Genomic DNA, 112,401 nt, shown 5'->3' on the forward strand with positions numbered 1-112,401 from the left:
CGCGAGCGCCGTCGCGGTAGATGGCGCAGTCCACGACAGCCGAGTTCGTCCCGGCCGCGCGGGTGGTGTCGTACGTACCGCCGTCCTTGCGCGGCGAGGGGCGGACCGCGGCGCGCAGGTCTCGGATCATCGACATGGCAGGCTCCTTCGCGTACGAGCCGCCGGCAACGGTTGGAACTGCCCGGAATGGGGACGTCCTGACTGAGGATGTTTGGCACGTCCGCAAAGCGGGGAGCACCGCACCGTCGCGGTGGCAGCTTCGCTACTGATACAGATCAGACAGATCAGGCAAAAACGAAGTGCTCTTCCGTCATGCACCGACACGCGTGACGCGAGTACGGGAGGCGGCAGCCAGTAGAGCTCGGTTTTGAGGAACTCAGCAGCCGGAAGAGCGGGTAGTACTACACGGTCGACTTCGATCCATGGAGCCCCACCTCCTCCGGCCGGTCCCCCGTAGGGGAGATCCATCCCCCGTGGGGGAGTGTCCGTGCGTCGGGACTCGAGAGCGACGCTTCTGCGTGCTGCCCCGACCAGCGGCCAAGACTATCAGTCGACTGGCGTGTCAAGTCGCTTCTTTGGCCTTGCCGCTCCCGGGAACCGGGCAGAAACCCCCGAAAAGGCGCAGCATATGCTCGCCGTATGGCTGATGTTCTTCCCTTGGTGGAGGCCCGGTTGCGCACCGCGCTGGGCGAACCGGACGCGCGCGCCGCGGTCACCTTCCTCGGCACGGACCGCATCGAGGTACTCCGCTTCAGTGGCGGAGCCGCCGGGGAAGAGATCGTGCGCTATGCCACGCTCGGCATGTCCGCGCAGCCGATGACCGACCCCACGGCGGCCCTCGCCGACCCGCTCAGGGGCCCGCGCGCCGAGCTGGTCCTCTCCGTACGCGCGGGCCTCGCCGACACCGACAAGGTGCTCCGCCCGCTCGCCGTACTGGCCGCGTCTCCGCAGGTCGAGGGGCTGGTCGTGGCCCCCGGAGCCTCGCTGGACGTCGGCGAACCCCTGTGGCCGGGTGCCCCGTTCACCTCCGTACTGGTCGCCGAGCCGGGCGGCCTCGTCGAGGACCTGGATCTGGACGAGCCCCTCGATCCCGTACGTTTCCTGCCGCTGCTCCCGATGACGCCGAACGAGGCGGCGTGGAAGCGGGTGCACGGCGCGCAGGCGTTGAGGGAGCGCTGGCTCACCGGTGGAACGGATCTGCGCGACCCCTCGCGCAGATCCGTGTCCCTCGATTGAACCGAACCGTCCGCTGGCATCAGCCAGTTGGGAATGTCACACTCGTTCAGTCGGCGGCGACGTGGCTCGCCGGACGGGTGATCGTCCTTGACGCGGCGACAGCCGGGGAGGACCGTTGGGGCCTATGAGGGGCGAACCCAGTTGCCCGAAGTGTGGTGGCCGGGTCAGGGCTCCCGGACTCTTTGCCGATTCCTGGCAGTGTGATGTGCACGGCCCTGTGCACCCGCTGCAGCCCGTGATCCCGCCCAGCGTCGAGGCCCTCAGCGTCGTGGTGCACCGTGCGCGCGTACCGGTGTGGATGCCATGGCCCCTGCCCGTCGGCTGGCTCTTCACGGGTGCGGCCTTCGCGGGCGACGACCGCAGCGGCGGCCGTGCCACGGCCGTGGCCTGCTCGGGTCCGGGCCCGCTCGGCGGTATAGGAGAGCTGGTGCTCATCGCCGAGGAGCTCGGCGTGGGCCTCGGCGCGCGGTACGCGGGCATGGACGGCCCGGACCCGGGCCCGTACATGAACGTCGAGAAGCCGCCCCAGGCGAAGGTCCTCGCGGCGGGCCGCCCGACCCCCCTCTGGCTCGTCTCCGGCACCCCCGACGACCGCGCCGTCTTCGCCGGCGAGGCACTCGGTCTGTGGCTGTGGGCGGTCGTCTGGCCCGAGCAGTCGGGCCTGCTGATGTACGACGAGCTGGTACTGACCGACGTGCGGGACGCGGGCGCGGAGGTGGACCTGCTGCCGTGCGGGGCGCTGTCGCCGCGCATTCTCGAGCCCTGAGCGACCCCGGGGAAGTTCAGGCACGCCCCCACGCCGCCCGGCACGCTCCCCCACTGCCTCAAGGGAGTGGGAGGTGCCCCCACCCGTCGCACCGGCCAAAGGCCCAAGTAGCTCCTCCCCCAGTCTCAACTTCGTTCGACCGGGGACATCCCCATCGAGGACCTTTGTCCGGCACGCCGAGAGCACGCACCGGCTGTGACATCAGCCTCCCCCACTCTCGGCTTCGCTCGAGCGGGGGGACCCCCACCGCGGCGGGCGCGGGAACGCACCCGCACTTCCCCGGACCCGCTTAGTACGGCGCTCAGGGGCGCGGCCGGGGGCGGATGCGGTTCCCGCTACCCTGGAGTGCCCCCTTCCGCCCGGTCAGAGCCTGGAGTCCGCGCTCGTGCGCATTGATCTGCACACCCACTCCACTGCCTCCGACGGTACGGACACTCCTGCCGAGCTGGTGCGCAATGCCGCCGCGGCCGGTCTGGACGTCGTCGCGCTGACCGACCACGACACCACCCGCGGTTACGCCGAGGCCATCGCCGCGGTCCCGGAAGGCCTCACCCTCGTCACCGGAGCCGAACTCTCCTGCCGCCTCGACGGCGTGGGCCTGCACATGCTGGCGTACCTCTTCGACCCCGAGGAGCCCGACCTGCTGCGCGAGCGCGAGCTCGTACGCGACGACCGGGTGCCGCGGGCCCACGGCATGATCCGTAAGCTCCAGGAGCTGGGTGTGCCGGTGACCTGGGAGCAGGTGGCGCGGATCGCGGGCGACGGGTCCGTGGGGCGGCCGCACATCGCGACCGCGCTGGTCGAGCTGGGCGTCGTGCCCAGTGTCTCCGACGCCTTCACGCCCGACTGGCTCGCCGACGGCGGCCGGGCCTACGTCGAGAAGCACGAGTCGGACCCCTTCGAGGCGATCCGGCTGGTCAAGGCCGCGGGCGGCGTGACCGTCTTCGCGCATCCCGCCGCGGCCAAGCGGGGCCAGGTCGTGCCGGAGTCCGCGATCGCCGAGCTCGCGGCGGCCGGACTCGACGGGATCGAGGTCGACCACATGGACCACGACCCGGCGACCCGGGCCCGACTCAAGGGCCTGGCGGCCGAGTTGGGGCTGCTGGCGAGCGGGTCCAGCGACTATCACGGCAGCCGCAAGACGTGTGTACTCGGGGAGTTCACCACGGATCCCGAGATCTACGGGGAGATCACGCGGCGGGCCACAGGGGCCTTCCCGGTGCCGGGCGCGGGCGGGACCGCGGGAATCTGACCCTCCCTGCCCTGCCGCACCCCTTCCCACACCAAGGCTCACCGTGTTCGACCTCGCCGTCTTCGGCTCACTCTTCCTCACCCTCTTCGTCATCATGGATCCCCCGGGGATCACCCCGATCTTCCTCGCGCTCACGTCCGGACGGCCGGCGCGGGTGCAGAAGCGGATGGCGTTCCAGGCCGTCTGCGTGGCCGGCGGTGTGATCACCGTGTTCGGGCTGCTCGGGCACCAGATCCTGAACTACCTCCATGTGTCCGTGCCCGCGCTGATGATCGCGGGCGGCCTGCTGCTCCTGCTGATCGCCCTCGACCTGCTCACCGGCAAGACGGACGAGCCCAAGCAGACCAAGGACGTCAACGCCGCCCTCGTACCCCTGGGCATTCCGTTGCTCGCGGGACCGGGCGCGATCGTGTCCGTCATCCTCGCGGTGCAGAAGGCCGACGGCGTCGCGGCGCAGACGGCGGTGTGGACCGCGATCCTCGCCATCCATGTCGTGCTGTGGGTGGTGATGCGGTACTCGCTGCTGATCATCCGCGTCATCAAGGACGGCGGGGTCGTCCTGGTGACCCGGCTCGCGGGCATGATGCTCTCCGCGATCGCCGTGCAGCAGATCATCAACGGAGTCACGCAGGTGATCCAGTCGAGCTGAGCGGAGCCGGACATGCAGAACCCCGTACGGCATCGATGCCGTACGGGGTTCTGAAGTGTGCTGTGCTCGGGCGTCCGCGCGTTACGAGGCCTGAGATTCGGCCGGGCGGATCAGGATGCGCTGGCCGATGGCGGCGGCCTGCTGCACGATCCGGTTGACGGAGGCGGCGTCCACGACGGTCGTGTCCACGGCGGTGCCGTCGACGTCGTCGAGGCGCATGATTTCGAAGCGCATACGGCTTCTCCCTTCGTCTGGTCATCCTCCTGAAGGAGAACTACTGGTAGGTGGAGCACGGGGCGTCTGTGCCCTGCGTTCCCTAACGAGTCAACGGGATGCCAGTTACAAACATTCCCTACGCTAAATAAATTTTTCGAACGCCTAACTACCTACTGGTAATGGACCGCTTGTGTTCACACAGTGACGTCCTGCGACAATGAGGCGCATATGAATGACGACTTCGCGGGAACCGACGCCCTGGCCGCCCTCAGTGCGCGTATGGACCGCACGAACGAGCTGCTCCAGCGCATGCTCGCCGAGGTGGCGAAGACGCCGTCCACCCATGCGATCTTCGTCGACGCCGGTTACCTGTACGCGGCCGCGGGCCGGCTCGTCGCCGGTACGGAGGACCGCCGGGCCTTCGATCTCGATGCCGAGGGCCTCATCGAGGCGCTCATCGACAGGGCTCGCACGATCTTCGCGGACAGCAGGCTGCTGCGCGTCTACTGGTACGACGGCGCCCGCCGCCGCATCCACACCGCGGAGCAGCAGTCCATCGCCGAGCTGCCCGACGTCAAGGTCCGGCTGGGCAACCTCAATGCCAACAACCAGCAGAAGGGCGTCGACTCCCTGATCCGCAGCGACCTGGAGTCACTGGCCAGGCACCGCGCCATCAGCGACGCCTCACTCATCGGGGGCGACGAGGACCTGGTCTCCGCGGTCGAGGCGGCGCAGGGGTACGGGGCGCGCGTCCACCTCTGGGGCATCGAGGCGCCGGAGGGGCGCAACCAGGCGGAGCCGTTGCTCTGGGAGGTCGACAGCCAGCGGACCTTCGACCTCGAGTTCTTCAAGCCGTACGTCTCCCGGCGCACCGCCGCCTCGTACGAAGCCTCGGCCGGGGCGCGGCCCACGCGGGAGGACGTTCGGTTCGTGGGGGCGCAGATCGCCGCGCAGTGGCTGGGGGCGCGAGGGCGGGAGGCGCTGGCGGACCTGCTGCCCGGGCATCCGTATCTGCCCGGGCCTGTCGACCAGGATCTGCTGGTGGAGGCGGAGGGCTTGCTGCAGTACTCGCTACGGGGACAGGCGGATCTGCGGCGGGCGTTGCGGGACGGGTTCTGGGGGCACTTGCAGGCGCAGTACTGAGTTTTTGAGTCTTTACTTGGTTTGGTACTTGGTTCGGTCGGTCCGGTTCCAGAAGGTGGCCAGGGCTTCGGCCGTTTCCAGCGGGCGGTCCGAGTTGGGGGAGTGCTCGGCGCCCCGTACGACCGTGCGGTGGGCCTTGAGGCGTACGGCCATGTCGTCCAGGAGGGGCACCGGCCAGGTGTCGTCGCGTTCGCCCGACAGGACGTGAAACGGGATCGGTACGGCGGCCAGTTCGGCGACGCGGTCGGGTTCTGTGCACAACTGGCGGCCCGCGGCGGTGAGTTGAGCGGGGCTGTGGCCGAGCCAGCGCTGCCTGAGCTCTTCGAGGTCGTCGAGTCCGGCGTCCAGGTCCTGCTGGTCGGCCGCGTCCTCCGGGGGCTCCAGTGCCTGGATCGCGTCCCACACCTGCGCCATGTCCATCACGGCGAGCGCGTCCCGCAGCAGCTTGACGCGCAGCTGTTGCGAGGGGGAGATCTCGGCCGGCCCTGAGGCCATGAGGGTGAGCGAACGGAAGCGGGTGGAGTCGAGCAGTACGGCGGCCCGGGCGACCTGTCCGCCGAACGAGTGGCCGACGAGGTGGACACGGTCCTGCGGCGGGTCGGCAGGCGTGTCGGTGAGCGCGTCGACCTGGGCGAGTACGTCCCGCGCCAACTCGGCCTGCGCGTACGGGGCTTCGTCGTCTCTTGGACCCGGCGTTTCGTACTGCCCCCGTCCGTCCACGGCGACGGTCCGGTATCCGGCCGCTGCCAGTGGTTCGTGCAGGGCGATGAAGTCCTCCTTGCTGCCGGTGAACCCTGGCAGCAGAAGCGCGGTTCCCTTTGCTTCGACGCCGGGTGCCGCGGAGGCGTCGATCACGGCGAACTCACCGCGCGCGGTGCCGAGCCGATACGCACGAGCGCCGGACGGAGGGACGAAGGTGGCGGGCCTGCTCATGAGGAGGAGGGTATCCGGGGAAGCTGTCGGGCAGGTTGTGGGGCCAGATGGGGCCGTTTTCGAGTTACGGCAACGGCAACGGCCCGGCCCCAAGTGCTGGGGCCGGGCCGTCGGAGAGAGACTCAGCTCTCTGCTGCCTCGGTGGCTGCCGCCGTCTTGCGCGTGCGACGGCGGGGCTTCGCCTCCGGCGCCTCGGCGTCGACGGGCGTCGTGGCCGCTGCCTTGCGCGTACGCCGCGGCTTGGCCGGGGCCTCGTCCGTGACAGGCTCGGCCGCCTGCGCCGGGATGCCGGCCTCTGCCGCCTTACGGGTACGGCGACGCGGCTTCGCCTCGGTCGCCTCGGCCGTGTCCACGGCGACCTCAGCAGCGGCCGCGGTCTTCCGCGTACGGCGCGGCTTGGTCTGAACCGCCTCGACTGCGGTGCCTTCCGCCGTGTCCAACGCGGCCTGAGCCACCTTGCGCGTACGGCGACGCGGTGTGGCCGCGGGCTCCTCGGTCACCTGGGCCGGGATGTCGGCCTCGGTGGCTACGGCAACCTTGCGCGTACGGCGACGGGGCTTCGTCTCGGCCGGCTCGGCCACCTCGGTCGCGGTGGTCGTGCCGTCCACTGTGTCCACGGCCGTTTCGGCGGCCTTGCGAGTGCGGCGGCGGGGCTTGGCCTCGGTCACCTCCGTGACCTCAGCGGCCTCCTCGACGACGGTGGCCGCTGACTCCGCGGTCTCCGCCGTCTTACGCGTACGACGCCGTCGGGGCTTCGCCTCGGCCGGCTCCAACGGCTCTGCCGTCGGCTCGATGGCCTCCGGCGTTGTTCCCTCGGCCGTGGCGACAGCCGTCTCGGCGGCCGACTCCCCGGTGCGCGTGCGGCGGCGGCGACGCGGTGTGCGCGGCTCGGCGGCCGGGGCCTCCGTAGCTTCCGCAGGAGCCGTCGTGTCTGTGGCGTCGAGCGGCGCACCGTTGCGCGTACGGCGGCGGCGACGCGGCGTACGCGCCGGGCGCTCACGCTCGCGCTCCGGGGCCGAGGAGCGCTCACCACGACCGCGCGCGCCACGCCCGCCGGTCTCGCCGAGGTCCTCGACCTCCTCGGCCGCGAGCCCGGCGCGGGTGCGGTCGGCGCGGGGCAGGACGCCCTTCGTGCCCGCCGGGATGCTCAACTCCTCGAAGAGGTGCGGGGACGTGGAGTACGTCTCCGGCGGGTCGTTGAAACCAAGCGCCAGCGCCTTGTTGATGAGCTGCCAGCGCGGGATGTCGTCCCAGTCGACGAGCGTGATCGCGATGCCCTTGGCGCCCGCGCGGCCCGTACGGCCGATGCGGTGCAGGTACGTTTTCTCGTCCTCGGGGGACTGGTAGTTGATGACGTGCGTCACGCCCTCGACGTCGATGCCGCGCGCGGCCACGTCGGTGCAGACGAGCACATCCACCTTGCCGTTGCGGAACGCCCGCAGCGCCTGCTCACGCGCCCCCTGGCCGAGGTCGCCGTGGACCGCGCCGGAGGCGAAGCCGCGCTGCTGCAGCTGGTCGGCGAGGTCCGCCGCCGTCCGCTTCGTACGGCAGAAGACCATCGCGAGCCCGCGGCCGTCGGCCTGGAGTATGCGCGAGACCAGCTCGGGCTTGTCCATGTTGTGCGCGCGGTAGACGAACTGCGCGGTGTTCCGGACCGTCTGGCCCTCGTCGTCCGGCGCCGTGGCGCGGATGTGCGTGGGCTGCGACATGTAGCGGCGCGCGAGACCGATGACGGCGCCCGGCATGGTCGCCGAGAACAGCATCGTCTGGCGGCGGGCCGGCAGCATGTTGATGATCTTCTCGACGTCGGGCAGGAAGCCCAGGTCGAGCATCTCGTCGGCCTCGTCGAGGACGAGCGCGCGCACGTGCTTGAGGTCGAGCTTCTTCTGTCCCGCGAGGTCCAGCAGTCGGCCCGGGGTGCCGACGACCACGTCGATACCCTTCTTGAGGGCCTCGACCTGCGGCTCGTACGCCCGGCCGCCGTAGATGGCGAGAACGCGTACGTTACGGACCTTGCCCGCGGTCAGCAGGTCGTTCGTGACCTGCGTGCACAGCTCGCGCGTGGGGACCACGACGAGCGCCTGCGGGGCGTCGGTGAGCTGCTCCGGCTCGGCACGGCCCGCCTCGACGTCTGCGGGAACCGTGACGCGCTCGAGGAGCGGGAGGCCGAAGCCCAGCGTCTTGCCGGTGCCGGTCTTGGCCTGGCCGATGACGTCGTTGCCCGAAAGGGCGACGGGGAGCGTCATCTCCTGGATGGGGAAGGGGTTGATGATGCCGACGGCTTCCAGGGCCTCGGCTGTCTCGGAAAGGATTCCGAGCTCTCGGAAAGTAGTCAGGGTGCTGCCTCTTCTGTGTGTATGCGGTGCGAGGCGAGCGCGGGGGTCGTGTAGGGACCGTGCCGGGGACGTCGGCCGCTCTTGACCAGCGGGCCGGGTGGCATGGGACCACTGCCGACGCTCGAGCTCTCGTACCGCTGAGGGTCCCTCCGTATGGTCCGTACGCTTCTGTGCCGTACGGGCGAGGAGGGCTGTCGGGTCGGAGCCGATCGGGCCACCGACCGGGCATCCTCATTCGTGCGGCCCGTCGAGTTGGTCGAGTTACGTAGATCAACTCAGCGGGCGCATTACCACCATACCCCGGAATCGCGCATATGCGATGGTCGATTTGGTCACGTAGTGGTTGTCACACTGACTGACCAGGGACTTCCGTGTTGCTGTGAGCGGGCTATTGTGCGCTTCATGACGACGCCTGACAACGCTCCCGACGCATCCGCCGACCACACCGGAGTCGCCGCCCAGGACTGGACGAAGGCCTCCGTCGACCCCCAGTACCGCGCCGCGGTCGTCGACCTGCTCGGAGCGCTCGCGTACGGGGAGTTGGCGGCGTTCGAGCGGCTCGCGGAGGACGCCAAGCTGGCGCCAACGCTCGCCGACAAGGCGGAGCTCGCGAAGATGGCGTCGGCGGAGTTCCACCACTTCGAGCAGTTGCGGGACCGGCTCGCGGCGATCGGGGCGGAGCCGACGGAGGCGATGGAGCCGTTCGTCGCGGCGCTCGACGGCTTCCACCGGCAGACGGCGCCGTCGGACTGGCTGGAGGGCCTCGTCAAGGCGTACGTCGGCGACTCGATCGCCAGTGACTTCTACCGCGAGGTCGCGGCGCGGCTCGACGCCGATACGCGGGCTCTGGTCCTGGCCGTACTCGATGACACGGGGCACGCGAGCTTCGCCGTCGAGAAGGTGCGCGCCGCGATCGACGCGGACCCGCGCGTGGGCGGGCGGCTCGCGCTGTGGGCGCGACGGCTGATGGGCGAGGCCCTGTCCCAGTCGCAGCGCGTGGTCGCCGACCGGGATGCCCTGTCCACGATGCTCGTCGGCGGCGTCGCGGACGGCTTCGACCTCGCGGAGGTCGGCCGGATGTTCTCCCGCATCACGGAGGCGCACACCAAGCGGATGGCCGCGCTGGGCCTCGCGGCCTGACACTCCGCCTGGTCCGGGCGAGGGTCGCGTCAGCGGTCCTCGCCCGAGTCCGGAGTCACACGGTCGCCGAGTGGCGGCGGAGTCTTCCCGCGGGGCGGACGAGGAGGGACACGGACGCCGTGGCGACGGCCACCGCGCCGATGAGGATCAGCAGAAGGTTTCCGCCCAGCGCGCTGTGTGTGAGGAACGCGCCGAACAGGCCCCCGGCGGCGCCCGTCGACAGGACCAGGCGGCGGGCGGGCAGGCGGTGCGGCAGGCGGTACGCCGCCAGCCAGGCCACTGCCAGACCGAGGATCACGGAGCCGAGCGCTTCCAAGAACATCTGGGGGTCCCTCCCGCACGGCCGGGTGCACTTCGGTCGTAGCCCGTCATACCCGTGACCTGCGGAATGCAATCCTTCTCTGTGGGTGACTTGTGCTCAATCTGTGAAGCGCGCGGACGCGTGGAAACAGTGTGGAGTGGGCATGGGAGAGGGGCTCGGCGGCCGTTGCCGCCGAGCCCCTCTCCCATGCCTCACAGCGCGCCGAAGCCCACCTTGCGCGGGGCCGGCTCGCCGATCTCCACGTACGCCAGACGGTCGGCCGGGACCAGGACCTTGCGGCCGTGGTCGTCCACGAGGCTCAGCAGCTGCGACTTGCCGGCCAGCGCTTCGGACACCGCCCGCTCGACCTCCTCGGCGGTCTGACCGCTCTCCAGAACGATCTCGCGAGGCGCGTGCTGCACGCCGATCTTGACCTCCACGGCTATGTCCCTCCGACGGTCACTGATGTGCGCGTTCGTCCGCGCCGTACGCAGCACACATTAGCCCGGTGAGGGGACGTGCACGCTGCGTCCAAGAACGCCAGGAGCGAACAGCGGACGGGAACAAAGGGACGGCCCTCGCCGCATGCCCGCCGTCAGTGGTGCTCGCTGCCGTGCAGCGGGAAACCGGCGATGCCGCGCCAGGCCAGCGAGGTCAGCAACTGCACAGCCTGGTCACGCGGCACGCTGCGGTCGCTGTGCAGCCAGGAACGCGCCACCACCTGCGCGAGCCCGCCCAGACCCGAGGCGAGCAGCATCGACTCGTCCTTGGACAGGCCGGTGTCCCCCGCGATCACCTCGCTGATCGCCTCCGCGCACTCGAATGTGACCTTGTCCACGCGCTCACGCACCGCGGGCTCGTTCGTCAGGTCCGACTCGAAGACCAGCCGGAACGCACCGCCGTCGTCCTCGACGTACACGAAGTACGCGTCCATCGTGGCCCGTACGCGCTGCTTGTTGTCGGTGGTCGAGGCCAGAGCGCCTCGAACTGCCTGGAGCAAGGACTCGCAGTGTTGGTCCAGCAGGGCCAGGTAGAGGTCGAGCTTGCCCGGGAAGTGCTGGTAGAGCACCGGTTTGCTGACCCCCGCGCGCTCGGCGATGTCGTCCATCGCGGCCGCGTGATATCCCTGCGCGACGAACACTTCCTGGGCTGCGCCGAGGAGTTGGTTGCGTCGGGCACGGCGCGGCAGGCGTGTGCCCCGCGGGCGTGCCGCCTCTGTCTGCTCGATGGCTGTCACGCCGCCTCCCAAAATCGTCCACGTGCGGTGTGCGCCGCGCGGCCATCGTACTTTTCGGTAACCGTGGTGTGCGCGGTGCGAGCGCAGAATTTCACGGACCGGATGCCGGAGAAAACCGTGCAGAGCGCATCAAACAGGGGCATGACGGGCAGGCCGACCCGCCGATGCGCGTCTCTGAGAGGTGACCGGTCATCGGGCCGCATTCGCCTCACCGATGGTCGGCCTCGACTTCCCCGGTGGCCGTCACCGAGGCGTCATCGGCAGTCGTCTTCACCGGTAGTCGTCCTCGTCGAGTTCGACGATCCTTGCCTGCTCCGCGCGGTCGGCCTCGTTCGCGTTGTCCGTGTCCGCGCCGGTCAGCGGGTCGTCCCGGTGGGGTGCGAGATCCGCGTGCTGTTCGGCGGCGTCGGCCTCGGGGGCCTCCACGTCGAATTCGGTGGATTCCGTGGAATCGGGTTCGGCGAGAGTCTCGGGGTCGGTGGGGTCGAAGGTCATAAGTCCTCTTCCCGAGTGGTCGGTGCGAGTGCCTGCTTGCACGAGTACGTGTGCCCTCGTTTACGAAGCGTATGAGAGCGCGGATCGAGTCGCTATGCGATCCCAGGGCGACCCGTCGCCGGTACGGCGGGGCGTGCGAGGGCGGTCCGGGTGGGCTTGTCATGGAATTCGAGGGGGACTTGTGATGGCGAACACACGATCCAGCACGTGATCGTCTCGTAACATTGCCGCATGTCTTCGACCGAACTGCCGTCCGTTCTGGCCACCTCTGCCGCACCGAAAGTCGGTGCCGTCAGGGTGGCGGCGGGAGAGCGGCTGCGCTCGGTCGGGTTGCCCGGGATCACGCTGACGATCCGGTCGAGACCGCCGGCCCGCGAGGGGCTGCCGCCCGCGCTGTACGTGCACGGGCTGGGCGGTTCCTCGCAGAACTGGTCGGCGCTGATGCCGCTCCTCGACGGCCTCGTGGACAGCGAGGCCGTCGATCTGCCGGGCTTCGGCGACTCACCGCCGCCGGACGACGGCGACTACTCCGTGACCGGGCACGCGCGCGCGGTCATCCGCTATCTCGACTCGGCCGACCGCGGGCCGGTGCACCTCGTCGGGAACTCGATGGGCGGCGCGATCGCGACGCGCGTCGCGGCCGTACGCCCCGATCTCGTCCGGACGCTCACGCTGGTGTCGCCCGCGCTGCCGGAGATCCTGGTGCAGCGCCAGGCGGTGCCGACGGCGCTGCTGGCGCTGCCCGGGGTCGCGAAAGCCTTCACCCGCTACACCAAGGACTGGTCCGCCGAGCAGCGTGTACGGGGCGTCATGGCGCTCTGTTACGGGGATCCCGCGATGGTGACGCCCGAGGGGTTCCGCAACGCCGTCGAGGAGATGGAGCGGCGGCTCGCCCTCCCGTACTTCTGGGACGCCCTGGCGCGCTCGGCCCGCGGCATCGTGAACGCGTACACGCTGGGCGGCCAGCACCGGCTGTGGCGTCAGGCGGAGCGGGTGCTGGCCCCGACGCTGCTCATCTACGGCGGCCGTGACCAGCTCGTCTCGTTCCGGATGGCCCAGCGGGCGGCGCGGGCCTTCCGCGATTCCCGGCTGCTCACGCTGCCGGACGCGGGGCATGTGGCGATGATGGAGTACCCCGGGACCGTGGCCACCGCCATCCGTGAACTTCTCGCGGACGCGGGCGAGTTGGCCGACACCGACACCATGAAGAGTGCAGGGAGCTGAGGCGGCGCGTGGGACGTCACAGCCGACGTGGGTTGGCCCGCAAGGGCGACACCGCCGAAGTACCCGTGGTTCCGGGGGGCCGCCCGGAGCCGAGCACGGGACAACGCCGGGTTCCCTCCGGGCCGCAGCCCCAGCCGCAGCCGCCACCGAGGGGTGGCGGCCCCGGCACTCCGGCGGGTGGGATTCCACGGCTGCCCGAGGGGTGGGTGCCGAGTCCGGATGCGAACGGGGTTCCACGTTTCCCCGACGGGACGCCTGCGGGCGGGGTTCCGCGGTACGCCGACGGCACTCCGGCTCGTGGGGTTCCTCGGCTGCCGGACGGCACGCCCGCGCGAGGGGTTCCGCGGGTTTCTGACGGTACGCCTGCTCATGGCGTGCCTCGGCTCCCCGACGGTACGCCCGCTCATGGCGTCCCGCGGTACGCCGACGGCACCCCTGCCCACGGTGTTCCCGGGGTCCGTGGCGCGCATCCCGAGCAGCGGGAACCCGGCGGTGGCTGGGGGATGTTCAGCGGGGCGCCCGGGTACGGCGCGCCTCAGGGGTCGTACTCGGGAGGGCCGGGAGCATCGCAGGGTGCTGGTCCGGAGCACACGGGTCCGCGGCAACGGCAGGCGCAGCAGCCGGGTCCCCGCCAGGCCTATGTCGACGCCTTCGACAAGGGCGACGACGTGTTCGCGCCGCACTCCGTCGACCAGACGCTCCGCTCGGACCCGTACTACTCCGCAACCGACTGGGACCCCGACCCCGCGGAAACCGAGCACAAGGCGCCCCCGGCGCCCGATCTGCCGGAGAAGGCCAAGGGGGGCAAGGGCTGGACCTTCACCGGGATCGCGGCCGCCGCCGTCACCACCGTGCTCGCCGTCGTCGTGGCCGGGCAGGTCACCGAGGGGCGCGAGGACACCTCCGCGAGCCCGCAGGCCTCGAGCGGCGCGGACCGGGAGGTCAAGGGCTCCGCGGCGCGCGGCGACACCAGGCCGACGCCCCCGTCCGAGGTGGAGGGCGCGGCTCCGCCGGCGTACAACCAGTTGATGGCGAAGAAGTACCCGCTGGACGCGAATCTCAAGGCTGGCGGGGAATTCGAGGCGATCCGCGGATTCGACCAGGCGCCCGGCACGGGGCAGAAGTTCACCTACCGCGTCGACGTCGAGAAGGGCCTCGGTCTCGACGGCGGACTCTTCGCGCAGGCCGTGCACAAGACCCTGAACGACGACCGGAGTTGGGCCCACGACGGCGGCCGTACCTTCGAGCGGGTCTCCACGGGGAAGCCCAACTTCGTCATCACGCTGGCCAGCCCCGGCACCACCGCGTTCTGGTGCGCCAAGTCGGGCCTGGACACCACCGTGGACAACGTCTCCTGCGACTCCGCGGCCACCGAGCGCGTGATGATCAACGCGTATCGCTGGGCCCAGGGTGCGAAGACGTACGGCGACAAGATGTACGCGTACCGGCAGATGCTGATCAACCACGAGATCGGCCACCGGCTCGGCTACGGCCATGTGACCTGCGACAAGAACGGCGAACTCGCGCCCGTCATGCAACAGCAGAGCAAGTTCCTCGAGTACGACGGGATCAAGTGCCGGGCCAACCCCTGGCCGTTTCCCGGAGCTTGAGACTCGCGTGATGCGTACTCGATCGATCTCTTAGCGCGACGAAACGCGATCCGTACGGGAAAGTTACGCCCGTTCACCCCTTTTGGTGGCGCGATGGACAACCGTCCATCGCGCCACGGTCATGTCCGCGTACGTTCGTTCCGCTGTGAGTCGCCGGGTCAACGGCGGCTCCCCATACGGAAGATCAGGGGTGCACTCGTGCGCATCGGACTGCTTACGGAGGGTGGCTATCCATATGTGAGCGGTGACGCCAGGCTCTGGTGCGACCGGCTCGTACGCGGGCTCGGGCAGCACGACTTCGACGTCTACGCGCTCAGCAGGAGCGAGCGACAGCGGGGCGAGGGCTGGATCGAGCTTCCGCCCCAGGTCGGCCGCGTACGCACGGCGCCGTTATGGACCGCGGGCGATGACGGCGCGGGGTATGGGCGCCGGGCGCGGCGGCGGTTCGCCGAGTGCTACGGGGAGTTGGCGGCGGCTGTGTGTGCGGGGGACGCCGTCGCGAGGGGCGCCGCCGGGGAGGCTTCCCGGGGTGGCTCATCGAGTGCGGCGGACCGTTTCGGCAGTGCGCTGTACGGGCTTGCCGAACTCGTCCGGGAGGAGGGTCGCAGCCTGACCGGAGCCCTGCGTTCCGAAACCGCCGTGCGCGCCCTGGAGAGCGCCTGCCGCGCGCCCGGCGCACTGCACGCCGCGCGGGGCGCGCGCGTCCCGGATCTGCTCACCGTCGCCGACCGCATCGAGCGCGCCCTGCGGCCCCTGTCGCTCGACTGGTACGACGAGGAGGACGGACTCGGCTCCGTCGACCTGTGCCACGCCACGTCCGGGGGAGCCGCGGCTCTGCCCGGGCTGCTCGCACGGCACTTCTGGGGCGTGCCGCTGCTGGTCACGGAGTATGGCGTGCAGTTGCGGGCGCACTACTTGGGCTCGCACGAGGAGTCCGGCCCGGCGCGGGCGTTGCTCGCGGCGTTCCACGGCCGGCTCGCGGCCGAGGTGTACCGACAGGCCGCGCTCATCACGCCCGGCAACACGCACGCCCGCCGCTGGCAGGAGCGCTGCGGCGCCGACCGCGCCAAGCTCCGTACGGTCTATCCCGGCATGGACGCGTCCCGCTTCCGGGATGTGGGCGAGCGGGCGGAGTGCGCCGATCCGGACACGCTGGTCTGGGTCGGGCGGATCGAGCCCGGCAAGGACCTCGTCTCGCTGATGCAAGCCTTCGTGGAGGTCCGCAAGGCGCGGCCGAAGGCGCGGCTGCGGATTGTCGGCGTGCCTGCGGAAGGGCCGGTCGGGGCTGCGTATCTGGCTCAGTGCAAGGCGCTGGCCGTACAGCTCTTCGCCGATGAGGCGGAGGGCGTACGCGAACTGGGCGACAACCCGGTGCCGTCAGTGCCGCCGGTGTCGTTCGAGGAGATCGGCGGGCCGGACCTGCCGAGCCTCGCGGAGGCGTACGCGGCCGGGGCCGTGGTCGTTCTGTCGAGCGTCGTCGAGGGCTTCCCGATCAGCCTCGTCGAGGCGATGTTCTGCGGGCGCGCCACGGTGTCCACGGACGTCGGCGCGGTCGTGGAGGTCATCGGCGGTACGGGTCTGGTGGTGCCGCCGCGCAATCCGAGGGCGCTCGCCGAGGCGTGCGTCGCCCTGCTGCGCGACCCCGAGCGCCGTGCACTCCTCGGCGCGGCGGCACGCGCGCGTGCCCTCGAACTGTTCACGGTCGAGCAGAACGTCGCGGCATTTCACGGCATTTACCTGGATATCGTCTCGCGCTGCCCGGTCCGCCGAGCCGCCGCCGACGGCACCGGCGAACCACTGCCCTTCGCCGTACCGGCCGAGGCTCATGTGCGAGGTCGCTGGGCCGAGTCCGGGACCCGGTCCGTGGCGGCGAGCGGTCCGCGGTGGGCTGCGGGGGCTCCGTCGGGGTCCGGGGCGGCAGGTGCCGGGGCGGCGGGCGCCCTTTCCGACTCGGCTCAGGAGCGGGTGCCCGCCGGGGAGGGGACGCGATGAGCGGGCGGCGGCAGGACGTGGACCTGCGCGGGGCGCTGGGCAGCGCCGCGGCGTGGAATGCGGGGTCGGACGAGTGGCTGGTGACTGCCGACGCGCCTGGTGCGCTTGATGTTCCGGGGCTGCCGGGTTCGTCGGACGAGTCCAGCAGCCGGGTCCCCGCGGACCCCGTGAAAGCCCTGATGCAGCGTCACCGCGAGCTGTGTGAACGGGCCGTGGATCCCTTGGAGATCGCGGCGGGGCTGGAGGCGCACGGGGTGACCGACCGGACCGTGGCCCGCTTCCGGCACCGCGACGTGTTCTCGCTGGCCGAGGAGATGTACGCGCGCGTGCCCCGCGACGGCGAGACGGGTCCAGCGGTGGCTGCCGTCAAACTCCCCAAGGTGCGCGCCGGGTGGGCCGTGCTCGCCCTGCTGCCGGGCGCCGCGTGCGCGGCGGCGGTGACGGGGCTGCGCCTCACCGAGGACCGGCCGCGCCTCGCCGTCGCGGTCGCCGTCATGGGCGTACTCGCCATCGCTCTGAGCCTGCGTCTGGCCCTGAGCCGCGGCCCCCTGCACACCACGCGCGCGTGGCGCACGACAAAGGGCACGCGCGCGTGGACGTGCTGGCTCCTCGCGTACGCCCTCCTCGGCGACGGCCTGCTCGGCGCCGCCCTCGCGGGTGGCCCGGACGGCTGGCCGAACGGTGACCTCGACGGCCCCTGGCCGGTGCGCTTCGGTTCCGTACTGGCGCTCGGCCTGGCCTGTGCCCCGGCGGTCTGGTTCGCCCACCTCTTCGCCGTACGCGCCCGGCGCAGGCTGGCCGCCAGCCGAACTCTGGAGGAGTTCGCCGCCTCCGCACGGCCCCTGCTCCTGAGCGTATTCGGGCTGTTCCTCTGCGTCCTGAGCGGACTGCTCGCATTGTGCGGGGTGCTGCTGGACGAGCCCGTCGATCCCGCCGCGTACGCCGGAACCGGCGCCCTCGGCGCGCTCCTGCTGCTCGCCCGGCTGCTCACCGTGCACGGCTTCACGCACGCCCCGGCCGTCATCCTGGCCGCCGCCGGCGCGGCCGAGGCGACGGCTGTGGCGAGTGTCTTCGCGGGCCGCCTGCCCGGCTGCTCGTTCCTCGCCGTTCCCGTCGAGACCGTGGTCGGCGCATGGGGGGCCGGTGTCGTGCCGGCCCTCGTCTGCGGGGCCGCGGCGCTCGTACTCCTGGTCCACGCGACCAGGACCCTCACCCGGGCCTCGGCCCACGCGGACCACGGTGGGACACCGTGAACCGCACCCCGAGCCCGGCGCCGGCGCCCGGCCCTCGTGCCGAGCGCAACCCTCCCGCGGGGCCGACACCGCGGGCCTCCCTGACGAACCATGGCAACACCCTTGAAGGAGACACGAAATGATCACCCTCCGTATCGGAGAATTCACCCCGGGAGCCGCCCGATGAGGGTGCTGCTGATCGGAGCCAACGGATTTCTGGGCCGGTACGTCGCCGACCGCCTCCTCGCCGACCCGGCCGTGCAGCTCACCGCGCTCGGCCGGGGCGACGACGCGGACGTGCGCTTCGACCTCGCCAGTGGCAGCCCGGGCGCACTGACCCGCTTCCTGGACGCGGTGCACCCCGGCGTCGTCATCAACTGTGCCGGCGCCATCCGCGGCGGCGCGCGCGAACTGACCCGGCACAACACCGTCGCCGTCGCCACCGTCTGCGAGGCCCTGCGCCGCAGCGCCTGCCACGCGCGCCTCGTGCAGATCGGCTGCGGCGCGGAGTACGGCCCCAGCCAGCCCGGCTCCTGCACGGCCGAGGATGCCGTGCCGCGCCCCGGCGGCCCGTACGGCGTCAGCAAGCTCGCCGGTACCGAACTCGTCCTGGGCTCCGGCCTGGACGCCGTCGTCCTGCGGGTCTTCTCGCCCGCCGGACCCGGCACCCCCGCTGGTTCGCCCCTCGGCCGCCTCGCCGAGGCCATGCGCCGGGCCATGCAGTCCGGCGACGGCGAACTGAAGGTGGGTGGACTCGGTATCCAGCGCGACTTCATCGACGTACGCGATGTCGCGCGCGCCGTCCACGCCGCATCCCTCTCCGCCGCGCAGGGCGTCATCAACATCGGCTCCGGACGTGCCGTACGCCTCCGGGACGCGGCCGCCGTCCTCGCACGCGTGGCCGGCTACGGCGGCGCGCTGCACGAACTCGACAGCCCGCCCGGAATCGTCAGGCCATCCATCGGTCACCCCCGCTCCGAACCCGACCACACGGCTCCGGCCGCGAACCCCTATCCCGACGGCTGCGGCAGCTGGCAGCAGGCCGATGTGCGCACCGCACGCGACCGGCTCGGCTGGCGACCCCGCATCCACCTCGAAGAGTCCCTCGCCGATATCTGGATGGAGGCGGCATGCCGCATCTGACCAGCACCGCTGTGGGCACCGCGAGCACCGACATACGTCTCGGCTTCGGCGTCCCCGGCTATGCACACCCCCTCCTCGCCCCTCTCGAATGGGGCGAACTCACCCGCCCCGGCACCCCCTTGCACTGGGTCGTCCTCAATGTCGCCGACGGTCCCGGCACCCGGCCCGACCCGCACTGCCTCGCCGCAGCGGGGCGACTGCGCAACGCGGGCATCCGGGTCCTGGGACACCTGGGTGTGAGGTACGGCGCACGTACCTTCGCCGAGCTGATATCGGACGCGCACCGGTATCTCGACTGGTACAGGGTCGACGGCTTCTTTCTGGACCGCTGTCCCACGGATCGGACAGCGCTTCCCGAGGTCAGCCGTACGGCCACGACCCTGCGCGCGTTCCTCGGCGAGGGCCATATCGTCCTCGGACATGGCTCCCACCCGCATCCCGGATATGCCGAAACCGCCGACCAGTTGGTGACCTTCTCCGGCCCTTGGAGCGAATACCGCTGGTCGCAGGTGGCGGAGTGGACCGCTGACCACCCGGCCGACCGCTTCTGCCACTTCGTGCACAGCGTGCCCCGCGGCCATCTCGAGGAAGCGCTGCGCATAGCCCGTTGGCAGGGCGCCTCGACGATCTACTTCACCGACCGCACGGACCGCGGCGGTCGCGTCGACCCCTGGGAAACCATGCCCGGCTACTGGGACGAAATCGTCTCGCGCCTCGGAACGGGTGTCTCGGAATGAAGAGGGGCGTGGCAGTGTTACGCGGAGAACAACCGTAGTGATTGACCGACCAACGGAGTCCCCGTGTCGCTGCCACCCCTGGTCGAGCCAGCTTCTGAGCTCACCGTAGACGAGGTCCGCAGGTACTCCCGCCACCTGATCATCCCCGACGTCGGGATGGACGGGCAGAAGCGGCTGAAGAACGCCAAGGTGCTCGCTGTCGGCGCCGGCGGCCTTGGTTCGCCGGCCCTGATGTACCTGGCCGCGGCGGGCGTGGGCACGCTCGGCATCGTGGAGTTCGACGAGGTCGACGAGTCGAACCTGCAGCGCCAGATCATCCACAGCCAGGCGGACATCGGCCGCTCCAAGGCCGAGTCGGCCCGCGACAGCGTGCTCGGCATCAACCCGTACGTGAACGTGATCCTTCACGAAGAGCGGCTCGAGGCCGAGAACGTGATGGACATCTTCAGCCAGTACGACCTGATCGTCGACGGCACCGACAACTTCGCGACCCGCTACCTGGTCAACGACGCCTGCGTGCTCCTCAACAAGCCGTACGTCTGGGGCTCGATCTACCGCTTCGACGGCCAGGCCTCCGTCTTCTGGTCCGAGCACGGCCCCTGCTACCGCTGCCTCTACCCGGAGCCCCCGCCGCCGGGCATGGTCCCCTCCTGCGCCGAGGGTGGCGTCCTCGGCGTGCTGTGCGCGTCCATCGGCTCCATCCAGGTCAACGAGGCGATCAAGCTCCTCGCGGGCATCGGTGAGCCTCTCGTCGGCCGCCTGATGATCTACGACGCCCTGGAGATGCAGTACCGCCAGGTCAAGGTCCGCAAGGACCCGAACTGCGCGGTCTGCGGCGAGAACCCCACCGTCACTGAGCTCATCGACTACGAGGCCTTCTGCGGCGTCGTCTCGGAGGAGGCCCAGGAGGCCGCCGCCGGCTCGACGATCACTCCCAAGCAGCTCAAGGAGTGGATCGACAACGACGAGAAGATCGAGATCATCGACGTACGCGAGATCAACGAGTACGAGATCGTCTCGATTCCCGGCGCCAAGCTGATCCCGAAGAACGAGTTCCTCATGGGCACCGCTCTGGAGACCCTCCCGCAGGACAAGAAGATCGTTCTGCATTGCAAGACGGGTGTCCGTAGTGCGGAAGTCCTCGCCGTGCTCAAGTCCGCCGGTTTCGCGGACGCGGTGCACGTCGGTGGCGGCGTGATCGGCTGGGTCAACCAGATCGAGCCCGAGAAGCCGGTGTACTAGACGCAGGCTTCGGCTTTGCGGAGAGGGGTCCGGCACCGGGTGTGCCGGGCCCCTTCCTGTTGTCCGAACTTCTGCAGCCCAGGTTACGACTCGCAGACCTTCCCGTCCTCCGGCACCTTCCCGTCCAGCAGGTACGCGTTCACCGTGTCGTCCACGCAGGAACTGCTTCCGTACGCCCCATGCCCCTCGCCCTTCCAGGTGAGCTCGACACCGACGTCCTTGCCCAGCTCGTCCGCCATCTTGCGGGCACCCTCGTACGGTGTCGCCGGGTCGCCGGTGTTGCCCACGACCAGGACGGGATCCGCTCCGGGCGCGCTGACCTCCGGGGTCTCGTGCTGACCGGCCACCGGCCAGTTGTGGCACCAGCCGGCCGTGTCCCAGCCCATGAACTCGCCGAAGACAGGCGAGATCTTCTGGAACTGAGGGAGCAGCTTCTTTGTCTCCTCGATCGTCGGCCGCTCCTTGTCGTCCAAGCACGATATGACCCGTTGTGAATGCGTCGTCGTGCCGTAACGACCTGTCGCGCCACGCTCGTTGTAACTGTCGGCGAGGGCCAGCAGCTCCGAACCGTCGCCCTGCTCCGCCGCGTCCAGCGCGCTGGTGAGGCCGGCCCAGGTCTGCTCGCTGTAGAGCGGCAGGACGATGCCGGTGAGTGCCAGCGTCTGGGTGAGCTTGCGGTCGCTCGATGTCGGCAGCGGCTCGGCGTCGATCTTCTTCAGCAGGTCCGCGATCTTCTGAGAGCCTTCCTTGGGGTCCTGTCCGGTGGACTTGAGGTAGTTGTCCAGGGCGCGCTGGAAGCCGCGCGTCTGGTTCTCGGCGTGGCCGACCGTGCCCGCGCTCGGGTCGACGACCGCGTCCAGTACGAGGCGGCCCACGTTCTTGGGGAACAAGTGGGCGTAGACACCGCCCAGTTCGGTGCCGTACGAGATGCCGAAGTAGTGCAGTTTCTGATCACCGAGCACGTGGCGCATCAGGTCCATGTCGCGGGCCGTGTCGGTCGTCGAGACGTGTGCCATGAGCTTGCCCGCCGACTCCTCGCAGCCCTTGCCGAAGTCGGCGGAGTCCTTGAGGTAGGAGGTCTCCTCGGCTGCGGTGTCCGGCGTGGAATCGACCGACTCGGCGGCCTGGATCTCCTGGTCGCTGCGACAGCGCACGCCCTCGCTGGCCGCGACTCCACGCGGGTCGAAGCTCACCAGGTCGTACCGCTCCTGCAGTTGTGACGTCAGTGCCGCGTACGACGGCATCATGGAGATGCCCGAGCCGCCCGGGCCGCCGAAGTTGAACAGCAGCGAGCCGATGCGTGAGTCCTCGTCGGTGGCCTTGCCGCGGATCAGAGCTATGCCGATCGTCTCGCCCGTCGGCTTCTCCCAGTCCAGCGGGACTTTGAGCGTCGCGCACTGCCAGTCGTCGCCCGGCGCGGGTCCGTCCGCAGTGGCCCCGCAGCGGCCCCAGTCGAGCTTCTGTGAGGTGAGCGAGGCCGGAAGCTTCCCTGTCGGACCGGACGGCGCAGCGGTCGGCGGGGCGCTGGCCTTTCCGTCGTCGTTGCCCTCGTCGGACGAGCCGCCACCGCAACCCGCCGCAAGCCCGGTGACCAGCACCGCGGCCGCGGCCAGCGCCGTGGATCGTACGAAACGCACCATGTGCCCCTTACCCCCTCGCAAGTCATCCGCACGAGCCGCGAATGACGGTCAGGCCATGGTAAGCAGACCGCGAGTGAAGCCGTGCCAGCCTGTGGATAACCCTGTGACCTGCTCTTTTATGAGCAAACCTGGCCCGTCGACGGGACCCTGCCGTCCAGCAGATAGCCGTCCACCGCGTCACGCACGCACTTGTTCCCGCTGCCGTATGCGCCATGTCCCTGGCCCCGGTACGTCAACTCGACGCCGACGCCCTTGCCCAGCTCGTCCACCGTCTTGCGGGCGCCCTCGTACGGCGTGGCCGGGTCGCCGGTGTTTCCGATCACCAGGATCGGTGCTGCTCCGGCGGCGCTCACGTCAGGGTCGTCGACGGCTCCCGGCACGGGCCAGTCCGTGCAGCCGAGCAGGCCCCACGCCAGATAGTCGCCGAACAGGGGAGAGGCCTCGCGGAACTGCGGAAGCTTCGTCTCCACATCGGCCGTGGTGTAACGCGGCTTGCTGTCCGCGCAGTTGATGGAGGTGTTGGCGGCGGCGATGTTGCTGTATTCGCCGTCCTCGTTCCGTCCGTTCATCGCGTCGGCCAACAGCATCAGCACCGTGCCGTCACCGGCGTACGCCTGCTGGAGCCCCTGGGTGAGGTACTCCCAGTAATCCCGTGAGTAGAGCGCTTGCGCGATGCCGGTGGTGGCGACGGTCTGGGTCAGCTCGCGCGGGAAGGCGCCCGGGATCGGCTTGCTGTCGAGGTTCTTGAGCAGCCTGGCGATCCGGTCCTTGACGTCCTGCACGGTGTCGCCGAGCGGGCATGGCTCCTGCTTCGAGGTGCAGTCCTCAGCGAAGTTGTCGAGCGCGAGCTGGAAGCCCTTGGCCTGCCCGAGCGAACCCTGCTCCGGATTCCGTGTCGGGTCCACAACGGCGTCGAAGACGGTCCGCCCCACCTTCTTGGGGAACAAGTGGGCGTAGACACCGCCCAGTTCGGTGCCGTACGAGATGCCGAAGTAGTGCAGCTTGTCGTTGTCGAGGACCTGACGCATCAGATCCAGATCGCGGGCGGCGTCGGTGGTGCGCAGGTGCGGGAGGATCTTCCCGGAGTTCTTCTCGCAGGCCGAGTTGAACGCTTTCGTGTCCTCCAGGAATGCTCTCCGCTCTGCGGCGTTGTCGGGGGTGGCGTCCTGCTGGAAGTACTCGTCGAGCTGTTCGTCACTCAAGCACTCCACGCCCGCGCTGCGGCCGACCCCGCGCGGGTCGAAGCTGACCAAGTCGTAGCGGGTGCGCAGGTGCGCGAACTTGTTGGCGAACGCGGGCAGCGAGGCCACTCCCGAGGATCCGGGGCCGCCGAAGTTGAAGACCAGTGAGCCGATCCGCTTCTCCTCGGCGCCGCTCGCCTCCGCCCGGATCAGCGCGAGCCCGATCGTGTCTCCCTTGGGCTCGTCCCAGTCGAGGGGCACCCTCAGAGTCGCGCACTGCCACTGGTCGTCGTTCGGCAGAGCCGATGGGGCCTCTCCGCCTCCCTGGGACCCGGCCGGTGCCGGGCAGTCCTTCCAGCTCAGCTCCTGCGCCGCCAGGTCCTCGTCCTTGCCGTCGGCGTCGCTGTCGCACCCGGCCACGGTCACGGACAGCACAAGAACGGCGGTCAGGGCAGCGGCGCGCAGCCAGGAAGGATTCGGCACGTTCCCATCCTGAGCTCGCGGAGGACGGGACGCTCGGGGCGCGGGCTGTGCGGGTGAGGGCTGGGTCTGTCCGCCGGAGAGGCCCTAGAGAGCGCCCTTGCGGGTCAGGTAGTTGAAGAACAGCCACCCGGGCAGCACCGGCAGCCACAGCGTGAGCAGCCGGTAGAGCAGCACCGCAGGCGCCGCGACCTCCTTGGGCAGGCCCACGGCGATCAGGCCGACCGTGAGGGTCGCCTCGACCGCGCCCACGCCGCCGGGGGTCGGAGCGGCCGAGCCCAGCGCGTTACCGGCGAGGAAGACGACGGCGACGCTGGCGAGGCTGAGCGCGGGCATGTCGTCGCCGCCGAACGCCCTGATCGACGCGTCCAGGCACATCACGAAGCAGGCCGTCAGCAACACCATGCCGCCGATACCGGTGATGAGCTTCTGCGGTCGCTGGAGCACGTCGAGCATGCGGGGGATGACACCCGCGAAAAGCGACCGCACGCGCGTGACGACGAATTTCCGCAGGAACGGAATCGAGCTCATCACCAGCACCAGCACCGCGACCGTCAGCAGACCCGCGATCACCGTGCGGGACGGCGACAGCGACGGCGTCTTCTCCGTTCCGGTCAGATAACCGAAGGCCAGCAGCAACACGATGTGGCTGCCCAGACCGAACAGCTGCGAGGCACCGACACTCGCCACCGCCAGGCCCGGCCGCACTCCCGCGCGCTGCAGGAAGCGCGTGTTGAGGGCGACGCCGCCCACCGCCGCGGGCGCCACGATCTTCACGAAGGACCCGGCGACCTGCGCCGCCACCGCCCGTAGGAAGGGCACCCGCTCGGGCACGAAGCCCAGCAGGCTCATGGCTGCCGCGAAGTAGCTCAGCGCAGAGAAGAGCACGGCCGCGGCGACCCAGCCCCACTCGGCGTTGTCGAAGAGCGTGCCGAACTCGATGTGCGTGAGCTGCGACAGCAGGAAGTACGCGCCGATGGCACCGGCGATGAAGCTGATCAGCGTGCGCGGCCGGATGCGCTCCAGGCGGGCCGGTTCGACCGGCGCCTGCGGCCTGATCAGCAGCACCTGGTGGCGGATCTGAGTGAGCAGATCCTCCTCGCGTGCCTCTTCCAGGGCCTCGTCGATCGCCCGCTTCTCGGAGCGTTTCTCGGCCCGTACGGCCTTCTTGTCGGGCTTTTCGAGTGCGACGGGCCCGGTGTCTTCCTCGGCCTCCTCGGCGGCGCGCCCCGGCCTGGCATGCCGAGAGGCCTCCAGCACGGCCTCACGCTCCCGCTGCGCCCGCTCCCGGGCCAGTTTTCGCAGCGTCGCGCGCGTGGCGCGCGTCAGCGCGATGGGCTGCAGCATCGGCAGGCAGTCGGCGACCGTGTCGGGGCCGAGCACCTCGACCGCCGAGGCCACCGCACGCTCCGCGCCGACCCGCAGGGCCAGCGTGGTCACCAACTGGGCGATGTCCATGCGCAACAGCAGCTCACCGGCCGCGATCTCACCGCCGCGCAGATCGGTGAGGATCACCGTGCCAGAACGATCCACCAGAATCGCGTCGCCCGCCAGCCTGCGGTGCGCGATGCGCCGCGACTGCAACGCCTGCACCTGATGCCAGGTGTCGCGCAGCAGCTCGTCGGTGATCTCCTCGTCCGGCAGCGAGTCCAGCGTGCGGCCGCCGATGTGCTCGTAGACGAGCATCACGGCGTCCGGGCCCAGTTCGGAGGTGGCGATCAGCTTGGGCGCGTTGGCTCCGGCCGCGATGGCCGCATACGCGAGAAGCGCCTCCTGCTCCAGAGCCTGGCGCAGCGACTGCAGGCTGCGGCGCGTGGTGATGCCCCGCAGCGTCAGACGCCGCCACACGCGGTAGAAGAAGCCCTGCGCCTGCTGCTCACGGTCGACCACCGTGACGTCCAGCGGCCGGCCGTCCTCCAGCGTCACGAAGTACCGGCGTCCGCGGTCACCGCTCTCGGTGGACTCCGGTGTCTCCTCCCGGGAGGCGCTCACCGGATGGAAGCCGACATGCCGCAGGCCCGCCATCAGCGTCCGCCCCGTGGGCCGCACGTTCGGCGAGCCGACCGCGTACAGCGTCCCGTACGCCACGCTCCAGCCGATCAGCACCGTCAGGATGATCGAGAAGGGTGTCGTGTAGCCGGTGACCAGCATGGAGAAGGCGTCGAGCAGCAGCACCACCCACAGCACCGCACGCCAGCGTGGCCGCCGTGCCATGCCGACGGCCGTCATGTACGCGATGACCGGCGCGAGATAGCCGTGCACCGGGTCGGTGAGGGCGTGGATGTCCTGCGGCAAGGGCTGCGTGAGCGCCTTCTGGATCGAGTCCGGGGCGGCCTTGGCGACCCAGAGATCTGTGGCGAGCGTCACCCCGTGAGCGAGGACCGCGGCCAGCACACCGTCGGCGATCCGCAGTCCGTCCCGCTTGATCAGCCGCTCGATGGCGAAGGCGACCGGCACCAGGAGGATCGCGATGCTCGACGCGAGCCCCGCGATCTCGCTCAGCAGGTCGGGTGCCTCGTCGGTGCCCTTGTTGATGTCCTGGGCGAGTCCCGATGTCGTGCCGTGCGCGAACGCGGCGATCCCCAGCAGCACCGCGACCGCGAGGACGCCCACCAGGAGACGCATCAGATCGGAGGGACGGTGCACGCGTGCGGGGAGCAGCGGTTCGTCGCCCTCGACCGCTTCGGAGTGGACGTCGTCGGCTTCGGAGTCCGGGGCGTCGGCGGCCGGGACACCCTTCTTCTTGTACGCGTCCGAGGTGTGGTCGCCCTTCTTGTGTGCGTCCGAGGTGCGCTCGTCCGAGTCGTCGCCGGTGTCCGGGCGCGACGAAACCTCAGAGGTGCCCTCCGCGCCTTCGGGGTGCACGCCCTGCTGTTTCATCGTCTCTTCTTGATCTCGTATCACCAGTCACCGCCCGGATGATGGTGGCATGCCCCACCGACACAGAGGGGCATCAGGGGGCATTGCAGGGGCGCACAGTCTGCCCGAAGTGCCGCTCCCGGGCGAGGTATACGTCCTGTAACCACTCCGTCACGTTGTCGGTGGGGTGGGGCAGGATGGGGCGGATGAGCGAGGAGAGCCTTCCGGCGGACGCCCTGCCGGAGTACGCGGAGCGAGTCCTTGAGGTTGCCGAGCTGATCCCGTCCGGCCGCGTCATGACGTACGGGGACGTCGCCGAGTGGCTCGAGGAAGGGGGGCCGCGCCAGGTCGGCCGTGTGATGGCCCTCTACGGAGGAGCCGTTCCGTGGTGGCGCGTCATACGCGCGGACGGCGTGCTGCTCCCGGGTCACGAACTGCAGGCCCTCGGCCACTACCAGGCGGAGGGCACACCCCTGAAGGAGGCGAGCAGGGCCTCCGAGGGCCACCTGCCGCGCGTCGACATGAAGCGAGCGCGGTGGGACGGCGAGCAGCGCGCGGAACGTCACACTTGACAGCTTCCGCCATCGGACGCCCGAAAGGGGGATCAGCGGCCCGTACGGGGGAAACTGGGCACGTCCGTGGCATGGCGTACGTTCGTGATGCGGGGGACAGGAGCGTTCTGAGGGACGGGAGGGAAGAAGCGGAAGCCCTCCTTCCGCTGTCCTCGCGGGCGTAGCGTCAACGGCGCGCATCCCCCTCACCACGCGGCCACCGCCGCCCACGCGCGGCGGTAAGCCAACCAGCACACCCACCAGGACCGGCGAACCACGTGAGCTCCTCTTTCTCCACCAGGCGCCTGTCGCACCACCAGGGGCGACAGGGGAACCGTGGCGCTTACCGACTGGTGCGTACCCCGCCGGTCCGGGTGGATCCCCCTCTCTTGGACGCAGCTCAGCGGTCAGTGGTTGACCACAAGGGGGGCCCGCTGCTCGTCCTCGCAGGTCCGGGCACCGGCAAGACGACGACACTCGTGGAGTCGGTGGCGGCCCGGATCGGGCGCGGTACGGACCCCGAGCGGATCCTGGTGCTGACGTTCAGCCGCAAGGCCGCCGTGGAGCTGCGCGACCGCATGGCGCTGCGCATAGGGGCGGCCGGTGCGCCCCAGGCGACCACGTTCCACTCCTTCTGCTACGCCCTGGTCCGCGCCCACCAGGACAGCAACCTCTTCGTGGAGCCGCTGCGGCTGCTCTCCGGCCCCGAACAGGACGTGGCCGTGCGTGAACTCCTCGCGGGCCAGCCCGACCTGGAGCGGCTCGGCCTCGCCCATGTGCGCTGGCCGGACGAGCTGCGCGCCTGCCTGACGACGCGCGGCTTCGCCGACGAGGTTCGCGCGGTGCTGGCCCGCAGCCGTGAACTGGGGCTCGGTCCGGACGCGCTGGACTCGTTCGCCTCCCGCATCGGCCGTCCCGACTGGCGCGCCGCGGCCGCCTTCCTCGCCGAGTATCTCGACGTTCTCGATATGCAAGGAGTGCTCGATTACGCGGAACTGGTGCACCGCGCGGTGCTGCTCGCCCGCGGTCCCGAGGTTGCCGCGCGGCTCGTCGCGCAGTACGACGCGGTCTTCGTCGACGAGTACCAGGACACCGATCCGGCGCAGGTACGGCTGCTGCACGCGCTCGCGGGCAATCAAGGGGTGCAGCCCGAAGGGTTTCCGTACAAGGGCGGTGGCGGGTGGCGGGCGGGACGTACCCTCGTCGCCTTCGGCGACCCCGACCAGTCGATCTACGCGTTCCGGGGCGCCGACGTGAACGGCATTCTGGAGTTCCCGGAAGCCTTCCCGCGCGCGGACGGCACTCCGGCGCCGGTCGAGGTCCTGAGGACGTCACGCCGGTCGGGCGCCGGACTGCTGGCCGCCACCCGGCTGCTGACCCGGCGCATGCCCCTGACCCGCCTCCCGGCGGAGAAGGTCCGCGCCCACCGGGAGCTGACTCCCGTACAGGACGATGGCCGCGTCGAGGCCTACACGTACCCGACCTCCGGCACGGAGCTGGACAACATCGCGGACATCCTCCGCCGCGCCCACCTGGAGGACGGCGTTCCCTGGAGCGAGATGGCCGTCCTGGTACGCGCCGGGCACCGCACCATCCCGACCGTCCGCCGCACCCTCACCGCGGCCGGCGTCCCCCTCGACATAGACGGCGACGACCTTCCCCTGCGCCATGAACCGGCGGTGGCACCCCTGTTGACGGCTCTCAAGGCGGTGGCCGAGGCGGCACTCCGGGATGCGGCGGGGGCAGCCGAGCGGGCCGGAGCCGGGGCGGGTGCCGACGGAGAGGGGTCGGCTGAGGGAAGTGCCGAGCCCGCGCGCGCGGACACCGTCACCCCTGCTCCCACCGACGATGCCGCCGAGCCCGAGCCCGGCTCCGAGGCCGTCGTCGTTCCGGAAGCACCCTGGCTCGACACCGAGACCGCGCTCACCCTCCTCGCCTCCCCGCTGGCCGGCATGGACGCCGCCGATCTGCGCCGCCTGGGCCGTGCTCTGCGCGAGGAGGAGCGCGCCGGAGGCAATCTCGTCCCGCCGCCCTCGGACGAATTGCTGGCACGAGCGCTGGCCGAGCCGGAGCGGCTGGTCGCACACGACCCCTCGTACGCGCGCGGAGCCCAGCGTCTGGGCGCCCTCCTGCGCAAGGCCCGTGAGCGCCTCGCCGGCGGCGGCACGGCCGAGGAGGCCCTCTGGGAGTTGTGGGACGGCACACCGTGGCCTCAGCGCCTGGAGCGGGCCGCCCGGCGTGGCGGCGCGGCCGGGCGCAACGCGGACCGCGACCTCGACGCCGTGTGCGCGCTGTTCGCGACGGCGGCCCGCGCCGAGGAACGCACAGGTGGCCGCGGCGCCCTCAACTTCCTGGAGGAGATCGAGGCCGAGGACATCGCCGCCGACACGCTCACCCGCAGGGCCGTACGCCCCGAGGCCGTACGCCTGATGACGGCACACCGCTCCAAGGGCCTTGAGTGGCGCCTGGTCGTCGTCGCGGGCGTGCAGGAGGGACTGTGGCCGGACCTGCGCCGCAGAGGCTCCCTCCTGGAGGCCGACCGCATCGGACGCGACGGCCTCGCCGAACCGCTCACCCCCGGTGCGCTGCTCTCCGAAGAACGCCGTTTGTTCTACGTGGCCGCCACGCGCGCGCGTGAACGTCTCGTCGTCACCGCCGTGAAGGCTCCCGCCGACGACGGAGACCAGCCGTCCCGCTTCCTCACCGAACTCGGCGTCGAACCCAAGGACGTCACCGGCCGCCCCCGCCGCCCCCTGTCCGTCGCCGCCCTCGTCGCCGAGCTGCGCGCCACGATCGTCGACCCTCGCGTCTCGGACACCCTCAGGGAGGCCGCCGCCCGCCGCCTGGCCCGGCTCGCCGCGCTCGGCGACGAGGACGGCCGCCCTCTCGTGCCGTCCGCGCACCCCTACCGCTGGTGGGGCATGTACGAGCCGACCGAGAGCAAGGTCCCGCTGCGCGACCGCGACCAGCCCGTCGTGCTCTCCGGGAGCGCACTCGACCAACTCGCCAACACCTGCGCCCTCCAGTGGTTTCTCGGCCGCGAGGTGAAGGCCGACGCCCCCGCGACCGCCGCCCAGGGCTTCGGCAATGTGGTGCACGTGCTGGCCGACGAGGTCGCCTCCGGACGCAGTCCCGCCGACCTCGCCGTCCTCATGGAGCGCCTCGACTCCGTGTGGAACGCGCTCGCCTTCGACGCCCCCTGGAAGTCGGCGCAGGAGAAGGAGCACGCGCGCGTGGCGCTCGAACGCTTCCTGAAGTGGCATGTGCTGGACCGTGCGGGCCGTACGCCGGTGGCCAGCGAGCACGACTTCGACGTCACCCTCGAAGCGGGCTCCTACGAAGTCCGCATCCGCGGCTCCATGGACCGCGTCGAGCGGGACACCGAAGGCCGCGCCTACGTAGTCGACTTCAAGACCGGCAAACAGGCACCGACCGCCGCCGACGTGGCCCACCACCCCCAACTCGCCGTCTACCAGCTCGCCGTACGCGAGGGAGCCGTCGACGAGGCCTTCGAAGGGGAGCGCCCCGACCCTGGCGGCGCCGAACTCGTCCAGCTCCGACAGGGCGCCCCCAGGAAGGACGGCGGTGAGACCCTGCCGAAGGTGCAGGCCCAAGAGCCCCTCTCCGGGGAGTGGATCGGCGACCTCCTTGCCACCGCCGCGGGCAAGGTCCTCGACGAGCGGTTCACGCCGAGCACAGGACAGCACTGCACACACTGCGCGTTCCGGGCGTCGTGCAGCGCACGTCCCGAGGGACGCCACGTGGTCGAGTGACCCTGCACCGGGGCGCCGCGTCGTCAAGAGATGTCGGAAGTGACGTACCGCACCACGTGTGCTGACCAGCGCATCTTCCGGCCCGGCGGCTGTTGCGGCCCCCGCTGTCAGTGAACGCGGCTAGCCTCGCTGAGGTGCCCGCCCGTATCACCGATCCCGAACAGCTCAAGGAGCTCCTCGGCATCCCGTTCACCCCGGAGCAGACGGCCTGCATCACCGCACCGCCCGCCCCGCAGGTGATCGTGGCCGGAGCCGGCTCCGGCAAGACCACAGTGATGGCCGCGCGCGTGGTGTGGCTGGTCGGCACCGGGCAGGTCGCCCCCGAACAGGTCCTCGGCCTGACGTTCACCAACAAGGCGGCCGGCGAACTCGCCGAGCGCGTACGCAAGGCCCTGATCAAGGCAGGCGTCACCGACCCCGATGTGATCGACCCGGACAACCCGCCCGGCGAGCCCGCCATCTCCACGTACCACGCCTTCGCGGGCCGCCTCCTGACCGACCACGGTCTGCGCATCGGGCTCGAACCCACCGCGCGCCTCCTGGCCGACGCCACCCGCTACCAGCTCGCCGCCCGCGTCCTGCGCGAGGCCCCCGGGCCCTACCCGGCGCTCACCCGCTCCTTCCCCGACCTGGTCAGCGACCTCCTCGCGCTCGACTCCGAACTCGCCGAACACCTCGTACGGCCCGAGCAGTTGCGCGCTTACGACGCCGCGTTGCTGCGTGACCTGGAGAGCGCCAAGCTCACCAACGCCGACCTGCGCAAGGTCCCGGAGACGGCCGCCGCGCGCCGTGAACTGGCCGAACTGGTGGGCCACTACAGGGCGGCCAAGCGTGAGCGGGACCTCCTCGACTTCGGAGACCAGATCGCCCTCTCCGCGACGCTCGCCCGCACCCGGCCCGAGGTCGGCGACATCCTGCGCGACGAGTTCCGGGTGGTCCTGCTCGACGAGTACCAGGACACGTCGGTCGCCCAACGCATCCTCCTGGCGGGCCTGTTCGGCGGCGGCACGGGCCACCCAGTGACCGCCGTGGGTGACCCCTGCCAGGCGATCTACGGCTGGCGCGGCGCCTCCGTCGCCAACCTCGACGACTTCCCCGAGCACTTCGCGCACACCGACGGCCGCCCCGCCATCCGCCAGGCGCTCAGCGAGAACCGCCGCAGCGGCGGCCGGCTCCTCACCCTCGCCAACGGTCTCGCGGAGCCCCTGCGCGCCCGGCACGCGGGCGTGGAGGCCCTCCGCCCGGCCCCCGGTGCCGAACGCGACGGCATGGTGCGCTGCGCGCTGCTGCGCACCCACGCCGAGGAACTGGACTGGCTCGCCGACTCCATCGCCCATCTCGTACGCACCGGAAAGGCGCCCGGCGAGATCGCTGTCCTGTGCCGCACCGCGACCGACTTCGCCGAGATCCAGGGCGCGCTCGTCGCCCGCGACATCCCCGTCGAGGTCGTCGGTCTCTCCGGGCTGCTGCACCTCCCGGAAGTCGCCGACCTCGTCGCCGTCTGCGAAGTCCTCCAGGACCCGGGCGCCAACGCCTCCCTGGTCCGCCTGCTCACCGGCCCGCGCTGGCGCATCGGCGCCCGCGACCTCGCCCTCCTGGGACGCCGCGCACGGCTCCTCGTGTCCCACGCGCGCGTGGGCGCCGACGACGACCCGGACCGCCGGCTCGCCGCGGCCGTCGAAGGGGTCGACCCGGCCGAGGTGATCTCGCTCGCGGACGCGCTCGACACCTTCCTGGAGACGCCGTTGGGAGGCGACGGGGACGACGACGGTCTGCCCTTCTCGCCGGACGCGCGCGTACGGTTCGCACGGCTCGCCGCCGAACTGCGCGACCTGCGCCGCTCGCTCTCCGACCCGCTGATGGACGTCCTGCACCGAGTCCTCGCCACGACCGGCCTGGAGGTGGAGCTCTCCGCGTCCCCGCACGCCCTGGCCGCCCGCCGCCGCGAAACCCTGTCCAACTTCCTCGACGTCGCCGCGTCCTTCGCCGCCAACGACGGTGAGGCCACCCTCCTCGCCTTCCTGGGCTTCCTGCGCACAGCCGCCCAGTACGAGAAGGGCCTCGACAACGCCCTGCCGGGCGGCGAGAACACCGTCAAGGTGCTCACCGCTCACAAGTCCAAGGGCCTGGAGTGGGACGTCGTCGCGGTCCCCGGACTGGTCACCGGCACGTTCCCCAGCACCCAGGGCCGCGAGAAGTGGACCGCCCAGGGCAAGGTCCTGCCCCACGAACTACGCGGCGACGCCGACACACTGCCCGACATCGAAGCGTGGGACTCCAGGAACATGAAGGCCTTCCACGAGGCCATGAAGGACCACCAGCACACCGAGGAACTCCGTCTCGGCTACGTCACGTTCACCCGGCCCCGCTCCCTGCTCCTCGGCTCCGGCCACTGGTGGGGCCCCTCCCAGAAGAAGCCACGCGGACCCTCCGACTTCCTGCAGGCCCTGTACGAGCACTGCGAGGCCGGACACGGCGAGATCGAAGCCTGGGCGGACGAACCCGAGGAGGGCGAGGAGAACCCGGCGCTTCACGAGGCCACCGGCGACCACGCGTGGCCCCTCCCGCTGGACGACGCAGCGCTGGCCCGCCGACGAGCAGCCGCGGCAACGGTGCTGGCCCACCTGGAGTCCGAGCACTCCCACGAGGCGGCCCACCCGTCGGCTCACGACGCCCACGCCCCCTACGACGATCCGGACTGGCCGCCTCCGCCCGAGGAGGACGAACCCCCTTACGGGGACGGTGACTTCGCCGACGAAGCTCCGTACGTGGACGAGGCCTTCCATGAAGAGGCCGGTTTCGCCGACGGGCCATATGGAGAGGCCGAATTCGCGGACGGGCCGTACGGAGAGGCCGAATTCGCGGATGAGCCCCTGGCCCCCCCGGAGCCATGGCCCCGGAACCGGCCGAGGATCCCGCGCCCCACTCCCGCCCCGGACGCCCGCCCGCACCCACGTGACACCGCGCCCCTCACCCCCGAGGAAGCCCGCACCATCGCCTCCTGGGACCGCGATCTGGACGCCCTCACCGGAGAACTCCTGCGTGCCCGCGAGAGCGTCAAGGACGTACCCCTGCCGATCTCCCTGACCGCGTCCCAGATGCTGAGCCTGGCCGCCGACCCGGACGCCTTCGCGCAGGAGCTCGCGCGCCCCATGCCGCGCCCCCCACAGCGCGCCGCACGCCGCGGCACCCGCTTCCACGCCTGGGTGGAGACCCGCTTCGAAGAGCTGCGGCTGCCCATGCTGGAGCCGGAGGAACTGCCCGGCAGCGAGGCCGAGATCGCGGACGAACGCGACTTGGAGGCACTCAAGGACGCCTTCGAACGCACCCCGTACGCTCACCGCACGCCCTACCGCGTAGAAGCCCCCTTCCAGCTCGAGATCGCCGGACGAGTCGTACGAGGCCGCATCGACGCCGTCTACAAGGAGAGCGACGGCGACGGGACGACGTACGAGATCGTCGACTGGAAGACCAGCCGCAGCCGCACCGCCGACCCCCTCCAGCTCGCCCTCTACCGGCTCGCCTGGGCCGAGCAGCACGGCGTGCCCCTGGAGTCCGTCAAGGCCGCATTCCTCTACGTACGCGGCGGCGAGATCGTACGGCCCGAGAATCTGCCGGACCGGGCCGCACTGGAGCGGCTGCTCCTGGAGGAGCCGTCCTCGGACGAACCGCCGGACCAGCGTGTCGGTGCGGGCCGATAGGCTCGTGAGCATGAGCAAGACTTCGGACAGCGCCGTCCGCCTGTACATCGAGAATCACCGCGCCGCCTTCCTCGACGCCCCCACCGAGTGGCCGCGCATCCCGTCCGTGCCGGCCTGGCCCGAGTACGCGGCGGACATACGGCGCAGCGCCGACCGGCTTGCCGCGAAACCCCGGGAGACCGGCTTCCCGACCGCCGAGGGCGGTGCGGGCCCCGCCGCGGACGTGGCGACCTAGCGGACAACGCGCGCGATGCACACTGAAAGAGCCCGCCGAACGCCGCCGAGTCCTGCCGCACGTCCCACTGAAATACCCGTTCCACCGGGGGAGTTGGAAGAACCCGTGACCACCTGGACCGATCACACCGCCGACCGTCCCATCTCGCTCACCGCCCCGAGCGGCATCGACCGGGCCGCCCACCACCGGCTCGACGAGGCCTGGCTCGCCGCGGCGTGGAGCCACCCCACAACCCGCGCGTTCGTGGTCTCCGGCGGCCAGGTCCTCATCGACGAGACGGAGGACGGCACCACCGAACTCGTCATGACCCCCTCCTTCGAAGCACCCCTCACCGAGGCACACCGCTACTTCCTGGGCACCGACGACGACGGCGTCAGCTACTTCGCACTCCAGAAGGACGCGCTCCCCGGCCGCATGGACCAGTCCGCACGCGCCGCGGGACTGCGTGAGGCAGGCCTGCTCCTGTCGCCCCGTGACACGGGACTCATGGTGCACGCCGTCGCCCTGGAGAACTGGCAGCGCCTGCACCGCTTCTGCTCCCGCTGCGGCGAACGCACCGTGATCGCAGCGGCCGGCCACATCCGCCGCTGCCCCGCCTGCGGCGCCGAGCACTACCCACGCACCGACCCGGCCGTGATCATGGCCGTCACGGACGACGACGACCGCATCCTGCTCGGCCGCCAAGTGCACTGGCCCGAGGGACGGTTCTCCACCCTCGCCGGATTCGTCGAGCCCGGCGAGTCCATCGAGCAGTCGGTGCGCCGCGAGGTCCTGGAGGAGGCCGGCATCACCGTCGGGGAGGTCGAGTACATCGCCAGCCAGCCCTGGCCCTTCCCCTCCAGCCTCATGCTGGGCTTCATGGCCCGCGCCACCTCGGCGCACATCGACGTCGACGGCGACGAGATCCACGAAGCCCGCTGGTTCTCCCGCGAAGAGCTACGGGCCGCCTTCGAGTCCGGGGAGGTGCTTCCTCCCTACGGCATCTCGATTGCGGCCCGCCTGATCGAACTCTGGTACGGCAAGCCCCTGCCGAAACCGGGCACGGCTCTTTAGAGAGCTCAGGCCCCTATCTTCTGCTTGACCTGCGCCAGCGAAGGGTTCGTGAGGGTCGAACCATCCGGGAAGCGCAAGGTGGGCACGGTCTGATTGCCCCCGTTCGCCTTCTCCACGAACGCCGCCGACTCCGGGTCCTGCTCGATGTTGATCTCCTCGTACGCGATGCCCTCGCGGTCCATCTGGCCCTTCAGCCGACGGCAGTAGCCACACCACGTGGTGCTGTACATCGTCACAGTGCCCGGCATATGTCTCGCGCTCCTTTGCTGCTGAGGGTGCGTATTCGCAGAGAGTGGAACGTACGCGACCGGCCCACCATTCCCGTACGCCGCCGGTGTGGGGCCCGGAGGCCGGCGCAGCGCCTGCCGCATTAGTACGACTGCGAGCATTTACCTGTGGACAACCAGCGCACCGGTCATCGCCGAACTGGCAGCATGGCGGGGTGACAGCAGCAACGCACTCCACCCTCTTCCCGCAGGGCTCCGGCAGCTCGCAGTACCCGGTCCCGCCGGGCGGAGCCGACGCGGTGCTCGAAGGCCTCGACCCCGAGCAGCGCGAAGTCGCCACCGCCCTGCGCGGGCCGGTGTGCGTACTGGCAGGAGCCGGCACGGGCAAAACCCGGGCGATCACCCACCGCATCGCCTACGGAGTGCGCGCCGGGATTCTCCAGCCCTCCAGCGTGCTGGCCGTCACCTTCACCAACCGCGCCGCCGGCGAGATGCGCGGCCGCCTCCGCCAGCTCGGCGCCTCCGGAGTCCAGGCACGCACGTTCCACTCCGCCGCCCTGCGTCAACTCCAGTACTTCTGGCCCAAGGCGGTCGGTGGCAGCCTGCCGCGGCTCGTCGACCGGAAGATACAGCTCGTCGCCGACGCCGCAGCCGGCTGCGGGATCCGCCTGGACCGGGGCGAACTGCGCGATGTCACAGCCGAGATCGAATGGTGCAAGGTCACCCGGACCGTCCCCGCCGACTACGCGGCGATGGCCGCCAAGACCGGCCGGGAAACTCCCCGCCACCCGGGCGAGATCACCCAGCTCTACGCCGCGTATGAGGACGTCAAACGCGACCGCGGTGTCATCGACTTCGAAGATGTCCTGCTGCTGACCGTCGGCATCCTCCAGGACCGGCACGACATCGCCGATGCGGTCCGTGCCCAGTACCAGCACTTCGTGGTCGACGAGTACCAGGACGTCAGCCCCCTCCAGCAGCGCCTCCTGGAACTGTGGCTCGGTGAGCGCGACAGCCTCTGCGTCGTCGGCGACGCCAGCCAGACGATCTACTCCTTCACCGGTGCAACCCCCGACCACCTACTCGACTTCCGTACCCGCCACCCCGGCGCAACGGTCGTCAAGCTGGTCCGCGACTACCGCTCCTCGCCCCAGGTCGTCCACCTGGCCAACGGCCTGCTGGCCCAGGCCCGCGGCCGCGCCGCCGAGCACCGTCTGAAGCTGATCTCCCAGCGCGACCCGGGCCCCGAGCCGGTCTACACCGAGTACACCGACGAGCCCGCCGAGGCCGAGGGCGCCGCCCGCCGTATCCGTGACCTCATCGCCTCCGGCGTTCCCGCGAGCGAGATCGCCATCCTCTTCCGTACGAACGCCCAGTCCGAGATCTATGAACAGGCCCTCGCCGACGCCGGGGTGCCCTACCAACTGCGCGGCGCCGAGCGGTTCTTCGACCGCCCGGAGGTGAAGAGGGCCATCCACGGTCTGCGTGCGGCAGGCCGCTTCGGGGGCAACGACTCCCTCCTGGACGACGCCGTGGACCTGCCCGCGCAGGTACGAGCCGTCCTGTCGAGTGAGGGCTGGACCAGCGAGCCGCCCGCCGGATCCGGCGCGGTCCGCGAGCGCTGGCAGTCACTGGCCGCCCTGGTTCACCTCGCCCAGGACTTCGCCGCCGCCAAGCCCGACGCCACGCTCGGCGATCTCGTCGCGGAACTCGCCGAGCGTGCCGCCGCCCAGCACGCCCCGACCGTCCAGGGCGTGACTCTCGCCTCCCTCCACTCCGCCAAGGGCCTGGAGTGGGATGTCGTCCTTCTCGTCGGCGTCGCCGAAGGCATGATGCCGATCACCTACGCAAAGACCGAGGAACAGATCGAGGAGGAGCGCCGCCTTCTCTACGTCGGCGTCACCCGTGCCAGACAACACCTCTCCGTTTCCTGGGCGCTGTCCCGCTCGCCCGGAAGCCGTCCCAACCGCCGCCCCAGCCGTTTTCTCGACGGACTGCGCCCTGGCTCCACCGCCGCCCCGACCCGAGGCGGCGCAGGCGGCCCCGGCGGCATCGAGCGCGGTGTCGCCGGTGGTGTCGAGGGCGTGGTGCGGCGGGTGCCCCGTCAGCCCGCCCGCTGCCGGGTCTGCGGCCGCACCCTCACCGACGCCGGTGAGATGAAACTGATGCGCTGCGACGACTGCCCCTCCGACATGGACGAGGGACTGTACGAGCGGTTGCGCGACTGGCGAGCGGCCCAGGCGCAGCGCAGCGGACAACCGGACTTCTGCGTCTTCACGGACAAGACACTGATGGCCATCGCCGAAGCGGTACCGGCCACTCCGGCTGAACTGGCCCGCATCCCGGGCGTCCTCAACCGCAAGCTCAACCGCTACGGAACCGAAGTTCTTGCCATCTGTGCAGGTCAGGGGCTTGAAGAGGGAAACGATGAGGACTGACGCAAACTCGTCGAGAAAATAGTTTGCGCATGCCCCAGGAATCCCCATAGGTTCTTAAGCACGGAAGCGGCGGCCTTCTCCAAGGCCCTGGTTCCGTGCTGTACTTAATAACCGTCGGACCGGCTCACCCCGGTCCCCCAAGACGCCGAGAGGAGGCGATTCCAGTGATCAGCATCAACACCAGCTCCATCAGCACCGTCAAATTGACCGATCGCTCGGTCGTCTCCACGTGCCTGCTCGGCGTCTCGAGCCTGGGCACCGGTCTGTCCGGCATTCCTGCTGTCCGGCCGGCGTCCTTCGTGTCTCTCGCGGTCCTTCCTGTCCGTGAGCGCAATGAGCGACCGATGAAGGCACTGGAAGCAGTAGGGGCACAGGCGCAGGCCTATGCCTTTGCGGCCGCCGGTGCCGGAGCCGCCAAGCAGACGCACCACACGATGTGGGCCTTCCGTGGGCCTGAACCCTGGAGTGATCCAGCCTGATCGGCGATCAGGCCGGCGCCTTCAGGGCCGCGGAACCCCACCCGGGATCCGCGGCCCTTCTGTTTGTCCCCGACCAGGGACGACAGAGCGAAGGGGCCTCGGGACAAGAAAAGAACCCGGTACCAGCCGCCAACCGGCCAACCGGCCGGCACGACCAGACGAGGAAGACGAACCGTGCAACTCGAAGCGCACGCCCCGTCCGTACCGCCTTCCGAAACGATCCCCCCGCCCGGCCTCACGGAGGACTCCACCTTGATCCCGCTCACTGCGCTCACCGCGCTCGACGACGCCATCGAGAACCTCGGCGTGCCCGTCCCCTGCCGCTCCAACGACCCGGAGGTCTTCTTCGCCGAGTCGCCGGCAGATGTCGAGTACGCCAAGTCCCTCTGCCGCACCTGCCCGCTGATCGAGGCCTGCCTCGCAGGCGCCAAGGAGCGGCGTGAGCCCTGGGGCGTCTGGGGTGGCGAGCTCTTCGTCCAGGGTGTCGTTGTCGCCCGGAAGCGGCCGCGTGGTCGCCCGCGCAAGAACCCGGTCGCGGCATGACCACCACAGGAACGATCGATCGCCCCCTGACGCACGACCCCAAGGATCAGGCCCCGATGAAGCCGTCCAACAGCGAGCCCGCCGGCTCCGCGACTCCAGACTTCACCACCACCGGCGCGAGCGACTCGCGTCAGAACAGGACCCGTGAGATGCAACTCATCCAAGAAGCCCTGGCTCGTGCGCATATGCGCGAGCGGCAGCGCGCCGCCGAGGCCGAGCGCCAGGCGATCCGCCTGGTGACGGCCCGCCGGATGCAGCGCCGCGCCGAGCGCGCGTCGCTGCGCGCTCGCCGCGCCCTGGCCATGGCGGTCATGCAGTAAGGCCGCATCGACGCAACAGCCGCAGCAGCCGCAATGGCCTTGGTGTCGGCAACGGCAGTTGAAGCAAACCTCTGATCGCGGGGGCTGGTCCGAACGGACTGGCCCCCGCGGTGTGTTGTACCTCCGGGGGTCCGACCCCCCCCGCCATCCGTCGGACCCCGGCTTACGCACGTACGCGCTCAAGCCCCCGCCCGGACCTCACGCCTCAGCCGCCGACTCCCCCTCTTCCAGGGCCGTTTCGTCCTCCGGGAGAAACCCCGGCAGCCACTCCTCGAGTTCCTCTCGGAGCCGTACCGTGGCGCCCAGTTGGCACAGCACGCCGATGGTGCTCAATGTCACCCGGTGTATCAACAGATACGCCGGAGGGAGGTTGAGCTGCTTGCCGAGCTGGTACGCGGGGGAGCGGGGGTCGCCGATTCGTGCCGCCTGGCTGCGCATCCAGCCTCGGGTGAAGGTGAACTCGTCGACCTTGGCCGGCTCGATGATGGGGAGCAGGTAGTCCAGGACGGCGTCCGGGTCGAGCTCTATCGACTCCTTGACGAAGCCCTCCTCACAGAGCAGTTCGTAGACCTGTTCGGCCTCGCCGTCGAGGGTCATCCGCAGCGAGTCGCCGATCGTCGGCGGCAGACCGCCCGGGAGGCGGTCCACCGTGCCGAAGTCCATTACGCCCAGACGCCAGCCATCCATACCGTCCTTGCCGTCGGGGTCGCCGGACTCGTCGGGCAGGAGTCGGAAGTTGCCGGGGTGCGGGTCGGCGTGCAGGAGGCCGGTACGAGCCGGGCCGGAGAAGAGGAAGCGGGCGAGGAGCTGTCCTGCCCGGTCCCGCTGCTTCTGCGTACCGCCCGTGATCACCTCGGACAGAGGGATGCCGTCGATCCACTCGGTCACCAGCACCTGCTCGCACTGGTGGACCACAGCCGGTACCAGTACATCCGGGTCGTCCGCGAACTCCTCCGCGTGCGCCTGCTGGGCCTGTGCCTCCAGGCCGTAGTCGAGCTCCTCGGACACCCGGTCGCGCAGCTCAGCGATGAGCGGCTTGACATCCATCCCAGGAATCAGCGGCCCCAGAAGTCGGGCGAAACGGCTGAGTTGGTTCAGATCGGAGAGCAGTGCCTCGCCCGCCCCCGGGTACTGCACCTTGACGGCGACCTCCCGACCGTCGTGCCACACCGCGCGGTGCACCTGCCCGATGGAGGCCGCCGCGGACGGCTTGTCCTCGAATTCCACGAACAGGTCGTGCCAGTCCTTGCCCAGCCGCTCCTCGAGCACGGTGTGCACCGTGCGTGTCGGCATCGGCGGTGCAGCCTCCTGAAGCTTCGTCAGTGCCGCGCGATACGGTCCCGCGACCTCCTCGGGCAGCGCCGACTCGAAGACGGACAGTGCCTGCCCGAACTTCATCGCGCCGCCCTTGAGCTCGCCGAGCACCTTGAACAGCTGCTCCGCCGTGCGCTGTTGCAGCTCGCGGCCCACGATCTCCGCCGACTTCCCGCCTATCCGTTTGCCGATGCCCCAGGTGGCCCGCCCGGCGAAGCCGAGCGGTAGGGCGGCGAGCTTGGCGGTCCGGGTGACCGCCTTCCGGGGAAGATCAGACATGCGCCCTCCAAGTACAGGACAGCCGAGCCGCTTGCGGCTGTTGCCCGGCCATTGTCTCGTGCGGCCTCTCGTCCTCAGAGGTCTGCTCCCCCTTAGCTCTCTCCGCAGTCCCGCACGAGCATGCGGGATGAGGCCACACGGGGCGTGCATGCCAGTCGAAACCGGGCACCGACGTCTCCCAACGAGCACCCGCGCTGGACGGCAACTCTCCGTCCAGAAAAGCGAGTGCGTGTCCCGCGGCCAGCCCGGCGACCGTAGCCGAGAGAGTCAGATCACACGCCTGCACCTGACGGGTCTGCCCGGAACGCCACTGTGCGACCAGGCGCGGCCAGCTCGGGTCGCGGTCGGTGCGGCCCCGGTCCAGGCAGCCCGCGCAGGCCGTGTCGCCGGGCAGGACAAGCGGGCCGACGACTCCTGTGCCCTCCACCACCCCGGCGTACAGATGCGGTGTCCCGGATGCGATCAGCGGCTCGGCGGTGGCCGGGTCGGGGGCGTGGGCGGCGAGGCCGTCCCGTGGCGCGAGGATCACCAGGGAGAGCCCCGGCTCTTGTTCGTCGGGAGGTGACTGTGCGCCGCCGCGCCGCGGTGGGCGGTTCGGTGCCGCACGGCGCACCGCCCGCCGCGCCGCCTCTTCCCTGCGCTCGCCGATCGAGTCGGCGGGCAGTCCGCCCGGTGCGACATCCCACGGCTCGACGCAACCACCGTCGCGTACGTCGACATGGCCCACGCCCGCGCCTGCCAGCGCGCAGGCCATGGCCACACCCACCCGGCCCGCGCCCCACACCTGCACGCGCAGGGAACGGCGGGCCGCCAGCCGGCGCATGCCCTCGCCCGGTCCGAGGGCGACCAGGGAGAGGGACGCGAGATCGGCCCGCAGCCGGTCCAAGGCCGCCTTCTTCTCGCGCAGGGCGTCCGCGTCCGGGCCGCCGCCCGTCGCGTCGTCCAGCAGTCCTGCTCGGGCCAGCCGCTCCACGAGCCCGTCGACATGGCCGTCGGGCAGACCCATGCGGTGCCCCTCGTCGCGCAGGAGAGGAAGCCCACGTGTTCCGTCGAGCAAGGTCAGGAAACTGCTCGTCGTCGTGTCCATCGGGCCGAGCACCATCGCGTGTGCCGGTGCCATCCCGAACTGCACGGTGTTCAGATCCCGCCAGGCGCGCCGAAGCGCGGGTTTCACCATCGGATGCATGACAGCCCCCCGTACGTCCCCGTTGTGCCGGTGGTGCTCGTCCTGCTCCGCCGGTCGGATTGCCAGCATGCACGTCCCGGCCGTCGAGTACCGAAAGTTATCCACAGGCTGGGTGCACTCGTCGTACAAATCAGGCGTACGGAGTATGGACAAACTGGGCGCGCAGAGCGCGGATCGGCATCGAACCGTCCCGGAGGCGGGACTTCCACCATGCGCAACAGGTACCGTCGGGGCGTGTCCGCCGACCCACTGAACCGCGGAAAACCACAGCGCAGCACGACGGGCGAGCCGCCGAGCGGCTCGGGGGCGAGCGCGATCGAGGTCCGCCGGAGCACTCGCCGACGCAGAACGGTCTCCGCGTATCGCGAGGGTGATCGTACCGTCGTACTGATCCCCGCCCGGATGTCCGAGGCGGAGGAGCAGCGTTGGGTGGGCGTCATGCTCGACAAGCTCGCCGCCCAGGAGAACAAACGGGTACTCGGCGACGCGGAGCTCTCCGAGCGTGCCGCCCGGCTCTCCGACCAGTACTTCGACGGCCTCGCCCGGCCCTCCTCGGTCCGCTGGGTCACCAACCAGAACACCCGCTGGGGCTCCTGCACCCCGGCCGAGGGCAGCATCCGCCTGTCGCACCGCTTGCAGGGCATGCCCGAATACGTCGTCGACTACGTCCTCGTCCACGAACTCGCGCACCTGCTCGTGCCCGGCCACGGGCCCCGCTTCTGGCAGCTCCTCGATGCCTATCCGCGTACCGAGCGGGCCCGCGGCTACCTCGAAGGGGTGGTCGCCGCCGACCGGCTGCCCCATCTGCCCGCCGCGCGCGACGAGTGACAGGGGTCCGGCGGCGCGACTGTGCTGGTACGGGCCGGAAGCAGGGATTGTGTACCGGGTCTGTACCGGCTTCGTCCGCGGCCGGATTTTGCGGTTAGCCTGACGCGCGACGCACTCGTATCGGGATGGGGGACGGTCGTTACGCATGGCCAGGGAATTCCAACGCGGCCACAAGGCCAAGATCAGTGACCTCACCGCGGGCACCGATCTGTACGTAGGCGTGCAGATCACCGGCCCCGGGCTGACCTTCGACATCAGTTGCTTCGGTCTGGACGCCGACGAACGGCTTTCGGACGACAGGTACTTCGTCTTCTTCAACCAGCCGAAGACTCCTGAAGAGTCCATTCAGCTCCTGGGAGCGCAGGCGGGCGACACGGAGTCCTTCCGCGTCACGCTCGACAAGATCCCGCCGCAGATCCAGAGGTTGTCGTTCACGGCGACGCTCGACGGCGCCGGGCAGTTGTCGCAGATCGCCCCCGGATACCTCCGTATCGTCGCGGGCGGCGAAGAGGTGGCCCGGTACCCCTTCAGCGGCGCCGAGTTCTCCACCGAACGCGCCGTGATGCTGGGCGACTTCTACCTCAAGGACGTATGGCGGTTCGCGGCGGTCGGGCAGGGCTTCGACGGCGGACTCGACGCGCTGCTGAAGAACTTCGGCGGCGAGGTCGCCGAGGAGGAGCCCGCCGCCGCACCGCAGCCGCAGGCCGGCGCGCCGTCCTTCGCGCCACCCGCGCAGGGCACCGCGCCGCCCGCGTTCGGCGCCCCGTCGGGCCCCGCAACGCCGGCTCCGGCCCCCGCTCCGCAGCCCGCCCAGGGCTTCGCGCCGCCCCCGGCAGCCACCCCGCCACAGGCACCCGCACCTCCGGAGCCCACACCCCCCATGCACGCCGCACCGACCATCGCGGCGCCCATGACCCCGCCCGGCGGCGGCCCTGTACCGCCTCCGGCACCCGCTCCCGCGCCCTACGGGCAGCCGCCGGACCAGCAGCAGCCTCCGTACGGCCACCCCTCCGCCCCGAGCGCGCCTCTGCCGCCCGGTTACGGACAGCCTCAGGCACCCCAAGCACCTCAGGCCCCCGCCCCGCCGCCCGGCTATGGCCAGCCGACCCCGCCTCCCGGGTACGGGCAGCAGCCGCCGTTCGGCCAGGTCCCCGGCCAGCCCGGTGCTCCGGCCGCGCCTGCCGGGTACGCAGTACCGCAGGGCGCTCCCCAGGGCGGCGCCGGTGTTGCCGCGGCGCTTCAGCCGTACAAGGAGGCGCCCACCGGGCAGCGCTGGACCCAGCAGAACAAGAAGATGGTCCGTGTCGACCTCGGCATGGGCGGTGACCAGGCAGTGCTCGCCCGCCAGGGCAGCATGGTGCTCTACCAGGGCAAGGTCGACTTCAGCTACAAGAGCGCCGGATTCTCCGGCCGGATCGTGGGCAACGCGACCGGCCAGGAGATGCAGCTGATGCGCTGTTCGGGCAAGGGCCAGGTGTTCCTCGCCGAGAAGTCCGCCATGCTGCACCCCATCGAGCTGCAGGGCGACGCCATCTGCGTCTCCGCGGAGAACGTTCTCGCGTTCGACGAGACACTCCAGTACGAGGTCCGCCGCGTCGAAGGACACGGCATCCCCGGAGGCGCGCTGTTCACGATGCAGTTCCAGGGGACCGGCACGATCATCGTCAAGACGCAGGGAGCGCCCGTGGTGCTGCCGGTCACGCCGACGACGTTCGCCGACTGCAACGCCGTCGTCGCCTGGTCCGCCGCCTCCCAGGTGATCGTCTCCAGCCAGGTGCGGATGCGCCGCAACGCCTACCCGGGCGACACCGGAGAGAGCGTGAACCTCCAATTCCGCGGCGCGCCCGGCAATTTCATCGTCGTCCAGCCGTACGAGGTCTGAGGGAGCCCGTCACATGAACCAGCAGCTCGCGGGCTTCGCCCCGGCACCCGTTGCCGCACGCATGGAGAACCACGGCAACCACATGCTCAAGGTCGCCATGCAGAGCGGAAGCGACCTCCTCGCACGCGTGGGGTCGATGGTCGCCTACGAAGGCTTCGTCCAGTACGAGCCCAATCCGCCGGCCGTGCGCCAGATCGCACGCGACTGGGCCACCGGTGAGGGCGCGCCCCTGATGAAGTGCTCCGGAGACGGTCTGCTCTATCTGGCCGACTACGGAGCGAACGTGGTCGTCATCAACCTCAACGGCGACGGAATCTCCGTCAACGCCACCAACCTGCTCGCCTTCGACGCACACCTCCAGTGGGGCGTCGAACGCGTCAAGGGACTGGCGAAATTCGCCGGACAAGGCCTGTGGAACACCAAGATCTCCGGGCAGGGCTGGGTCGCGCTGACCTCCCGGGGCAAGCCCATCGTCGTCGACTGCGGCGGCGGGGAGGACGAGACATACGTCGACCCGGACGCGCTCGTCGCCTGGTCCCCGAACCTCAAGGTGAAGGGCAAGCGCACCTTCAAGGCGGGGTCGCTGATCGGGCGGGGCAGCGGAGAGGCGTTCCAGATGGCCTTCTCCGGACAGGGCATCGTCGTCGTCCAGCCCAGCGAGGACAGCACCGACCGCCTCCGACTCCGGGGCTGAGGGGGAGCCACACATCATGCAGAGCCCGCTTTTCGCCTACAACGAGCAGCAGTCCCAGGAACGCTACAGCCTGCAGAACAAGCAGATGCTGCGCGTCGCCCTGGAGGGCCACGACGACGTGCTCGCCCGCAAGGGCACCATGGTCGCCTACCAGGGGCTGGTGGAGTTCGACGCCGAGTTCCAGAGTTCCGGTCAGCGGCGCTCCCGCGCACAGACGGGAGAGGGCCTCGACCTGATGCGCTGCCATGGACAGGGCACCGTCTATCTGGCCAACCTCGCCCAGCACATCCATGTGGTGGACGTGGACCAGGACGGCCTCACCGTGGACAGCAGCTACGTCCTGGCCATGGACTCCTCGCTGCACCACGAGGTGATCGCCGTGGACAGCCAGTACGGCATCTCCGGCTCCGGCAAGTACCAGCTCAACATCTCCGGGCGGGGCAAGGCCGCCCTGATGACCTCGGGGATGCCGCTGATGATGCAGGTCACCCCTGACCGGTTCGTGAACTGTGACGCCGACGCGATCGTCGCCTGGTCGACGAGTCTGCGTGTACAGATGCAGGCCCAGACGCACTCCTCCGGAGTGTTCCGGCGCCGCGGCAACACCGGTGAGGGCTGGGAGCTCAGCTTCATGGGCCAGGGCTACGTACTCGTCCAGCCCAGCGAGCTGATGCCGCCGCAGAACGCGACGATCGGCTCCGGCCTCGGCGCACAGTACGGAGTGGGCCAGCAGGGAGCCCGGGGACAGAACCAGGGCAACGCCTGGAGTTGACCCTCCCAGGAGGCAGTTGTAAGGGGCGGTCGCCATTGCGGCCGCCCCTTACACATTCAGAGCCTGGCCCGTGTGGCCCCGAGCAGCCGCACCACGGACTCGTCCGCCACGTCCGCCACCTCGTCATACGCGAACCAGCGCAGGTCGAGCGACTCGTCGCTGATCTCCTGGACCGCGGCGGCCGGCGCCAGCACCGCGTACTGCACGTCGAAGTGACAGTGGCACGGTGGCGGGATCGGGTGCCGGTCGAGCCGTACGGGCCCGCCCGGGAGCAGCATCAGACCAGTGATGCCCGACTCCTCCGTGGCCTCACGCAGGGCCGCAGCCTCCACAGTCGCGTCCTGAGGCTCGCAATGGCCGCCCATCTGAAGCCACATGCGCAGTTTCTTGTGAAGCGTCAGCAGCACACGCCCCTGCTCCGGATCGATGACCAGGGCACTCGCCGTGATGTGCCCGGCCTCGCAGGCCTTCCACATGCCGTCCGGATGAGCCTGAAGATGGTCCAGATACGCCTGTCGCAGCTCTTCCTGGTCCTCGTAGCTCTTCAGCACGAGGACCGCGTCGTCATGGAGGCTCACTCGGCGCCGTCGCCCTTGCCGTCGTCCTTCTTGTCGTTGTCGTCCTTCTTGAGGTTCGGCTTCTCGGCGGAGCCGCCTGCGGCCTCCCCGAGCATCTTGTCCAGCTCGGAGAAGTCCAGCTGCTCGCGGTGCACGAAACCGTCCGGGTCGTCCAGGTCGGAGGCGGTCGGCAGCATGTCCGGGTGCGCCCACAGAGCGTCCCGGCCGTCGACACCGCGCGCGTCCGTGAGCGAGGCCCACAGCCGCGAGGCATCCCGCAGCCGACGCGGGCGCAGCTCCAGGCCGATCAGCGTGGCGAAGGTCTGCTCGGCGGGACCGCCCGACGCACGGCGGCGGCGCAGCGTCTCACGCAGCGCGTCCGCGGACGACAGACGCGGCTTCGCCGCCGCGTGCACGACCGCGTCCACCCAGCCCTCGACGAGTGCCAGCGCCGTCTCCAGGCGGGCCAGCGCCGCCTTCTGGGCCGGCGTGTCCTCCGGCTGGAACATGCCCTGCTGGAGCGCGTCCTGAAGCTGTTCCGGGTTGGACGGGTCGAGCTGGCCGACCACATCCTCCAGCTTGGCCGTGTCGACCTTGATCCCGCGCGCGTAGCCCTCGACCGCTCCGAACAGGTGCGAGCGCAACCACGGCACATGCGCAAACAGACGCTGGTGGGCGGCCTCGCGCAGGGCGAGGTACAGCCGCACCTCCTCCTTCGGTACGCCGAGGTCCTTGCCGAACGCCTCGACGTTCACCGGAAGCAGCGCGGCCCGGCCGGCCGGGCCCAGCGGCAGTCCGATGTCGGTCGAGCCGAAGACCTCGCCCGCGAGCACGCCGACGGCCTGACCGATCTGCGTACCGAACATGGCGCCGCCCATGGAGCGCATCATCCCGATCAGCGGGCCGGCCATGGCCTGCATCTCCTCGGGAAGCACATCGCCCATGGCCGCGCCGACGCGCTCGGCAACGGGGTCGACGAGCTCCTTCCACACCGGAAGGGTCGCCTCGACCCACTCTGCGCGGCTCCACGCCACCGCGGAGCCGGCGCCGGACGGCAGGGACGTCGCATCGTCCAGCCACAGGTCGGCCAGACGCACGGCCTCCTCGACCCCCGAGCGCTCGGCTGGGCCGACACTTGAGTCCTTCGTGCCGTCAGAGGCGCCCTGGGACACCGTCTGACGGGCGATCTGCTTGGCCATGTCCCAGTTCACCGGGCCGCCCTCGTACGAGAGCATCTGGCCCAGCTGCTGGAAGGCGGCGCCCAGATCGTTGGGGTTCATGGAACCGAACATCGCGGCGAGCGGGTTGTCGGCGCCGGGTCCGCCGGCTCCGGGGAACCCGAAACCGAACGGGTTGGCCGGTCCCTGGCCACCACCGCTCTGCTGGTCCTTCTCCTTGCCCTCGTCGCCGTCGTCCGGCTCCTCCGGCGGAAGGCCGAATCCGAATGGGGTGTCACTCACGGGATTCCTCGGCTGGTAAGGCCGCCGGTTCTCTCCGACGGCGCGGTTGCCCGACAACACCACCCAGCGTAGACACCGCGGCCGGTTCAGGCCTCGATGCTTCGCCGACTCCTGGGCTGCGGCAGGATGGATGCCACCTGGTACGTACGCATCACGCGCGTTCTTACTGAAGACAACCGCTGGAGACGCCCGGTGAGTTCCCCAGATCCACAGGTTCGCGCAGCGCGAAACCTCTCAGCCCACCCGTCGCCCGACCACCGCCCCTCAACGACGACGCTGCGCGCCGGAGAGTCGACTGCCCTACGCGGCCCCGTCGTCGCGGTCACCGGCGCCGCCGACGGCATCGGCGCTCTGCTCACCGAGCGGCTCGCCGCCAGCGACGAGATCAAGCAGGTCATCGCCATCGACGAGCGGCGTGGTGAGTGCGCGGACGCTCACTGGCACATCCTCGACGTACGAGACCCGGCGATCGCCGAGAAGCTCCGCGGCGCGGACGTCGTGGTCCATCTGGCGCTCGACCTCGACCTGGAGGCCGATCCCGCGGCGCGCACCGCGTACAACGTGCGGGGTACCCAGACCGTGCTCACCGCCGCGGCCGCCGCCGGAGTGCACCGGGTGGTGCTGTGCACCTCGGCCATGGTCTACGGAGCGCTGCCCGACAACGAACTGCCTCTCTCCGAAGACGCCGAACTGCGCGCCACCGCGGAGGCCACTGGCGTCGGCGATCTCCTGGAGATCGAACGGCTCGCCCGGCGGGCGCCCCGCGCGCATCCCGGGCTCAACGTCACCGTCGTACGGCCCGCCGTGCTCGTCGGAGGCACCGACACGGCCCTCACGCGCTACTTCGAGTCACCCCGGCTGCTGGTCGTCGCCGGGTCCCGGCCCGCCTGGCAGTTCTGCCACGTCGAGGACCTGTGCAGTGCCCTGGAGTACGCCGTCCTGGAGAAGGCCGACGGTGAGCTGGCCGTGGGCTGCGACGGATGGCTGGAACAGGAGGAGGTCGAGGAACTCAGCGGGATCCGGCGGATGGAACTGCCCTCGGCCGTCGCCCTGGGTGCCGCGGCCCGGCTCCACCGGATCGGACTCACGCCGTCGCCGGCCGGAGACCTCGCCTACACGATGTACCCCTGGGTGGTCAGCGGGAGCCGGCTCCATGACGCCGGATGGCGCCCGCAGTGGACCAACGAGGAGGTCCTCGCCGAGCTCCTGGAGGAGGTCGCCGGGCGGCACACGGTGGCCGGCCGCCGCCTCGGCCGCAAGGATGCCACCGCCGCGGGCGCCGCGGGCGCGACGGTCGCGTTGCTGGGTACGGCCGCGCTGGTCCGCCGGGCGCGGAAGGCTCGGCGGCGGATCTGACGTGGTCGGTGCGCCGGGTTGTCTCGCCCCGCCGCCCCTACCCATCCCGTCCCTGGGGCTGCGTCCCCAGCCCCGCTTATCGGCCTGAACAGCCTCGTCCTCGATCGCCGGACGGGCTGAAGTTGGCGTGGGGCAGGAAAACGCTGTTCCGTGCTGTCAGCGGGGTGGGGCACGATGGGGTCATGGCACCTATGAACGATCACCCCGGTGAGCAGGCGGCGCAAGACCCGATCAAGCTCCTGGCCATCCGGGAAACCGCCCTCTCCGTAGACGAGGTTTTCCGCGCTGTCGGGGACGATGCTTCCGGAGGGACCGCGCTGTTCGTCGGGACCGTCAGGAATCACGACGGGGGAGCGGACGTCGACGCGCTCGGGTACTCCTGCCATCCCAGTGCCGAGGCGGAGATGCGGCGGGTCGCCGAGAAGGTTGTCGCCGAGTATCCGGTGCGGGCGCTTGCGGCCGTTCACCGGGTGGGGGACCTCAGGGTCGGGGACCTGGCCGTCGTCGTCGCCGTTTCCTGCCCCCATCGTGGCGAGGCCTTCGAAGCCTGCCGCAAGCTGATCGACGACCTGAAGCATGAAGTGCCGATCTGGAAGCACCAGAAGTTCTCGGATGGTACGGAGGAGTGGGTCGGCGCCTGTTGATCTCGCCGCCCACCGACCGTGTGAGCGGGCGCGTTCCGGTTGCGTAACCTCACCCCTGCCGTGAGCGTTGGACACGGGCATGGTTAATCTGCTGATCAGTCAGTTGCGGTGGCTTCACGGGGTTGGGAGGTCGGCATGGCGGCGCTCGCCTGGTTGCTGATTCCGCTTTTGGCTGCGATCGGTGCCGGAGTGTGGGGCACTTGGGCCAGCCGGAACCGCAAGACCATCGGGGACGGCGCCGAACTCGCGGGCTATATGCGCTTCCGCGAGGCCATGGAGAAACAGCACACGGAGAAGCAGCCCAACGAGAAGTCGCCCACGGACGCCTGACCACCGGCACCGAAGCCGCCTGAGGACGTCTGCGCCCCGGCTCCCGATGTCCCGTACAGACGGCCCCGACGGTGCATTGACAGGGTGGTCCCGTACTGTCGTTCCATGCCACGCCGCACCGCGACGATGCTCGCCTCCACCCTGATGCTGATCGCGCTCCTGTGCGCAGGGGTCTTCATCAATGTGCCGTACTCGGAGATGTCACCGGGTCCGACGGTGAACACGCTCGGCGAGCACGACGGCGAGCCGGTGCTCCAGATCTCCGGCCGCAAGACCTACCCGGCGAGCGGCCACCTCAACATGACGACGGTCCGTGTCACGAGCGCCGACTACAAGATGAACCTCGTCGAGGCCGTCTACGGCTGGCTGGCGCACGACAACAAGGTGGTCCCGCACGACACGCTCTACCCCGACGGCAAGACGGAGGAGCAGTCGACGCAGGAGAACGCCGAGGAGTTCAGCCAGTCCCAGGAAACCGCCAAGGTCGCCGCCCTCAAGGAGCGGAACATCGCGGTGAAGTCCTGGACCATCGTCTCCTCCGTGCTCAAGGACAGCCCGGCCGAGGACAAGCTGCACGCGGGCGATGTGATCAAGGCCGTGGACGGTACGCCGGTCAAGGCGTACGACGAGGTGGCGAAGCTGGTCACCAAGCACAAGCCCGGCGAGAAGGTCGTCTTCACCGTCGTGCCCGCCAAGGAGCAGGCCGCCGCCGAGAAGGAGAACCGGACGGCGACGAAGACCGAGGACATCACCATCACCACGACGAAGTCGGACGACGACGGCGAGGAGCGCGCGATAGTCGGCATCGCGGCCGGGACCGATCACACGTTCCCGTTCACCATCGACATCAAGCTCGCCGACGTCGGCGGTCCGAGCGCCGGCCTGATGTTCGCCCTCGGCATCGTCGACAAGCTCACCCCTGGCGATCTCACCGGCGGCAAGTTCGTGGCCGGCACCGGCACCATCGACGACGACGGCAAGGTCGGCCCCATCGGCGGCATCGAGATGAAGACGGTCGGCGCCCGCGCCCAGGGCGCCCAGTACTTCCTGACGCCCAAGGACAACTGCGCGGCAGCCGCCCGGGACATCCCCGACGGGCTCACCCTCGTCAAGGTCGACACCCTCGACGACGCGATGAACGCCCTCAAGGACATCCGGGGCGGCAACACCGACGACCTGCCCCAGTGCACGAAGAGCTGAGCCGGCTCGTGAAGTACTACAAGTGCTACTCGGCGAATGTCGCCGCCAGCGCCTCCGCCAGCCCCGGCACCAGATCGGAGCCGGTGAGGACCTCGGTCGCCGCGTCCTTCTCGCGCAGTCGCAGCGCCGACTCGCGCTTCCCGCCGCGCAGCACCCCGACGGTCATCCGGACCTCCTGGCGCTCGGGATGCTCGGCGACCCACTTCGCCAGACGCTTCTCGTCGAGACCTTCCGGGACCGACGCCTCCGCGGATGGCGGCAGCATCAGCCGCTCCACGGACAGCGCGCAGCCGGCCACCGCGCCCGGCCAGGCGATGGTGCCGAGAAACTCGTCCAGAGGGCTGCCCGCGGGGAGTTCCTCCTGTTCGATGGGGGTAAGAGCGCCGGCGGGAGCGTCGTCGGCGAGACCGAGACGTGCCGCGAGGCCGGGCTCCTCGGAGCGCAGCTGAGCGGTGTCGACCAGCGCGAAGAGCCGTGCGGGCTGGTCCCAGCCGAGCCCGGAGACGTACTCGTCGATTTCGAGGACGGCACGGGTCAGGGGACCGGCCGCCATGGGGGTGCCTGTGGAGGCGGAGTTGGACATGGTCACAATCCTGCCTCGTTCGGACCCGAAACCGGGAACCGAGTAAAGCATCAGTAAGTTGCATAGATGTGGCCCTGCGTTCGCAGGGCCCAAAAAGACCCAGACCGAACTTCGAGGTGCACACCTTGGCTTTCCAGATGCCGGACCGCGGCGGAGGCCCGACGGGGCCACGGATCAGAGTGGGCCGACCGTCCCGGCGCGTCCGGACCCTGCTCATGACACTGGGCGTACTGGCCGTGCTGGCCATGGCGTTCGTCATGTTCGCGGGGTTCTGGACGGACTGGCTCTGGTACCGATCGGTCAAGTACTCCTCAGTCTTCACGACCACCCTGTGGACCAAGATCGGCCTGTTCTTCGTCTTCGGACTGCTGATGGCCCTGGCCGTCGGCGTGAACATCTGGCTGGCCCACCGGCTCAGGCCGCCACTGAGCGCCATGTCGATGGAGCAACAGAGCCTCGACCGCTACCGCATGGGTGTGGCCCCGTACAAGAAGTGGATCCTGTTCGGGATCACCGCCCTCATCGGGCTGATCGCGGGTGCCTCCGCGTCAGGCCAGTGGCGTACGTGGCTGATGTGGGTGAACGGAGTGTCCTTCAACCAGAAGGACCCTCAGTTCCACCTCGACGTCTCCTTCTACGCCTTCGACCTGCCCTGGTACCGCTTCCTGGTGGGCTTCGGCTTCGCCGCCACGATCCTGTCGGTGATCGCCGCCGCCCTGACCCACTACCTGTACGGCGGACTGCGGGTCACCAGCCCCGGAGCGCGTGCCACGGCCGCGGCCACCGGCCATCTCTCCGTGCTGCTCGGCCTGTTCGTCGCTTTGAAGGCGGTCGCGTACTGGCTCGACCGGTACGGACTCGCCGTGAAATCCAGCGACTTCAAGGCGACGGACAACTGGACGGGCCTCAGGTACGTCGACGCCAACGCGTACCTGCCGGCCAAGACCATCCTGTTCTGCATCGCCGTGATCTGCGCTCTCCTGTTCTTCGCCACGCTGTGGCGGCGCACCTGGCAACTGCCGCTGATCGGCTTCGGCCTGCTGGTTCTCTCCGCACTGCTGATCGGCGGGCTGTACCCGGCGATCGTGCAGCAGTTCCAGGTCAAGCCGAACGAGCAGGCCAAGGAGACCTCGTACATCGAGAAGAACATCGAGGCGACGCGCAAGGCGTACGGCATCGACGGCGTCAAGATCGACGAGATCTCGGGCACAGGCAACGGCGGCGACGCCAAGCAGCAGCGCGACCAGGCCGATTCGGTCGCGAGCTACCGGCTGAACGACCCGAACGTGGTCTCGCCGACGTTCCAACAGCTGGAGCAGGAGCGGAAGTACTACCAGTTCCCGACCACGCTGGACATCGACCGGTACAACGGCCAGGACACGATCATCGGTCTGCGTGAGCTGAACCTCGACCGCGTCGACAAGAAGAACTGGATCAACCAGCACTTCATCTACACGCACGGGTACGGCGCCATCGCGGCCAAGGGCACCGAGATCCAGCCGGGTTCCGAGGGCTCCCCGGCCTTCACCGAGCAGGGCCTGCCCACCACCGGCACCTTCAACAAGGGCTACGAGCAGCGCATCTACTTCGGCGAGAAGACCACCCAGTACTCGATCGTGGGTGGCTCCCAGAAGGAGCTCGACTACGAGGAGGCGGGCGGCCAGAAGACGTACCAGTACAAGGGCAACGGCGGTATCGACCTGTCGAACCCGCTGAACCGCGCCGCGTACGCGGCCGCCTTCAGCGAGCCGCAGATGCTGTACTCAGGCGCCATCGGCGAGGGATCGAAGATCCTCTACAACCGCACGCCGAAGGAGCGCGTCGAGGCGGTCGCGCCTTGGCTGACCATCGACGGTGACGCCTATCCGACCGTCATCGGCAAGCGGGTCGTGTGGGTCGTCGATGCGTACACCACCACGAACGGCTATCCGTACGCATCGCGCACGACACTCGGCGACACCACCACGGATGCGCTCACGGACGAGGACAGTGCGCGCACGGTGGTCGCCCAGCAGAACCAGGTCAACTACATCCGCAACTCGGTGAAGGCGACCGTCGACGCGTACGACGGCAGCGTCAACCTCTACACGTGGGACGAGAAGGACCCGGTCCTGAAGACGTGGAAGAAGGCGTACCCGGGCACGGTCAAGGCGAAGGCCGACATCCCGGCCGAGCTGAAGGAACATCTGCGCTACCCGCAGGACCTGTTCAAGGTGCAGCGCGAGCAACTGGGCATCTACCACGTCACCAACGCCGACCAGTTCTACAACGCGAGTGACGTGTGGCAGGTGCCGAACGACCCGACGAGCCGAAAAGACAGCATCGCCGTACCGCCGTACTACCTGTCGCTGAAGATGCCCGGCGACGACCAGCAGCGGTTCTCGCTGACGACCACGTTCACCCCGAGCGGACGGCCGAACCTGGCCGCGTACATGGCGGTGGACGCCGATGCGAACAGCGACGAGTACGGCACGATGCGGCTGCTCAGAGTCACCGGCGAGTCCGAGGTGGACGGACCGGTGCAGTGGCAGAGCAAGTTGAGTTCGATGCCGGCGGTCCAGGAGTTCACGCGGAACGCGGAGACGTCGAAGTCGAACATGATCTTCGGAAATCTGCTCGCGGTGCCCATGGACGCCGGATTCCTGTACGTCGAACCGATCTATGTACAGGGCAGCAACGCCGAGTATCCGCTGCTGAAGAAGGTCGCGGTGTCGTACGGAGGCACCACCGCCTTCGAGGACACCCTCAGCCAGGCGCTCGACAAGGTCTTCGGAGCGGAGGAGACGCCCCCGCCACCGGACGAGGGCGACGACACCACCGAGCCACCACCGGCGACGGGTGACACAACGCTCCAACAGGCGCTCGACGACGCCCAGGAGGCCTACGAGGCCGGCCAGGAAGCCCTGAAGAAGGGCGACTGGGAGGCATACGGCCGGGCGCAGCAGGACCTCGAGGAAGCGCTGCAGCGGGCCGAGGAGGCCCAGGCCCAGCCCGACAACACCGGTGGTGAGGGCGCGGCCAACGGCGGCGACACCCCCGAAGGGAGCAGCGGAAGCGGCTGACCAGCGTGGCTGTCAGCGACTGAGTGAAAGGCCCGTCCCGCGCCGTGATACGGTTGCCGAACAACGGCGCGGGGTGGAGCAGCTCGGTAGCTCGCTGGGCTCATAACCCAGAGGTCGCAGGTTCAAATCCTGTCCCCGCTACTGAAGACGAAGGGCCCGAATCCTCAAGGGGATTCGGGCCCTTCGTCGTGTGAGGATCGTGTGCGTGTTCCCCATCCGAGCAGAACTGCCCCAACAAAGGCCGCTCCATGCGGGGAGAGTTGAGAAATCTGTGTTTGACTTGTCTCTCTGTGGGCATGTCGACAAAACGCTGAAGTGACCTCACTGGCTGCGGTATACCAGGTGTACCCAGGTTGCAGGTGGTGCGACGATGGACGTTATGGGGGACAAGGCAACTCTGTTGGAGACAGGGCGATTTGTGCAGCCCTCCGACCGGGACGAGACCGGCGAGGCTGCGGAGGAGGCACGCCATCGGCTCGCCGCCGAAGCCGGCGACGTCGAGGCGATGAGCGTCCTCGGAAGCCTGCTGCTGCGCCGCGGCGATCTCGACGGAGCCGAGCCTCAGCTGCGTGCTGCCACCGCTGCCGGTGACCGTGCCGCCGCCAACAACCTGGGTGTCCTCCTGCATCAGCGCGGATACGCCGACGAGGCCGCCGGCTGGTGGCGGATCGCCGCCGTCGCCGGATCGGCCGCCGCCGCACACGCGCTCGGCCGCCACCACCGTGAGCGCGGGGACGAGCCCGCCGCCGAGTACTGGCTGCGCCAGTCCGCCGAGCAGGGGCACACCCTTGGTGCGTACGCGCTCGCCGACCTCCTCGAGCACCGCGGTGACGCCGCCGCCGAGAAGTGGATGCGGGCCGCCGCCGAGCGGGGGCACCGTGAGGCGGCGTACCGGCTCGCCCGCGCGCTGGACCGGCGGGCTGCCGCCGGCGAGCCCACAGTGCCCGTACAGCCCTCCGCACAGTCCACGGGGCAGGGCGGCGCCGACAGAGCCGACAAGAGCGCCGGGCTGTCCGTGATGGCCGAGGCCGAGCAGTGGTACCGGCAGGCCGCCGCGCGTGGGCACCGCAGGGCCGCGCTGCACCTCGGGGTCATCCTGGAGAAGCGCGGGAAGCTGAAGGAGGCCGGGCGCTGGTATCTGACGTCCGCCAAGGACGGCGAGGCACGCGCCGCCTGCGCGCTCGGGTTCCTGCTGCGGGACGCGGGCGACACCGAGAGCGCCGCCGTGTGGTGGCTGCGCGCCGCCCAGGACGGCGACGGGAACGCCGCCAACGCCCTGGGCGCGCTGCACGCCGGGCGCGGCGAGACACAGACCGCCGAGCGCTGGTACCGGGCCGCCATGGACGCCGGCGATGTGAACGGCGCGTACAACCTCGCGCTGCTCTGCGTCGAGCAGGGGCGGACCGGGCAGGCCGAGCAGTGGTACCGGCGTGCGGCGTACGCGGGACACCGCGAGGCCGCCAACGCGCTGGCGATCCTGCTGCTCCAGGTCGGCGACGCGGCCGGGGCCGAGCCCTGGTTCTCCAAGGCCGCGGAGGCCGGCAGCGTCGACGCCGCGTTCAACCTCGGGATCCTGCACGCGGGCCGGGGCGAGGACGCCGCGGCGCTCAGGTGGTACGAGCGGGCCGCTGCCGCCGGGCACACCGAGGCCGCGCTCCAGGTCGGGATCGCGCAGCTGCGGGACGGGGACGAGCAGGAGGCCGAGCGGCATCTTCGCTGCGCCGCCGGCGGGGGCAGCCCGGAGGCGGCGTACCGGCTGGCTGCCGTGCTCGACGCCCGACGGCCGCCCGCGTCCGCGCATGAGCTGGGGGAGCCGGCCACCGAGAAGAGCGAGTGCGAGGAGTGGTACGAGCGGGCTGCCTCCCAGGGGCACCGGCGTGCCCAGGTGCGGGTCGGAATGCTGGCGTCCGCCCGCGGGGACGTCGTCGAGGCGGCCCGGTGGTACCGGGAGGCCGCGGAGGCGGGGTCTCGGAACGGGGCGTTCAACCTCGGTCTGCTGCTCGCCCGGGAAGGCAGTGAGCCGGAGGCCGCCCTGTGGTGGACTCGGGCCGCCGATGCGGGGCATGGGCGGGCGGCTTTGCGGCTTGCCCTCGTCTACGCGCGTCGGGGCGAGCTTGCGGAGGGCCAGCGGTGGGCGGACCGGGCGGTCGCTCTGGGGCCCGATGAGGTTTCCGAGCGGGCGGCCCGACTGCGGGACGCGCTGAAGGACGAACTGTCCGCTTGAGAGGCCTGCCAGGGCCTGTGTCGGAAGTGGCGCCTGCCGGACGACGCCACTTCCGACACAGGCCCTGGGGGCGTCGGGGCTGGAGGTATCGCCTGCCCACAGACCCGGCGAACCGGCCGCTCGCAGGCCGTCCGTAAAGCGATTTGCGCTGGTCGACGCTGTTGACGTAGTGTTCAGTTCATCGCCGCGGGGTGGAGCAGCTCGGTAGCTCGCTGGGCTCATAACCCAGAGGTCGCAGGTTCAAATCCTGTCCCCGCTACTGAAGGCCGGAGGGCCGGAATCCGAAAGGGTTCCGGCCCTCCGGTGCGTTGACGACCGGGTGCGTCTACGGCCGGTGGCCCACCGCCTCCCCGTACAGCGCGCGGTCCACCAGGCGGGACTCCGGAAGCGGATCGCCCTCCGAGACGCCCGCCGCGCGATACGCGGACTGGAGGCGGTTCGTCGTCCCCGCGCGGATCTCCCAGTCCATGCGGAGGGAGGGCGTCGACTCCAGGACCGTACGGTCCGTCTTCATGAGCTTGGCCAGCTCGGCCACGAAGGCCGGGTCCTTCTTGTAGTCGCCGGCGAAGTACGTGTTGATCGTGCGGATGTACGCCCGCAGCAGCGCGACCCCCGCGTCCACGTCGTCCTTCAGCAGGTTCGGGCCGAACAGCATGCCGCCCAGCGGTTCGCCCGGGGGCTGGCCGCCGAGGAAGGCGTAGCGGTCGTCGCTGTCGACCTTGCGCCAGACCGGGTCGAGGAGCCAGGCGGAGTCGACGCCGCCGTTCTGCAGAGCGGTGAGGACATCGGCCGAGCCGAGCGCCTGGAACTGGACCTTGTCGAGACCGCCGCCGTGCTTCTTCAGGGCCTGGTTCATCGGGTACGCGATGACCGACCCCTTGCCGATCATCGTGCCGAGCTTGCGGTCGGCCATGGGGACGTGCGACGCGCTCTCGCCGTCCTTCAGCCGCACCCACAGGCCGCTCTTCGACTTCGGGTCGGGCGAGAAGTTCCCGGCGACCCACTTGATGTCGAAGCCGCTGTTGACGCCGTTGATCACGGCGGCCTCGGGAGCGGCCCACTGGGCGTCGACGTCACCCTTCGCGAGCAGCGGTAGCGCGTCCGGCGTCGGCAGCACCTTCAGCGTGACGTCGAGGCCCTCCTTCTTGAACTCGCCCTTCGCCACCGCCACTTGAAGCGGAGCCACGTACTCCGCACTTAGTGTGCCCGTCGCGATCGTCAGCTTCCGGCGCTCGGTCAGAGGCTGTGGGGCCGGGGTGCCCTCGGCACAGCGCGCGGGGGCACGGTCCGCCGCCAGGTCGGCCGGATCCGTCCAGCTCCCGTCCCCGCAGCCGGACACCGCCTTGATGGCGCGCGGCTCGGACGCCCCAGTGCCCTCCCCGGACTCCTGGGCGGCACACCCCGCCGCAGCCAGCAGCGCACCCGCAGCCAGCACGGCACTGCATGCGAAATGCCTCATGACTGCCCCCGTCCCCGGTCGCGCGGCGCCCACGGAGTGAGCAACCGCCCCAGAATCCGCACCAGTTCGGAAAACACGACGCCGAGTACGGCGACGCAGACGATCCCGACGAACATCACGTCGTTCTGGAAGAGCGCCCGCGAGTCGAAGATCAGATGGCCCAGGCCGTTCGCCGCGGCGATCTGCTCCGAGGCGACGATGACCAGCACCGCCACCCCCGCCGCGATCCGCGCGCCCACCAGGACCGCGGGCAGTGAGGCCGGCAGCAGCACATGCCGGAACATCTGCCAGGACGAGGCCCCGAAGACCTGTCCCGCGTCGCGGTACCCGGCCGGTATCGACATCACGGCCGACATCGTGGAGATCCACACGAAGAAGAAGACGGTGGCCGCCACCAGTGCCACCTGCGGGCCCTCGCCGAGCCCGAACATGTTCAGGAAGATCGGCAGCAGGGCCAGCTTCGGTACGACGTACAGCGCGTCCAGAAGCGGCTCGAGTGCCGCGCGTACGAGCGAGAGCGAGCCCATCAGCAGGCCCAGCGCATAGCCCGAGGCCGTGCCGATCGCGTACCCGGCCAGTACGCGCTTGAGGGTGGCCCACACGTCCGGCCACAGGTCGCCGGCCGCCGCGCGGTCCCAGCCGTCGGCCAGGATCGTGGTGGGCGCCGGGTAGACCCGGTCGTCGATCCAGGCCTGGGCGGCGGCCAGTTGCCACAGCAGGACCAGCACCAGGGGCACGGCGACCGCGAGGGACAGCTCCAGAGCGCGGCGCCTGCGGTGGGTGCGTACGGGGTGCAGCTCCCGTGGGCCCGGGCGGCGGACCAGTACGGCGGTCGAGTCGGTACGTTCCTTGCGTACGGCCGTGTTCATGCGGGCACCGCCTCCGGGCGCAGCAGCTGCCACAACTCGCTCTTCAGGGCGGTGAATTCGGGAGCCGCGCGGACCTCGCCGGAGCGCGGGCGCGGGAACGGCGGGCGGCGTTCGGCGATGAACCGGCCCGGGCGTGCCGACATCACCAGGACGCGGTCACCGAGGACGATCGCCTCCTCCAGGCTGTGGGTGATGAAGAGAGTGGTCGTGCGGGTCGTCTGGGTGAGCTCCAGGAGCTCGTCCTGGAGGATCATGCGCAGCTGGGCGTCGAGCGCAGCGAACGGCTCGTCCATCAGCAGGATTTCGGGCTCCACCGCCAGCGCGCGGGCGATCGCCACGCGCTGGCGCATCCCGCCGGAGAGCGTGGCCGGGTACGCGGAGGCGAAGTCCGCGAGGCCCAGACGCGCCAGCCAGTCGCGGGCCCGGGCGTTCGCCTCGCGGCGCGGCAGGCGCTGGATGTCCAGGCCGAAGCGGACGTTCGCGAGGACGGTCTTCCAGTCGTAGATGCCGTAGTCCTGGAAGATCATGGCGGCCGGACGGGGACTGGTGGTGTGGATCGCCAACTCGCCCGTGCTGGGGCGCAACAGGCCCGAGGCGATACGCAGAAGCGTGGACTTTCCGCAGCCGGACGGGCCGACGATGCAGACGAACTCGCCGGGAGCGACGGTCAGGTCCATCGGGCCCAGAGCGTCCACGGCGCCGGGACCCCGGCCGAAGGTCCGGCTCAGATCAGTGGCTTGGAGTTTCGGGTGCGGCTCTCCCACGGTGTCTCCTCGCGGAGTGCGGTACGGACTGGTGGGCGCCGTCGACGATATGACGGCCCGTCAGATTCGGGAAGTCCGCGCGCAGCAGAAAGCCCCGGCTCCCATGGGGTGCCGGGGCTTCGAGGAGTCGTCCGTAAGGATCGAGTCGTCTGTAAGGATCAGGCCGCCGCGCAGTTCGGGCACACGCCCCGGTACGTCACCTCGACCGCCGAGACCGAGAAGCCGAAGCGCTCGGAGTCGGGGAGGTCGGCGAGGGGGTCGCCGCTCGGGTGGACGTCGCGGATCGCGCCGCACTGGGCGCATACCAGGTGGTGGTGCGGACGGTGCGCGTTCGGGTCGTAACGCTTGGCGCGCTTGTCCGTGGCGACTTCCATCACCTCGCCGAGTGAGACCAGCTCACCCAGCGTGTTGTAGACGGTCGCGCGGGAGATCTCGGGCAGCTTGGCGACAGCGCGGGAATGGACCTCGTCGGCCGTCAGGTGGACATGGTCGCCGTCGAGGACCTCGGCCACGACGCGCCGTTGCGCGGTCATACGCCAGCCGCGTCCGCGCAGTCGTTCCAACAGGTCGCTCATAAGGCGCAGTCTAACAGCAGGCGAAGCCAATCCCGAACGGGTGTGATTTTGGAGCACTGCTCGACTTGGACTTTATCCAGAGTGGCCCAGAGTGGCGGCGCGATCGGGCCGGACCCCTGCACAGGTCAGGGCGCGGGTCCGGCCCGCTCTGCCGCTCAGGCCGGTGCGTGCTGCCGCAGCGGGGCCCAGCAGCGGATGATGTCGCGGACCGAGACGATGCCGATGGGCTCGTCGTGGTCGAGGACGATCAGATGCCGGAAGCCGCCGTGCGCCATGGCGTGCGCCGCCTCCTCCAGCGTCCAGGACGGCGCGGCGAACACGACGTCGGTGGTGGTGTGGGCGTGTGCCCGCTCGGCGTCCGGGCTCTGGCCCAGGCCGACGGAGTTGAGGATGTCGCGCTCGGTGAGGATGCCGAGCCCGGTGCCGTCGGGGTCGAGGACGACGGCCGCGCCGATGCGGCGTGCGGACATCAGCGCGGCGGCCTGCCGGAGGGTGTGATCGGGCCCGATGGTGAGGACCACCGTGCTCATGGCGTCGCGGACGAGCATGGACGGAGCCACCTCCTACGAATCCGTTCGTTAACGGATTCACAAGTTCACAAGTGTGGGGACTCTCAGAGTCGCAGTTAAACGGTGGGTCAACAAGAGGGCGCGTGTGGACGCTTTGGGGCGCGCTGTCTTCCGGTTAGCGCCCCGGATGTCTCAGTAGCGGTGGTTCAGGTAGCCCAGCAGCTCGTCGTGGAGGAGGCCGTTCGACGCGGCGGCGTTGCCGCTGTGCGGGCCCGGGCGGCCGTCGAGGCCGGTGAAGCTGCCGCCCGCCTCGGTCACGATGATCGCGTTCGCCGCCATGTCCCACAGCGACAGCTCGGGCTCCGCGCAGATGTCGATCGAACCCTCGGCGACCATCATGTACGGCCAGAAGTCGCCGTACGCGCGCGTGCGCCACACCTCGCGGGTCAGGTCCAGGAAGCCGTCCAGCAGGCTCCGCTCCTCCCAGCCGCCCAGCGAGGAGTACGCGAAGGACGCGTCCGATATGCGCGAGACCCGCGAGACATGCAGCCGGGTCGCCGAGGACAGACTGCGCCCGCTGAACGCGCCGTGCCCCTTCGCGGCCCACCAGCGGCGGCCGAGGGCGGGCGCCGAAACGACGCCGACGACCGGCTGGTAACCGCCTTCGCTCGCCTCCATCAGAGCGATCAGGGTCGCCCACACCGGCACCCCGCGTACGTAGTTCTTCGTGCCGTCGATCGGGTCGATCACCCAGCGGCGCGGGCCCGTGCCCTCGACGCCGTACTCCTCGCCGAGGACCGCGTCCCGCGGCCGGGCCCGCTGCAGGTGGCCGCGGATCAGCTCCTCGGCGGACTTGTCGGCCTCGCTCACCGGCGTCAGGTCCGGCTTGGTCTCGACCTTGAGGTCGAGCGCCTTGAAGCGGTCCATGGTCGCGGCGTCGGCGGCGTCCGCCAGGACATGGGCAAGGCGCAGGTCATCGCGATAGTCGGGCATGCCCGCACCGTATCTGCCCCGTTCGGCCCGGGGCCATACCGTCCGGGTGGTCGCTACAGGACCTTCCCGCCGAAGTCGTGATCACTTCGTCCGCGCATGACGTCGACGTACGCCCCTTGATGCCGTCGCGAACCCTTGACAGTGCCCCCGTCCGCGTCAACTCTGAGCGCAGAGCCGATCGCCCCAGGGAGGCGACGATGCCTGCAGCCCGGGAATCTCTTCTCGATGCCGCCTATACGTCGCTTGCGCGCCGCCCGTGGTCCACGGTGCGGATGGTCGATGTGGCCGCCGTGGCCGGGGTCTCGCGGCAGACCCTTTACAACGAGTTCGGCAGCAAGGAAGGGCTCGCGCGGGCCCTCGTACGGCGGGAGGCCGACGCGTATCTCGCGGGCGTGGAGCGCGCTCTGGTGAGCCATGGCGAGCCGCGTGAGCGGTTGGCGGCCATCGCGGAGTGGACCGCTTCGGCGGCTCGTGGGAACCCCTTGGTGCGGGCCGTGCTCACCGGGTGCTGGAGTGATCGGCTGCCGTCGCCGACGCTGTCCGCCGTGCCGTCCTCGTCCGCTGTGCCGGCACAGCGGCGGGCCGACGGGCCGTTGCCGTCGCCGGGGGACTTCGTGCAGCTGGTACGGGACCGGGCGGTCGCGGTGCTTACGGCGCCGGGGGCCACGAAATCTGAGTCGGCGGAGTTGGCGCGGGCCTGTGAGCTGGTGGTGCGACTGGGCTTGTCCTGCGTGTTGGCTCCCGCCGGGGAGGGCGGCACGGCGGGGCTGGTGCGGGACGCGTTGGCGACAGTGCGGGTGGTGAGTTGAGTGGCGCTCAGTGCGACGAGCCCGACAGTTGCAGGCCGATCACTCCTACGATCACCAGCGTGATCGAGACGATCTTCAGAGTGGAGACCAGGTCGCCCAGGAAGATCATGCCGTAGATCGCGGTGCCGGCCGCGCCGATGCCCGTCCAGACCGCGTACGCGGGGCCGACGTCGAGTTTCTTCAGGGAGAGGGTGAGGAGGCCGAAGCTGCCCAGGGCGAAGACGGCGAAGGCGATCGTCGGCCAGAGCCTGGTGAAGCCGTGCGAGAGCTTCAGACAGACCGCGAAGCCGGTCTCCAAGAGTCCGGCGACGACAACCAGCAGCCACGCCATGTGATGCCCTCCCACGCTCCGTGACCGCTTCGTCTGGCTTGGGTCCCGCTTGGTGCGATTATGCCTTTACCGTCGTGGCGGAGATGCAAACAAAGCTGAGGTCACCGGCGATCAGTCGCCGTCAGTCGCCCTCGCGCCGCTCACGCGTAGCGAGCAGCCGGCGCAGCGAGTAGAGCCGGGCCGGATCCGCATGACCGTCGGCCACCCACTCGTCCAGCGCGCAGTCCGGCTCGTCGTGGCTGCACGCGCGCGGGCAGCCTTCCGTTCCCGGCTCCAGGTCCGGGAAGGCGTGGATGACCCGGGACGGGTCCACGTGGTGCAGCCCGAAGGACCGTACGCCCGGAGTGTCGACCAGCCACCCCTCGTCGTCCGGCAACGGCAGCGCGAGCGCCGACGTCGTCGTGTGCCGTCCGCGGCCCGTCACCGCGTTCACGACCCCCGTCGAACGCCGCCGCTCCTTGGCCACGAGCGCGTTGACCAGCGTCGTCTTGCCGACGCCCGAGTGCCCCACGAACGCCGTGATCTTGCCGTCCAACTGCTTGCGCACCCGGTCCACCGCCTCCCCGCTCTCCAGTTCCGTACGGCTGGTCACGACATACGGAACACCCAACGCCCCGTACAGCTCAAGGAGTTCGTCCGGCGGGGCGAGGTCCGACTTGGTGAGCACGAGCAGTGGGTCGAGTCCGCCGTCGTAGGCGGCGACCAGGCAGCGATCGATCAGTCGTGGGCGCGGCTCCGGGTCGGCGAGGGCGGTGACGATCGCCAGCTGGTCGGCGTTGGCGACGACGACGCGCTCGTACGGATCGTCGTCGTCGGCGGTGCGCCGCAGGACCGAGGTGCGCGGCTCGATGCGGACGATGCGGGCCAGGGTGTCCTTCTTGCCGGTGAGGTCGCCGACGATGGCCACCTGGTCGCCGACGACCGCGGCCTTGCGGCCCAGTTCGCGAGCCTTCATGGCGTACACCACGCGGTCCTCGACGAGGCAGGTCAGCCGGCCCCGGTCGACGGTGAGGACCATGCCCTCGGCGGCGTCCTCGTGCTTGGGCCGGATGTTCGTACGCGGCCTGCTGCCCTTGCGGCCCGGGCGGGTGCGGATGTCGTCTTCGTCGGTGTGCTTGCCGTAGCGGCGCATGGTCCGTGTCCGCCCGTCAGTTCCCGAGCATTCCGGTCCACAGGTCGGGGAATTCCGGCAGGGTCTTCGCCGTCGTCGCCACGTTCTCGATCTGTACGTCCGGCACGGCGAGGCCGATGATCGCGCCCGCGGTGGCCATGCGGTGGTCGTCGTACGTGTGGAAGACCCCGCCGTGCAGCGGACGAGGGCGGATGTGCAGTCCGTCGGCGCTCTCGGTGACGTCGCCGCCCAGCTCGTTGATCTCCTTGGTGAGCGCGGCCAGACGGTCCGTCTCGTGCAGGCGCAGATGGGCCACGCCCCGGAGGCTGGAGGGCGAGTCGGCGAGGGCCGCCACCGCCGCGATGCCGGGGGTCAGCTCGCCGACCTCGCCGAGGTCCACGTCGATGCCGTGGATCGCGCCGGAGCCGGTGAACTCCAGGCCTCGGTCGGTCAGTTCGCAGGAACCGCCCATCTCGGTGAAGATCTCGCGCAGCCTGTCACCGGGCTGGGTGGTGTGCGCGGGCCAGTCGGGGACGACGACCCGGCCGCCGGTGACCAGGGCCGCCGCCAGGAACGGCTGGGCGTTCGACAGGTCGGGCTCGACCGTCAGATCGCGGCCGAGCAGCGCGCCGGCGGTGACCCGCCAGACGTTCGGCTCGCCGCCCGACTCCGGGGTGTCCACCTGGGCGCCGACCGACCGCAGCATGTCGACGGTCATCCGGATGTGCGGCATGGAGGGCAGCGTCGAGCCGGTGTGCCGTACCTCGACGCCCTGGTTGAAGCGCGGCCCGGACAGCAGCAGCGCGCTCACGAACTGGCTGGACGAGGACGCGTCGATCTCCACAGGGCCGCCCTCCAGGGCCCCGCCGCCGTGCACGGTCAGCGGCAGCGCGCCGCGGCCGTCGTCGTCGATACGGGCACCGAGGGCGCGCAGGGCGTCGATCACGCCGTTCAGGGGACGCTCGTACGAACGCGGGTCGCCGTCGAAGCGGATGGGGCCGTCGGCGAGCGTGGCGACCGGCGGCAGGAAGCGCATCACCGTGCCGGCGTTGCCGACGTCGACCGTGGCCGGGCCCTGCAGGCCCGAGGGGATGACACGCCAGGCCTCGCCGGAGCCGTCCGGGCCCACGCCCTCCTCGATGCCGACGCCCATGGCACGCAGGGCGTCGGCCATCAGCACGGTGTCGCGGGAGCGCAGGGGACGGCGCAGCCAGCCGGGCTCGGCCGCGAGGGCGGCCAGCACCAGGGCCCGGTTGGTGACCGACTTGGACCCGGGCACGTGGACCGTCGCGTCGACGGCTCCGCTCGCGTGCGGGGCGGGCCAGAGGGCGGTGTTCGCGGGGTTCGGGGCCATGGGCCCCACTCTAGTAGTCGGCCGTGCTTCGAGTGCGGGAGCGTTGTGGCTGGTCGCGCCCCCGCCCGGCGCGCCGCGCTTCAGACCTGCAGAAGCCACCTGCCTCCGCCTATCAGGGAACACAGGCTCACCGCGTGGAACAGGAACAGCCACATCCCGGCCGGGACATGGGTCAGCCGGGACAGCTGGTCCGCGTCCGAGTCGCCCGCCCCGCCCCGGCTTCGCTTCGCCTGTAGCTCGAAGGCCGGGCGTACGCCGCCAAGCAGCAGGAACCAGACCACCGCGTACGCGAACGCCGCCTGGACCTGGGGGCCCGTCAGCCAGGACACCGCCACGAACGTGCCGCCGGTGAGGAGCACCGTGAGCGCGCCGTACGCGTTGCGGATCATCACCAGCATCGCCACCAGGAGCAGCGTGGCCAGCCACAGGAGCGCGGTGATGTGGCCTGCGGCGAGGAACGCGGCGCCGCCGAGGCCCAGCAGCGGGGGAGCGGTGTAGCCGGCCGCCGCGGTGAGGATCATGCCGAGGCCGGTCGGCTTGCCGCGGCTGACCGTGAGGCCGCTGGTGTCGGAGTGCAGTCGTATACCGCTGAGGCTGCGGCCGGTGAGCAGCGCGACCAGACCGTGGCCGCCCTCGTGGGCGATGGTGATGGCGTTGCGCGAGAGCCGCCACAGGCCGTGCGGGACGATCACGGCGAGAGCGGCGACCATGGTGGCGCCGACCACCCAGAGGTCGGGGTCGGGCTGGCTGCCGAACACCTCGTCCCAGAGGGTGGCCAGGGAGGTGGCTGCGATGGCGTCCATTGTCTGCGTGGGTCTCCTCTTGGATCCGCCAAGTCTGGCAGTGTGGGGCGTATGTGCGGACGTTATGCGTCGAGTCGTAGGCCTGAGGATCTCGCAGGAATCTTTGAAGTCGAGCAGTGGGAGCCGGAGGAACAGTTCGAACCCGACTACAACGTGGCTCCCACCAAGGACGTCTACGCGGTACTGGACCGTCCTCTTAAGGACGCCGAAGACCCGAAGCCGGTTCGCCAGCTGCGTCGGCTCAAGTGGGGCCTGATCCCGTCCTGGTCGAAGACCCCCGAGGGCGGCGCCCGGATGATCAACGCCCGGGCGGAGACCGTGCACGAGAAGCCCTCGTACCGGCGGGCCTTCTCCACCCGGCGCTGCATCATCCCCGCGGACGGCTACTACGAGTGGGTGACCGGCAAGGCCGAGCGCGACCTGGAGGCCGAGGGCAAGAAGAAACGGCCGCGCAAGCAGCCGTACTTCGTGCTGCCCGCCGACGGTTCCGTCTTCGCGATGGCCGGGCTGTACGAGTTCTGGCGGGACAAGACGCTGCCCGACGACCATCCGCAGTCCTGGTGGGTGACCTGTTCCGTCATCACGACCGAGGCGGAGAAGTCGCCCCTCGCGGTAGCCCCGGCCGAGGGCCCGTACACGCTGGCCGACATCCATCCCCGTATGCCCCTGATGCTCACCCCCGACCGCTGGGACTCCTGGCTCGACCCGTCCCGAACGGACGTCGAGGACCTGCGGCCCCTGCTCGAGCCGCCCCCGCCGGGTCTGATGCGCGCCTACCCCGTCTCCACGGCGGTCAGCAACGTACGCAACAACGGGCCCGAGCTGCTGGAGGAGCTGGAGGCGCCCGAAGAGGGCACACTCTTCTGACGTGTCTGACGTGACTACGCACAGCGAGACGGTCGAGACCGACGCGGGTACGGCCCGCCTCACCTGGCACCGGGCGCAGCGGGCGCGGCTGGTGCTCGCCGTGAGCCACGGAGCCGGCGGCGGCATCGAGGCGCGGGATCTGCGCGCCCTCGCCGCCGGGCTCCCCGCGCACGGCGTGACCGTGGCCCTCGTCGAGCAGCCCTGGCGGGTGGCGGGAAAGAAGCTGGCGCCCGCGCCGAAGACGCTCGACGTGGGCTGGCGCGGGATCTGGCCGACGCTCGCCGGGCCCGGTCTGCCGGTCGTGGCGGGCGGTCGTAGCGCGGGCGCCCGTGTGGCCTGTCGTACGGCGAAGGAACTGGGCGCCGCCGCCGTCCTCGCGCTCAGCTTCCCCCTCCACCCGCCGGGCAAGCCGGAGAAGTCGCGCTCCGACGAGCTGCTCGGGGCCGGTGTGCCCACCCTCGTGGTCCAGGGCGGCAACGATCCGTTCGGGAAGCCGGAGGAATTCCCGGAAGGTCCGTACGACCTTGTGGAGGTGCCGTACGGAGATCACGGTTTCGCCGTGCCCAAGCGGGCCGAGATCGGGCAGGAGCAGGCGCTGGGCATCCTCACCGAGGGGGTCGTGAAGTGGCTTGCGTCACTCGTATAAGCCCCTGTAACGGGGCGGGAATGTTGCCGTAGCGGCTTCTGTTGAGAGCGGCAGAAGTACTCACACCGAGTACTTACCGTTCGTACGAGAGGAAGTCCGCCGCATGGGTTCGACTCTTTGCCCGAACCGCAGCAGTGCAACTGACCTGGACTGGTCCGTCCTGCATGCGGCGAAGACCGCCCCCGTACGGGCAGCGGGTGGACCCAATCGGCTCTCCGCCCCGACCGCAGGTCGTCTATCCTCCGATTCGGGTGGGGCCGGTTTCGGTTCCACGACATCGTTTGAGGAGGTGGGTCCGGTCACTGGGACCGACGCAGGGGCCGAACACGGCCAGGCGGAGCAGCCCGAGGGCCAGGGCAGCGGTACGGAGTCGACCGCCGAGCGCAACGCGCGCTTCGAGCGGGACGCCATGGAATTCCTCGACCAGATGTACTCGGCCGCGCTGCGGATGACGCGTAATCCGGCCGACGCCGAGGACCTGGTGCAGGAGACGTACGCGAAGGCTTATGCGTCCTTCCACCAGTTCCGCGAGGGCACCAACCTCAAGGCCTGGCTGTACCGGATTCTCACGAACACCTTCATCAACTCGTACCGTAAGAAGCAGCGCGAACCCCAGCGCAGTGCGGCCGAGGAGATCGAGGACTGGCAGCTGGCGCGCGCCGAGTCGCACATGTCCACCGGACTGCGCTCCGCCGAGTCGCAGGCGCTCGACCACCTGCCCGACTCGGACGTCAAGGAAGCGCTCCAGGCGATCCCCGAGGAGTTCCGCATCGCCGTCTATCTGGCGGACGTCGAGGGCTTTGCGTACAAGGAGATCGCGGACATCATGGGGACACCCATCGGTACGGTGATGTCCCGGCTGCACCGGGGCCGCCGCCAACTGCGCGGCATGCTCGAGGACTACGCCCGTGACCGTGGCCTGGTCCCGGCTGGCGCCGGAGAGTCGGACGGAACGAAAGGCTCGGGGTCATGAGCTGCGGAGAGCCGCACGAGACGGACTGCAGTGAGGTACTCGATCATCTCTACGAGTTCCTCGACAGTGAGATTCCGCCCTCCGATCGCGACAAGTACAAGCAGCACTTCCGGGAGTGCTCGCCGTGCCTGGAGAAGTACGGGCTGGAAGAGGCCGTGAAGAAGCTGGTCAAGCGGTGCTGCGGCCATGACGAGGTGCCGACCGATCTGCGGTCGAAGGTCCTGGGCCGTATCGACATGATCCGCTCCGGCGAGACCGTGCCCGAGCACGACGTGACGGCCTCTCCCCAGGCGACGCCGCAGGAGTCCTGATCTCCGGACGTGCCGTACAGGCGTGACGTACATACGCGTAGACCGTAATCCTGGTGGGATTACGGTCTACGCGTATGTACGTCAGCGGGTTCGGTCGACGAGGGCCCGTTCAGACCTCCAGGCCGCTCTCGATCCGCTTCAGGGCATGCCGGGCCAGCGCCAGGTTGCTGCGGGACCGGTCGAGTGCCAGGTAGAGGAAGAGCGTCCCCTTGCTGCTGGTGAGCGGCCGGATCAGGTGGTACTGCCTGCCCAGCGTGATCAGGATGTCCTCGATCACGTCGTCCATGGCCAGTGAGGCCAGGGTGCGCATCTTGGCGCGTACGACTTCGGTGTTGCCCGCCGCCGCGAGTTCCAGGTCGAGGCCCTGGCCGCCACCGAGCGTGCCGAGCGACATGCCGCTTTCGTAGTCGACGAGGGCGATGCCGATCGCGCCCTCCACCGCCATGGCTTCCTTGAGCGCGGTATCGATGTTCATGGTCTTGCCCCAATTCCTCGGTGCTGCTGACCGGTCGATGTCCGGCCATCTACGATCAGATGCAAGTGCTTGTGGGTCGCAAGCGGTCAACTTTGTTGTGAGTTATGAAAGTTGACGCTCAAAGTACTGTGCGACCCAGGGAGGTGGAGGGGGAATGGGGGAAATGACCACGGCGCTCCAGGCTTCCCTGGACCGGCTCCTCGATTCCCCGGGAGTCACCGGCGTCGCTCTCGTCGACGCGGTCACCGGACTGACCTACGCCGCCGCGGGAGACATCGCCGAGGCGGGGGACGGGCCGGAGGTCTCCGAGTTCGCCGCCCTCATCGCCGAACGGCTGGGCGCGGCAGGTGCCGACGGGGAGTTGGAGAGCGTGGTCACCACCACCACGAAACGCCATCATGTGCTGTTTTCCGTGGCACGACCGGGGGGCGATCCGCTGATCCTGGCGGCCGGCCTCGACCGGGACCGGGTCAATATGGCACTGGCCCTGCGCAGTCTGGGCGACCGGGCCTCGGAGGTACTGGCGTGATGGCGCCCACGGCACGCAATGTGCCCGCGCTGCTGCAGGGGCTCCGCGCAGAGGGCTTCAGCGGAACGGTGCGCGTCTCCGGCTTGCCGGGCGGAGCGATTCACCTGCGGAACGGGCTGGTGGGCGCGATCGAGACGCCGGGGGCTCCGACCGCCACATCGGCACTCCTCACCTCGGGGCGGATCGGTGACGAGGACTGGCTGGCCGCGTGTGCCGCGGAGCCCGACGCGGACCGGCTGGGCGGACACCTGGTGGCCGAGGGCCTGATCGGCGCCGCCGAACTCGAAGTCGTCTGCACCGCGGCCGTGTTCGACGCTGCGTTCGCCATGGCGCTGAGCCCTCCGGGCAGTTGGGAGCTGAGCGACCGGGAGCCCGCGCTCGTCGCGGAGCCGGGAGTCGAGCCGCGGCAGCTGACCGAGGAGACCTCCCGGCGCATGACGCTGCTGTCGCGTCTGTGGGGGCCGCCGGGCGAGCTGACACGTGTCCGGCCCGCTCCGGTCGCCGGGGCGGGGCCCCGTGGCTCCGACGGATGGCTCGCGCGTCGGCACCGGGACGTCCTGGACAGCGTCAACGGACGTCGTACGCCACGTGACATCGCCTTCGCGCTGGGCCGCGGACTGTACGCGGTCATGCTGGACCTGATCCGCATGGAGGCCCTCCACCTCGTCCAGTGGGAGACCAGGACCACCGCCGACGGCCGGCCGAGCACCGCGCCTCGTGTGCCGCAGGCCGACGCGACCACCGCCGCACCGGCACCCACCCCCGTACCGGCAGCACCCGATGCCGCGCCGCTGCCGAAGCGCAGACCCGGCGGTGTGTCCCCCGCACAGGACGTCGGACAGCAGAAGAAGGGAGGGTGGTGAGCACCGACGACGACCGAGCGGCACAGTCCCGGGAACGCGAAGACGCCGCGCCCTCGCAAGAGCAAGAGCAAGAACACGAGCAAGAACACGAGCAAGAGCAAGAACACGAGGACGAGCAAGAACACGAGCAGGAGCACGAGGACAAGCGGGAAAGCGCCACGACGGACGCCCGCCCTCCGCCGGATGTCGAACCCGCTTCCTTACCCGTGCGGACACCGTTGCCCGCACGCCGGCCGTTGCCCCGACGTGGTGCGCCCCCGGAACCCTGTAGCGCGAACCCGCCCCCGGCCGCGCCCGCACTCCCGCCCGCTCTCTTGTCGATGCTGTCGGCCGAGGAACTGGCCGCCGAGGCGCCCTCGATCGAAACGCTGCGGCGCGTACGCCGGGCGCTGCGCGATCTTCCGGATTCCGACTGACCGCAACGGCTGATTGCGACGACTGCATGCACCGACTAAATGCAACGGCTGACTCCTCCGGCTGACTCCGTCGAGCCCGTATTGAACATATCAGCGCCGCATATGCCAGAACCCTAGGAGCGCGATCCATGACCGAAATCCCACCGCCCGATTCCCTGACCGGCATTCTGACCTCGCTGCGTGAACGGGTGATGGGAGTCTCCGAGAGCGTCCTGTCCACCGTGGACGGCCTCCTCGTCGTCGCGGACACCGACACCGTTCACCCCGAGTCTGTCGCCGCCCTCGCCGCCGCGACCCTCGGTGTGGGACGTCGCATGGCCGAAACCGCCGGGGTGGGCGCGCTTCGCGAGGTGGTGGCCCGCTGCGGTTCGGGGCACGTCATCGTCGTCGCCGTCGGCGACCGTGCCCTGCTCACCGTCAAGGGCGACGACGGCCTCGATCTCGCCGCGTTCCAGCGCGAGTCACCGGCCACGGTGGAACAGCTGACCAAGGCGCTCGCCTCCGACATGGCGCACTGAACCGTCCCTCGGCGGCCTCGTCAACCGCCGGACCGGCATGGACCCGGGGGAGGGAGGGGAGAGAGGAGGTCAGGCGGTCTGACCCCGGTCCAGGCTGGGTAACCCCTGGGTAATGAGCGCCCGTCCGGCCGTACGTGGTTGGATGCGAGGAAGAGGACAACAGGGGGCACAGTCCAGCCCGAGGCTGCACGCTCTTCGACGAACTGGCAGGCGGGAATCGTGAGGATCTTCGGCAAGGGACGGCACCGGCCCTCCGCCTCATGGCGGCAGGCCACCGACCGCGCGTTCACGCTGATCGGCGACGGCCGGTACGAGGACGCGGGCGCGCTGCTCACGCGCGCGGCGGACCTGGAGCCCTGGCTGTCCGAGTCCTGGTTCAACCTCGCCCTGCTGCACAAGTTCCGGCACGACTGGGAGCAGGCGCGAGCCGCAGGTCTCAGGGCCGTGGCGCTGCTCGACCGGGAGACTGGGGCGCCCGACTGGTGGAACGTGGGCATCGCGGCCACCGGCCTGCAGGACTGGCCCCTCGCCCGCCGGGCCTGGCAGGCGTACGGGCTGAAGGTGCCCGGCGGCGCCACCGCCTCCGGAGAGCCCGTCGGGATGGAGCTGGGCAGCGCGGCCGTACGGCTGTCGCCCGAGGGCGAGGCCGAGGTCGTATGGGGGCGCCGGCTGGACCCGGCCCGGATCGAGGTGCTGTCCATTCCGCTGCCGTCCTCCGGGCGGCGCTGGGGCGAGGTCGTCCTGCACGACGGCGTACCGCACGGCGAGCGGACCACCGCCGCCGGGCACGCGTATCCCGTGTTCGACGAGATCGAGCTGTGGGCGCCCTCACCGGTCCCCACCTGGGTCGTACTCCTGGAAGCGGAGACCGAGGACGACCGGGACGCCCTGGAGCGGCTCGCGGCCGACGCCGGCTTCGCCGCCGAGGACTGGTCGTCCTCGGTGCGACTGCTGTGCCGTATGTGCTCGGAGTCCCGCATGCCGTCCGACGAGGGCGACGGCGAGCATCTCGACCCGCACGACCACAGCGAGCCCGGGCATCCCGGGCCGCTCGGCCATCGCACCGACGGGTCGCTGTGGATGCCCGAGCGGGAGTGCGGGTTGGCTGCGCCGGCCTCGCTGGTGAGGGGCCTGCTCGACGGGTGGGTCGCGGACAGCCCGGACACCCGTGACTGGCGGGATCTGGAAGAGGTCTGTTAGACGGCTGCGCGCCTTACGGGGGCTGGACGGCTGCGCGGCCTCGCGGGGCGCGGAAAGCCGCTCAGCCGTCGCCGTAGGCTGTACCCGAACTTTTTCTTGAGGATCCCAGGAAGGCAAACGTCGGTCATGGCGCAGCAGGACACCGATCAGCAGCACGCGGGCGTGCTCCCCGTGGACGACGAAGGCTTCGTCATCGACACGGAGGACTGCGAGGAGCGCGAGGCGGCGTATCGCGAGCGCGGCACCTCGCGGCCCATCACGGTCGTCGGGAACCCCGTGCTGCACAAGGAGTGCAAGGACGTCACCGACTTCGGCGAAGAACTGGCCAAGCTGGTCGACGACATGTTCGCCAGCCAGCGCACCGCCGAGGGCGTGGGCCTGGCCGCCAACCAGATCGGCGTCGACCTGAAGGTCTTCGTCTACGACTGCGGGGACGACGAGGGCAAGCGCCACGTCGGCGTGGTCTGCAACCCGAAGCTGGTGGACCTGCCCGCCGACCAGCGCCGCCTCGACGACGGCAGCGAAGGCTGCCTGTCCGTGCCGACCGCGTACGCGCCGCTCGCCCGCCCCGACTACGCCGAGGTCACCGGGCAGGACGAGAAGGGCAACCCGATCAAGGTGCGCGGCACGGGCTACTTCGCGCGCTGCCTCCAGCACGAGACGGACCACCTGTACGGCTACCTCTACATCGACCGGCTCTCCAAGCGTGAACGCAAGGATGCGCTGCGGCAGATGGCCGAGAACGAACCGCGCTACCCGGTCGTGGCCAACGACTGACCCTGCGCGCCCGCTGACGATCCCGTGTCGACCGCCTTGTGAACGGCGACTGAACGGCTGCCGAACGGCCGGGACAGAAAACGACAGTTGGGGCCCACGTATCTCCCCGTGAACGACGCCTGGTCGGGAATCCCTCCCGACCAGGCGTCGTTCGTGTGTCCGTCGGGCGTTCGATCCCTTTTGTTCTTCATAGAACTAAAACAAGTCACGCAAGAGGGCGTTCTCGGCACTATGGGGTAGTGCGGGGAGCAGATCTGTTCCCTAACAGTCGGTTGTGGTGCTTCATGGAAGGGCGGGGATAGGCAAACGACACATGCCCAGCAGAGCGAGAGGGGCATATGTCAACAGGCGGCTGAGAGGGGTTTGTTCGTGCCTGCTTTCTCACAGAGCACCGCAACAACGCACACCCGGATCACGGTTCCACCGGCGCTCACCCTCCCGGTGATCGAGACCGAGTTTCCCCGAAAACTCCACCCGTATTGGCCCAGGCTTCAGGAGAACACCCGAGCCTGGCTACTGGAAAAGCGCCTGATGCCGCCCGACAAGGTGGCGGCTTACGCCGATGAGCTGTGCTACACGGACCTGATGGCCGGCTACTACATCGGTGCCCCGGACGACGTCCTCCAGGCGATCGCGGACTACAGCGCGTGGTTCTTCGTCTGGGACGACCGGCACGACCGTGACGTGATCCACAAAAGGCCGGTGGCCTGGCGACGTCTTAAACATCAGCTGCACGCGGCCCTCGACTCACCCAGGGACTATCTGCACCACAGGGACCCCCTGGTCGCGGGGTTCGCGGACAGCATGGTGCGGCTGTACTCGTACCTGAGCAAGCGGTGGAACGCCCGCTTCGCGCGGCATTTCCACGCGGTCATCGAGGCGTACGACCGGGAGTTCCACAACCGTACGTCGGGAATCGTGCCCACCGTCGAAGACTATCTCGTACTGCGGCGGCTGACGTTCGCGCACTGGATCTGGCTCGATCTGCTGGAGCCGAGCGCGGAATACGAACTCCCCACCGCCGTACTGAAGAACCCTGCATACCGGCGGGCGGCCCTTCTGTGCCAGGATTTCGCCGCCTGGTACAACGATCTGTGCTCACTCCCCAAGGAAATCGCGGGAGATGAGGTCCACAATCTCGGAATCAGCCTCATTCACCACGAGGGGCTGACGCTGAACGAGGCCATCACGGAAGTACGGCATCGAGTCCAGGGCACCATCACCGAATTCCTCCTCGTGGAAAATGAGGTATTGCGGTACGCCGACCGGCTCGACAACGGATCCCCGCGCGGCGCCGCATTAGCGGCTGCCGTACGGGCGTGTCTGTTCAACATGCGGAACTGGTTCAGTTCCGTTTACTGGTTCCACCACGAGTCCGGCCGGTACCGGGTCGACAGCTGGGACGACCGCTCCACACCCCCCTACGTCAACAATGAAGCGGCAGGTGAGAAATGACCGTCGAGTCCGCACAACCCGAGGCGACCGAGGCCGCCTCGAAGCCGCTGGAACCCGAATTCGCCGGGGGCGCACTGCCCGTTCTCGGCCACAGCTGGAAGATGGCGCGCGACCCGGTGGGTTTCTTCACCCGGCTGCGCGACCACGGCGACATCGTCCGGATCAGGCTGGGACCGAAGACGGTGTACGCCGTCAACAGTCCGGAACACACCGGAGCTCTGGGCCTGAGCCCCGACTTCGGGATCGGCGGACCGCTGTGGGACACCATGGAAGTCCTCCTCGGCAAAGGAGTCGTGACCAGTAACGGCGCCCGGCACCGGCGCCAGCGGCGGACGATCCAGCCACCACTGCGCATGGACGCGATCCAGCGGTACGAGTCGGTGATGGTCGAGGAGGCCCGCGCCCTCGCCGAGCGCTGGGGGTCCGGAGACCCCGTCGACGTCACGGCGGAGGCCTTCCGTACCTCCATCCGCATCATGGCCCGCTGCCTGCTCAGGACCGAGAACATCGACGAACTCGCCAACCGGCTGAACGCCGCGCTGAACATCGTGATCACGCGAATGTTCCGGCGGATGTGCCTGTCGTTCGGGCCGTTCTACCGGCTGCCGCTCCCGTCCCACCGCGAATTCGACCGCGCGCTGGCCGAAATGCACCGACTGGCCGACGAACTCATCGCCGAGCGCCGCCGCGTCCCCATGGAGGGCCACGATTTGCTGTCGGCCCTGCTCGAGGCGAAGGACGAGAATGGCGAGCCGATCAGCGACCAGGAGTTGCACGACCAGGTCATTTCGCTCCTCACGGCAAGCACCGAAACGACCGGGGTCCAGTTGATGTGGCTCCTGGACCTGCTCACCGAGCACCCGGAACACGCGGAGCGACTGCGCGAAGAAGTCGAATCCGTCGTGGGTGACCGGACGATCACGATCGGCGACGTCAGGAAGCTCACGCACACCAACAATGTCATCACCGAGGCGCTCCGGCTGCGCCCGGCGGTGTGGATACTGACCCGGCGGGCATTCGCCGAAACCGAACTCGGCGGGTACCGCATTCCGGCCGGTGCGGATGTCGTCTACAGCCCGATGGCCGTCCAGCGCGATCCGAGGTCGTACGAGCGGCATCTGGAGTTCGACCCCGACCGCTGGCTACCGGAACGCGCCAAGGACGTCCCGAAGTACGCGAACGTTCCGTTCAGCGTGGGCAACCGCAAGTGCCCCGGCGACCACTTCTCCATGGCCGAACTCGCCATCATCCTGGCGACGGTGATCCCGAAGTTTCGCTTCGAGTTCCTGCCCGAGGCAGACCGCTCGACCCATATCGGCCTCACGCTCCAGCCCACCCGGCTGTTGCTGAAGGCCGTACCGCGCTGAACCGCGCACCGATCAGCGGGCGGCGCACGTTCAGGCGACCTCGGGCTCGGCCCGCGGGCCCCTGAACGTGCGCCGGTAGGCGTTGGGGGTGGTCCCCAGCGCCCGTACGAACTGATGCCGCAGTGCCGCCGCCGTACCGAACCCCGTGCGGCCCGCGATCGCGTCCATCGTCTCGTCCGTCGCCTCCAGCAACTGCTGGGCCAGCAGCACCCGTTGGCGCAGGATCCAGCGGTACGGCGTGGTGCCGGTCTCCTGCTGGAAACGGCGCGCGAAGGTACGCGGGGACATGTGCGCACGGGAGGCGAGCTGCTCGACGGTCATCTCCTCGTCGAGGTGGCGCTCCATCCACACCAGGACCTCGCCGACCGTGTCGCACGAGGAGAGGGGCAGCGGGCGCTCGACGAACTGGGCCTGGCCGCCGTCCCGGTGCGGCGGCACGATCATCCGGCGGGCGATCTTGTTGGCCACCTCCGTGCCCTGTTCCTTGCGGACGATGTGCAGACAGGCGTCGATACCGGAGGCGGTGCCGGCCGAGGTGATCACCGGGTCCTCGTCGACGTACAGCACATCGGGTTCGACGATCGCCCGCGGATGGCGGAGAGCGAGCTCGTCCGCCTGCCGCCAGTGCACCGCGCAGCGCCGTCCGTCGAGGAGCCCGGCCGCGCCCAGCACGAAGACACCGGAGCAGACGCTGAGCACGCGGGCGCCGCGGCCTGTGGCCCGGCGCAGGGCTTCGAGCAGCTCGGGCGGGTATTCGCGCCCGATGTAGTCGCTCCCGGCCGGTACGGCGATCAGGTCGGCCTCTTCGAGCCGGTCGAGGCCGTACGGCGTGGAGACCGTGAACCCGGCGACATGGGTGCTGAGCGACGGGCCCTCCGCGGAGGCGACCGCGAAGTCGTACCCGGGCAGGCCCTCGTCGCTGCGGTCGAGGCCGAACACCTCGCAGAGGACGCCGAGTTCAAAGGGATGCACACCGTCGAGCAGGACGGCGGCCACGTTGCTCAGCATGACCCACCTCGCATGGATGCGCAGGTCAACAGGGACTTCGGCCGGGGGTCCGGGGGGTGTCCCCCGGGATGGCACAGCAGCATGCCGCCAGTATGCCCGAGAGATGGCAGGAATTCGAGGGTGTGCGGCAGTCCTGCCACTGACGGTAAGGAGCAATCGGCGCGACAGTGGTGTCCATGGAAACGACACGCATGGAAGCCCTGATCGGAATGCTCACCGTCCTCGGAATCCTCGTCCTGCTCGTCCTCCCCGCAGTGATCGGCATCGTGCGCGACCGGCGCATCGACCGTCAGCTCAGGGAGGCCGAGCAGGGACACCCGGAGGATCAGAAGTCCTCGTCGAAGCCCACCGAACCCTCCACCGCCACCTGGTACGCCGATGGCCGCCGCTCGAAGAAGTTGGTCAGCTCCTGAACGCCCTGCAACTCCATGAAGGAGAAGGGGTTCTCGGCCCCGTAGACGGGTGCCAGGCCGAGGCGTACGAGTCGCTGGTCGGCGACGCACTCCAGGTACTGGCGCATCGAGTCGGTGTTCATGCCCGGGAGACCGTCACCGCACAGGTCGCGCGCGAACTGCAGCTCGGCCTCGACGGCCTCCCGGAGCATGTCGGTGATCTGCCGGTCCAGCTCCTCGTCGAAGAGATCCGGCTCCTCCTTGCGGACGGTGTCGACCACGTCGAAGGCGAAGTTCATGTGCATCGTCTCGTCCCGGAACACCCAGTTGGTGCCGGTCGCCAGGCCGTGCAGCAGGCCGCGGCTGCGGAACCAGTAGACGTACGCGAAGGCACCGTAGAAGAACAGACCCTCGATGCACGCCGCGAAACAGATCAGGTTGAGGAGGAATCGGCGGCGCTCGGCTTTACTCTCCAGCCGGTCGATCTTCTCCACCGAGTCCATCCACCTGAAGCAGAACTCCGCCTTCGCGCGGATGGACGGGATGTTCTCGACCGCGTCGAACGCGGCGGCGCGGTCCTCCGGGTCGGGGAGATAGGTGTCGAGCAGCGTCAAGTAGAACTGGACGTGCACGGCCTCCTCGAAGAGCTGACGGCTCAAGTAGAGCCTCGCCTCGGGGGAGTTGATGTGCTTGTACAGCGTCAGCACCAGGTTGTTCGCGACGATCGAGTCGCCGGTCGCGAAGAATGCGACCAGACGGCCGATGAGGTGCTGCTCGCCGGGTGACAGTTTCGCGAGATCTGTCACATCCGAGTGGAGGTCCACCTCCTCCACGGTCCAGGTGTTCTTGATCGCGTCCCGGTAGCGCTCGTAGAAGTCGGGGTAGCGCATGGGGCGGAGGGTCAGCTCGAAGCCCGGGTCGAGCAGGTTCTTGTCACTCATGATTACTGGCAGGCCTCGCAGGACTCGGGGTTTTCCAGGGAGCAGGCGACCGCGTCGGGGTCGGCGGCCTGCTGTACGGGGACGGGGGCGGCGGCCGAGGAGGAACCGGCCGCGCGGGCGATGCGGGTCGCCGGACGCGAGCGCAGGTAGTACGTCGTCTTCAGGCCCGACTTCCAGGCGTACGCGTACATCGAGGAGAGCTTGCCGATGGTCGGCGTCTCCAGGAAGAGGTTCACGGACTGGGACTGGTCCAGGAACGGGGTGCGGGCCGCGGCCATGTCGATGAGCCCGCGCTGCGGGATCTCCCACGCCGTGCGGTAGAGCCGTCGTACGTCCTCGGGGATCCAGGCGAAGTCCTGCACCGAACCGTTCGCCTCGCGCAGCGCCTCGCGGGTGCGGGCGTCCCAGACGCCCAGCTCCTTCAGCTCGTTCACCAGATACGAGTTGACCTGGAGGAACTCGCCGGACAGGGTCTCGCGCTTGAAGAGGTTGGAGACCTGCGGCTCGATGCACTCGTAGACGCCGGCGATGGAGGCGATCGTGGCGGTGGGCGCGATGGCGAGGAGGAGGGAGTTGCGCATGCCGGTGGTGGCGATGCGCTCGCGCAGGGCCGCCCAGCGCTCGGGCCAGGTGAGCTCGACGTCGTAGTGGTCGGGGTGCAGCACACCCCGGGCCGTACGGGTCTTCTCCCAGGCCGGAAGCGGGCCGCTGCGCTCGGCGAGGTCGGCGGAGGCCTCGTACGCGGCGAGCATGATGCGCTCGGCGATGCGGGTGGAGAGGGCCTTGGCCTCGGCCGAGTCGAAGGGAAGCCGCAGCTTGAAGAAGACGTCCTGGAGGCCCATCGCGCCCAGGCCCACCGGGCGCCAGCGCGCATTCGACCGGCCCGCCTGCTCGGTCGGGTAGAAGTTGATGTCGACGACGCGGTCGAGGAAGGTGACGGCGGTACGGACGGTGGCGTCGAGCCGTTCCCAGTCGAGATCATCGGTCGTCATATCGACAAAGGAACCCAGATTCACGGACCCCAGATTGCAGACCGCCGTCTCCCCGTCGTCCGTCACCTCCAGGATCTCCGTGCAGAGGTTGGAGGAGTGGACTGTGTGGCCGGGCAGGGCGGTCTGGTTGGCGGTGCGGTTGGCGGTGTCCTTGAAGGTCATCCAGCCGTTGCCGGTCTGCGCGAGGGTGCGCATCATGCGGCCGTACAGATCGCGGGCCGGGAGGGTCTTCCTCGCGAGGCCGTCCGCCTCCGCCTTGCGGTAGGCGGCGTCGAACTCCTCGCCCCACAGGTCGACCAGTTCGGGTACGTCGGAGGGGGAGAACAGGGACCACAGGCCGTCCTCGTCGACCCGGCGCATGAACTCGTCCGGGATCCAGTGCGCGAGGTTGAGGTTGTGCGTACGGCGGGCGTCCTCACCGGTGTTGTCGCGCAGCTCCAGGAACTCCTCGATGTCGGAGTGCCAGGTCTCCAGGTAGACGGCTGCGGCACCCTTGCGCCGGCCGCCCTGGTTCACGGCGGCGACCGAGGCGTCGAGGGTCTTCAGGAACGGGACGATGCCGTTGGAGTGCCCGTTCGTGCCGCGGATCAGCGCACCGCGGGAACGGATCCGGGAGTACGCGATGCCGATGCCGCCCGCGTGCTTCGAGAGCCGGGCGACCTGGTGATAGCGCTCGTAGATGGAGTCCAGCTCGTCCTTGGGGGAGTCGAGGAGGTAGCAGGACGACATCTGGGGGTGCCGCGTACCGGAGTTGAAGAGGGTGGGGGAGGAGGGCAGGTAGTCGAGCCGACTCATCAGGTGGTAGAGCGCGGCGACTTCGTCGACGGACCGGATGCTGTCGTCCTCGGCCAGTCCGGAGGCGACGCGCAACATGAAGTGCTGGGGCGTCTCGATGACCTCGCGGGTGATCGGGTGCCGCAGGAGGTACCGGCTGTGGAGCGTACGCAGCCCGAAGTAGCCGAAACGGTCGTCGGCCTGGGGGTCGATGAGCGAGTCGAGCCGCTCGGCGTGGATGCGTACGAACTCGGCGGTCCGCTCGGCGATGAGCCCTTCCTGGTGCCCCACGGCGACGGACTCGGTGAAGGACGTGACGCCCTGCGAGGCGGCCTCGGCGCGGATGCCGATGGTCAACAGGCGGGCGGCCAGCCGCGAGTAGGCGGGGTCCTCGGAGATGAGGCCGGCCGCCGCCTCGGTGGCCAGCTCGCGCAACTCCGTCTCGTCCGCGCGGGCGGACCGGCCGCGCAACGCGGCGGCGGCGACCCGGCCGGGGTCGGTGTCGGGGAGGTCGGCGGTCAGCTCGGTCAGGGTCCGCAACAGCGCGGTTCCGGGACTGTCGGTCTCCAGGGCTGCTGAAACCGGTTCGGCTGGCGCGATGGTCACGTGGGGCTCTCCCTCGCTCGGCAAGGGGCCTGCGGGGAGAGGGGGTTCGGGGCACACGGGCGTACGCGCTCTGCGACAGCGGGACGCCGCGTCCACCGGCCCACTCCGCGAGGCCCGGACGGTCATGGTCGCCCGGACCGGATTGGCCTGGGCGCGCTGTCGGCAGGTCCTCGGACTGACGCTCGCGCACGGCCAGTCCCGGGGACAGACATGCACAAGTACACCGTTGCGGGACAGTTCCGGATTCGCACCGGATTCCCCTGCGGCGACAGCGAGCATGAGCATACATCTTGTGCTGGGCTACGGAAGTGCACCCCACATGTTGTGTTGCATCGCGGAACCTCGATGGGACGCGACAGGCGAAGGCGTTGCGTTACGGTGCCTCCATGACGCCGGAGACCATCAGCTTGCGCCTGGACGAAGAGACGTATCGCGAGCTGGAAGAGCTGGCCGCCGCCTGGCGCGTCACTTTGGCAGAGGCCATCGGAGTGGCTGTGCACGAGGCGTACGTCCGGGAGCAGTACCGGCGTGCCGCCGCCGAGCTGGACGAGTGGCGCAACAACCCTGCCTATCGGGCGGAGGTCGCTGACGCGCGGGCGGAGGTTGAAGAGCCGCGTGTTTGGTGACGGCCGCTACAGCTCCAACTCGTAGGCCAGCAGGCTGATGTCGTCGAGGTGCGGGATCGGGTTCCAGTCGCGTTCCGGAGTGCGGGTGAAGCCGAGCCGTTCGTAGATGCGATGCGCGGAGTGCATGGCCCGCTGGGTGGAGAGCACGATGCGTACACAACCGGGAGTGGCCCGTGCCCGATCGACGCAGGCGTGTACGAGCGCCTCTCCGACACCCCGGCCACGAGCCTCCGGGGCGACGGCGAGCATCCGTATCTCGGCCTCATCGGGGCCCGAGATGTCGGCCATCGGTCCGCCGGACGGTACGAAGGTCACGCCGCCCAGCACGCGGTCGTGCTCGACGGCGATCAGCACATCGGCTGCGGCGGCCCGCTTCGCAACGTCCCGCAGCTCCCCCAGGTACCAATCACTCTCGCCGAAGTCGAGCAGGCCGTCCCCGAGATAGGCCTGCGCGGTGATCTCGCCGAGGGTCTCGTACTCGTCGGGCATCGCCTGCCTGATCGTGATGTCCATGGCTTGCAGTGTGCCGGAGAGGTACGACAACGGCCTGTGGATTTCGCCGCGGCCCTGTGTGGCTCAGCCCACCCCTGGCCACTGAGGCAGCGTCGCCGCGAAGTCCTTCGTGAAGTCGCGGGTGCCCGGCCCCAGGGCCACGCGCCCCGCGACGGCCGTGCGGGCGGTGAGCACGGGGGAGTCGGCGTAGTAGACACGCTGTGCGGCCGAGGGAATGAACACGGTCTTGCCGCGGGTCAGTTCGCTCGCGGACTCGACGATGACGGCGCCCTCCGCGGCGGTGATGAACGATTCGTCCGCGCACACCCCCACCGCGAGCGGATCGTGCAACGGGCAGGCGTCGCCCCCGCCGTGGCGGAGGTACGCGTCCATGTACACCCGCAGCAGCCGGACGGCGAGCGCCGTGCCCGGGCCCGCCGCCTCCAGGACGGCCAGGTCGGCGGGCCCGAGCAGGCAGCGGTGCGAGGCGTCCAGGTCGACCATCGTGAACGGGATGCCGGAGGAGACGACCACCTCGGCGGCGTCCGGGTCGGCCCAGATGTTGAACTCGGCGACCGGAGTGATGTTCCCGGGCACCTGCGCGGCGCCGCCCATGAACACGAACTTCTTGACGCGGTGGGCGAAGGCCGGGTCCTCCAGGAGTGCGATCGCCACGTTGGTGAGCGGGCCCGTGGCGCACACGGTGAGTTCGCCCTCGTACTCCCGGGAGAGCCGGATGAGGGCCTGCGCCGAGGACTCCGGCAGGTGGGCGGCCGTGGAGTCGGGCAGCGTCTCGTTGCCGAGGCCCGCCTTGCCGTGGAAGGCGGACGCGGACGTGTACGGGAGGCGGGTCAGGGGGCGGCCCGCGCCCCGGTGGACCGGTATGTCGGCGTCGATGCGCATTGCTCGGGCCAGGGCCCGGGCGTTGAGGTAGGTCTGCTCGGCGGGGAGGTTGCCTCCCACGGAGGTGTAGGCCTTCAGGTCCCACAGCCCCGTACCGAGCAGGTACTGCAGGGCCAGGGCGTCGTCGATGCCGGGGTCACTGTCGAGGACGATCGGTGAGCGAAGGGTCACAGCGGCCAGCGTAGCCGTGACCGGCTGGGCCGCCAGGGGGCGGCGGACTCCCCTGGCGGCCCCGGCGCTTAGTGCCCGGCCCCAGCCGTAGCCGGAGGCAGCTCCACCTGCACCCCCGCATCCCCCGCGTCCGCCGTGTAGTCCCCCGGAGACGTCTCGTCGATGCCGTCCGGCGCCTTCGCCGCCTTCAGTACGAAGGTCAGCACCACCGTCACCACCACGTTCAGCACGAACGCCGTCAGGCCGATGTAGCCCATCTCGCCGAGCCCCGGAATCTCCGCGTTGGAGCCGCCGAAGTGCTTCTGGGTCGGGGAGGCGACCCCGTACGCGGCCACCGTCCCGTACAGCATGCCGACCGCCCAGCCCGCGAGCAGTGCCCAGCGGTGGAACCAGCGGGTGAACAGGCCGCCGACCAGGGCCGGGAAGGTCTGGAGGATCCAGATGCCGCCCAGGAGCTGGAAGTTGATCGCGACCGTCTTGTCCATGGTCAGGACGAAGGCCAGCGCGCCCACCTTCACAAGGAGCGAGACCAGTTTCGAAACCTTGGTCTCCTGGGCCGGAGTCGCATCGGGCTTGATGAAGTCCTTGTAGATGTTGCGGGTGAAGAGGTTCGCCGCCGCGATGGACATGATCGCCGCCGGTACGAGCGCGCCGATGCCGATCGCCGCGAACGCCACACCCGCGAACCAGGCGGGGAACATCGTCTCGAAGAGCTGAGGGATCGCCAGCTGCCCGTTCTCCACCTTGATTCCGGCCGCGATCGCCATGAAGCCGAGCAGCGCGAGCAGGCCCAGCATCAGGGAGTACAGCGGCAGGATCGTGGTGTTGCGGCGGATCACCTCACGGCTGCGCGAGGACAGCGTCGCCGTGATCGAGTGCGGGTACATGAACAGCGCGAGCGCGGAGCCCAACGCCAGCGTGGCGTACGTCCACTGGCCCGCCTCGGCCGGGACCAGCGCACCGCGCGGCGCCCCTGTCGCCTCGTTGGTCTGGCTGTACGCGTCGCTGGCCGCGGCGAAGATGTCGTCGAAGCCGCCCAGCTTGATCGGGATGTAGATGATGGCCACCGCGATCACGATGTAGATCAGGGTGTCCTTCACGAACGCGATCAGCGCGGGGGCGCGAAGCCCCGACGAGTACGTGTACGCCGCCAGCACGCCGAAGGCGATGAGCAGCGGCAGGTCCTTGATGAACCAGTTCGTGTTCTCGCCGCCGCCGACGCCCATCACGTCAAGGACCGCCTGGATGCCGACCAGTTGGAGTGCGATGTACGGCATCGTGGCGAGGATGCCGGTGACGGCCACCGCCAGCGACAGGCTCTTCGAGCCGAACCGCCCGCGTACGAAGTCCGAGGTCGTCACGTACCCGTGCTTGTGCGACACCGACCACAGCCGCGGCAGGAAGGTGAAGATCAGGGGGTAGATGAGGATCGTGTAGGGCACGGCGAAGAAGCCGGCCGCGCCCGCCGCGTAGATCGCCGCCGGGACCGCCACGAAGGTGTACGCCGTGTAGAGGTCGCCGCCGAGCAGGAACCAGGTGACCCAGGTGCCGAACGACCGCCCGCCCAGGCCCCATTCGTCGAGGCTGTTCTCGTTCTCGGCCCTGCGCCAGCGCGAGGCCAGGAAGCCCATGACCGTGACGGCCAGGAAGAAGAAGATGAAGACGGCGAGTGCGACGCCGTTCACGCCGTCGTTCATGCCGACGCACCCCCGTTCTGGGAGGCCTCGGACCGGTCGGCCTTGCGGGCGCGCTGGTCACGCTGCCACAGCTGGTACGCGATCATCGTGAGCGCCGTGGAGATGAGCACCCACAGCATCTGGTACCAGTAGAAGAACGGGATGCCGATGAAGGCCGGGTCGACCTTCGCGTACGAGCCCACCCAGAGCATCGCCACGAACGGCGCGAACAGGCAGAGGGCGATCACCACACGGACCGGCGTCACCACCGGTGGTTTCACTTCAGACGCTCTTGGCGCATCGGACGTTTCTGACATATGGCGACTCCGTCCCCTCACTGATCACCTTGCAACGCGCAGGAAATCTAAGGGACAGTTCCGCCTCATGGAACCCCCGTCCGGAATACGGAAATAAATGTGCGCATTCCGTGGCGACCGCGTGTGATCAGCAGCAACGGAACCCCTGCCGTGGATCCGACTCCTGACGCTCCGTGCGCTCCCGCTCGAACTCGCGGCGGGACGGTACAAGTGCGTCCGGATGTGCCGTACGGATATGGGTGACGTAACGGTCGTACGCGGACTCGTCGGTCAACTCCCGTACGTACCACCGCACGGACCTAAGAACCCGAAGCAGCCCCGACAGCATCGCGTTCCTCCTCCTTCTCCTCCCGGGTCGGGATCAGCCCGGCCGGGGCGACGATCTTCGACTCCACGTACGGCGCCTCGCTGAGCGTGGACAGCGCGGGACGGCGTACATGCCTGATGCATACCCTGGTCGCGTCCACGATCACGATCACGATGAGCAGCGCGAGAACCGCCGAAAGAACGCCGTCCACCGTGGAGTTGGTGACGACGGTACGCATGTCGTCCATGTTCTTGGCCGGCGCGAGCACCTCGCCCCGGTCGATGGCGTCCTGGTAGACCGAGCGCTGCTTGAAGAAGCCGACGCGCGGATCGCTGGAGAACACCTTCTGCCAGCTCGCCGTCAGCGTCACCGTGGCGTCCCAGGCGAGCGGAACCCCGGTGACCCAGGCCCACTTGAGGCGCCCGGACTTCACCAGCAGCGTCGTACAGACGGCCAGTGCGACCGCCGCGAGCAACTGGTTGGAGATGCCGAAGATCGGGAACAGCTGGTTGATGCCGCCGAGCGGTTCATGGACGCCCACCCACAGGAAGTAGCCCCACAGACCGCAGACGATGCCGCTGGTGATGACGAGCCCGGGCTTCCAGCTCACGTTCTTGAAGGGCTTGTAGACGTTGCCCAGGGTGTCCTGGAGCATGAAGCGGCCCACACGCGTGCCGGCGTCGAGCGCGGTCAGGATGAACAGCGCCTCGAACATGATCGCGAAGTGGTACCAGAACGCGCGCAGGCCGCCCCCCGTCACCTGGGAGAAGATCTCCGAGACGCCGATCGCGAGCGTGGGCGCGCCGCCGGTCCGCGACAGCAGCGACGCCTCCTCGACGTTCCGCGCCGCCGCCGCCAGATCCTCGGGGGATATTTGGTAGCCCCAACTCCCCACCACCTGCGAGGCGTTCTGCACCGAGTCCCCGATGACACCGGCCGGCGCGTTCATCGCGAAGTACAGACCCGGGTCGATGATCGACGCCGCGATCAGCGCCATGACCGCGACCGAGGACTCCATGAGCATGGAGCCGTACCCGATCATCCGTACCTGCGTCTCCTTCTGGATCATCTTCGGCGTCGTACCCGAGGAGATGAGGGAGTGGAAGCCGGACAGCGCCCCGCAGGCGATGGTGATGAAGACGAACGGGAAGAGCGAGCCCGCGAAGACCGGACCGTCACCGCGTGAGGCGAAGTCCGTGACCGCGTCCATCTTCAGCGTCGGCAGGGCGATCACGACGCCGAGCGCGAGCAGGAAGATGGTGCCGATCTTCATGAACGTGGAGAGGTAGTCGCGCGGCGCCAGCAGCATCCACACGGGCAGGATCGAGGCGATGAAGCCGTACGCCACCAGCCAGATCACCAGCGTCGAGGGCGCCAGCGTGAAGGTGTCGGCCCACGACGACTCCGCGACCCACCGCCCGGCCACCAGCGCGAGCAGCAGCAGCGCGATGCCGATCAGCGAGACCTCACTGACCCGTCCCGGCCTGAGGACCCGCAGATAGAAGCCCATCAGCAGGGCGATCGGGATCGTCATCGCGATGGAGAAGGTGCCCCAGGGCGACTCGGCGAGGGCGTTGACGATGACCAGCGCCAGCACACCGAGCAGGATGATCATGATGGCGAAGGCGGCGAGCAGGGCTGCGGCGCCGCCGAACGGGCCGATCTCCTCGCGCGCCATCTGCCCGAGCGACCTGCCGTCGCGGCGCGTCGAGAAGAACAGCACCACCATGTCCTGTACGGCGCCCGCGAAGATCACGCCGACGATGATCCAGATGGTGCCGGGCAAGTAGCCCATCTGCGCGGCCAGTACGGGCCCCACCAGCGGGCCCGCGCCGGCGATCGCCGCGAAGTGATGGCCGAGCAGCACGCGCCGGTCGGTCGGATGGAAGTCGATGCCGTTGTTGAGCCGCTCGGCAGGCGTGGCCCGGGTCTTGTCGACCTTGAGGACCTTGTTCGCGATGAACTTCGAGTAGAAGCGATAGGCGATGGCGTACGAGCCGAGAGCCGCCGCCACCATCCAGGCGGCCGACACCTCCTCGCCGCGCGAGAGCGCCAGTACGGCCCAGCCCGCCGCGCCCACCAGCGCGACGAGCGTCCAGATGACGATGGATCGAGTGTTCGCAGTGCGCACCGGGTCGTCCTCCCGTCCATGCGATGACGGGGAGGACCGTAAAGCAGGTGAGGGAACAGTGCCACACCGCGTGCACCAGTAGTTTTGCGTCGTACGAACTGGCGTGCCCCGCAGGGACTTTGAGGGTCCTACTCCTGAGGGCGCTTCAGCCGCGCCACGCTGCATTGTCCCGGGGGCTGTGACATTGGCGGCTCCGCCGCGGGCCCCCGGACCCCCAGCCGAACACCGCGTTACCCCCGGCTTCTACTCTGCGGGGCGCTTCAGGCGGGCGACAAACTTGTACCGGTCTCCCCGGTACACCGACCGCACCCACTCCACCGGCTGGCCGTCCTTGTCCAGCGAGTGCCGCGACAGCATCAGCATGGGCAGGCCCACGTCCGTGCCGAGCAGGCCGGCCTCGCGCGGATTGGCCAGGGAGGTCTCGATGGTCTCCTCGGCCTCGGCGAGACGGACGTCGTACACCTCGGCCAACGCCGTGTACAGCGACGTGTACTTGACGAGCGACCTGCGCAGCGCCGGGAAGCGCTTCGCGGACAGATGCGTCGTCTCGATCGCCATCGGCTCGCCGTTGGCCATGCGCAGCCGCTCGATGCGCAGCACACGGCCGCCCGCCGAGATGTCGAGGAGCTCGGCGAGGGTGTCGTCGGCGGTGACGTAGCCGATGTCCAGGAGTTGCGAGGTGGGTTCGAGGCCCTGGGCCCTCATGTCCTCGGTGTACGAGGTGAGTTGGAGCGCCTGCGAGACCTTCGGCTTGGCGACGAAGGTGCCCTTGCCCTGGATGCGCTCGAGCCGCCCCTCGACGACGAGTTCCTGGAGTGCTTGGCGGACGGTGGTGCGCGAGGTGTCGAACTCGGCGGCCAGCGTGCGCTCCGGCGGTACCGGCGTGCCCGGTTGCAGCGTCTCCGTCATGTCGAGGAGATGCTTCTTCAGGCGGTAGTACTTGGGCACGCGTGCGGTACGGACGGTCGCCCCGTTCTCGTTCTCCGCACTGCTGACGTCGGTGCTCATGCTCCGCCTTCCCGGCTCCGTGCGCCGAAGCGACCGACACCCGCCGGTCACGGCTCACATCGTGGCACGGCTTTCCGTCCGAGGCGGCCCTCGCACGCTCCGTGATCTCCTCTGTATACCTTCGCGTCCCTTCCTGGTCTAGTCCACCCTGTAGAAGGGGGCCGTCTGAGTGGTCTACTTCAAGCGCGCGGGTTGCGTTGCTGTTTTCGCCAGCTTCTTACTTAAAGGTCCCTGCATATGTAGGTCGCATAACGGCTGGTCGGAGGGGGCTCGGCACCCTTGACACCCCTCTAGGTCTAGGCCAAGCTCTGGCCACTGGTCTACACCATTGGTCCAGGTCCCGGCCCCACGGGCAGTACACGTCGTACTCGTCGTTTGTCACGGCGGTGGGCAGGGGGGTTTGTGGCATCCCTGAGGAGGGTGGCGTGAAGCGCAAGCTGATAGCCGCGATCGGTATCGCGGGCATGATGGTCTCCATCGCGGCATGCGGGGACAGCGACGACAAGGCCGGGGGCAGCGCGGGGGCGGACGCCAAGGAGCTGACCGTCTGGCTCACGGTGGACGCGCAGAACAACTGGCCCGAGCTGGTGAAGGCCGCCGACGCGACAGTGAAGAAGAAGCACCCCGGCATCAAGATCAAGCACGAGTACTACGGCTGGCCCGACAAGAACGCCAAGCTCGACGCTGTCCTCGCCACCGACAAGGTCCCCGACGTGGTCGAGATGGGCAACACCGAGATGCTCGGCTACATGGTCAAGGGCGCCTTCGCCCCCGTCGACCCGGCCAAGTTCGACAACTCGGACGCCTGGCTCGACGGCCTCAAGGACTCGGTGACGTACGAGGGCAAGACGTACGGCGTGCCGTACTACGCCGGTGGCCGCGTCGCCAACTGGCGCAAGGATGTGGCGAAGTCGGCCGGAGTGAAGTCCACGCCGAAGACCTACGAGGAGCTCACCGCCGCCCTCGACAAGATCCAGAAGAAGCAGGGCGACAAGTTCAGCGCCTGGTACCAGCCGACCCGCGACTGGTACGCGGCCATGTCCTTCGTGTACGACGCCGGCGGCTCCATCGCGGTCGAGTCCGGCGGCGAGTGGAAGGCCAACCTCTCCTCGCCCGAGTCCATCAAGGGCCTCGAGGAGTTCAAGTCGGTCATCGACAAGTACATGCACGGCGACAAGACCAAGGACGAGTCCGACCGTTACATCGTGTACGGGCAGGGCAAGTCCGGCATGATCTTCGGCGCCGCCTGGGAGGGCGCGACCTCCGAGGTCCCGGAGAACGACAAGACCGGCAAGCTCAAGGGCAACCTGGAGAACTTCGTCCTGCCCGGCCCGTCCGGCAAGAACATCCCGGTCTTCCTCGGCGGCTCCGACCTCGCCGTCCCGGTGAAGTCCGACGCGCAGGCCGTCGCCGCCGAGTGGATCAACGCGTTCGCGGGCTCCTCCGGTCAGAAGGGCCTGATCGAGAAGGGCAACCTGCCCAACAACAAGACCGACCTCGCCACGCTGAAGAGCGACCCGGCGACGGTGGTCCCGGCCACCGCGGCCGAGTCCAACTGGTTCGTCCCGATGGCACCGGGCTGGGGCCAGGTCGAGAAGGCCCAGATCCTGCAGACCATGCTGCAGGACATCGGCACCGGCAAGAAGTCGGTCGAGGCGGCCGCGAAGGAAGCGGACGCCGCGATCGACAAGGTGATCAACACCAAGTGAGGTGAGGGCAGGGCCTCGGCGGACCCCACACGGGGGACGGGGCCCTGCTTCTCGTACGACTTCGGGGATCGGCTCTTCCTTGAGTGCTCCCCGCTTCGGGGCTTTCCCGTACGACCTGAGGGACCGCTGAGGAGCACGCGATGAGTGCCGCAGACACCACCACCTCCCCCAAGGTGCCGCCCGCGCGGCCGGCACCGCCACCACCGGCTCGTGCGGAGCCGCCGCGAAGGAAGCGGACCTCGGGCGGGACAGCCGTGCCCTGGGCGCTGCTCGCGCCCTGCCTGCTGGTCCTCGTGCTCGTCCTCGGCTATCCGCTCGTCCGCCTGGTCACCCTCTCCTTCCAGAAGTTCGGGCAGTCCCAGCTCTGGGGCTTCCAGCCCGCGGAGTCCGTCGGCTTCGACAACTTCACCAAGGTCCTCGGGGACGGCGAGTTCTGGGCCGTCGTCGTCCGCACCATCGTCTTCGCGGGCGGCGCGGTCGTCTTCACGATGGTCATCGGCATGCTGATCGCGCTGCTGCTGCAGCGGGTCTCCGGCTGGGTGAAGACCCTCATCAACATCGCCCTGGTGGCGAGTTGGGGCATGCCCATCATCGTGGCCACCACCGTCTTCAAGTGGCTCTTCGACTCCGACTACGGCGTCTTCAACGCGGTACTCAGCAAGCTCCCGGGCGTCGACATGATCGGCCACAACTGGTTCGCGAGCGGACCGCAGGGCCTGGCCGTGATCATGCTGCTGGTGGTCTGGGGCGCGGTGCCGTTCGTGGTCATCACGCTCAGCGCCGGGCTCACTCAGGTGCCCAAGGAGATGGAGGAGGCGGCCCGGTTGGACGGCGCGGGAGGGTGGGGCGTCTTCCGGTACGTCACGCTCCCGATCCTCAAGCCGATCATCGTGATGCTCACGACGCTTTCCGTCATCTGGGACATGGGCGTCTTCCCGCAGGTCTTCGTGATGCGTGGCGGCCATCCCGAGGCCGAGTTCCAGCTGCTCACCACGTACTCGTACGACAGGGCGTTCGTGGTCAACGACTACGCCCAGGGCTCGGCGATCGCCCTGATCACCGTGCTGTTGCTCTTGGGTGTGGTGGCCGTCTACATGCGTCAGATGCTGAAGATCGGAGACGTCGAATGAGCAGTATGAGCGCGACCACCGTGGCTCCCCGGCGTCCGAGGAAGTCCAAGCTGGGCTGGAACCTGCTCGGCCTGTTCGTCTTCGTGACGGCCGGCTTCCCCGTCTACTGGATGCTGAACACGGCGTTCAAGCCGGCGAAGGACGCGATCGACCCGGATCCGAGCCTGCTGCCCACGGCGATCACTTTCTCGAACTTCAGCCGTGCGCTGGACATCGCGGACTTCTGGGGCCCGGTCGGCCGCAGCCTCGTCGTGTCCCTGACGGTGGTGGTGATCGGCATCGTGGTCGGCATGCTGGCCGCCCTCGCCATCTCCCGCTTCGCGTTCCGTGGCCGGAAGGTCGTGATCGTGGGCATCCTGGCGGTCCAGATGGTCCCGCTGGTCGCCATGATCATCCCGGTTTTCCTGCTCCTCAACGACCTCGGTCAGTACGACAAGTTGACGGGCCTGATCATCACGTACCTGACCTTCATCCTCCCCTTCACGGTGTGGACGCTGCGCGGCTTCATCGTCAACATCCCGCGGGAACTCGAGGAGGCGGCGATGGTCGACGGTTGCTCGCGCACCGGCGCCTTCGTCCGGGTGGTCTTCCCGCTGCTGGCCCCTGGCATGGTGGCGACCTCGGTCTACGGCTTCATCCAGGCGTGGAACGAGTACCTGTACGCCCTGATGCTGATGAGCCAGCAGAACCAGACCGCGACCGTCTGGCTCGGCAACTTCACCACCAAACACGGCACCGAGTACGCCCCGATGATGGCCGGTTCCACGATGATGGCCGTGCCGATCGTCGTCCTCTTCCTCCTCGTCCAGCGCAAGATGGCCGCGGGCCTCACCGCGGGCGCCGTGAAGGGATAACGCTACCCGATGACGACACTCACCACTGGTGCGTCCACCTTGACGCGCAACGCCCTGACGGTCCTCCAGCCCGGTTTCACGGGCAAGACGGCCCCCGACTGGCTGCTGCGGCGGCTCGGGGAGGGCTTGGCCTCCGTCGGCCTCTTCGGCCGGAACATCGCCTCTTCCATCCAACTCGCTTCCCTGACCGCCCAGTTGCGCGCGGAGCGCGACGACGTCCTGGTCGCCATCGACGAGGAGGGCGGTGATGTCACACGCCTGGAGGTGCGTACGGGGTCGTCGTTCCCCGGGAACCACGCGCTGGGCGCGGTGGACGACGCCTCGCTGACCGAGGAGGTGGCCTTCGAACTCGGCCGCCGCCTCGCCGAGTGCGGCGTGAACCTCAACTGGGCGCCCTCCGCCGACATCAACTCCAACCCCGGCAACCCCGTCATCGGCGTACGTTCCTTCGGCGCCGACGCCTCCCTGGTCGCCCGGCACACGGCCGCGTACGTCTCCGGCCTCCAGTCCGCCGGAGTCGCCGCCTGCACCAAGCACTTCCCGGGCCACGGCGACACGGCGGTCGACTCGCACCACGCGCTGCCGCGCATCGACGCGGAGTTGTCGGTCCTGCACTCCCGCGAGCTGGTCCCGTTCCGCGCGGCCATCGAGGCGGGGACGCGCGCGGTGATGACCGCGCACATCCTGGTTCCGGTCCTGGACCCGGATCTCCCCGCGACCCTCTCGCGCCGCATCCTGACCGGGCTGCTGCGCGAGGAGCTGGGCTACAACGGTCTGATCGTCACCGACGGCATGGAAATGCAGGCCATCTCCGGCACGTACGGCATCGAACGGGGCAGTGTCCTCGCGATTGCCGCGGGCGCCGACGCCATCTGCGTGGGCGGAGGGCTCGCGGACGACGCGACGGTGCTGCGCCTGCGGGACGCGCTGGTCTCGGCGGTGCGCGAGGGGCAGCTGTCAGAGGAGCGACTGGCGGATGCCGCCTCCCGGGTGCGGGCGCTGGCTTCCTGGACCTCGGGAGCGGCCGGGGGTGCGCCGGGGGGCGGACCAGGGCGGGGCGGGGCTTCGCCGGTGGGCCTGGTCGCGGCTCGGCGGGCGCTGACGGTGACGCGTGCGGAGCGCTTCGCTCCGGTCACCGAGGCTCCGTACGTCGCCGCGTTCACCCCCGTCGCCAACATCGCCGTCGGCGACGAGACTCCGTGGGGCATCGCCGCCGAACTCCGCCGCCTGTTCCCCGGCACGGAGACGGGAAGTTTCGCGGGGGAGCGGTCCGCGGCCGAGGCGCTGGAGTCCGCCGGCTCCCGCCGTATCGTCGCCGTGGTCCGCGATGCCCACCGCCACGCCTGGATGCACGAAGCCATCGACACCCTCCTCGCCGCCCGACCCGACACGATCGTGGTCGAGATGGGCGTACCCCAGTCCCCGCCGCGAGGCGCGCTGCACATCGCCACGCACGGGGCGGCCCGTGTCTGCGGTCTGGCGGCGGCGGAGGTCATCGCCGGGGCGTGAGCCGACGGCCACGCCCACCCGAGCGAGGCAAGCGACAAACAAGGTGCCGGGCCCCACGGAAGGGGCCCGGCACCTTCGTACGCCCGGAGGCGAACCCTAAATGCCCTGCCAGTCCGGCTTGTTGGCGTACGTGTGCCGGAAGTAGTCGGCGTGCTTCAGCTCGGAAGCCGCCGCCTCGTCCACGACGACCGTGGCATGCGGATGCAACTGGAGCGCCGAGGCGGGACACACCGCGGCCACGGGCCCCTCGACCGTCGCCGCGACGGCATCCGCCTTGCCCTCGCCCGTGGCGAGCAGCACCAGATGCCGCGCCTGAAGAATCGTCCCGATCCCCTGAGTGATGACGTGATGCGGAACCTGCTTGATGTCCCCGTCGAAGAACCGCGCGTTGTCGACCCTGGTCTGCTCGGTCAGCGTCTTGATCCGCGTACGCGAGGCGAGTGACGAGCAGGGCTCGTTGAACCCGATGTGCCCGTCGGTCCCTATGCCGAGCAACTGGAGATCGACCCCGCCGGCCTCCGTGAGCGCCTTGTCATACGCCTCGCACGCTCCCTGCACATCCGAAGCCGCCCCGTCCGGCCCCATGAACGCCCCGGCTGCCAGCCCCAGCGGCTCCAGCACCTGACGCCGCAGCACGGAACGGTACGACTCGGGATGCTCGGCCGGCAGCCCCACGTACTCGTCGAGCTGCGCGATCCGGGCCCGCGAGACATCCACGGCTCCGGCGCTCACCTTCGCCGCCAACGCCTCGTAAACGGGCAGCGGAGTCGAGCCGGTCGCCACGCCGAGCAGGGCGTCGGGCTTGCGCCGGAGCAGCGCCGCCATGGCCTCGGCGATGAGCTCGCCACCTGCCGCGGCGTCCGGAACGATGACAACTTCCACGCTGGGCCTGCCGTTCTGAAGGAGGGGGACTCAACGAACTCAACGACATCTGTGGTTTAGACCAATCTAGCAGAACTGCGATCTGCTCCCGCTTCTGAACCGTCCGGGGTTAGGGTGCGTGGTGGATACTGAGCGCGAGGTTGTTGGATAAATAGACAACAACAAACATCCGTCAACGCATGGACACGGTGGAGTGGTCTAGTCCACAATTGCGGAGACAAGCTTGAAAGCGCAACGGAACGATCAAGCAGTCTGACCGACCAAGCCTCCGCCTTCCCCGCACAGGAAGGCGGACCGAGGAACCGGGGCTCTCTGCCCTGACTGCACCGGCTCCTCATCCTTCGGCCGACCGGGACCGCACACCCCACGGCCGTTGCTGCTCCGGGCTGCGGTGCCGGGAGGGTTGAGGGTCCCTCTCAGGCGCCGCGGCCCGCGGGTGCCGCATCATTCCGGGGGACGACCCCCGGACCCCCAGCCGTTTGCTCGCCGAGCCATGTTTTCGGGCCATGTCCGAGTGCCCAGGTACGCTCGCACACGTGCCCTCCATGAACGACCTCGTCCGCCAGCACACCGCCCTCGGTGATTCCGATCTCGAGTGGCTCCACCTGCTGGTCTCGGAGTGGCAGCTTCTCTCCGACCTCTCCTTCGCCGACCTCGTCCTGTGGGTCCCCACGCGCGACGGCACCCGCTATGTCTCCGTGGCCCAGATGCGGCCCAACACCGGCCCCACCTCGTACCAGGACGACATGGTCGGCCACCTCGTCCCCCGCGGCCGTCGCCCCATGCTGGACATCGCCCTGGACGAGAGCCGGATCGTGCGTGAGGGCGACCCGGAGTGGCGTGAGGAGGTTCCCGTACGGGTCGAGTCCATCCCCGTGAGCAGGGAGGGCCGCGTCCTGGGCGTCATCGCCCGCAACACCAACCTGCTCACCGTGCGCACCCCTTCACGCCTCGAACTGACCTATCTCCAGAGCGCTTCCGACCTCGCGCAGATGATCGCGGCGGGCTCCTTCCCGTTCCCGAACCAGCAGGTCGACATGGACGCCTCGCCCCGGGTGGGCGACGGCCTGATCCGGCTGGACGCGGACGGCGTCGTCCAGTACGCGTCGCCGAACGCGCTGTCCGCGTACCACCGCCTGGGCCTCGCCTCCGACCTCGTCGGCCACCACCTCGGCAGAACCACCTCCGAACTCGCCCCGTCCCGGGGTCCGGTGGACGAGGCGCTGGCCAAGGTCGCCAGCGGCTGGGCGCCCCGCGAGTTCGAGATCGAGAGCGACGACGGCGTGATCCAGCTCCGCGCGATTCCGCTCAAACCCAAGGGCACGCGGGTCGGTTCCCTCGTACTCCTGCGGGATGTCACCGAACTCCGGCGCCGCGAGCGCGAGTTGATCACGAAGGACGCGACCATCCGGGAGATCCACCATCGGGTGAAGAACAACCTCCAGACGGTCGCGGCCCTGCTGCGGCTCCAGGCCCGCCGTATCGACTCCGACACGGGCCGCGAAGCCCTCGAAGAGGCCGTACGCCGTGTCGGCTCGATCGCGATCGTGCACGAGACGCTCTCTCAGAACCTGGACGAGCGCGTCGAGTTCGACGAGATCGCCGACCGTGTACTCGCCATGGTGGCCGAGATCTCGCCGGGCAAGGTCACGGGCCGGCGCACCGGCCGCTTCGGCATCCTCGACGCCGAGGTCGCCACCCCGCTCTCCATGGTCCTCACGGAAATTCTGCAGAACGCGCTCGAGCACGGTTTCCGCGAGGGCGACCGCGGCACCGTCGAGGTCTCGGCGGTCCGCGGCGGCACCACCGCGGAGACCCGGCTCCTGGTCACCGTCCAGGACGACGGCATCGGCCTCCCGCAGGGCTTCGACCCGCAGCGCTCGGGCAATCTCGGCCTGCAGATCGTACGGACCCTGGTGGAGGGCGAGTTGGGCGGTACGTTCGACATGGTCCCGGCACCCGAGCGCGGTACGCAGGTGATCCTGGACATCCCGGTGCGGGTGCGCAAGTAACGCACGCGGACGCAGGAGGTAGGACGCAGAAGTCACACCAGTGGTCACACACAGCAATGAGCCCCGGATCACTGAGTGATCCGGGGCCAGTGCTCGTGTGCTATGCGCTTGCGCATCGGCGGGGTACTGCGCGCTGCGGCTCGGGGGCGGGAGATGCGTACTCGCCGTACGCGCCGCCAAGCTCAGGCTGTTGCGGGGTGGGTTGTCAGGCGGAGGCCTGACGGGCCCGGTTGCGGGCGGCGCGGCGCTTCATGGCGCGGCGCTCGTCCTCGCTGAGACCACCCCAGACGCCGGAGTCCTGGCCGGACTCGAGCGCCCACTGCAGGCACTGCTCCATGACGGGGCAGCGGCGGCAGACGGCCTTGGCTTCCTCGATCTGCAGCAGCGCAGGACCGGTGTTGCCGATGGGGAAGAAGAGCTCGGGGTCTTCCTCGCGGCAAACGGCGTTGTGACGCCAGTCCATGGCTGCTACCTCTCCTTGGTATTACATACAGGTTGCTTGTGAATGTGAACGCTTTCACGAATCCCTCAACAAGTGAAGGGTCGACTACCAGATGGACTGGCGTCGTCCTTGATGTGAGGAGGGGTTCTGGCTCTCTGTGGGGCCGATTCTGCGGGCCGCCCCGAGCGCCACGTAGAGACTCGCAAACCTCAGCGGCGGATACAACCCCTTCTGGAAAGTTTTTTTTGATTCCTCGGTGTCGACTAGGTCACAGCCGTACTTCCATGGGGTGGATCCTGGCCTAAACGTTCGAGTGAAAGGACTTTAGCCCCTTCTGCTCACACAATCACACGCAGTGCACGGCGAACGCCTGTGAACGTCACGCTCGTACGCAGTCCCAGATGGTCGCCGTCCATCTGAAGGGGGAGTGGCACCTTCGAATGCAAGGTGAAGTCCGTCAGATCGTGCAGGGAGAGGGCGTGCTTGCCATGGGGGCCCTTCTCGGGGGACGAAGTGAGCAACTGCGTGGCATATCGGGCGACCGCCGGCGTGGACATCCGGCTGAGACCCAGTACGTCCAGGCCAGTTTCGAACGAGGCCTTAGGTGACGCATACACCGGGCGATTGCCGAGATACGTCCACGGAGAGGTGTTACAGACAATGGACATCACCAGATCGGACACAGGATCCTCACCGGCCCGCTCCAGGGTGATCATGCCGTGCCGGCGATGGGGCTCGTCCAGGAACTGGCGTACCGCCTGGCGCAGATAAAGAGCGTGCGTGGAGCGCTTGCCGCGCTCGCGCTGCTGCTCGACCCGGCCTATGACGCCCGCGTCGAAGCCGAAGCCCGCGCAGAACGTGAACCAGCGGGACGGGACCGCCTCGTCCTCCGTGCCGGCGGTGCCGGCCGCGATACCGAGGCCGACCGTGCGTTCCCGGCTCTCGCGCAGCGCGTCGAGCAGGGCGCCGGTGGCCTCCACGGGTTCGTTGGGCAGACCCAGGGCGCGGGCGAAGACGTTGGTCGAGCCGCCGGGGACCACGGCGAGGCGGGGCAGACGGTCGGGGGCGGGGCCCTGGTGCAGCAGGCCGTTCACGACCTCGTTGACCGTGCCGTCGCCGCCGAGGGCCACGACCAGCTCGATGTCCTTGCTCTCCGCCGCCTGGCGGCCGAGGTCCTGGGCGTGCCCGCGGTACTCGGTGGTGACCGCCTCGAGTTTCATCTCGCTCGCCAGGGCGTGGATCAAGACGTCACGCGTGCGTGCGCTGGTGGTAGTAGCTGCCGGATTGACCACGAGAAGTGCACGCATGCGATGCAGCGTACCTACCTGGGTGTACTCGGCCCATACCGAGGGGGATCGGGAAGGGGGATCGGGCAGCCGCGGGAAGGGAGCCGAGGGCTACCCTTCAGGGGTGAGCTCTGCGCAGACCCCCACCCCGGACGCACCCGAGACAGGCCCCCGCCCCGGACGGCTGACCGTCGCGGCGGCGCTGGCCGCCCTTGAGGGCCTCGCCCTGGTCGCGGCAGGCGTCTACATCCTGGTGATGGGTCTGGCCGGTGAACCGGACGACCGGCAGCAGGCCGTCACGGGCGGGATCACGCTGGTCGTGCTCGCGCTGCTGCCGTTGCTGGCCGCGCGCGGTCTGCTCAAGCAGCGCAGCTGGAGCCGGGGTCCCGCGATCATCACGCAGATCATGGCGCTGCCGGTGGCCTGGACGCTCCTCCAGGCCGACAGTCTGGCCATCCCGGGCGGCATCGCCCTGGCCGTCGTAGCGGTCGCGGCGCTGGTGCTCCTGCTGAACCCGGAGACGACCCGGGCCCTTGGGATCCGCGGACCCGGGAACGTGCAGAACCAGAAGTAACCGGCGCATTCAGGTTCGTACGAGAACAGGCCTGTACGAGGACAGGCCCGTACCGGTGCCTACTCCTCGACGAGCAGCTTCTCCCGCAGCTGGGCCAGTGTCCTGGCCAGGAGGCGTGAGACGTGCATCTGGGAGATGCCGACCTCCTGGGCGATCTGCGACTGGGTCATGTTGGCGAAGAAGCGCAGCAGCAGGATCCGCTTCTCGCGCGGCGGCAGGTCCTCCAGGAGCGGCTTCAGGGACTCGCGGTACTCGACGCCCTCCAGGGCCTCGTCCTCGGAGCCCAGTGTGTCCGCGACCGCCGGGGACTCGTCGTCCGTGTCGGGGACGTCCAGGGAGAGCGTGGAGTACGCGTTGGCCGACTCCAGGCCCTCCAGGACCTCCTCCTCCGAGATGGCCAGCTTCTCGGCCAGCTCATGCACGGTGGGGGAGCGGCCGTGCTGCTGCGAGAGCTCCGCGGTGGCCGTGGTGAGCGACAGGCGCAGTTCCTGGAGCCGGCGCGGGACGCGCACCGCCCAGCCCTTGTCGCGGAAGTGTCGCTTGATCTCGCCGACGACCGTCGGTGTCGCGTACGTGGAGAACTCGACGCCGCGCTCCGGGTCGAAGCGGTCGACCGACTTGATCAGGCCGATGGTGGCGACCTGCGTGAGGTCGTCCAGCGGCTCGCCGCGGTTGCGGAAGCGGCGCGCGAGATGCTCGACGAGCGGGAGATGCATCCGGACCAGTTGGTTGCGCAGCTCCGCGTACTCCGGGCTGCCCTCCGGCAGCATGCGCAGCTCGATGAACTTGGCCCGCGCGCCGCTGCGGTCCTGGTGGTCGTGCCGTACGTGCTGTACGACCGAGGCGCCCTCGGTGCCGTTACCGGAGTGTCGCTCGTGCTGCTCGTGCTGCTCGCTCATAGTCCCGCCCGTCACCCGCAGCCGCCCTTCCGGGGGCGATCCCCCAGACTCCGTCCCGGGAGATCCCCCTGGAGCCCCGAGCAGAGGGGCCCCGGCCGCCGAGGAGTCGTCCTCCGGATGCGGCCGGGCCTGCTGCTCGGGGATGCCGTCGACACCCTCCGACGCCATGCGTCGGGGCCCGCTGGGGCTGCCGACGCCCTCAGCGGGAAGTTCCCTTGTGCCGCGCTCTTCGTCCCGCACCGGCCCGTCCCCGTTCCTCACGCCGGCCCGGGTCCCGCGCCGCGCTGTTTGTAGAGGCTGATCGAAACGGTCTTGTCGTCGGCGACCGAGGAGGACACCTTGCCCGCGAGGGCCGACAGCACGGTCCAGGCGAACGTGTCCCGCGAAGGGGCGTGGCCGTCGGTGGTCGGGGCCGAGACCGTCACCTCCAGCGAGTCGTCGATCAGGCGGAAGACGCAGCTGAGCACCGAACCGGGCACGGCCTGCTGCAGCAGAATCGCGCACGCCTCGTCGACCGCGATGCGCAGGTCCTCGATCTCGTCGAGGGTGAAGTCCAAACGCGCCGCGAGGCCGGCCGTGGCCGTACGCAGCACCGACAGGTAGGCACCCGCAGCCGGCAGCCGGACTTCCACGAAGTCCTGGGTCGCGGGCTCGCCTGCGATCTGGGACACCCTCACCTCCAAGGTGGTACAAGCTCTATCGGGGACCGAGGGTCGCCCCTCGGGGTAACGCGCTACGTGGTTCAGCGGTGACGCTACCGCGCTCTCAGGTTTTCTGTCCCCGGGACCCCAACCCCGTTGTTGTCACTCATAGTAAACATAGTTATACGCACAGTGGCTAGGGGTCTGCGGGCCCAATTGGGAAGAGCGCGCGCCGGGTTGACGTACCCAGGCGTCGGACCGTCGAATCTCACGGATCCGGGGTCACACGATGACGTGGTCGATGAAGCACCATCGCCAGCTCTCACCGGGCTCTAGTGAGCGCATCATCGGATGTCCCGTCTCCTTGTGGTGCTCTGTCGCGTGCCGCATCGGCGATGTGTCGCAGCAGCCTACGTGACCGCAGTCCAGGCACAGCCGGAGCTGCACCGGGTGCGTGCCCGCGGCACGGCACTCGAGGCAGGTCTCGCTCAGCGGTCCGGGTTCCGGACGCGGCAGCGAGGCGGTGTGCGTGCACTGTTTCATGATGGCCAGGTTACGACGGGCGCGGTGAAAACATTTCAAGAACGAAGGCGGGCCGAAACCGATGCATGTGATGCCCCTGCTTCTGCTGATCGCGGGCTGCGCCGCGATCGCCGGTGTGGCCCGCCGCACCCCGGTCCCACCGCCCCTGCTGCTCGTCACGGTGGGCCTGGCCGTCTCGTACGTCCCCTGGGTGCCCGAGTACACCCTCGACCCCGAAGTGGTGCTGCCGCTGCTGCTGCCCCCGCTGCTGTACACGGCGGCCACGGACAGCTCGTATCTCGATCTGCGGGCGTCCATACGGCCCGTGGCGCTGCTGTCGGTGGGGTACGTGCTGTTCGCGACGCTCGTCGTCGGCTGGGCCGCGTATCTGATCGTGCCGGACCTGCCGCTCACCGCGGCCCTGGTGCTCGGCGCGGTGGTGGCGCCGCCGGACGCGGTGGCGGCGACGGCGGTCGCGCGCCGGGTCGGGCTGCCCTCGCGGCTCACCACGATCCTGCAGGGCGAGTCCCTGGTGAACGACGCGACCGCGATCACCGCTTTCAAGGTGGCACTCGCCGCCGCCGTCGGGGAGGGCGCGAGCTGGGCGGGCGGCATCGGTGAGTTCCTGATCGCGGCGGTCGGCGGCATCGGGATCGGGCTCCTGCTGATGGTGCCGATCCACTGGCTGCGTACGCACCTGAAGGAGGCGCTGCTGCAGAACACCCTCTCCTTGCTGATCCCCTTCTTCGCGTACGCGGTCGCCGAGCAGGTGCACGCCTCCGGAGTGCTCGCCGTGGTCGTCGTCGCCCTCTATCTCGGGCACCGCTCCTGGCAGGTCGACTTCGCCACCCGGCTCCAGGAGGAGGCGGTCTGGAAGATGGTCGCGTTCGTCCTGGAGTCGGCGGTCTTCGCGCTGATCGGCCTGCAACTGCCCGTCGTCCTGAGAGGGCTCGGGGAGTACGAGGGTGTCAGCGCCGCCTGGTACGCGGTTGCCCTCTTTCTGGTGGTCGTCGCGGCTCGCTTCGTGTGGGTGTATCCCGCGACGTTCCTGCCGCGTGTGCTGTCCCCGCGGATCCGGGAGCGGGAGGAGAACCCCAGCTGGAAGGGGCCGTTCATCGTCGGCTGGGCCGGGATGCGGGGTGTCGTCTCGCTCGCCATCGCGTTCTCGATCCCGCTGACGATGCACGGCGGCGAGGACTTTCCCGGACGTAACCTCATCCTGTTCCTGACCTTCACGACGGTCATCGGGACGCTGGTCGTGCAGGGCCTTTCGCTGCCCCCGCTGATCAGGATGCTGAAGCTGCCCGGGCGCGACGTGCAGGCGGAGACGCTCGCTGAGGCGAACGCCCAAGCGCAGGCGTCCCGAGCCGCCGAGCGGCACCTGGACGAACTCCTCGCAGACGAGCGCAACGCCCTGCCGCCCCCGCTCGAAGAGCGCCTCCGCTCGGTTCTGGAGCGGCGCCGCAACGCGGTGTGGGAGCGGCTCGGCTCGGTGAACCCCGTGACCGGGGAGACCGTGGACGACACGTACCGCCGCCTGGCGCGCGAGATGATCGGCGCCGAGCGGGAGGTGTTCGTGAAGCTGCGCGACGGTCGTTTCATCGACGACGAGATGCTGCGGACGCTGCTGCGGCGGCTGGATCTGGAGGAGGCGGCTGCCTACCGGGAGTCGGCGACGTGAGAGTCCTGGTGGCCTTGGTGGCGGGTTACGGAGTGAAGGGCGCACCCGTGATCACGGCCGCGAGTGTCGTCCCGCGCGGGAAGGCCCCTTCCTCCGTGAGGGCCAGCAGTCCGTACAGCGTCTTCGCGACATAGAGGCGCTCGACGGGCAGGCCGTGGCGCTGCTCGAAGTCGGTGGCGAAGGCGTCGAGTTCGGGGGTGGTGCGGGCGTAACCGCCGCAGTGGAAGCGGTCGTCGAGGGACCAGTCGCCGCGAGGGCCGCCGAAGGCCTGGTGCTGGAGGGTGCGTATGTCCGCGTCGAGGAAGCCGCCCTTGAGGACGGGGATGCCCAGGGCGCGCTGAGTTGGGCCGATTCCCGCTGCCAGGCCCGCGAGTGTGCCGCCGGTGCCGCAGGCGAGCGCGATGACGTCGGCGTGGCCGCGCAGCTCCTCGCCGAGGGCGCGGCAGCCGCGTACGGCAAGGGAGTTGCTGCCGCCCTCGGGGACGACGTACGCGTCCTCGGCGCCGGCCTCCTGGAGGATGGCGGCCAGCGTTTCCGGCTCGCTCTTGCGACGGTAGGTCGATCTGTCGGTGAAGCGCAGCCGCATGCCGTCGGCCGCGCACCGGGCGAGGGAGGGATTGAGAGGGCGTTCGGCCAGCTCCTGGCCGCGGATCACGCCGATGGTGGGCAGGCCCAGGAGGCGGCCCGCGGCGGCGGTGGCGCGCAGGTGGTTCGAGTACGCACCGCCGAAGGTGAGGACCGTACGGCCCGCCGCGGCGCGCAGGTTCGGGGCCAGTTTGCGCCACTTGTTGCCCACCAGGTCCGGGTGGATCAGGTCGTCCCGCTTGAGCAGCAACCGTACGCCGTGACGCGCGAAGCGCTCGTCCGCGACGTCCCGCAGCGGCGACGGCAGTCGCGGCCGCAGGACGGCGGGGTCGAGCGCTTCGGGGACGTGAGGGACGTGGGGGGCGTCGGAGGCCTTGGGGGCCACCGGGTCGTCCGGGTCGTCTGGGCTGGTCACGTGACCATTGTCGGACAGGTGGTCGGACAGGTGTCCGGGGCGGCGGCGCCGGACGGTCGTACGCCCGTGCCCTTACGCCTCGTACGTCACTTCAGGCGGTCGCGGATGCGTTTCCGCATGGAGGCCATGGTGAAGCCGCGGGGATCGACCTTGCCCGGCTGCCATTCGAGGTGGCCGATCACCGAGCGCTCCGTCCAGCCGTGGTGGCGGCAGATCGCCGCCGCGGCCCGCTCGATCGCCTCCAGCTGGGCCGCGGGCCAGGGATCCTCGCCGTCGCCGAGGTTCTCGCACTCGAAGCCGTAGAAGTATCGGTTGCCGTCGGTGTTCGCCTCGTTGTCCCGCGGGAGGCCCCTCTCGGCGATGACTGCGCGCAGTACGTCGTCGTCGCCGTACCCGGCGTGGTTGGCGCGGCCGTAGCCGACGAGGTGGACTCGGCCGTCCTTGGTGATGACGCCGTGGCACAGCGGGCCCGGCAGGCCGCTGTAGCCCTTGCGGCAGATCTCCACCGTCCGCTTGCTGCCCGATGTCACCGTGTGGTGGATCATCACGCCGTGGACGGGGCCCCAAGGGCCCTTGTGATTGCGGTTGTGATGCTCCCAGTCGCCTACTTCGACGACAGTGCAACCTTCGTCCCGCAGCCGCTCCAGGAATCTGCCCGCGGACATGGGTGAGGCCATGACCGCCTCCTTACATGGGGGGCGCGACGGCCACCCATCGCGGCCGCCTCGTACCGCCGCTTTTACCCGGAACTCCACGGCGGGGACCACTTGTTCGCACAGCGTGCGAGCCGATTCGGTCAGCTTGATCGGTGAGGGGTGATCAGCGCTCGGTGATCGGCGGTCCTTGCCGGTGGTCCTTGGCCGGCGGTACGGGCGGGTCGCGTCAGGAGCGCAGCACTCCGTCGCCGTGCGTCGCGATGTGGCTCTCCAGGGCCTGGAGGGCGCGCTGTGTCGCGTCGGGGGAGCCGGTGCCGTGCCGCTCGGCGTAGTAGGCCGCGCCGAGACTCTTGAGCAGGTCGCTGCCCGCTCGCTGCGCCTGCACTTCGTCGATCTTGTGCTTGCCCTGTGTGAGGCCGCGCTGTGCTTGTTCCTTGGCGCGGTCCAGGAAGCCTGCCATTGCTGTCTCCTCGTCGTTCGTCCGTCGCTGGTCCAACGCCTGGCCCGATCTTGGTGTTCCCGGCCGGAAATGTCCGTGAACCCGGGCGGCGGCGGCCCTGCCCGGCAAGTTCTACGTTGTCCCTCTTTGTCGAAGATCCAACCCTGCCCTTTCGGGTCACCCCTGCGAGTGATGATGTCGATGCGGCTCGCATAGGCTGCAACCGCCAATTGACGACGGGTGGTTGAGGCGGAGGTGTCGGGCATGGGCGTGGCGATTCGCAGAGCCGGGGAAGGCGATCGGGAGGCCGTGACGCGGCTTCTGGACGACGCTTTTCAGAACGACCCGGTGAGCAGCTGGGTCTTTCCCGACGCCGGGGATCGTCGCCGTACGCATCCCCTGTTGATGGGGGCCTTCCTCGGCATCGTGCTCGAAGCGGGCTATGTGGATGTCACCGAGGACGGTTCGGCCTGTGCGCTGTGGCTGTCGGTGCCCGCGGAGGCTCATGAGGAGGACGAGGACGGGCCTGCGCAGATACGTGAGGTCGTCGATCCGGACAACGAACGGATCGAGCAGATCGCCCAGTTGACGGCCCAGGTGCACCCGGCGGGCACGGCCCACGAGTACCTGTGGATGATCGCCGTGTCTCCGGAGCGGCAGGGCGAGGGCCTCGGTACGGCGCTCATCCAGCACGTGCTCGACCGCTGCGACCGCGAGCACCTGCCCGCGTACCTGGAAGCGAGCAGCGCCCGCAGCCGCACCCTGTACGAACGCCTCGGCTTCACCTTCATGGACCGCACCCTCGATCTGCCCGACGGTCCGCCCATGTGGCCGATGTGGCGCGATCCGGCCCCGCACGCCTGACGGAGCGCGCCCCGGCACGCCGACCCTCAACGCTCCTCGGACGTTCCCCTGTCCTCGGCGTCCGGCACGATCGTCGCGACGATCCGTTCCACCAAGCCGTCCGGCACGCTCACCCCGGGGAGGACACCGTCCAGTACCCCCGGCAGGGTCAGGTGCTCCAGGATCAGGCCGAGCATGGCGAGATAGAGCACTGTCACGGTCTCGTCGCCGCCAGGTAGGCCGGCCTCGCGGTGGAACTCCATGCCGTACTCGAGGTCCCCGCGGATGGTCTTCGTGTACGAGGCCCGCAGTTCGGGGCGCCGCGTGGCCTCCAGACGCATCTCCAGGAGTGCGAGATACCCCGTGCGGTCGCGCTGTGCCCGCGCCATGAGGTCGTGCATGAACGCCGTGACCAGCAAGCGGTCCTTCGGCGCTTTCATCAACTCGGTCAGGACCTCTGGATCCGGCGCGAGCCGCTCGTGCAGCCGTGCGTCGATCTGGCGCAGCAGGTCGTCGCGGCCGGTGAAGTAGTTCGAGGCGGTGCCCACCGGCACCCCGGCCTCGGCATCCACCGCGCGGAACGTCAGCCCGCGCGCCCCTTCGCGCGCCAGCACCTCCACACCGGCGTCGACCAGGGCGGCTCTGCGCTCCGGGTTCCTCGCCATCCGGAAGCCTCTCTCCCACTTGGTCCTTGTACCAGAAACTCTGTTGCAACCACTACAAGTGAAGCACTATGAATGGAGTGGTTCACACAGCCTACGGAAAGAGGCCGGCATGCGAAAGCTCAGCTACTTCATCGCCTGCTCGATCGACGGCTTCATCGGCGATCCGAGCGGGGAGGCGGAGTTCTTCACGCGGCTCGTCGACGAGGAGTACATGGCGTGGTTCTGGGACGAGTATCCGGAGGCCCTGCCGACCCACGTCCGCCGTGCGCTCGGCATCGACGACCGGGAGAACAAGAAGTTCGACACGGTCATCCAGGGGCGGGCCAGCTACGACCTGGCCCTGGCGATCGATGTCACCAGCCCGTACGCGCACATGAGGGAGTACGTCGCCTCGCGCACCCTCAAGGAGTCGCCCGACCCGAACGTCGAGATCATCTCGGACGACGTGGTCGGCAAGATCCGCGAACTCAAGCAGGAGGACAGCGAGTTCGGGATCTACCTCTGCGGCGGCTCGAAGATCGCCGGCGAGCTGATCGGCGAGGTGGACGAGCTCGTCATCAAGACGTATCCGCTGGTCCTCGGCTCCGGCATGCCGATGTTCGGCTCCGGCTTCGCGCTCACCGAGTTCACGCTCGACACGGTGCGTACCTTCAAGAACGGCGTGCTCGTCCGCACGTACCAGCGCAGGCGCTGACGCGGGCACGTCGCTCATCTGTCGGCCTGGCCCGTCCCGCAATACCCTGGAGACATGGCCAGTGATGAGTACGTCTGTCCCGTTTGCGGCCACCCCGTCGAGCAGGTCGTGCACCGCCACAAGACCCTGGGTGTGTTCGTGCCCCTGTGGCGTCCCGGCCCGTGCAAGAACCCCGAGTGCCGGGCGTACGCGGCGGCAGAGGCGGGAGAGGCCGAGTCGCAGCCCGTCGTCACGGCGGAGTCCGGACCGGCGGTCGACAGGGCCGAGGAGCGGGACTCCTGACGCTCTTCCCGCGCGCCTGAAAAAACTTCCGCGAGTGTGTAGAGAAGCGCGGCCCGGCTCCGACGTCCCCTGTGAGAACCGCCCACCACGGGCGGCCCGAGCCGAAGGAGCGGACTCATGAAGTACCTGGTGATGGTGCAGGGCACGCAGGCGGACTACGAGGCCCAGGCGGGCAAGCCGACCGCCGGTGTCCCGGTCTGGAGCAAGGAAGACATTCAGGCCATGTACGCGCACATGGGGGCGATCAACAACGACCTCGCCGAGACCGGTGAGTTCATCGACGCCCAGGGGCTCGTCGAGCCGGCCCGGACACGTCTGGTCGGCAAGGGCCCGGACGGCAAGCCCGTGATCACCGACGGGCCGTACGGCGAGACCAAGGAAGTGATCGCCGGTTACTGGCTCCTGGAGTGCGCGAGCCTGGAGCGGGTCACGGAGATCGCCGAGCGCGTCATCCAGTGCCCCGTTCCCGAGGGCGCGAACGAATACCCCGTCGTCATCCGGCCGCTCTTCGACGGTGGAGGCGATGCGTGACCAGGGGAGACGTGTGAGACGTACGACCGAGACCGAGGACCTGCTGCGCCTGCACGCGCCGCAGGTCCTCGGCGCGCTCGTACGCCGGTACGGGCACTTCGACGCCGCCGAGGACGCCGTACAGGAGGCGCTGCTGGCCGCGGCCGGGCAGTGGCCCGAGTCGGGGGTGCCGGACAATCCGCGCGGCTGGCTGATCAAGGTCGCCTCGCGGCGGCTCACGGACGCGCTGCGCAGTGAGCAGGCGCGGCGGCTGCGTGAGGAGAAGGCGGCGGCGCTCACCCCGCGCGACGCCTTCACGGCGCCGCCGCCCGGGCCCGACCGCGCGCCCTCCGAGGACGACACGCTCACCCTGCTCTTCCTCTGCTGCCACCCGGATCTGCCCCCGCCCGCCCAGATCGCGCTCACGCTGCGGGCCGTCGGCGGTCTGACGACAGCCGAGATCGCCCGCGCGCATCTGGTGCCGGAGGCGACGATGGCGCAGCGGATCAGCCGCGCCAAGCAGAAGGTGAAGGGGACGCGTTTCGGCCGCCCCGAGAACTGGGAGGCGCGGCTGCCCGTGGTCCTGCACGTCCTCTACCTGATCTTCAACGAGGGATACACGGCCACGTCCGGAGCCTCCCTCCAGCGGGCCGAACTCGCGGGCGAGGCCATCCGGTTGACCCGTACGGTGCACCGCCTGTTGCCCGGCGACTGCGAGGTGACCGGCCTGCTGGCCCTGATGCTCCTCACCGACGCCCGTCGCGCCGCGCGCACCGGCCCGCACGGTGAACTGGTCCCCCTCGACGAGCAGGACCGCGGGCTGTGGGACAAGGCGGCGATCGAGGAGGGCGTGGCCCTGGTGACCCGGGCGCTGTCCCAACGCCGCCCGGGGCCCTACCAGTTGAGGGCCGCGATCGCCGCCGTCCACGACGAGGCGGACTCACCCGACAGCACCGACTGGCACGAGATCCTCGGCCTCTACGACGTTCTCGTCCACCTCGTCCCCAGCCCCGTCGAACGCCTCAACCGTGCCGTGGCCCTCGCGATGGTCCACGGACCGAAGGCCGGTCTGACCGAACTCGACGCACTTGCCCCGGAGTTGACGACAGGCCATCGCCTCGACGCGGTCCGCGCCCACCTCCTGGAACGCGCCGGCGACCCGGAGGCGGCCCGCGCCGCCTACGAGTCGGCCGCCGCCAAGACCCTGAGCCTCCCCGAACAGCGCTACCTCCGGGCCCGCGCGGCCCGCCTCGGGGACATCACTTAGCGTGTCGCCCATGCCCGAACTTCTGCACATCACCGAACGCTCCCTCTGGGACGCGGCCCGCAAGACCGGCACGTACGAGATGTCGACGCGCGGTCGCACCCTCCAGGAGGAGGGCTTCATCCACTGCTCGACCCGCGCCCAACTCCCGCGCATCGCCGCCTTCCTGTACGGCTCGTACGAGGGCCCGGACGACCTCGTGGTCCTGGTCATCGACCCCGAACAGCTCGGCGTGCCGTTGAAGTACGAGGCCCCGGAGCCGGGCGGTGAGGAGTTCCCGCACATCTACGGGCCGATACCGGCGGACGCGGTGATCTCGGTGGAGCCCTGGGAACGCGCGTGAGCTAGGCGGGCAGTCCTCCGGTCGCGGGGTCCCGGCCCGTCAGGCAGTACGTGCCGCCCGCCGGATCCCGCATCACCGTCCACCCGGCGCCACGGCTCACGAACGAGGCGCCCAGCGTCTCGTGCCAGGCACGGGTCGCCTCGATGTCCGAGCAGGACAGGTCGAGGTGGGCGGCAGTGGGGCGGTCCTCGTCGAGGCGCTGGAGGAGGATGCGTACGGGGAGGCCGGCGGGGGACTGGACGATGTGGAACTCCGGGCGCGAGCCCGGATGCGCGTCCCAGCCGGTGAGCGCGGGCCAGAACGCCACGTCACGGTCGTACGCCGGCGGAGCCAGGTCGATACACACCTGGTCGAGGCGGCTCGTCGAGCCGCCGGGGCCCTCGGCCACCGGTGGCCGGGCCGACTCGCCGTGCCAGGGCACCGCACAGAACAACTGGCCACCGGGGGAGCGCAGTACGGCCCAGCCCGGGTGGTCGGAGACCATCTCCGCCCCCAGCCGCAGCGCCGACTC

109 protein-coding genes, 2 tRNA genes and 1 riboswitch (2 of these 112 cut by a window edge) are annotated in these 112,401 nt (G+C 69.6%); of the genes, 62 read left to right on the plus strand and 49 right to left on the minus strand.

Going from position 1 to position 112,401, the window contains the following annotated elements:
- Nucleotides 1-136, minus strand: the 5' portion of a protein-coding gene (locus OP79_RS11330; RefSeq protein ID WP_033319973.1) for a magnesium and cobalt transport protein CorA. Its footprint begins 974 nt before the window's first position; the window shows 136 of its 1,110 coding nt (coding positions 1-136); it begins with the start codon at nucleotides 134-136; the stop codon falls past the left edge of the window.
- A gap of 503 nt (nucleotides 137-639) precedes the next feature.
- Here OP79_RS11330 and OP79_RS11335 point away from each other — a divergent pair.
- The 4 genes from OP79_RS11335 (at nucleotide 640) to OP79_RS11350 (ending at nucleotide 3,903) form a co-directional block, all read left to right on the plus strand.
- Nucleotides 640-1,236: a suppressor of fused domain protein gene (locus OP79_RS11335; protein WP_033319974.1), complete on the plus strand. Its 597-nt coding sequence runs from the start codon at nucleotides 640-642 to the stop codon at nucleotides 1,234-1,236.
- Between the two features lie 124 nt (nucleotides 1,237-1,360).
- Entirely contained in the window at nucleotides 1,361-2,002 is a 642-nt protein-coding gene (locus tag OP79_RS11340) for a DUF6758 family protein (protein WP_033319975.1), read from the plus strand.
- A 385-nt stretch (nucleotides 2,003-2,387) separates the two neighbouring features.
- Nucleotides 2,388-3,254, plus strand: a complete 867-nt coding sequence (locus OP79_RS11345; RefSeq protein WP_033319976.1) for a PHP domain-containing protein — start codon at nucleotides 2,388-2,390, stop codon at nucleotides 3,252-3,254.
- 43 nt (nucleotides 3,255-3,297) lie between these two features.
- Nucleotides 3,298-3,903, plus strand: coding sequence for a MarC family protein (locus OP79_RS11350; RefSeq protein WP_033319977.1), 606 nt, complete (start codon nucleotides 3,298-3,300; stop codon nucleotides 3,901-3,903).
- A gap of 81 nt (nucleotides 3,904-3,984) precedes the next feature.
- Here OP79_RS11350 and OP79_RS55960 read toward each other — a convergent pair whose 3' ends face one another.
- Nucleotides 3,985-4,137, minus strand: coding sequence for a hypothetical protein (locus tag OP79_RS55960; protein ID WP_169786184.1), 153 nt, complete (start codon nucleotides 4,135-4,137; stop codon nucleotides 3,985-3,987).
- 210 nt (nucleotides 4,138-4,347) lie between these two features.
- Between OP79_RS55960 and OP79_RS11355 the strand changes: the two genes are divergently transcribed.
- Nucleotides 4,348-5,262 (plus strand): NYN domain-containing protein, encoded by a 915-nt coding sequence (locus OP79_RS11355; RefSeq protein WP_033319978.1) that lies wholly within the window; start codon nucleotides 4,348-4,350, stop codon nucleotides 5,260-5,262.
- A gap of 12 nt (nucleotides 5,263-5,274) precedes the next feature.
- On the opposite strand, the gene OP79_RS11360 is transcribed toward OP79_RS11355, so the two are convergent.
- Entirely contained in the window at nucleotides 5,275-6,195 is a 921-nt protein-coding gene (locus OP79_RS11360; RefSeq protein WP_033319979.1) for an alpha/beta fold hydrolase, read from the minus strand.
- 122 nt (nucleotides 6,196-6,317) lie between these two features.
- On the minus strand, nucleotides 6,318-8,441 hold the full coding sequence (locus OP79_RS11365) for a DEAD/DEAH box helicase (RefSeq protein WP_033319980.1): 2,124 nt from the start codon (nucleotides 8,439-8,441) through the stop codon (nucleotides 6,318-6,320).
- A 492-nt stretch (nucleotides 8,442-8,933) separates the two neighbouring features.
- On the opposite strand from OP79_RS11365, the gene OP79_RS11370 reads away from it, so the two are divergent.
- A complete protein-coding gene (locus OP79_RS11370) occupies nucleotides 8,934-9,671 on the plus strand; it encodes a ferritin-like fold-containing protein (protein ID WP_078491746.1) in 738 nt (245 codons plus the stop codon).
- A 55-nt stretch (nucleotides 9,672-9,726) separates the two neighbouring features.
- Here the strand turns inward: OP79_RS11370 and OP79_RS11375 are convergent, their stop codons facing one another.
- From OP79_RS11375 to OP79_RS11390, 4 genes are all read right to left on the minus strand, one after another.
- Nucleotides 9,727-9,993 carry a hypothetical protein gene (locus OP79_RS11375; protein WP_033319982.1) on the minus strand — a complete coding sequence of 89 codons (267 nt, stop codon included), beginning with the start codon at nucleotides 9,991-9,993 and terminating at the stop codon, nucleotides 9,727-9,729.
- A 191-nt stretch (nucleotides 9,994-10,184) separates the two neighbouring features.
- Nucleotides 10,185-10,412 (minus strand): DUF3107 domain-containing protein, encoded by a 228-nt coding sequence (locus OP79_RS11380; RefSeq protein WP_033319983.1) that lies wholly within the window; start codon nucleotides 10,410-10,412, stop codon nucleotides 10,185-10,187.
- 155 nt (nucleotides 10,413-10,567) lie between these two features.
- Nucleotides 10,568-11,209: a TetR/AcrR family transcriptional regulator gene (locus tag OP79_RS11385; RefSeq protein ID WP_033319984.1), complete on the minus strand. Its 642-nt coding sequence runs from the start codon at nucleotides 11,207-11,209 to the stop codon at nucleotides 10,568-10,570.
- A 270-nt stretch (nucleotides 11,210-11,479) separates the two neighbouring features.
- Nucleotides 11,480-11,704: a hypothetical protein gene (locus tag OP79_RS11390; RefSeq protein ID WP_033319985.1), complete on the minus strand. Its 225-nt coding sequence runs from the start codon at nucleotides 11,702-11,704 to the stop codon at nucleotides 11,480-11,482.
- A gap of 231 nt (nucleotides 11,705-11,935) precedes the next feature.
- On the opposite strand from OP79_RS11390, the gene OP79_RS11395 reads away from it, so the two are divergent.
- The 7 genes from OP79_RS11395 to moeZ all read left to right on the plus strand — a co-directional run bounded on the left by OP79_RS11395 (nucleotide 11,936) and on the right by moeZ (nucleotide 20,884).
- Nucleotides 11,936-12,928, plus strand: coding sequence for an alpha/beta fold hydrolase (locus tag OP79_RS11395; protein WP_051744580.1), 993 nt, complete (start codon nucleotides 11,936-11,938; stop codon nucleotides 12,926-12,928).
- An 8-nt stretch (nucleotides 12,929-12,936) separates the two neighbouring features.
- Nucleotides 12,937-14,538 carry a DUF3152 domain-containing protein gene (locus OP79_RS11400; protein WP_078491732.1) on the plus strand — a complete coding sequence of 534 codons (1,602 nt, stop codon included), beginning with the start codon at nucleotides 12,937-12,939 and terminating at the stop codon, nucleotides 14,536-14,538.
- Between the two features lie 198 nt (nucleotides 14,539-14,736).
- Nucleotides 14,737-16,530, plus strand: coding sequence for a DUF3492 domain-containing protein (locus tag OP79_RS11405; RefSeq protein WP_106972357.1), 1,794 nt, complete (start codon nucleotides 14,737-14,739; stop codon nucleotides 16,528-16,530).
- A complete protein-coding gene (locus OP79_RS11410; RefSeq protein WP_033319987.1) occupies nucleotides 16,527-17,783 on the plus strand; it encodes a hypothetical protein in 1,257 nt (418 codons plus the stop codon). Before OP79_RS11405 ends, OP79_RS11410 begins: the two co-directional genes overlap by 4 nt.
- Nucleotides 17,784-17,945: 162 nt before the next feature.
- A complete protein-coding gene (locus OP79_RS11415; protein ID WP_033319988.1) occupies nucleotides 17,946-18,905 on the plus strand; it encodes an NAD-dependent epimerase/dehydratase family protein in 960 nt (319 codons plus the stop codon).
- Nucleotides 18,893-19,642, plus strand: coding sequence for a spherulation-specific family 4 protein (locus tag OP79_RS11420; protein ID WP_033319989.1), 750 nt, complete (start codon nucleotides 18,893-18,895; stop codon nucleotides 19,640-19,642). Before OP79_RS11415 ends, OP79_RS11420 begins: the two co-directional genes overlap by 13 nt.
- 63 nt (nucleotides 19,643-19,705) lie before the next feature.
- Nucleotides 19,706-20,884 (plus strand): adenylyltransferase/sulfurtransferase MoeZ, encoded by a 1,179-nt coding sequence (gene moeZ / locus OP79_RS11425; RefSeq protein WP_033319990.1) that lies wholly within the window; start codon nucleotides 19,706-19,708, stop codon nucleotides 20,882-20,884.
- An 83-nt stretch (nucleotides 20,885-20,967) separates the two neighbouring features.
- On the opposite strand, the gene OP79_RS11430 is transcribed toward moeZ, so the two are convergent.
- From OP79_RS11430 to OP79_RS11440, 3 genes are all read right to left on the minus strand, one after another.
- Nucleotides 20,968-22,524, minus strand: coding sequence for an alpha/beta fold hydrolase (locus OP79_RS11430; RefSeq protein ID WP_033319991.1), 1,557 nt, complete (start codon nucleotides 22,522-22,524; stop codon nucleotides 20,968-20,970).
- A gap of 116 nt (nucleotides 22,525-22,640) precedes the next feature.
- Nucleotides 22,641-24,188 carry an alpha/beta hydrolase gene (locus OP79_RS11435; protein WP_033319992.1) on the minus strand — a complete coding sequence of 516 codons (1,548 nt, stop codon included), beginning with the start codon at nucleotides 24,186-24,188 and terminating at the stop codon, nucleotides 22,641-22,643.
- A gap of 84 nt (nucleotides 24,189-24,272) precedes the next feature.
- Complete coding sequence (locus tag OP79_RS11440; RefSeq protein ID WP_033319993.1) at nucleotides 24,273-27,065, minus strand: lysylphosphatidylglycerol synthase domain-containing protein; 2,793 nt, start codon at nucleotides 27,063-27,065, stop codon at nucleotides 24,273-24,275.
- Between the two features lie 185 nt (nucleotides 27,066-27,250).
- Between OP79_RS11440 and OP79_RS11445 the strand changes: the two genes are divergently transcribed.
- The 5 genes from OP79_RS11445 to nudC all read left to right on the plus strand — a co-directional run bounded on the left by OP79_RS11445 (nucleotide 27,251) and on the right by nudC (nucleotide 36,357).
- Nucleotides 27,251-27,616, plus strand: coding sequence for an MGMT family protein (locus tag OP79_RS11445; RefSeq protein WP_033319994.1), 366 nt, complete (start codon nucleotides 27,251-27,253; stop codon nucleotides 27,614-27,616).
- 257 nt (nucleotides 27,617-27,873) lie between these two features.
- Nucleotides 27,874-31,368 (plus strand): ATP-dependent helicase, encoded by a 3,495-nt coding sequence (locus OP79_RS11450; protein ID WP_078491733.1) that lies wholly within the window; start codon nucleotides 27,874-27,876, stop codon nucleotides 31,366-31,368.
- 134 nt (nucleotides 31,369-31,502) lie between these two features.
- Nucleotides 31,503-35,069: an ATP-dependent helicase gene (locus tag OP79_RS11455; RefSeq protein ID WP_033319996.1), complete on the plus strand. Its 3,567-nt coding sequence runs from the start codon at nucleotides 31,503-31,505 to the stop codon at nucleotides 35,067-35,069.
- A gap of 10 nt (nucleotides 35,070-35,079) precedes the next feature.
- Complete coding sequence (locus OP79_RS11460; RefSeq protein WP_425428561.1) at nucleotides 35,080-35,304, plus strand: hypothetical protein; 225 nt, start codon at nucleotides 35,080-35,082, stop codon at nucleotides 35,302-35,304.
- 105 nt (nucleotides 35,305-35,409) lie between these two features.
- Nucleotides 35,410-36,357: an NAD(+) diphosphatase gene (gene nudC / locus OP79_RS11465; RefSeq protein ID WP_189320808.1), complete on the plus strand. Its 948-nt coding sequence runs from the start codon at nucleotides 35,410-35,412 to the stop codon at nucleotides 36,355-36,357.
- Nucleotides 36,358-36,362: 5 nt separating this feature from the next.
- Here nudC and OP79_RS11470 read toward each other — a convergent pair whose 3' ends face one another.
- A complete protein-coding gene (locus OP79_RS11470; RefSeq protein ID WP_033319999.1) occupies nucleotides 36,363-36,605 on the minus strand; it encodes a mycoredoxin in 243 nt (80 codons plus the stop codon).
- An 86-nt stretch (nucleotides 36,606-36,691) separates the two neighbouring features.
- Here OP79_RS11470 and OP79_RS11475 point away from each other — a divergent pair, with 86 nt between their 5' ends.
- The 4 genes from OP79_RS11475 to OP79_RS11490 all read left to right on the plus strand — a co-directional run bounded on the left by OP79_RS11475 (nucleotide 36,692) and on the right by OP79_RS11490 (nucleotide 40,364).
- Nucleotides 36,692-39,022 (plus strand): ATP-dependent DNA helicase UvrD2, encoded by a 2,331-nt coding sequence (locus tag OP79_RS11475; protein ID WP_078491734.1) that lies wholly within the window; start codon nucleotides 36,692-36,694, stop codon nucleotides 39,020-39,022.
- 164 nt (nucleotides 39,023-39,186) lie between these two features.
- On the plus strand, nucleotides 39,187-39,501 hold the full coding sequence (locus tag OP79_RS11480) for a hypothetical protein (RefSeq protein ID WP_033320001.1): 315 nt from the start codon (nucleotides 39,187-39,189) through the stop codon (nucleotides 39,499-39,501).
- 174 nt (nucleotides 39,502-39,675) lie between these two features.
- The gene (locus OP79_RS11485; RefSeq protein ID WP_033320002.1) at nucleotides 39,676-40,044 is read left to right on the plus strand and encodes a WhiB family transcriptional regulator; all 369 of its coding nucleotides are present in this window, start codon (nucleotides 39,676-39,678) and stop codon (nucleotides 40,042-40,044) included.
- Nucleotides 40,041-40,364, plus strand: coding sequence for a hypothetical protein (locus tag OP79_RS11490; RefSeq protein ID WP_033320003.1), 324 nt, complete (start codon nucleotides 40,041-40,043; stop codon nucleotides 40,362-40,364). The genes OP79_RS11485 and OP79_RS11490 overlap by 4 nt, the downstream gene beginning before the upstream one ends.
- Nucleotides 40,365-40,562: 198 nt before the next feature.
- Here the strand turns inward: OP79_RS11490 and OP79_RS11495 are convergent, their stop codons facing one another.
- The gene (locus tag OP79_RS11495; protein WP_033320004.1) at nucleotides 40,563-41,957 is read right to left on the minus strand and encodes an ABC1 kinase family protein; all 1,395 of its coding nucleotides are present in this window, start codon (nucleotides 41,955-41,957) and stop codon (nucleotides 40,563-40,565) included.
- Entirely contained in the window at nucleotides 41,950-43,143 is a 1,194-nt protein-coding gene (locus tag OP79_RS11500; RefSeq protein ID WP_033320131.1) for a TOMM precursor leader peptide-binding protein, read from the minus strand. Before OP79_RS11500 ends, OP79_RS11495 begins: the two co-directional genes overlap by 8 nt.
- Nucleotides 43,144-43,377: 234 nt before the next feature.
- Between OP79_RS11500 and OP79_RS11505 the strand changes: the two genes are divergently transcribed.
- From OP79_RS11505 to OP79_RS11520, 4 genes are all read left to right on the plus strand, one after another.
- Nucleotides 43,378-43,971: a M48 metallopeptidase family protein gene (locus OP79_RS11505; RefSeq protein ID WP_033320005.1), complete on the plus strand. Its 594-nt coding sequence runs from the start codon at nucleotides 43,378-43,380 to the stop codon at nucleotides 43,969-43,971.
- 145 nt (nucleotides 43,972-44,116) lie between these two features.
- On the plus strand, nucleotides 44,117-45,853 hold the full coding sequence (locus OP79_RS11510) for a TerD family protein (protein ID WP_033320006.1): 1,737 nt from the start codon (nucleotides 44,117-44,119) through the stop codon (nucleotides 45,851-45,853).
- A 13-nt stretch (nucleotides 45,854-45,866) separates the two neighbouring features.
- Entirely contained in the window at nucleotides 45,867-46,547 is a 681-nt protein-coding gene (locus OP79_RS11515) for an AIM24 family protein (RefSeq protein WP_033320007.1), read from the plus strand.
- 16 nt (nucleotides 46,548-46,563) lie between these two features.
- Nucleotides 46,564-47,319, plus strand: a complete 756-nt coding sequence (locus OP79_RS11520) for an AIM24 family protein (RefSeq protein WP_033320008.1) — start codon at nucleotides 46,564-46,566, stop codon at nucleotides 47,317-47,319.
- Between the two features lie 56 nt (nucleotides 47,320-47,375).
- Here the strand turns inward: OP79_RS11520 and OP79_RS11525 are convergent, their stop codons facing one another.
- Both OP79_RS11525 and OP79_RS11530 read right to left on the minus strand, forming a co-directional pair.
- Nucleotides 47,376-47,897: an NUDIX hydrolase gene (locus OP79_RS11525; protein WP_033320009.1), complete on the minus strand. Its 522-nt coding sequence runs from the start codon at nucleotides 47,895-47,897 to the stop codon at nucleotides 47,376-47,378.
- Nucleotides 47,894-49,336 (minus strand): zinc-dependent metalloprotease, encoded by a 1,443-nt coding sequence (locus tag OP79_RS11530; RefSeq protein ID WP_033320010.1) that lies wholly within the window; start codon nucleotides 49,334-49,336, stop codon nucleotides 47,894-47,896. Before OP79_RS11530 ends, OP79_RS11525 begins: the two co-directional genes overlap by 4 nt.
- Before the next feature lie 192 nt (nucleotides 49,337-49,528).
- Here OP79_RS11530 and OP79_RS11535 point away from each other — a divergent pair, with 192 nt between their 5' ends.
- From OP79_RS11535 to OP79_RS11550, 4 genes are all read left to right on the plus strand, one after another.
- The gene (locus OP79_RS11535; RefSeq protein WP_033320011.1) at nucleotides 49,529-50,692 is read left to right on the plus strand and encodes an SDR family oxidoreductase; all 1,164 of its coding nucleotides are present in this window, start codon (nucleotides 49,529-49,531) and stop codon (nucleotides 50,690-50,692) included.
- Between the two features lie 182 nt (nucleotides 50,693-50,874).
- Nucleotides 50,875-51,336 (plus strand): molybdenum cofactor biosynthesis protein MoaE, encoded by a 462-nt coding sequence (locus OP79_RS11540; RefSeq protein ID WP_033320012.1) that lies wholly within the window; start codon nucleotides 50,875-50,877, stop codon nucleotides 51,334-51,336.
- 135 nt (nucleotides 51,337-51,471) lie between these two features.
- Nucleotides 51,472-51,666 (plus strand): hypothetical protein, encoded by a 195-nt coding sequence (locus OP79_RS11545; protein ID WP_033320013.1) that lies wholly within the window; start codon nucleotides 51,472-51,474, stop codon nucleotides 51,664-51,666.
- A gap of 105 nt (nucleotides 51,667-51,771) precedes the next feature.
- Entirely contained in the window at nucleotides 51,772-52,866 is a 1,095-nt protein-coding gene (locus OP79_RS11550) for a YlbL family protein (protein ID WP_033320014.1), read from the plus strand.
- Between the two features lie 25 nt (nucleotides 52,867-52,891).
- Here the strand turns inward: OP79_RS11550 and OP79_RS11555 are convergent, their stop codons facing one another.
- The gene (locus tag OP79_RS11555) at nucleotides 52,892-53,449 is read right to left on the minus strand and encodes a PPA1309 family protein (RefSeq protein ID WP_033320015.1); all 558 of its coding nucleotides are present in this window, start codon (nucleotides 53,447-53,449) and stop codon (nucleotides 52,892-52,894) included.
- A 137-nt stretch (nucleotides 53,450-53,586) separates the two neighbouring features.
- On the opposite strand from OP79_RS11555, the gene OP79_RS11560 reads away from it, so the two are divergent.
- The 4 genes from OP79_RS11560 to OP79_RS11575 all read left to right on the plus strand — a co-directional run bounded on the left by OP79_RS11560 (nucleotide 53,587) and on the right by OP79_RS11575 (nucleotide 58,994).
- Nucleotides 53,587-56,511: a UPF0182 family membrane protein gene (locus OP79_RS11560; protein WP_033320132.1), complete on the plus strand. Its 2,925-nt coding sequence runs from the start codon at nucleotides 53,587-53,589 to the stop codon at nucleotides 56,509-56,511.
- Nucleotides 56,512-56,578: 67 nt separating this feature from the next.
- Nucleotides 56,579-56,652 (plus strand) — tRNA-Met (locus OP79_RS11565).
- Nucleotides 56,653-56,881: 229 nt separating this feature from the next.
- A complete protein-coding gene (locus tag OP79_RS11570) occupies nucleotides 56,882-58,735 on the plus strand; it encodes a tetratricopeptide repeat protein (RefSeq protein WP_051744582.1) in 1,854 nt (617 codons plus the stop codon).
- A gap of 185 nt (nucleotides 58,736-58,920) precedes the next feature.
- A tRNA-Met gene (locus OP79_RS11575) sits at nucleotides 58,921-58,994 on the plus strand.
- Between the two features lie 66 nt (nucleotides 58,995-59,060).
- Here the strand turns inward: OP79_RS11575 and OP79_RS11580 are convergent.
- The 6 genes from OP79_RS11580 to hisN form a co-directional block, all read right to left on the minus strand.
- Nucleotides 59,061-60,194 (minus strand): ABC transporter substrate-binding protein, encoded by a 1,134-nt coding sequence (locus tag OP79_RS11580; protein WP_033320017.1) that lies wholly within the window; start codon nucleotides 60,192-60,194, stop codon nucleotides 59,061-59,063.
- Nucleotides 60,191-61,063, minus strand: coding sequence for an ABC transporter permease (locus tag OP79_RS11585; RefSeq protein ID WP_033320018.1), 873 nt, complete (start codon nucleotides 61,061-61,063; stop codon nucleotides 60,191-60,193). Before OP79_RS11585 ends, OP79_RS11580 begins: the two co-directional genes overlap by 4 nt.
- Nucleotides 61,060-61,827: an ABC transporter ATP-binding protein gene (locus tag OP79_RS11590; RefSeq protein ID WP_033320019.1), complete on the minus strand. Its 768-nt coding sequence runs from the start codon at nucleotides 61,825-61,827 to the stop codon at nucleotides 61,060-61,062. The genes OP79_RS11585 and OP79_RS11590 overlap by 4 nt, the downstream gene beginning before the upstream one ends.
- Before the next feature lie 158 nt (nucleotides 61,828-61,985).
- On the minus strand, nucleotides 61,986-62,402 hold the full coding sequence (locus tag OP79_RS11595) for a Fur family transcriptional regulator (RefSeq protein WP_033320020.1): 417 nt from the start codon (nucleotides 62,400-62,402) through the stop codon (nucleotides 61,986-61,988).
- Between the two features lie 155 nt (nucleotides 62,403-62,557).
- Nucleotides 62,558-62,950, minus strand: coding sequence for a CBS domain-containing protein (locus OP79_RS11600; RefSeq protein ID WP_033320021.1), 393 nt, complete (start codon nucleotides 62,948-62,950; stop codon nucleotides 62,558-62,560).
- A gap of 153 nt (nucleotides 62,951-63,103) precedes the next feature.
- Entirely contained in the window at nucleotides 63,104-63,904 is an 801-nt protein-coding gene (hisN, locus tag OP79_RS11605) for a histidinol-phosphatase (RefSeq protein WP_033320022.1), read from the minus strand.
- Between the two features lie 197 nt (nucleotides 63,905-64,101).
- Between hisN and OP79_RS11610 the strand changes: the two genes are divergently transcribed.
- Nucleotides 64,102-64,713: a TetR/AcrR family transcriptional regulator gene (locus OP79_RS11610; protein ID WP_033320023.1), complete on the plus strand. Its 612-nt coding sequence runs from the start codon at nucleotides 64,102-64,104 to the stop codon at nucleotides 64,711-64,713.
- Nucleotides 64,714-64,720: 7 nt separating this feature from the next.
- Here OP79_RS11610 and OP79_RS11615 read toward each other — a convergent pair whose 3' ends face one another.
- The 4 genes from OP79_RS11615 to OP79_RS11630 all read right to left on the minus strand — a co-directional run bounded on the left by OP79_RS11615 (nucleotide 64,721) and on the right by OP79_RS11630 (nucleotide 68,312).
- A complete protein-coding gene (locus tag OP79_RS11615; RefSeq protein WP_033320024.1) occupies nucleotides 64,721-65,044 on the minus strand; it encodes a DMT family transporter in 324 nt (107 codons plus the stop codon).
- Nucleotides 65,045-65,165: 121 nt separating this feature from the next.
- The gene (gene rsgA, locus OP79_RS11620) at nucleotides 65,166-66,176 is read right to left on the minus strand and encodes a ribosome small subunit-dependent GTPase A (RefSeq protein WP_033320025.1); all 1,011 of its coding nucleotides are present in this window, start codon (nucleotides 66,174-66,176) and stop codon (nucleotides 65,166-65,168) included.
- Nucleotides 66,177-66,192: 16 nt separating this feature from the next.
- On the minus strand, nucleotides 66,193-67,509 hold the full coding sequence (gene aroA, locus OP79_RS11625) for a 3-phosphoshikimate 1-carboxyvinyltransferase (protein ID WP_033320026.1): 1,317 nt from the start codon (nucleotides 67,507-67,509) through the stop codon (nucleotides 66,193-66,195).
- 80 nt (nucleotides 67,510-67,589) lie between these two features.
- Entirely contained in the window at nucleotides 67,590-68,312 is a 723-nt protein-coding gene (locus OP79_RS11630) for a M50 family metallopeptidase (protein ID WP_033320027.1), read from the minus strand.
- Between the two features lie 51 nt (nucleotides 68,313-68,363).
- Between OP79_RS11630 and OP79_RS11635 the strand changes: the two genes are divergently transcribed.
- From OP79_RS11635 to rsrA, 4 genes are all read left to right on the plus strand, one after another.
- Entirely contained in the window at nucleotides 68,364-69,179 is an 816-nt protein-coding gene (locus OP79_RS11635; protein WP_078491735.1) for an SOS response-associated peptidase, read from the plus strand.
- A gap of 1 nt (nucleotide 69,180) precedes the next feature.
- Entirely contained in the window at nucleotides 69,181-69,825 is a 645-nt protein-coding gene (locus OP79_RS11640) for an alpha/beta hydrolase family protein (protein WP_033320029.1), read from the plus strand.
- A 289-nt stretch (nucleotides 69,826-70,114) separates the two neighbouring features.
- Nucleotides 70,115-70,798, plus strand: coding sequence for an RNA polymerase sigma factor SigR (gene sigR / locus OP79_RS11645; RefSeq protein ID WP_033320030.1), 684 nt, complete (start codon nucleotides 70,115-70,117; stop codon nucleotides 70,796-70,798).
- Nucleotides 70,795-71,109 carry a mycothiol system anti-sigma-R factor gene (gene rsrA / locus OP79_RS11650; protein ID WP_033320031.1) on the plus strand — a complete coding sequence of 105 codons (315 nt, stop codon included), beginning with the start codon at nucleotides 70,795-70,797 and terminating at the stop codon, nucleotides 71,107-71,109. Before sigR ends, rsrA begins: the two co-directional genes overlap by 4 nt.
- A gap of 109 nt (nucleotides 71,110-71,218) precedes the next feature.
- Here rsrA and OP79_RS11655 read toward each other — a convergent pair whose 3' ends face one another.
- Nucleotides 71,219-71,584, minus strand: coding sequence for a hypothetical protein (locus OP79_RS11655; protein ID WP_033320032.1), 366 nt, complete (start codon nucleotides 71,582-71,584; stop codon nucleotides 71,219-71,221).
- Nucleotides 71,585-71,738: 154 nt separating this feature from the next.
- On the opposite strand from OP79_RS11655, the gene OP79_RS11660 reads away from it, so the two are divergent.
- The 8 genes from OP79_RS11660 (at nucleotide 71,739) to OP79_RS11695 (ending at nucleotide 78,709) form a co-directional block, all read left to right on the plus strand.
- Nucleotides 71,739-72,113, plus strand: coding sequence for a hypothetical protein (locus OP79_RS11660; RefSeq protein ID WP_245685285.1), 375 nt, complete (start codon nucleotides 71,739-71,741; stop codon nucleotides 72,111-72,113).
- Nucleotides 72,110-72,976, plus strand: coding sequence for a DUF4388 domain-containing protein (locus OP79_RS11665; protein ID WP_106972360.1), 867 nt, complete (start codon nucleotides 72,110-72,112; stop codon nucleotides 72,974-72,976). Before OP79_RS11660 ends, OP79_RS11665 begins: the two co-directional genes overlap by 4 nt.
- A complete protein-coding gene (locus OP79_RS56905) occupies nucleotides 72,973-73,392 on the plus strand; it encodes a hypothetical protein (RefSeq protein ID WP_245685286.1) in 420 nt (139 codons plus the stop codon). Before OP79_RS11665 ends, OP79_RS56905 begins: the two co-directional genes overlap by 4 nt.
- A 128-nt stretch (nucleotides 73,393-73,520) precedes the next feature.
- On the plus strand, nucleotides 73,521-73,910 hold the full coding sequence (locus tag OP79_RS11675; protein WP_033320034.1) for a roadblock/LC7 domain-containing protein: 390 nt from the start codon (nucleotides 73,521-73,523) through the stop codon (nucleotides 73,908-73,910).
- A gap of 219 nt (nucleotides 73,911-74,129) precedes the next feature.
- Nucleotides 74,130-75,110, plus strand: coding sequence for a tetratricopeptide repeat protein (locus OP79_RS11680; RefSeq protein WP_033320035.1), 981 nt, complete (start codon nucleotides 74,130-74,132; stop codon nucleotides 75,108-75,110).
- Nucleotides 75,111-75,236: 126 nt separating this feature from the next.
- The gene (def, locus tag OP79_RS11685) at nucleotides 75,237-75,887 is read left to right on the plus strand and encodes a peptide deformylase (RefSeq protein WP_033320036.1); all 651 of its coding nucleotides are present in this window, start codon (nucleotides 75,237-75,239) and stop codon (nucleotides 75,885-75,887) included.
- 369 nt (nucleotides 75,888-76,256) lie between these two features.
- Nucleotides 76,257-77,342 (plus strand): epi-isozizaene synthase, encoded by a 1,086-nt coding sequence (gene cyc1, locus OP79_RS11690; protein WP_078491748.1) that lies wholly within the window; start codon nucleotides 76,257-76,259, stop codon nucleotides 77,340-77,342.
- Complete coding sequence (locus OP79_RS11695; RefSeq protein ID WP_033320038.1) at nucleotides 77,339-78,709, plus strand: bifunctional albaflavenone monooxygenase/terpene synthase; 1,371 nt, start codon at nucleotides 77,339-77,341, stop codon at nucleotides 78,707-78,709. The genes cyc1 and OP79_RS11695 overlap by 4 nt, the downstream gene beginning before the upstream one ends.
- 30 nt (nucleotides 78,710-78,739) lie before the next feature.
- Here the strand turns inward: OP79_RS11695 and OP79_RS11700 are convergent, their stop codons facing one another.
- Nucleotides 78,740-79,717, minus strand: coding sequence for a GlxA family transcriptional regulator (locus OP79_RS11700; RefSeq protein ID WP_033320039.1), 978 nt, complete (start codon nucleotides 79,715-79,717; stop codon nucleotides 78,740-78,742).
- Nucleotides 79,718-79,893: 176 nt separating this feature from the next.
- On the opposite strand from OP79_RS11700, the gene OP79_RS11705 reads away from it, so the two are divergent.
- A complete protein-coding gene (locus tag OP79_RS11705) occupies nucleotides 79,894-80,130 on the plus strand; it encodes a hypothetical protein (protein WP_211270772.1) in 237 nt (78 codons plus the stop codon).
- Here OP79_RS11705 and OP79_RS11710 read toward each other — a convergent pair.
- A complete protein-coding gene (locus OP79_RS11710) occupies nucleotides 80,043-81,050 on the minus strand; it encodes a ribonucleotide-diphosphate reductase subunit beta (protein ID WP_033320041.1) in 1,008 nt (335 codons plus the stop codon). The two genes, OP79_RS11705 and OP79_RS11710, sit on opposite strands and share 88 nt — an antisense overlap.
- A gap of 2 nt (nucleotides 81,051-81,052) precedes the next feature.
- A complete protein-coding gene (locus OP79_RS11715; RefSeq protein ID WP_033320042.1) occupies nucleotides 81,053-83,422 on the minus strand; it encodes a ribonucleoside-diphosphate reductase subunit alpha in 2,370 nt (789 codons plus the stop codon).
- Between the two features lie 144 nt (nucleotides 83,423-83,566).
- Nucleotides 83,567-83,707: riboswitch (cobalamin riboswitch) on the minus strand.
- A gap of 101 nt (nucleotides 83,708-83,808) precedes the next feature.
- Between OP79_RS11715 and OP79_RS11720 the strand changes: the two genes are divergently transcribed.
- Nucleotides 83,809-84,048 carry a ribbon-helix-helix protein, CopG family gene (locus OP79_RS11720; RefSeq protein WP_033320043.1) on the plus strand — a complete coding sequence of 80 codons (240 nt, stop codon included), beginning with the start codon at nucleotides 83,809-83,811 and terminating at the stop codon, nucleotides 84,046-84,048.
- 6 nt (nucleotides 84,049-84,054) lie between these two features.
- On the opposite strand, the gene OP79_RS11725 is transcribed toward OP79_RS11720, so the two are convergent.
- From OP79_RS11725 to OP79_RS11750, 7 genes are all read right to left on the minus strand, one after another.
- The gene (locus OP79_RS11725) at nucleotides 84,055-84,561 is read right to left on the minus strand and encodes a GNAT family N-acetyltransferase (RefSeq protein ID WP_033320135.1); all 507 of its coding nucleotides are present in this window, start codon (nucleotides 84,559-84,561) and stop codon (nucleotides 84,055-84,057) included.
- 63 nt (nucleotides 84,562-84,624) lie between these two features.
- Entirely contained in the window at nucleotides 84,625-85,614 is a 990-nt protein-coding gene (locus OP79_RS11730; RefSeq protein WP_033320044.1) for a nucleoside hydrolase, read from the minus strand.
- A gap of 68 nt (nucleotides 85,615-85,682) precedes the next feature.
- Nucleotides 85,683-87,311, minus strand: a complete 1,629-nt coding sequence (gene mctP, locus OP79_RS11735) for a monocarboxylate uptake permease MctP (RefSeq protein ID WP_033320045.1) — start codon at nucleotides 87,309-87,311, stop codon at nucleotides 85,683-85,685.
- The gene (locus tag OP79_RS11740) at nucleotides 87,308-87,607 is read right to left on the minus strand and encodes a DUF3311 domain-containing protein (protein WP_078491738.1); all 300 of its coding nucleotides are present in this window, start codon (nucleotides 87,605-87,607) and stop codon (nucleotides 87,308-87,310) included. Before OP79_RS11740 ends, mctP begins: the two co-directional genes overlap by 4 nt.
- Nucleotides 87,608-87,734: 127 nt before the next feature.
- A complete protein-coding gene (locus OP79_RS51540; RefSeq protein ID WP_078491739.1) occupies nucleotides 87,735-87,935 on the minus strand; it encodes a CstA-like transporter-associated (seleno)protein in 201 nt (66 codons plus the stop codon).
- Nucleotides 87,907-90,045 (minus strand): carbon starvation CstA family protein, encoded by a 2,139-nt coding sequence (locus OP79_RS11745; protein ID WP_033320047.1) that lies wholly within the window; start codon nucleotides 90,043-90,045, stop codon nucleotides 87,907-87,909. The genes OP79_RS51540 and OP79_RS11745 overlap by 29 nt, the downstream gene beginning before the upstream one ends.
- Nucleotides 90,046-90,288: 243 nt before the next feature.
- Nucleotides 90,289-91,053, minus strand: coding sequence for a GntR family transcriptional regulator (locus OP79_RS11750; RefSeq protein ID WP_033320048.1), 765 nt, complete (start codon nucleotides 91,051-91,053; stop codon nucleotides 90,289-90,291).
- A 425-nt stretch (nucleotides 91,054-91,478) separates the two neighbouring features.
- Here OP79_RS11750 and OP79_RS11755 point away from each other — a divergent pair, with 425 nt between their 5' ends.
- The 4 genes from OP79_RS11755 to OP79_RS11770 all read left to right on the plus strand — a co-directional run bounded on the left by OP79_RS11755 (nucleotide 91,479) and on the right by OP79_RS11770 (nucleotide 96,255).
- Nucleotides 91,479-92,762, plus strand: a complete 1,284-nt coding sequence (locus tag OP79_RS11755; protein WP_033320049.1) for an extracellular solute-binding protein — start codon at nucleotides 91,479-91,481, stop codon at nucleotides 92,760-92,762.
- A gap of 140 nt (nucleotides 92,763-92,902) precedes the next feature.
- Nucleotides 92,903-93,892, plus strand: a complete 990-nt coding sequence (locus tag OP79_RS11760; RefSeq protein ID WP_033320050.1) for a carbohydrate ABC transporter permease — start codon at nucleotides 92,903-92,905, stop codon at nucleotides 93,890-93,892.
- A 5-nt stretch (nucleotides 93,893-93,897) separates the two neighbouring features.
- The gene (locus tag OP79_RS11765) at nucleotides 93,898-94,746 is read left to right on the plus strand and encodes a carbohydrate ABC transporter permease (RefSeq protein WP_033320051.1); all 849 of its coding nucleotides are present in this window, start codon (nucleotides 93,898-93,900) and stop codon (nucleotides 94,744-94,746) included.
- 9 nt (nucleotides 94,747-94,755) lie between these two features.
- Complete coding sequence (locus OP79_RS11770; protein WP_033320052.1) at nucleotides 94,756-96,255, plus strand: glycoside hydrolase family 3 protein; 1,500 nt, start codon at nucleotides 94,756-94,758, stop codon at nucleotides 96,253-96,255.
- A 96-nt stretch (nucleotides 96,256-96,351) separates the two neighbouring features.
- On the opposite strand, the gene nagB is transcribed toward OP79_RS11770, so the two are convergent.
- A complete protein-coding gene (nagB, locus tag OP79_RS11775) occupies nucleotides 96,352-97,137 on the minus strand; it encodes a glucosamine-6-phosphate deaminase (RefSeq protein ID WP_033320053.1) in 786 nt (261 codons plus the stop codon).
- A 545-nt stretch (nucleotides 97,138-97,682) separates the two neighbouring features.
- On the opposite strand from nagB, the gene OP79_RS11780 reads away from it, so the two are divergent.
- Nucleotides 97,683-99,149, plus strand: a complete 1,467-nt coding sequence (locus tag OP79_RS11780) for a sensor histidine kinase (protein ID WP_033320136.1) — start codon at nucleotides 97,683-97,685, stop codon at nucleotides 99,147-99,149.
- Nucleotides 99,150-99,354: 205 nt separating this feature from the next.
- On the opposite strand, the gene OP79_RS11785 is transcribed toward OP79_RS11780, so the two are convergent.
- Together OP79_RS11785 and OP79_RS11790 are read right to left on the minus strand one after the other, a co-directional pair.
- Complete coding sequence (locus OP79_RS11785) at nucleotides 99,355-99,612, minus strand: WhiB family transcriptional regulator (protein ID WP_016639615.1); 258 nt, start codon at nucleotides 99,610-99,612, stop codon at nucleotides 99,355-99,357.
- Between the two features lie 317 nt (nucleotides 99,613-99,929).
- Nucleotides 99,930-100,898 carry a diacylglycerol/lipid kinase family protein gene (locus OP79_RS11790; RefSeq protein WP_033320054.1) on the minus strand — a complete coding sequence of 323 codons (969 nt, stop codon included), beginning with the start codon at nucleotides 100,896-100,898 and terminating at the stop codon, nucleotides 99,930-99,932.
- Nucleotides 100,899-101,001: 103 nt separating this feature from the next.
- Between OP79_RS11790 and OP79_RS11795 the strand changes: the two genes are divergently transcribed.
- Nucleotides 101,002-101,451, plus strand: coding sequence for a hypothetical protein (locus OP79_RS11795; RefSeq protein ID WP_033320055.1), 450 nt, complete (start codon nucleotides 101,002-101,004; stop codon nucleotides 101,449-101,451).
- 59 nt (nucleotides 101,452-101,510) lie between these two features.
- Here OP79_RS11795 and OP79_RS11800 read toward each other — a convergent pair whose 3' ends face one another.
- The 3 genes from OP79_RS11800 to OP79_RS11810 form a co-directional block, all read right to left on the minus strand.
- A complete protein-coding gene (locus OP79_RS11800) occupies nucleotides 101,511-102,611 on the minus strand; it encodes an RNA polymerase sigma factor SigF (protein WP_078491740.1) in 1,101 nt (366 codons plus the stop codon).
- Nucleotides 102,608-103,021 carry an ATP-binding protein gene (locus OP79_RS11805; protein ID WP_033320057.1) on the minus strand — a complete coding sequence of 138 codons (414 nt, stop codon included), beginning with the start codon at nucleotides 103,019-103,021 and terminating at the stop codon, nucleotides 102,608-102,610. Before OP79_RS11805 ends, OP79_RS11800 begins: the two co-directional genes overlap by 4 nt.
- Before the next feature lie 252 nt (nucleotides 103,022-103,273).
- Nucleotides 103,274-103,534 (minus strand): UBP-type zinc finger domain-containing protein, encoded by a 261-nt coding sequence (locus OP79_RS11810; protein ID WP_033320058.1) that lies wholly within the window; start codon nucleotides 103,532-103,534, stop codon nucleotides 103,274-103,276.
- Nucleotides 103,535-103,595: 61 nt separating this feature from the next.
- On the opposite strand from OP79_RS11810, the gene OP79_RS11815 reads away from it, so the two are divergent.
- Entirely contained in the window at nucleotides 103,596-105,194 is a 1,599-nt protein-coding gene (locus tag OP79_RS11815; protein ID WP_033320059.1) for a Na+/H+ antiporter, read from the plus strand.
- Between the two features lie 25 nt (nucleotides 105,195-105,219).
- Here the strand turns inward: OP79_RS11815 and OP79_RS11820 are convergent, their stop codons facing one another.
- The 3 genes from OP79_RS11820 to OP79_RS11830 all read right to left on the minus strand — a co-directional run bounded on the left by OP79_RS11820 (nucleotide 105,220) and on the right by OP79_RS11830 (nucleotide 107,310).
- Nucleotides 105,220-106,164, minus strand: coding sequence for a 1-aminocyclopropane-1-carboxylate deaminase/D-cysteine desulfhydrase (locus OP79_RS11820; protein ID WP_051744591.1), 945 nt, complete (start codon nucleotides 106,162-106,164; stop codon nucleotides 105,220-105,222).
- Nucleotides 106,165-106,280: 116 nt separating this feature from the next.
- Complete coding sequence (locus OP79_RS11825; protein ID WP_033320060.1) at nucleotides 106,281-106,871, minus strand: N-acetylmuramoyl-L-alanine amidase; 591 nt, start codon at nucleotides 106,869-106,871, stop codon at nucleotides 106,281-106,283.
- Between the two features lie 205 nt (nucleotides 106,872-107,076).
- Complete coding sequence (locus OP79_RS11830; protein WP_033320061.1) at nucleotides 107,077-107,310, minus strand: hypothetical protein; 234 nt, start codon at nucleotides 107,308-107,310, stop codon at nucleotides 107,077-107,079.
- A 243-nt stretch (nucleotides 107,311-107,553) separates the two neighbouring features.
- Between OP79_RS11830 and OP79_RS11835 the strand changes: the two genes are divergently transcribed.
- Nucleotides 107,554-108,153: a GNAT family N-acetyltransferase gene (locus tag OP79_RS11835; protein WP_033320062.1), complete on the plus strand. Its 600-nt coding sequence runs from the start codon at nucleotides 107,554-107,556 to the stop codon at nucleotides 108,151-108,153.
- A 26-nt stretch (nucleotides 108,154-108,179) separates the two neighbouring features.
- On the opposite strand, the gene OP79_RS11840 is transcribed toward OP79_RS11835, so the two are convergent.
- On the minus strand, nucleotides 108,180-108,797 hold the full coding sequence (locus OP79_RS11840; protein WP_033320063.1) for a TetR/AcrR family transcriptional regulator: 618 nt from the start codon (nucleotides 108,795-108,797) through the stop codon (nucleotides 108,180-108,182).
- Between the two features lie 109 nt (nucleotides 108,798-108,906).
- On the opposite strand from OP79_RS11840, the gene OP79_RS11845 reads away from it, so the two are divergent.
- The 5 genes from OP79_RS11845 to OP79_RS11865 all read left to right on the plus strand — a co-directional run bounded on the left by OP79_RS11845 (nucleotide 108,907) and on the right by OP79_RS11865 (nucleotide 111,890).
- Nucleotides 108,907-109,491 carry a dihydrofolate reductase family protein gene (locus OP79_RS11845; RefSeq protein WP_033320064.1) on the plus strand — a complete coding sequence of 195 codons (585 nt, stop codon included), beginning with the start codon at nucleotides 108,907-108,909 and terminating at the stop codon, nucleotides 109,489-109,491.
- A gap of 54 nt (nucleotides 109,492-109,545) precedes the next feature.
- Entirely contained in the window at nucleotides 109,546-109,773 is a 228-nt protein-coding gene (locus tag OP79_RS11850; protein WP_033320065.1) for a hypothetical protein, read from the plus strand.
- Nucleotides 109,774-109,890: 117 nt separating this feature from the next.
- Nucleotides 109,891-110,304: a YciI family protein gene (locus OP79_RS11855; RefSeq protein ID WP_033320066.1), complete on the plus strand. Its 414-nt coding sequence runs from the start codon at nucleotides 109,891-109,893 to the stop codon at nucleotides 110,302-110,304.
- 13 nt (nucleotides 110,305-110,317) lie between these two features.
- Nucleotides 110,318-111,550 (plus strand): RNA polymerase sigma factor, encoded by a 1,233-nt coding sequence (locus tag OP79_RS11860; RefSeq protein ID WP_033320138.1) that lies wholly within the window; start codon nucleotides 110,318-110,320, stop codon nucleotides 111,548-111,550.
- 10 nt (nucleotides 111,551-111,560) lie between these two features.
- Complete coding sequence (locus tag OP79_RS11865; RefSeq protein ID WP_033320139.1) at nucleotides 111,561-111,890, plus strand: DUF952 domain-containing protein; 330 nt, start codon at nucleotides 111,561-111,563, stop codon at nucleotides 111,888-111,890.
- A 1-nt stretch (nucleotide 111,891) separates the two neighbouring features.
- Here OP79_RS11865 and OP79_RS11870 read toward each other — a convergent pair whose 3' ends face one another.
- Nucleotides 111,892-112,401: the 3' portion of a VOC family protein gene (locus OP79_RS11870; protein WP_033320067.1), read on the minus strand. The gene runs 240 nt beyond the window's last position; the window shows 510 of its 750 coding nt (coding positions 241-750); its start codon lies off the right edge, out of view; the stop codon is at nucleotides 111,892-111,894.

Origin of the sequence: Streptomyces yerevanensis, from assembly GCF_000716805.1 — a bacterium.
In the GTDB taxonomy this organism is placed as follows: domain Bacteria; phylum Actinomycetota; class Actinomycetes; order Streptomycetales; family Streptomycetaceae; genus Streptomyces; species Streptomyces flaveus.

Excerpts from the sequence above, each read along its gene's own strand:
- OP79_RS11360 (WP_033319979.1), bottom strand. The coding sequence starts at position 6,195 with ATGAGCAGGCCCGCCACCTTCGTCCCTCCGTCCGGCGCTCGTGCGTAT.
- OP79_RS11825 (WP_033320060.1), bottom strand. The coding sequence starts at position 106,871 with ATGGCCTCACCCATGTCCGCGGGCAGATTCCTGGAGCGGCTGCGGGAC.
- OP79_RS11560 (WP_033320132.1), top strand. The coding sequence starts at position 53,587 with ATGCCGGACCGCGGCGGAGGCCCGACGGGGCCACGGATCAGAGTGGGC.
- OP79_RS11390 (WP_033319985.1), bottom strand. The coding sequence starts at position 11,704 with ATGACCTTCGACCCCACCGACCCCGAGACTCTCGCCGAACCCGATTCC.
- OP79_RS11495 (WP_033320004.1), bottom strand. The coding sequence starts at position 41,957 with ATGTCTGATCTTCCCCGGAAGGCGGTCACCCGGACCGCCAAGCTCGCC.
- OP79_RS11830 (WP_033320061.1), bottom strand. The coding sequence starts at position 107,310 with ATGGCAGGCTTCCTGGACCGCGCCAAGGAACAAGCACAGCGCGGCCTC.
- OP79_RS11370 (WP_078491746.1), top strand. The coding sequence starts at position 8,934 with ATGACGACGCCTGACAACGCTCCCGACGCATCCGCCGACCACACCGGA.
- OP79_RS11695 (WP_033320038.1), top strand. The coding sequence starts at position 77,339 with ATGACCGTCGAGTCCGCACAACCCGAGGCGACCGAGGCCGCCTCGAAG.
- OP79_RS11365 (WP_033319980.1), bottom strand. The coding sequence starts at position 8,441 with ATGACGCTCCCCGTCGCCCTTTCGGGCAACGACGTCATCGGCCAGGCC.
- OP79_RS11720 (WP_033320043.1), top strand. The coding sequence starts at position 83,809 with ATGACGCCGGAGACCATCAGCTTGCGCCTGGACGAAGAGACGTATCGC.
- aroA (WP_033320026.1), bottom strand. The coding sequence starts at position 67,509 with ATGGCCCCGAACCCCGCGAACACCGCCCTCTGGCCCGCCCCGCACGCG.
- OP79_RS11790 (WP_033320054.1), bottom strand. The coding sequence starts at position 100,898 with ATGCGTGCACTTCTCGTGGTCAATCCGGCAGCTACTACCACCAGCGCA.
- OP79_RS11430 (WP_033319991.1), bottom strand. The coding sequence starts at position 22,524 with ATGGTGCGTTTCGTACGATCCACGGCGCTGGCCGCGGCCGCGGTGCTG.
- OP79_RS11750 (WP_033320048.1), bottom strand. The coding sequence starts at position 91,053 with ATGAGCACCGACGTCAGCAGTGCGGAGAACGAGAACGGGGCGACCGTC.
- OP79_RS11410 (WP_033319987.1), top strand. The coding sequence starts at position 16,527 with ATGAGCGGGCGGCGGCAGGACGTGGACCTGCGCGGGGCGCTGGGCAGC.
- OP79_RS11355 (WP_033319978.1), top strand. The coding sequence starts at position 4,348 with ATGAATGACGACTTCGCGGGAACCGACGCCCTGGCCGCCCTCAGTGCG.
- def (WP_033320036.1), top strand. The coding sequence starts at position 75,237 with ATGGCGCAGCAGGACACCGATCAGCAGCACGCGGGCGTGCTCCCCGTG.
- OP79_RS11660 (WP_245685285.1), top strand. The coding sequence starts at position 71,739 with ATGGGGGAAATGACCACGGCGCTCCAGGCTTCCCTGGACCGGCTCCTC.
- OP79_RS11780 (WP_033320136.1), top strand. The coding sequence starts at position 97,683 with ATGAACGACCTCGTCCGCCAGCACACCGCCCTCGGTGATTCCGATCTC.
- OP79_RS11740 (WP_078491738.1), bottom strand. The coding sequence starts at position 87,607 with ATGTCAGAAACGTCCGATGCGCCAAGAGCGTCTGAAGTGAAACCACCG.
- OP79_RS11675 (WP_033320034.1), top strand. The coding sequence starts at position 73,521 with ATGACCGAAATCCCACCGCCCGATTCCCTGACCGGCATTCTGACCTCG.
- OP79_RS11440 (WP_033319993.1), bottom strand. The coding sequence starts at position 27,065 with ATGAAACAGCAGGGCGTGCACCCCGAAGGCGCGGAGGGCACCTCTGAG.
- OP79_RS11585 (WP_033320018.1), bottom strand. The coding sequence starts at position 61,063 with ATGAACACGGCCGTACGCAAGGAACGTACCGACTCGACCGCCGTACTG.
- OP79_RS11510 (WP_033320006.1), top strand. The coding sequence starts at position 44,117 with ATGGCCAGGGAATTCCAACGCGGCCACAAGGCCAAGATCAGTGACCTC.
- OP79_RS11415 (WP_033319988.1), top strand. The coding sequence starts at position 17,946 with ATGAGGGTGCTGCTGATCGGAGCCAACGGATTTCTGGGCCGGTACGTC.
- OP79_RS11470 (WP_033319999.1), bottom strand. The coding sequence starts at position 36,605 with ATGCCGGGCACTGTGACGATGTACAGCACCACGTGGTGTGGCTACTGC.
- OP79_RS11655 (WP_033320032.1), bottom strand. The coding sequence starts at position 71,584 with ATGAACATCGATACCGCGCTCAAGGAAGCCATGGCGGTGGAGGGCGCG.
- OP79_RS11420 (WP_033319989.1), top strand. The coding sequence starts at position 18,893 with ATGCCGCATCTGACCAGCACCGCTGTGGGCACCGCGAGCACCGACATA.
- OP79_RS11855 (WP_033320066.1), top strand. The coding sequence starts at position 109,891 with ATGAAGTACCTGGTGATGGTGCAGGGCACGCAGGCGGACTACGAGGCC.
- OP79_RS11785 (WP_016639615.1), bottom strand. The coding sequence starts at position 99,612 with ATGGACTGGCGTCACAACGCCGTTTGCCGCGAGGAAGACCCCGAGCTC.
- OP79_RS11545 (WP_033320013.1), top strand. The coding sequence starts at position 51,472 with ATGGCGGCGCTCGCCTGGTTGCTGATTCCGCTTTTGGCTGCGATCGGT.
- OP79_RS11765 (WP_033320051.1), top strand. The coding sequence starts at position 93,898 with ATGAGCGCGACCACCGTGGCTCCCCGGCGTCCGAGGAAGTCCAAGCTG.
- hisN (WP_033320022.1), bottom strand. The coding sequence starts at position 63,904 with ATGCCCGACTATCGCGATGACCTGCGCCTTGCCCATGTCCTGGCGGAC.
- OP79_RS11615 (WP_033320024.1), bottom strand. The coding sequence starts at position 65,044 with ATGGCGTGGCTGCTGGTTGTCGTCGCCGGACTCTTGGAGACCGGCTTC.
- OP79_RS11580 (WP_033320017.1), bottom strand. The coding sequence starts at position 60,194 with ATGAGGCATTTCGCATGCAGTGCCGTGCTGGCTGCGGGTGCGCTGCTG.
- OP79_RS11770 (WP_033320052.1), top strand. The coding sequence starts at position 94,756 with ATGACGACACTCACCACTGGTGCGTCCACCTTGACGCGCAACGCCCTG.
- OP79_RS55960 (WP_169786184.1), bottom strand. The coding sequence starts at position 4,137 with ATGCGCTTCGAAATCATGCGCCTCGACGACGTCGACGGCACCGCCGTG.
- OP79_RS11460 (WP_425428561.1), top strand. The coding sequence starts at position 35,080 with ATGAGCAAGACTTCGGACAGCGCCGTCCGCCTGTACATCGAGAATCAC.
- OP79_RS11515 (WP_033320007.1), top strand. The coding sequence starts at position 45,867 with ATGAACCAGCAGCTCGCGGGCTTCGCCCCGGCACCCGTTGCCGCACGC.
- rsrA (WP_033320031.1), top strand. The coding sequence starts at position 70,795 with ATGAGCTGCGGAGAGCCGCACGAGACGGACTGCAGTGAGGTACTCGAT.
- OP79_RS11395 (WP_051744580.1), top strand. The coding sequence starts at position 11,936 with ATGTCTTCGACCGAACTGCCGTCCGTTCTGGCCACCTCTGCCGCACCG.
- OP79_RS11335 (WP_033319974.1), top strand. The coding sequence starts at position 640 with ATGGCTGATGTTCTTCCCTTGGTGGAGGCCCGGTTGCGCACCGCGCTG.
- OP79_RS11490 (WP_033320003.1), top strand. The coding sequence starts at position 40,041 with ATGACCACCACAGGAACGATCGATCGCCCCCTGACGCACGACCCCAAG.
- OP79_RS11810 (WP_033320058.1), bottom strand. The coding sequence starts at position 103,534 with ATGAAACAGTGCACGCACACCGCCTCGCTGCCGCGTCCGGAACCCGGA.
- OP79_RS11375 (WP_033319982.1), bottom strand. The coding sequence starts at position 9,993 with ATGTTCTTGGAAGCGCTCGGCTCCGTGATCCTCGGTCTGGCAGTGGCC.
- OP79_RS11540 (WP_033320012.1), top strand. The coding sequence starts at position 50,875 with ATGGCACCTATGAACGATCACCCCGGTGAGCAGGCGGCGCAAGACCCG.
- OP79_RS11500 (WP_033320131.1), bottom strand. The coding sequence starts at position 43,143 with ATGCATCCGATGGTGAAACCCGCGCTTCGGCGCGCCTGGCGGGATCTG.
- OP79_RS11725 (WP_033320135.1), bottom strand. The coding sequence starts at position 84,561 with ATGGACATCACGATCAGGCAGGCGATGCCCGACGAGTACGAGACCCTC.
- OP79_RS11445 (WP_033319994.1), top strand. The coding sequence starts at position 27,251 with ATGAGCGAGGAGAGCCTTCCGGCGGACGCCCTGCCGGAGTACGCGGAG.
- OP79_RS11595 (WP_033320020.1), bottom strand. The coding sequence starts at position 62,402 with ATGAGCGACCTGTTGGAACGACTGCGCGGACGCGGCTGGCGTATGACC.
- OP79_RS11570 (WP_051744582.1), top strand. The coding sequence starts at position 56,882 with ATGGACGTTATGGGGGACAAGGCAACTCTGTTGGAGACAGGGCGATTT.
- OP79_RS11760 (WP_033320050.1), top strand. The coding sequence starts at position 92,903 with ATGAGTGCCGCAGACACCACCACCTCCCCCAAGGTGCCGCCCGCGCGG.
- OP79_RS51540 (WP_078491739.1), bottom strand. The coding sequence starts at position 87,935 with ATGCTGTCGGGGCTGCTTCGGGTTCTTAGGTCCGTGCGGTGGTACGTA.
- mctP (WP_033320045.1), bottom strand. The coding sequence starts at position 87,311 with ATGAACGACGGCGTGAACGGCGTCGCACTCGCCGTCTTCATCTTCTTC.
- OP79_RS11700 (WP_033320039.1), bottom strand. The coding sequence starts at position 79,717 with ATGCTGAGCAACGTGGCCGCCGTCCTGCTCGACGGTGTGCATCCCTTT.
- OP79_RS11705 (WP_211270772.1), top strand. The coding sequence starts at position 79,894 with ATGGAAACGACACGCATGGAAGCCCTGATCGGAATGCTCACCGTCCTC.
- OP79_RS11630 (WP_033320027.1), bottom strand. The coding sequence starts at position 68,312 with ATGGACGCCATCGCAGCCACCTCCCTGGCCACCCTCTGGGACGAGGTG.
- OP79_RS11610 (WP_033320023.1), top strand. The coding sequence starts at position 64,102 with ATGCCTGCAGCCCGGGAATCTCTTCTCGATGCCGCCTATACGTCGCTT.
- OP79_RS11600 (WP_033320021.1), bottom strand. The coding sequence starts at position 62,950 with ATGCTCGTCCGCGACGCCATGAGCACGGTGGTCCTCACCATCGGGCCC.
- OP79_RS11520 (WP_033320008.1), top strand. The coding sequence starts at position 46,564 with ATGCAGAGCCCGCTTTTCGCCTACAACGAGCAGCAGTCCCAGGAACGC.
- OP79_RS11550 (WP_033320014.1), top strand. The coding sequence starts at position 51,772 with ATGCCACGCCGCACCGCGACGATGCTCGCCTCCACCCTGATGCTGATC.
- OP79_RS11850 (WP_033320065.1), top strand. The coding sequence starts at position 109,546 with ATGGCCAGTGATGAGTACGTCTGTCCCGTTTGCGGCCACCCCGTCGAG.
- rsgA (WP_033320025.1), bottom strand. The coding sequence starts at position 66,176 with ATGCGCCGCTACGGCAAGCACACCGACGAAGACGACATCCGCACCCGC.
- OP79_RS11635 (WP_078491735.1), top strand. The coding sequence starts at position 68,364 with ATGTGCGGACGTTATGCGTCGAGTCGTAGGCCTGAGGATCTCGCAGGA.
- OP79_RS11835 (WP_033320062.1), top strand. The coding sequence starts at position 107,554 with ATGGGCGTGGCGATTCGCAGAGCCGGGGAAGGCGATCGGGAGGCCGTG.
- OP79_RS11815 (WP_033320059.1), top strand. The coding sequence starts at position 103,596 with ATGCATGTGATGCCCCTGCTTCTGCTGATCGCGGGCTGCGCCGCGATC.
- OP79_RS11840 (WP_033320063.1), bottom strand. The coding sequence starts at position 108,797 with ATGGCGAGGAACCCGGAGCGCAGAGCCGCCCTGGTCGACGCCGGTGTG.
- OP79_RS11865 (WP_033320139.1), top strand. The coding sequence starts at position 111,561 with ATGCCCGAACTTCTGCACATCACCGAACGCTCCCTCTGGGACGCGGCC.
- OP79_RS11845 (WP_033320064.1), top strand. The coding sequence starts at position 108,907 with ATGCGAAAGCTCAGCTACTTCATCGCCTGCTCGATCGACGGCTTCATC.
- OP79_RS11555 (WP_033320015.1), bottom strand. The coding sequence starts at position 53,449 with ATGTCCAACTCCGCCTCCACAGGCACCCCCATGGCGGCCGGTCCCCTG.
- OP79_RS11340 (WP_033319975.1), top strand. The coding sequence starts at position 1,361 with ATGAGGGGCGAACCCAGTTGCCCGAAGTGTGGTGGCCGGGTCAGGGCT.
- OP79_RS11710 (WP_033320041.1), bottom strand. The coding sequence starts at position 81,050 with ATGAGTGACAAGAACCTGCTCGACCCGGGCTTCGAGCTGACCCTCCGC.